112 protein-coding genes and 3 tRNA genes (2 of these 115 cut by a window edge) are annotated in these 111,000 nt (G+C 72.9%); 74 read left to right on the plus strand and 41 right to left on the minus strand.

The features are described 5' to 3' along the window. Window positions 1-135, minus strand: the 5' portion of a protein-coding gene (locus HZF07_RS15420; protein WP_157342797.1) for a TetR/AcrR family transcriptional regulator. 453 nt of this gene lie to the left of the window's left edge; the window shows 135 of its 588 coding nt (coding positions 1-135); the start codon lies at window positions 133-135; its stop codon lies off the left edge, out of view. 101 nt (window positions 136-236) lie between these two features. Here HZF07_RS15420 and HZF07_RS15425 point away from each other — a divergent pair, with 101 nt between their 5' ends. Then, window positions 237-1,610, plus strand: coding sequence for an NAD-dependent malic enzyme (locus HZF07_RS15425; protein ID WP_157342799.1), 1,374 nt, complete (start codon window positions 237-239; stop codon window positions 1,608-1,610). 232 nt (window positions 1,611-1,842) lie between these two features. Here the strand turns inward: HZF07_RS15425 and HZF07_RS15430 are convergent, their stop codons facing one another. Together HZF07_RS15430 and HZF07_RS15435 are read right to left on the minus strand one after the other, a co-directional pair. Continuing rightward, window positions 1,843-2,673 carry a type IV toxin-antitoxin system AbiEi family antitoxin domain-containing protein gene (locus HZF07_RS15430; RefSeq protein WP_157342800.1) on the minus strand — a complete coding sequence of 277 codons (831 nt, stop codon included), beginning with the start codon at window positions 2,671-2,673 and terminating at the stop codon, window positions 1,843-1,845. Window positions 2,674-2,868: 195 nt separating this feature from the next. Then, complete coding sequence (locus HZF07_RS15435) at window positions 2,869-4,872, minus strand: MMPL family transporter (protein WP_157342801.1); 2,004 nt, start codon at window positions 4,870-4,872, stop codon at window positions 2,869-2,871. A gap of 65 nt (window positions 4,873-4,937) precedes the next feature. On the opposite strand from HZF07_RS15435, the gene HZF07_RS15440 reads away from it, so the two are divergent. After that, window positions 4,938-5,417: a MarR family winged helix-turn-helix transcriptional regulator gene (locus HZF07_RS15440; RefSeq protein ID WP_157342802.1), complete on the plus strand. Its 480-nt coding sequence runs from the start codon at window positions 4,938-4,940 to the stop codon at window positions 5,415-5,417. On the opposite strand, the gene ppgK is transcribed toward HZF07_RS15440, so the two are convergent. Continuing rightward, window positions 5,393-6,145: a polyphosphate--glucose phosphotransferase gene (gene ppgK / locus HZF07_RS15445; protein WP_157342804.1), complete on the minus strand. Its 753-nt coding sequence runs from the start codon at window positions 6,143-6,145 to the stop codon at window positions 5,393-5,395. The two genes, HZF07_RS15440 and ppgK, sit on opposite strands and share 25 nt — an antisense overlap. Before the next feature lie 31 nt (window positions 6,146-6,176). Here ppgK and HZF07_RS15450 point away from each other — a divergent pair, with 31 nt between their 5' ends. Then, entirely contained in the window at window positions 6,177-6,809 is a 633-nt protein-coding gene (locus HZF07_RS15450; RefSeq protein ID WP_232523059.1) for a PadR family transcriptional regulator, read from the plus strand. Window positions 6,810-6,811: 2 nt separating this feature from the next. Here HZF07_RS15450 and HZF07_RS24530 read toward each other — a convergent pair whose 3' ends face one another. Beyond that, entirely contained in the window at window positions 6,812-7,576 is a 765-nt protein-coding gene (locus tag HZF07_RS24530) for an NYN domain-containing protein (RefSeq protein WP_181645246.1), read from the minus strand. Window positions 7,577-7,638: 62 nt separating this feature from the next. Here HZF07_RS24530 and HZF07_RS15460 point away from each other — a divergent pair, with 62 nt between their 5' ends. From HZF07_RS15460 to HZF07_RS24535, 5 genes are all read left to right on the plus strand, one after another. Then, complete coding sequence (locus HZF07_RS15460; RefSeq protein ID WP_157342805.1) at window positions 7,639-8,346, plus strand: maleylpyruvate isomerase N-terminal domain-containing protein; 708 nt, start codon at window positions 7,639-7,641, stop codon at window positions 8,344-8,346. A 57-nt stretch (window positions 8,347-8,403) separates the two neighbouring features. Continuing rightward, a complete protein-coding gene (locus tag HZF07_RS15465; RefSeq protein ID WP_157342806.1) occupies window positions 8,404-9,393 on the plus strand; it encodes an ATP-binding cassette domain-containing protein in 990 nt (329 codons plus the stop codon). Then, a complete protein-coding gene (locus HZF07_RS15470) occupies window positions 9,393-10,154 on the plus strand; it encodes an ABC transporter permease (protein ID WP_157342807.1) in 762 nt (253 codons plus the stop codon). Before HZF07_RS15465 ends, HZF07_RS15470 begins: the two co-directional genes overlap by 1 nt. 80 nt (window positions 10,155-10,234) lie before the next feature. Next, complete coding sequence (locus HZF07_RS24705) at window positions 10,235-11,686, plus strand: fatty acid desaturase (RefSeq protein WP_157342808.1); 1,452 nt, start codon at window positions 10,235-10,237, stop codon at window positions 11,684-11,686. Between the two features lie 4 nt (window positions 11,687-11,690). Next, window positions 11,691-12,251, plus strand: coding sequence for a TetR/AcrR family transcriptional regulator (locus HZF07_RS24535; RefSeq protein ID WP_309504775.1), 561 nt, complete (start codon window positions 11,691-11,693; stop codon window positions 12,249-12,251). Window positions 12,252-12,262: 11 nt separating this feature from the next. On the opposite strand, the gene HZF07_RS15485 is transcribed toward HZF07_RS24535, so the two are convergent. Then, entirely contained in the window at window positions 12,263-13,123 is an 861-nt protein-coding gene (locus tag HZF07_RS15485) for a GTP-binding protein LepA (protein ID WP_157342810.1), read from the minus strand. Window positions 13,124-13,184: 61 nt separating this feature from the next. On the opposite strand from HZF07_RS15485, the gene HZF07_RS15490 reads away from it, so the two are divergent. Further along, window positions 13,185-14,597, plus strand: coding sequence for an MFS transporter (locus tag HZF07_RS15490; protein WP_309504776.1), 1,413 nt, complete (start codon window positions 13,185-13,187; stop codon window positions 14,595-14,597). Here HZF07_RS15490 and HZF07_RS15495 read toward each other — a convergent pair. After that, window positions 14,578-15,216: a pyridoxamine 5'-phosphate oxidase family protein gene (locus tag HZF07_RS15495; RefSeq protein ID WP_157342813.1), complete on the minus strand. Its 639-nt coding sequence runs from the start codon at window positions 15,214-15,216 to the stop codon at window positions 14,578-14,580. The genes HZF07_RS15490 and HZF07_RS15495 overlap by 20 nt on opposite strands. A 127-nt stretch (window positions 15,217-15,343) precedes the next feature. Here HZF07_RS15495 and HZF07_RS15500 point away from each other — a divergent pair, with 127 nt between their 5' ends. From HZF07_RS15500 to HZF07_RS15545, 10 genes are all read left to right on the plus strand, one after another. Beyond that, entirely contained in the window at window positions 15,344-15,511 is a 168-nt protein-coding gene (locus HZF07_RS15500) for a hypothetical protein (RefSeq protein ID WP_157342814.1), read from the plus strand. Window positions 15,512-15,556: 45 nt separating this feature from the next. Continuing rightward, window positions 15,557-15,730: a hypothetical protein gene (locus HZF07_RS15505; RefSeq protein WP_157342815.1), complete on the plus strand. Its 174-nt coding sequence runs from the start codon at window positions 15,557-15,559 to the stop codon at window positions 15,728-15,730. Continuing rightward, on the plus strand, window positions 15,727-15,885 hold the full coding sequence (locus HZF07_RS15510) for a hypothetical protein (RefSeq protein ID WP_157342816.1): 159 nt from the start codon (window positions 15,727-15,729) through the stop codon (window positions 15,883-15,885). Before HZF07_RS15505 ends, HZF07_RS15510 begins: the two co-directional genes overlap by 4 nt. 72 nt (window positions 15,886-15,957) lie before the next feature. After that, entirely contained in the window at window positions 15,958-17,166 is a 1,209-nt protein-coding gene (locus HZF07_RS15515; RefSeq protein WP_309504777.1) for a M15 family metallopeptidase, read from the plus strand. Between the two features lie 53 nt (window positions 17,167-17,219). Continuing rightward, window positions 17,220-18,500, plus strand: coding sequence for a lipopolysaccharide biosynthesis protein (locus tag HZF07_RS15520; protein ID WP_157342817.1), 1,281 nt, complete (start codon window positions 17,220-17,222; stop codon window positions 18,498-18,500). Window positions 18,501-18,510: 10 nt separating this feature from the next. Beyond that, window positions 18,511-19,479, plus strand: coding sequence for an NADPH:quinone oxidoreductase family protein (locus tag HZF07_RS15525; protein WP_157342818.1), 969 nt, complete (start codon window positions 18,511-18,513; stop codon window positions 19,477-19,479). Window positions 19,480-19,572: 93 nt separating this feature from the next. Further along, complete coding sequence (locus HZF07_RS15530) at window positions 19,573-21,522, plus strand: M13 family metallopeptidase (protein WP_309504778.1); 1,950 nt, start codon at window positions 19,573-19,575, stop codon at window positions 21,520-21,522. Next, window positions 21,519-22,256, plus strand: a complete 738-nt coding sequence (locus HZF07_RS15535) for a 2-phosphosulfolactate phosphatase (RefSeq protein ID WP_309504779.1) — start codon at window positions 21,519-21,521, stop codon at window positions 22,254-22,256. Before HZF07_RS15530 ends, HZF07_RS15535 begins: the two co-directional genes overlap by 4 nt. A gap of 201 nt (window positions 22,257-22,457) precedes the next feature. Continuing rightward, a complete protein-coding gene (locus HZF07_RS15540) occupies window positions 22,458-24,557 on the plus strand; it encodes a RecQ family ATP-dependent DNA helicase (protein ID WP_157342819.1) in 2,100 nt (699 codons plus the stop codon). A gap of 45 nt (window positions 24,558-24,602) precedes the next feature. Next, on the plus strand, window positions 24,603-25,643 hold the full coding sequence (locus HZF07_RS15545; protein ID WP_157342821.1) for an NAD(P)H-dependent amine dehydrogenase family protein: 1,041 nt from the start codon (window positions 24,603-24,605) through the stop codon (window positions 25,641-25,643). A gap of 306 nt (window positions 25,644-25,949) precedes the next feature. On the opposite strand, the gene HZF07_RS15550 is transcribed toward HZF07_RS15545, so the two are convergent. Both HZF07_RS15550 and HZF07_RS15555 read right to left on the minus strand, forming a co-directional pair. Continuing rightward, window positions 25,950-27,425, minus strand: coding sequence for a DHA2 family efflux MFS transporter permease subunit (locus tag HZF07_RS15550; protein WP_181645247.1), 1,476 nt, complete (start codon window positions 27,423-27,425; stop codon window positions 25,950-25,952). A 106-nt stretch (window positions 27,426-27,531) separates the two neighbouring features. Then, complete coding sequence (locus tag HZF07_RS15555) at window positions 27,532-28,020, minus strand: glutathione peroxidase (protein WP_157342823.1); 489 nt, start codon at window positions 28,018-28,020, stop codon at window positions 27,532-27,534. A gap of 75 nt (window positions 28,021-28,095) precedes the next feature. Here HZF07_RS15555 and HZF07_RS15560 point away from each other — a divergent pair, with 75 nt between their 5' ends. The 8 genes from HZF07_RS15560 to HZF07_RS15595 all read left to right on the plus strand — a co-directional run bounded on the left by HZF07_RS15560 (window position 28,096) and on the right by HZF07_RS15595 (window position 40,512). Beyond that, entirely contained in the window at window positions 28,096-31,731 is a 3,636-nt protein-coding gene (locus HZF07_RS15560; protein WP_198346406.1) for a nitrate reductase subunit alpha, read from the plus strand. Then, complete coding sequence (gene narH, locus HZF07_RS15565) at window positions 31,731-33,401, plus strand: nitrate reductase subunit beta (protein ID WP_157342827.1); 1,671 nt, start codon at window positions 31,731-31,733, stop codon at window positions 33,399-33,401. The genes HZF07_RS15560 and narH overlap by 1 nt, the downstream gene beginning before the upstream one ends. Further along, window positions 33,398-34,018, plus strand: a complete 621-nt coding sequence (narJ, locus tag HZF07_RS15570) for a nitrate reductase molybdenum cofactor assembly chaperone (RefSeq protein ID WP_157342829.1) — start codon at window positions 33,398-33,400, stop codon at window positions 34,016-34,018. Before narH ends, narJ begins: the two co-directional genes overlap by 4 nt. Next, window positions 34,018-34,773, plus strand: coding sequence for a respiratory nitrate reductase subunit gamma (gene narI / locus HZF07_RS15575; protein ID WP_157342831.1), 756 nt, complete (start codon window positions 34,018-34,020; stop codon window positions 34,771-34,773). Before narJ ends, narI begins: the two co-directional genes overlap by 1 nt. Beyond that, window positions 34,770-36,005, plus strand: coding sequence for an MFS transporter (locus HZF07_RS15580; protein WP_157342833.1), 1,236 nt, complete (start codon window positions 34,770-34,772; stop codon window positions 36,003-36,005). Before narI ends, HZF07_RS15580 begins: the two co-directional genes overlap by 4 nt. Window positions 36,006-36,117: 112 nt before the next feature. Continuing rightward, window positions 36,118-37,155 carry a zinc-binding dehydrogenase gene (locus HZF07_RS24540; protein WP_181645248.1) on the plus strand — a complete coding sequence of 346 codons (1,038 nt, stop codon included), beginning with the start codon at window positions 36,118-36,120 and terminating at the stop codon, window positions 37,153-37,155. A gap of 10 nt (window positions 37,156-37,165) precedes the next feature. After that, on the plus strand, window positions 37,166-39,844 hold the full coding sequence (locus tag HZF07_RS15590) for a DEAD/DEAH box helicase (RefSeq protein WP_181645249.1): 2,679 nt from the start codon (window positions 37,166-37,168) through the stop codon (window positions 39,842-39,844). Beyond that, complete coding sequence (locus HZF07_RS15595; protein ID WP_157342835.1) at window positions 39,841-40,512, plus strand: SWIM zinc finger family protein; 672 nt, start codon at window positions 39,841-39,843, stop codon at window positions 40,510-40,512. Before HZF07_RS15590 ends, HZF07_RS15595 begins: the two co-directional genes overlap by 4 nt. Here the strand turns inward: HZF07_RS15595 and HZF07_RS15600 are convergent. Continuing rightward, window positions 40,481-41,023, minus strand: coding sequence for an SACE_7040 family transcriptional regulator (locus HZF07_RS15600; RefSeq protein ID WP_157342837.1), 543 nt, complete (start codon window positions 41,021-41,023; stop codon window positions 40,481-40,483). The genes HZF07_RS15595 and HZF07_RS15600 overlap by 32 nt on opposite strands. Before the next feature lie 221 nt (window positions 41,024-41,244). Between HZF07_RS15600 and HZF07_RS15605 the strand changes: the two genes are divergently transcribed. Beyond that, on the plus strand, window positions 41,245-42,810 hold the full coding sequence (locus tag HZF07_RS15605) for an HYR domain-containing protein (RefSeq protein WP_157342838.1): 1,566 nt from the start codon (window positions 41,245-41,247) through the stop codon (window positions 42,808-42,810). Between the two features lie 108 nt (window positions 42,811-42,918). On the opposite strand, the gene trxA is transcribed toward HZF07_RS15605, so the two are convergent. Then, on the minus strand, window positions 42,919-43,317 hold the full coding sequence (gene trxA, locus HZF07_RS15610) for a thioredoxin (RefSeq protein ID WP_157342841.1): 399 nt from the start codon (window positions 43,315-43,317) through the stop codon (window positions 42,919-42,921). An 83-nt stretch (window positions 43,318-43,400) separates the two neighbouring features. Between trxA and HZF07_RS15615 the strand changes: the two genes are divergently transcribed. The 6 genes from HZF07_RS15615 to HZF07_RS15640 are packed head-to-tail and all read left to right on the plus strand — an operon-like array spanning window position 43,401 to window position 50,960. Continuing rightward, entirely contained in the window at window positions 43,401-44,912 is a 1,512-nt protein-coding gene (locus HZF07_RS15615; RefSeq protein ID WP_181645250.1) for a carboxyl transferase domain-containing protein, read from the plus strand. A gap of 2 nt (window positions 44,913-44,914) precedes the next feature. Beyond that, a complete protein-coding gene (locus tag HZF07_RS15620; RefSeq protein ID WP_181645251.1) occupies window positions 44,915-46,636 on the plus strand; it encodes an acetyl/propionyl/methylcrotonyl-CoA carboxylase subunit alpha in 1,722 nt (573 codons plus the stop codon). Then, entirely contained in the window at window positions 46,629-47,564 is a 936-nt protein-coding gene (locus HZF07_RS15625; protein ID WP_157342844.1) for a hydroxymethylglutaryl-CoA lyase, read from the plus strand. Before HZF07_RS15620 ends, HZF07_RS15625 begins: the two co-directional genes overlap by 8 nt. Further along, window positions 47,561-48,655: a hypothetical protein gene (locus HZF07_RS15630; protein ID WP_157342846.1), complete on the plus strand. Its 1,095-nt coding sequence runs from the start codon at window positions 47,561-47,563 to the stop codon at window positions 48,653-48,655. The genes HZF07_RS15625 and HZF07_RS15630 overlap by 4 nt, the downstream gene beginning before the upstream one ends. Beyond that, window positions 48,652-49,749 carry a hypothetical protein gene (locus HZF07_RS15635; protein ID WP_157342848.1) on the plus strand — a complete coding sequence of 366 codons (1,098 nt, stop codon included), beginning with the start codon at window positions 48,652-48,654 and terminating at the stop codon, window positions 49,747-49,749. Before HZF07_RS15630 ends, HZF07_RS15635 begins: the two co-directional genes overlap by 4 nt. Beyond that, entirely contained in the window at window positions 49,746-50,960 is a 1,215-nt protein-coding gene (locus HZF07_RS15640; RefSeq protein WP_181645252.1) for a hypothetical protein, read from the plus strand. Before HZF07_RS15635 ends, HZF07_RS15640 begins: the two co-directional genes overlap by 4 nt. Here the strand turns inward: HZF07_RS15640 and HZF07_RS15645 are convergent. Beyond that, a complete protein-coding gene (locus tag HZF07_RS15645; RefSeq protein ID WP_309504780.1) occupies window positions 50,921-51,586 on the minus strand; it encodes an EcsC family protein in 666 nt (221 codons plus the stop codon). The genes HZF07_RS15640 and HZF07_RS15645 overlap by 40 nt on opposite strands. Before the next feature lie 107 nt (window positions 51,587-51,693). On the opposite strand from HZF07_RS15645, the gene aat reads away from it, so the two are divergent. Next, on the plus strand, window positions 51,694-52,386 hold the full coding sequence (gene aat, locus HZF07_RS15650) for a leucyl/phenylalanyl-tRNA--protein transferase (protein ID WP_181645253.1): 693 nt from the start codon (window positions 51,694-51,696) through the stop codon (window positions 52,384-52,386). On the opposite strand, the gene HZF07_RS15655 is transcribed toward aat, so the two are convergent. Then, entirely contained in the window at window positions 52,374-52,703 is a 330-nt protein-coding gene (locus HZF07_RS15655; protein ID WP_157342850.1) for a rhodanese-like domain-containing protein, read from the minus strand. The genes aat and HZF07_RS15655 overlap by 13 nt on opposite strands. Continuing rightward, window positions 52,700-53,566, minus strand: a complete 867-nt coding sequence (locus HZF07_RS15660) for an Fpg/Nei family DNA glycosylase (RefSeq protein WP_181645254.1) — start codon at window positions 53,564-53,566, stop codon at window positions 52,700-52,702. The genes HZF07_RS15655 and HZF07_RS15660 overlap by 4 nt, the downstream gene beginning before the upstream one ends. 92 nt (window positions 53,567-53,658) lie before the next feature. On the opposite strand from HZF07_RS15660, the gene HZF07_RS24545 reads away from it, so the two are divergent. The 5 genes from HZF07_RS24545 to HZF07_RS15685 are packed head-to-tail and all read left to right on the plus strand — an operon-like array spanning window position 53,659 to window position 57,764. Further along, on the plus strand, window positions 53,659-54,447 hold the full coding sequence (locus HZF07_RS24545) for a M23 family metallopeptidase (protein WP_198346407.1): 789 nt from the start codon (window positions 53,659-53,661) through the stop codon (window positions 54,445-54,447). Window positions 54,448-54,478: 31 nt separating this feature from the next. Beyond that, window positions 54,479-54,739, plus strand: a complete 261-nt coding sequence (locus HZF07_RS15670) for a hypothetical protein (protein ID WP_181645255.1) — start codon at window positions 54,479-54,481, stop codon at window positions 54,737-54,739. Between the two features lie 50 nt (window positions 54,740-54,789). Continuing rightward, window positions 54,790-55,992, plus strand: a complete 1,203-nt coding sequence (locus HZF07_RS15675; protein WP_181645256.1) for an ATP-binding protein — start codon at window positions 54,790-54,792, stop codon at window positions 55,990-55,992. Between the two features lie 13 nt (window positions 55,993-56,005). Continuing rightward, complete coding sequence (locus HZF07_RS15680) at window positions 56,006-56,803, plus strand: glycerophosphodiester phosphodiesterase family protein (RefSeq protein ID WP_309504781.1); 798 nt, start codon at window positions 56,006-56,008, stop codon at window positions 56,801-56,803. A gap of 10 nt (window positions 56,804-56,813) precedes the next feature. Then, window positions 56,814-57,764 carry a DUF5926 family protein gene (locus tag HZF07_RS15685; protein ID WP_157342854.1) on the plus strand — a complete coding sequence of 317 codons (951 nt, stop codon included), beginning with the start codon at window positions 56,814-56,816 and terminating at the stop codon, window positions 57,762-57,764. A gap of 129 nt (window positions 57,765-57,893) precedes the next feature. Here HZF07_RS15685 and HZF07_RS15690 read toward each other — a convergent pair whose 3' ends face one another. The 4 genes from HZF07_RS15690 to larB are packed head-to-tail and all read right to left on the minus strand — an operon-like array spanning window position 57,894 to window position 61,520. Further along, on the minus strand, window positions 57,894-59,096 hold the full coding sequence (locus tag HZF07_RS15690; protein WP_157342856.1) for an arginine deiminase: 1,203 nt from the start codon (window positions 59,094-59,096) through the stop codon (window positions 57,894-57,896). A 19-nt stretch (window positions 59,097-59,115) separates the two neighbouring features. Beyond that, window positions 59,116-59,700, minus strand: coding sequence for a TMEM165/GDT1 family protein (locus HZF07_RS15695; protein ID WP_181645257.1), 585 nt, complete (start codon window positions 59,698-59,700; stop codon window positions 59,116-59,118). Beyond that, window positions 59,701-60,837 carry a nickel pincer cofactor biosynthesis protein LarC gene (gene larC / locus HZF07_RS15700; protein ID WP_157342858.1) on the minus strand — a complete coding sequence of 379 codons (1,137 nt, stop codon included), beginning with the start codon at window positions 60,835-60,837 and terminating at the stop codon, window positions 59,701-59,703. Next, window positions 60,834-61,520: a nickel pincer cofactor biosynthesis protein LarB gene (gene larB, locus HZF07_RS15705; RefSeq protein WP_309504782.1), complete on the minus strand. Its 687-nt coding sequence runs from the start codon at window positions 61,518-61,520 to the stop codon at window positions 60,834-60,836. The genes larC and larB overlap by 4 nt, the downstream gene beginning before the upstream one ends. 68 nt (window positions 61,521-61,588) lie before the next feature. On the opposite strand from larB, the gene HZF07_RS15710 reads away from it, so the two are divergent. Beyond that, a complete protein-coding gene (locus HZF07_RS15710; protein WP_157342860.1) occupies window positions 61,589-62,368 on the plus strand; it encodes a VOC family protein in 780 nt (259 codons plus the stop codon). A 1-nt stretch (window position 62,369) separates the two neighbouring features. On the opposite strand, the gene HZF07_RS15715 is transcribed toward HZF07_RS15710, so the two are convergent. After that, window positions 62,370-63,221, minus strand: coding sequence for a prephenate dehydratase (locus HZF07_RS15715; RefSeq protein ID WP_157342862.1), 852 nt, complete (start codon window positions 63,219-63,221; stop codon window positions 62,370-62,372). 124 nt (window positions 63,222-63,345) lie between these two features. On the opposite strand from HZF07_RS15715, the gene HZF07_RS15720 reads away from it, so the two are divergent. Together HZF07_RS15720 and HZF07_RS15725 are read left to right on the plus strand one after the other, a co-directional pair. Next, window positions 63,346-63,738 carry a DUF4446 family protein gene (locus HZF07_RS15720; protein ID WP_181645258.1) on the plus strand — a complete coding sequence of 131 codons (393 nt, stop codon included), beginning with the start codon at window positions 63,346-63,348 and terminating at the stop codon, window positions 63,736-63,738. A 19-nt stretch (window positions 63,739-63,757) separates the two neighbouring features. Then, window positions 63,758-64,225: a nitroreductase family deazaflavin-dependent oxidoreductase gene (locus HZF07_RS15725; RefSeq protein ID WP_157342864.1), complete on the plus strand. Its 468-nt coding sequence runs from the start codon at window positions 63,758-63,760 to the stop codon at window positions 64,223-64,225. A gap of 106 nt (window positions 64,226-64,331) precedes the next feature. Here the strand turns inward: HZF07_RS15725 and HZF07_RS15730 are convergent, their stop codons facing one another. Further along, on the minus strand, window positions 64,332-65,903 hold the full coding sequence (locus HZF07_RS15730; RefSeq protein ID WP_309504784.1) for a diacylglycerol kinase family protein: 1,572 nt from the start codon (window positions 65,901-65,903) through the stop codon (window positions 64,332-64,334). 87 nt (window positions 65,904-65,990) lie between these two features. On the opposite strand from HZF07_RS15730, the gene serS reads away from it, so the two are divergent. The 5 genes from serS to HZF07_RS15755 are packed head-to-tail and all read left to right on the plus strand — an operon-like array spanning window position 65,991 to window position 69,976. Continuing rightward, window positions 65,991-67,265 (plus strand): serine--tRNA ligase, encoded by a 1,275-nt coding sequence (gene serS / locus HZF07_RS15735; protein WP_181645259.1) that lies wholly within the window; start codon window positions 65,991-65,993, stop codon window positions 67,263-67,265. Continuing rightward, a complete protein-coding gene (locus HZF07_RS15740) occupies window positions 67,262-68,104 on the plus strand; it encodes an HAD family hydrolase (RefSeq protein WP_181645260.1) in 843 nt (280 codons plus the stop codon). The genes serS and HZF07_RS15740 overlap by 4 nt, the downstream gene beginning before the upstream one ends. Beyond that, window positions 68,101-68,580, plus strand: a complete 480-nt coding sequence (locus HZF07_RS15745) for a GNAT family N-acetyltransferase (protein WP_157342866.1) — start codon at window positions 68,101-68,103, stop codon at window positions 68,578-68,580. The genes HZF07_RS15740 and HZF07_RS15745 overlap by 4 nt, the downstream gene beginning before the upstream one ends. Further along, window positions 68,577-69,368, plus strand: a complete 792-nt coding sequence (locus HZF07_RS15750) for an HAD family hydrolase (RefSeq protein WP_181645261.1) — start codon at window positions 68,577-68,579, stop codon at window positions 69,366-69,368. Before HZF07_RS15745 ends, HZF07_RS15750 begins: the two co-directional genes overlap by 4 nt. 17 nt (window positions 69,369-69,385) lie before the next feature. Beyond that, the gene (locus tag HZF07_RS15755) at window positions 69,386-69,976 is read left to right on the plus strand and encodes a hypothetical protein (RefSeq protein ID WP_157342868.1); all 591 of its coding nucleotides are present in this window, start codon (window positions 69,386-69,388) and stop codon (window positions 69,974-69,976) included. A gap of 91 nt (window positions 69,977-70,067) precedes the next feature. Here HZF07_RS15755 and HZF07_RS15760 read toward each other — a convergent pair whose 3' ends face one another. The 4 genes from HZF07_RS15760 to HZF07_RS15775 are packed head-to-tail and all read right to left on the minus strand — an operon-like array spanning window position 70,068 to window position 72,648. Further along, the gene (locus HZF07_RS15760; RefSeq protein ID WP_157342869.1) at window positions 70,068-70,679 is read right to left on the minus strand and encodes a bacterial proteasome activator family protein; all 612 of its coding nucleotides are present in this window, start codon (window positions 70,677-70,679) and stop codon (window positions 70,068-70,070) included. A gap of 40 nt (window positions 70,680-70,719) precedes the next feature. Continuing rightward, entirely contained in the window at window positions 70,720-71,697 is a 978-nt protein-coding gene (locus tag HZF07_RS15765; RefSeq protein WP_157342871.1) for an NAD(P)H-quinone oxidoreductase, read from the minus strand. Between the two features lie 21 nt (window positions 71,698-71,718). After that, a complete protein-coding gene (locus tag HZF07_RS15770; protein ID WP_181645262.1) occupies window positions 71,719-72,045 on the minus strand; it encodes a DUF6457 domain-containing protein in 327 nt (108 codons plus the stop codon). A gap of 54 nt (window positions 72,046-72,099) precedes the next feature. Further along, on the minus strand, window positions 72,100-72,648 hold the full coding sequence (locus HZF07_RS15775) for an NTP transferase domain-containing protein (RefSeq protein WP_157342872.1): 549 nt from the start codon (window positions 72,646-72,648) through the stop codon (window positions 72,100-72,102). 18 nt (window positions 72,649-72,666) lie between these two features. Between HZF07_RS15775 and HZF07_RS15780 the strand changes: the two genes are divergently transcribed. Genes HZF07_RS15780 through HZF07_RS15790 form a run of 3 tightly spaced genes read left to right on the plus strand, consistent with a single transcriptional unit; the run spans window position 72,667 to window position 74,863 of the window. Continuing rightward, window positions 72,667-73,431, plus strand: a complete 765-nt coding sequence (locus HZF07_RS15780) for a carbon-nitrogen hydrolase family protein (protein WP_309504785.1) — start codon at window positions 72,667-72,669, stop codon at window positions 73,429-73,431. 11 nt (window positions 73,432-73,442) lie between these two features. After that, the gene (locus HZF07_RS15785) at window positions 73,443-74,570 is read left to right on the plus strand and encodes a hypothetical protein (protein ID WP_181645263.1); all 1,128 of its coding nucleotides are present in this window, start codon (window positions 73,443-73,445) and stop codon (window positions 74,568-74,570) included. A 59-nt stretch (window positions 74,571-74,629) separates the two neighbouring features. Next, window positions 74,630-74,863 carry a biotin/lipoyl-binding carrier protein gene (locus HZF07_RS15790; RefSeq protein ID WP_157342873.1) on the plus strand — a complete coding sequence of 78 codons (234 nt, stop codon included), beginning with the start codon at window positions 74,630-74,632 and terminating at the stop codon, window positions 74,861-74,863. A 27-nt stretch (window positions 74,864-74,890) separates the two neighbouring features. Here HZF07_RS15790 and HZF07_RS15795 read toward each other — a convergent pair. Next, window positions 74,891-74,978: transfer RNA gene (locus HZF07_RS15795), tRNA-Ser, on the minus strand. A gap of 54 nt (window positions 74,979-75,032) precedes the next feature. Further along, window positions 75,033-75,416 (minus strand): hypothetical protein, encoded by a 384-nt coding sequence (locus tag HZF07_RS15800; protein WP_157342874.1) that lies wholly within the window; start codon window positions 75,414-75,416, stop codon window positions 75,033-75,035. A gap of 112 nt (window positions 75,417-75,528) precedes the next feature. Here HZF07_RS15800 and HZF07_RS15805 point away from each other — a divergent pair, with 112 nt between their 5' ends. Continuing rightward, window positions 75,529-76,005: a hypothetical protein gene (locus tag HZF07_RS15805; protein WP_157342875.1), complete on the plus strand. Its 477-nt coding sequence runs from the start codon at window positions 75,529-75,531 to the stop codon at window positions 76,003-76,005. 107 nt (window positions 76,006-76,112) lie between these two features. Further along, window positions 76,113-76,206: transfer RNA gene (locus tag HZF07_RS15810), tRNA-Ser, on the plus strand. Window positions 76,207-76,651: 445 nt separating this feature from the next. Here HZF07_RS15810 and HZF07_RS15815 read toward each other — a convergent pair. After that, a complete protein-coding gene (locus HZF07_RS15815; RefSeq protein WP_157342876.1) occupies window positions 76,652-77,662 on the minus strand; it encodes a phospholipase D-like domain-containing protein in 1,011 nt (336 codons plus the stop codon). Window positions 77,663-77,778: 116 nt separating this feature from the next. After that, window positions 77,779-79,602, minus strand: coding sequence for a phosphoenolpyruvate carboxykinase (GTP) (locus HZF07_RS15820; protein WP_157342877.1), 1,824 nt, complete (start codon window positions 79,600-79,602; stop codon window positions 77,779-77,781). Window positions 79,603-80,043: 441 nt separating this feature from the next. Between HZF07_RS15820 and HZF07_RS15825 the strand changes: the two genes are divergently transcribed. The 3 genes from HZF07_RS15825 (at window position 80,044) to ppsA (ending at window position 83,555) form a co-directional block, all read left to right on the plus strand. Beyond that, window positions 80,044-80,116 (plus strand) — tRNA-Arg (locus HZF07_RS15825). Window positions 80,117-80,295: 179 nt separating this feature from the next. Further along, window positions 80,296-81,138 carry a pyruvate, water dikinase regulatory protein gene (locus tag HZF07_RS15830; RefSeq protein WP_309504786.1) on the plus strand — a complete coding sequence of 281 codons (843 nt, stop codon included), beginning with the start codon at window positions 80,296-80,298 and terminating at the stop codon, window positions 81,136-81,138. Continuing rightward, a complete protein-coding gene (ppsA, locus tag HZF07_RS15835) occupies window positions 81,135-83,555 on the plus strand; it encodes a phosphoenolpyruvate synthase (protein ID WP_157342879.1) in 2,421 nt (806 codons plus the stop codon). Before HZF07_RS15830 ends, ppsA begins: the two co-directional genes overlap by 4 nt. Here the strand turns inward: ppsA and HZF07_RS15840 are convergent. Continuing rightward, window positions 83,541-84,212 carry a hypothetical protein gene (locus tag HZF07_RS15840; protein WP_157342881.1) on the minus strand — a complete coding sequence of 224 codons (672 nt, stop codon included), beginning with the start codon at window positions 84,210-84,212 and terminating at the stop codon, window positions 83,541-83,543. The genes ppsA and HZF07_RS15840 overlap by 15 nt on opposite strands. 61 nt (window positions 84,213-84,273) lie before the next feature. On the opposite strand from HZF07_RS15840, the gene HZF07_RS15845 reads away from it, so the two are divergent. Then, window positions 84,274-84,828 carry a CGNR zinc finger domain-containing protein gene (locus tag HZF07_RS15845; protein ID WP_157342883.1) on the plus strand — a complete coding sequence of 185 codons (555 nt, stop codon included), beginning with the start codon at window positions 84,274-84,276 and terminating at the stop codon, window positions 84,826-84,828. 9 nt (window positions 84,829-84,837) lie between these two features. Here the strand turns inward: HZF07_RS15845 and HZF07_RS15850 are convergent, their stop codons facing one another. Further along, entirely contained in the window at window positions 84,838-86,595 is a 1,758-nt protein-coding gene (locus HZF07_RS15850) for an N-acetylmuramoyl-L-alanine amidase (RefSeq protein ID WP_157342885.1), read from the minus strand. A 99-nt stretch (window positions 86,596-86,694) separates the two neighbouring features. Here HZF07_RS15850 and HZF07_RS15855 point away from each other — a divergent pair, with 99 nt between their 5' ends. Next, window positions 86,695-88,527, plus strand: a complete 1,833-nt coding sequence (locus HZF07_RS15855) for a phosphoenolpyruvate carboxykinase (GTP) (RefSeq protein WP_157342887.1) — start codon at window positions 86,695-86,697, stop codon at window positions 88,525-88,527. A gap of 307 nt (window positions 88,528-88,834) precedes the next feature. On the opposite strand, the gene HZF07_RS15860 is transcribed toward HZF07_RS15855, so the two are convergent. Together HZF07_RS15860 and HZF07_RS15865 are read right to left on the minus strand one after the other, a co-directional pair. After that, window positions 88,835-89,209, minus strand: coding sequence for a DUF4267 domain-containing protein (locus HZF07_RS15860; protein ID WP_157342889.1), 375 nt, complete (start codon window positions 89,207-89,209; stop codon window positions 88,835-88,837). A 20-nt stretch (window positions 89,210-89,229) separates the two neighbouring features. Further along, window positions 89,230-89,943 (minus strand): phosphatase PAP2 family protein, encoded by a 714-nt coding sequence (locus HZF07_RS15865; RefSeq protein ID WP_157342891.1) that lies wholly within the window; start codon window positions 89,941-89,943, stop codon window positions 89,230-89,232. Window positions 89,944-90,065: 122 nt separating this feature from the next. On the opposite strand from HZF07_RS15865, the gene HZF07_RS15870 reads away from it, so the two are divergent. Then, window positions 90,066-90,632 (plus strand): TetR/AcrR family transcriptional regulator, encoded by a 567-nt coding sequence (locus HZF07_RS15870; protein ID WP_157342892.1) that lies wholly within the window; start codon window positions 90,066-90,068, stop codon window positions 90,630-90,632. After that, entirely contained in the window at window positions 90,629-90,775 is a 147-nt protein-coding gene (locus HZF07_RS15875; protein ID WP_157342894.1) for a DUF1059 domain-containing protein, read from the plus strand. Before HZF07_RS15870 ends, HZF07_RS15875 begins: the two co-directional genes overlap by 4 nt. Here the strand turns inward: HZF07_RS15875 and HZF07_RS15880 are convergent. Both HZF07_RS15880 and HZF07_RS15885 read right to left on the minus strand, forming a co-directional pair. Next, window positions 90,762-91,775 (minus strand): LacI family DNA-binding transcriptional regulator, encoded by a 1,014-nt coding sequence (locus HZF07_RS15880; protein ID WP_157342897.1) that lies wholly within the window; start codon window positions 91,773-91,775, stop codon window positions 90,762-90,764. The two genes, HZF07_RS15875 and HZF07_RS15880, sit on opposite strands and share 14 nt — an antisense overlap. A gap of 47 nt (window positions 91,776-91,822) precedes the next feature. After that, window positions 91,823-92,023, minus strand: coding sequence for a hypothetical protein (locus HZF07_RS15885; protein WP_157342899.1), 201 nt, complete (start codon window positions 92,021-92,023; stop codon window positions 91,823-91,825). 98 nt (window positions 92,024-92,121) lie between these two features. On the opposite strand from HZF07_RS15885, the gene HZF07_RS15890 reads away from it, so the two are divergent. After that, on the plus strand, window positions 92,122-93,315 hold the full coding sequence (locus tag HZF07_RS15890) for an AGE family epimerase/isomerase (RefSeq protein WP_181645264.1): 1,194 nt from the start codon (window positions 92,122-92,124) through the stop codon (window positions 93,313-93,315). Then, window positions 93,312-94,199 (plus strand): carbohydrate kinase family protein, encoded by an 888-nt coding sequence (locus HZF07_RS15895; protein WP_157342901.1) that lies wholly within the window; start codon window positions 93,312-93,314, stop codon window positions 94,197-94,199. Before HZF07_RS15890 ends, HZF07_RS15895 begins: the two co-directional genes overlap by 4 nt. Here the strand turns inward: HZF07_RS15895 and HZF07_RS15900 are convergent. Next, a complete protein-coding gene (locus HZF07_RS15900; protein WP_157342903.1) occupies window positions 94,189-95,361 on the minus strand; it encodes an acyl-CoA dehydrogenase family protein in 1,173 nt (390 codons plus the stop codon). The two genes, HZF07_RS15895 and HZF07_RS15900, sit on opposite strands and share 11 nt — an antisense overlap. 33 nt (window positions 95,362-95,394) lie before the next feature. Then, a complete protein-coding gene (gene mftR / locus HZF07_RS15905) occupies window positions 95,395-95,988 on the minus strand; it encodes a mycofactocin system transcriptional regulator (RefSeq protein ID WP_157342904.1) in 594 nt (197 codons plus the stop codon). A 49-nt stretch (window positions 95,989-96,037) separates the two neighbouring features. Here mftR and mftA point away from each other — a divergent pair, with 49 nt between their 5' ends. From mftA to mftF, 7 genes are read left to right on the plus strand one after another with little or no spacing between them, the layout of a single operon-like run. After that, window positions 96,038-96,130, plus strand: coding sequence for a mycofactocin precursor MftA (gene mftA / locus HZF07_RS15910; RefSeq protein WP_157342906.1), 93 nt, complete (start codon window positions 96,038-96,040; stop codon window positions 96,128-96,130). A 1-nt stretch (window position 96,131) separates the two neighbouring features. Continuing rightward, window positions 96,132-96,398, plus strand: coding sequence for a mycofactocin biosynthesis chaperone MftB (gene mftB / locus HZF07_RS15915; RefSeq protein ID WP_157342908.1), 267 nt, complete (start codon window positions 96,132-96,134; stop codon window positions 96,396-96,398). Beyond that, window positions 96,395-97,582, plus strand: coding sequence for a mycofactocin radical SAM maturase (gene mftC, locus HZF07_RS15920; RefSeq protein ID WP_157342910.1), 1,188 nt, complete (start codon window positions 96,395-96,397; stop codon window positions 97,580-97,582). The genes mftB and mftC overlap by 4 nt, the downstream gene beginning before the upstream one ends. Beyond that, window positions 97,579-98,784, plus strand: coding sequence for a pre-mycofactocin synthase MftD (mftD, locus tag HZF07_RS15925; protein ID WP_157342912.1), 1,206 nt, complete (start codon window positions 97,579-97,581; stop codon window positions 98,782-98,784). Before mftC ends, mftD begins: the two co-directional genes overlap by 4 nt. Next, entirely contained in the window at window positions 98,781-99,416 is a 636-nt protein-coding gene (mftE, locus tag HZF07_RS15930) for a mycofactocin biosynthesis peptidyl-dipeptidase MftE (RefSeq protein ID WP_157342914.1), read from the plus strand. Before mftD ends, mftE begins: the two co-directional genes overlap by 4 nt. Continuing rightward, window positions 99,413-100,138: a mycofactocin-coupled SDR family oxidoreductase gene (locus HZF07_RS15935; RefSeq protein WP_181645265.1), complete on the plus strand. Its 726-nt coding sequence runs from the start codon at window positions 99,413-99,415 to the stop codon at window positions 100,136-100,138. Before mftE ends, HZF07_RS15935 begins: the two co-directional genes overlap by 4 nt. After that, window positions 100,135-101,568 carry a mycofactocin biosynthesis glycosyltransferase MftF gene (gene mftF, locus HZF07_RS15940; RefSeq protein ID WP_309504787.1) on the plus strand — a complete coding sequence of 478 codons (1,434 nt, stop codon included), beginning with the start codon at window positions 100,135-100,137 and terminating at the stop codon, window positions 101,566-101,568. The genes HZF07_RS15935 and mftF overlap by 4 nt, the downstream gene beginning before the upstream one ends. Here the strand turns inward: mftF and HZF07_RS15945 are convergent. Continuing rightward, the gene (locus HZF07_RS15945) at window positions 101,525-103,561 is read right to left on the minus strand and encodes an MDR family MFS transporter (RefSeq protein ID WP_232523061.1); all 2,037 of its coding nucleotides are present in this window, start codon (window positions 103,559-103,561) and stop codon (window positions 101,525-101,527) included. The two genes, mftF and HZF07_RS15945, sit on opposite strands and share 44 nt — an antisense overlap. 79 nt (window positions 103,562-103,640) lie before the next feature. On the opposite strand from HZF07_RS15945, the gene npdG reads away from it, so the two are divergent. The 4 genes from npdG (at window position 103,641) to HZF07_RS15965 (ending at window position 106,531) form a co-directional block, all read left to right on the plus strand. Continuing rightward, window positions 103,641-104,318: an NADPH-dependent F420 reductase gene (gene npdG, locus HZF07_RS15950; protein ID WP_157342918.1), complete on the plus strand. Its 678-nt coding sequence runs from the start codon at window positions 103,641-103,643 to the stop codon at window positions 104,316-104,318. A 26-nt stretch (window positions 104,319-104,344) separates the two neighbouring features. After that, window positions 104,345-105,112, plus strand: a complete 768-nt coding sequence (locus tag HZF07_RS15955; RefSeq protein ID WP_157342920.1) for a crotonase/enoyl-CoA hydratase family protein — start codon at window positions 104,345-104,347, stop codon at window positions 105,110-105,112. A gap of 212 nt (window positions 105,113-105,324) precedes the next feature. Continuing rightward, the gene (locus tag HZF07_RS15960) at window positions 105,325-105,975 is read left to right on the plus strand and encodes a PQ-loop domain-containing transporter (protein ID WP_157342922.1); all 651 of its coding nucleotides are present in this window, start codon (window positions 105,325-105,327) and stop codon (window positions 105,973-105,975) included. A gap of 49 nt (window positions 105,976-106,024) precedes the next feature. After that, window positions 106,025-106,531, plus strand: a complete 507-nt coding sequence (locus HZF07_RS15965; protein WP_157342924.1) for a PGPGW domain-containing protein — start codon at window positions 106,025-106,027, stop codon at window positions 106,529-106,531. Between the two features lie 4 nt (window positions 106,532-106,535). Here the strand turns inward: HZF07_RS15965 and HZF07_RS15970 are convergent, their stop codons facing one another. From HZF07_RS15970 to HZF07_RS15985, 4 genes are all read right to left on the minus strand, one after another. Beyond that, a complete protein-coding gene (locus tag HZF07_RS15970) occupies window positions 106,536-107,336 on the minus strand; it encodes a hypothetical protein (protein ID WP_157342926.1) in 801 nt (266 codons plus the stop codon). A 112-nt stretch (window positions 107,337-107,448) separates the two neighbouring features. Continuing rightward, window positions 107,449-108,744 (minus strand): S1C family serine protease, encoded by a 1,296-nt coding sequence (locus HZF07_RS15975; protein ID WP_157342928.1) that lies wholly within the window; start codon window positions 108,742-108,744, stop codon window positions 107,449-107,451. 69 nt (window positions 108,745-108,813) lie between these two features. Then, entirely contained in the window at window positions 108,814-109,986 is a 1,173-nt protein-coding gene (locus HZF07_RS15980; protein WP_157342930.1) for a 4-hydroxybenzoate 3-monooxygenase, read from the minus strand. A 46-nt stretch (window positions 109,987-110,032) separates the two neighbouring features. Further along, on the minus strand, window positions 110,033-110,791 hold the full coding sequence (locus HZF07_RS15985) for an IclR family transcriptional regulator (RefSeq protein WP_157342932.1): 759 nt from the start codon (window positions 110,789-110,791) through the stop codon (window positions 110,033-110,035). 70 nt (window positions 110,792-110,861) lie between these two features. Here HZF07_RS15985 and pcaH point away from each other — a divergent pair, with 70 nt between their 5' ends. Then, window positions 110,862-111,000: the start of a protocatechuate 3,4-dioxygenase subunit beta gene (gene pcaH, locus HZF07_RS15990; protein WP_181645266.1), read on the plus strand. The gene runs 632 nt beyond the window's last position; the window shows 139 of its 771 coding nt (coding positions 1-139); the start codon lies at window positions 110,862-110,864; its stop codon lies off the right edge, out of view.

A 111,000-nucleotide genomic window follows, 5' to 3' on the forward strand; every position in this document is an offset into this window, starting at 1 on the left:
GGCGGCCTCGGCGAGGTCCTCCATCGTGAAGCCGTCGAGACCGTGCTGCTCGGCGAGCACCTGCGCGGCGTGCGTGATCCGGTGGGCGGTCGCCACCTTCTTCTGCTCACGCAGACTGATTGCACTCTCGGACATAGAGTGTAGTTTTGCACTCAATTGAGCGAAGTGCAAAATCTGTGGCAGCCATCACAGGCTGCGACTTGCTGGTAACCAGCGAGCACAGGCAGGGTCGACCCATGGCCGCCACCACCTCGTCGTACTCGATCACCATGCGTCTGCACACCGCCCCCGACCACGGGGTCGTCGGGGCGGTGGCCACCACCATCGCGAGCGCCGGTGGCATCGTCACCGCCATCGACGTCGCGGAGTCGTCGCACGAGCGGCTGGTCGTCGACGTGACCTGCTCCGCGAGCGACGCCGACCACGCGTCCGAGCTGGAGGCCGCGGTCTCCCAGGTGTCCGGGGTGGAGGTCTACAAGGTCAGCGACCGGACCTTCCTGCTGCACATCGGGGGCAAGATCGAGGTCACCTCGAAAGTCCCGCTCCGCAACCGCGACGACCTGTCGATGGCCTACACCCCCGGCGTCGGCCGGGTCTCGATGGCCCTGGCGGAGAACCCGGAGGACATCCCGCGGCTGACGGTGAAGGGCAACTCGGTCGCGGTCGTCACGGACGGGTCCGCGGTGCTCGGGCTCGGCAACATCGGCCCCGGCGCGGCGCTGCCGGTGATGGAGGGCAAGGCCGCGCTCTTCAAGCGCTTCGCGAACATCGATGCGTGGCCGATCTGCCTGGCCTCGCAGGACACCGACGAGATCGTGCGTGCCGTCGAGATGATCGCCCCCGGCTTCGGCGGCATCAACCTCGAGGACATCGCGGCCCCGCGCTGCTTCGAGATCGAGCGGCGGCTGCGGGAGTCGCTGGACATCCCGGTCTTCCACGACGACCAGCACGGCACCGCGATCGTCGTGCTGGCCGCGCTCACGAACGCGCTCCGCGTCGTACGCAAGTCCCTCACGACCGTGCGGGTGGTGGTCTCGGGCGGCGGCGCGGCCGGCACCGCGATCGTCACCCTGCTGATCGCGGCCGGCGTCACGGACGTGGTCGTGGTCGACCGGTCCGGCGCGCTCGCCGCCGGCGACCCGGCGCTGTCTCCCGCCCACGAGGAGCTGGCGTCGGTGACGAACCCGCGCGGCGTCACCGGCGACCTGCACGCGGTGCTCGTCGGCGCCGACGTCTTCATCGGCGTCAGCGCGCCCGGCGTCCTGAAGGCCGAGTGGATCGCCGACATGGCACCGGACGCGGTCGTCTTCGCGCTGGCCAACCCGGACCCGGAGGTCGACCCGGCCGAGGCGGACCGGTACGCCGCCGTCGTCGCCAGCGGCCGCTCGGACTACCCCAACCAGATCAACAACGTGCTGGCCTTCCCCGGCGTCTTCCGCGGCCTCCTCGACGCCCGCGCCCACGAGGTCAGCATCGACATGCTGCTGCGCGCCGCCGACGCCATCGCGCACGTGGTGAAGGACGAGGAGCTCAACCCCAACTTCATCATCCCCACCGTCTTCCACCCCGACGTCCCCAAGGCCGTCGCCGCGGCGATCCGCGGGGAGTGACGGGTCGCTCCGCCGTTGTCGGTTTCACCGGTGCACCGGTGAAACTGTCACTTCTCGGCCGTTGCAACGCCTGAGAAGTGACAGCAGAGCCTGAGGAGTGGCCGCCCGATCGTCAGCGCGGGAAGAGTGCCGTGCGGATGAGGGCTGCGGTGAGGGCGGGCTTCTCGAGGTCCGACCAGTCGAGCCGGATGCACCGCCAGCCGGTCAGCTCGCAGATGTGTCGCTCCCGTCGCTACTCGGCGAGGACGACGTCGGATGCTCGCTCTCCAGGACCGAGGAGCTTCTCGTACTTGACCCGGCCGTCGAACTCCAGGAAGACCCCGAGCTCCGGCCACGCGAAGTCGACGCGGTAGAGGACGCGGCCGGACGCGGCGCGGATCGGGTACTGGCACTCCGGAGCCGGGAGTCCCGCGGTCGCGATCAGGTGCAGCGTGCGGCTCTCGCCCACCGTCTCGATGCGAGCGTCGGCGCGGTGCAGGACGAGCCGGGTGCGCAGCGAGTACGGCCACCTCTCCACCAGGGCGTAGCGCTCGAGGAGCTCCTCCTTCGTCGTCATGCCGCAGTGGAGGAAGTGGTTGGCGACCACGAGCCCGGCCTCTGCGGTCGCGACGGTCGTCACCTCGAGCACCAGGCGCGGCGGCGTCATCACGAGCACGCCATGGCGCTCGACGACGTCGCCTTCGAGCAGGGTGCCGCAGTGCTGCTGCACGCCGGCCTCGCGCCGCCCGGCCCGACCATCGGGGCGCGTCACATGGATCTCCGAGAGGTCGAGCCCCCACGTCGGCGCGTCGTACTCCGGCAGGCCCGACACGTGCGAGAGGACGACGCTCGTCCGGGCCTGCTGGCAGACGGCACGCGCTCTGAGGCCGTGCCGGCCGGCGGCGTCCAGCAGGTCGTGGTCGGGTCTGTCTGCGTAGGCGCCCCGGCGCACCTTGATCAGGGTTCCCTCGGCCACGAGACGCCGGATGGTTCGGTCGTCGAGGCCTTGGGCGAGCAGGGTCTTGCGCAGGTAGACCGGAGCGTTGCGCGGGTCGTCGTCCGGTCGGGGCGGCGGGATCATCATGCGAGTTCCCTGCCCGCCGGGCCGAGGCTGACGCCAGCGGGTTCGCCCGCTGTGGATAACCCCGAGGGCGGCGAAAGCGAGTCGCCGACTACTCAGGCTCTCCTGTCACTTCTCGGCCGTTGCAACGCCTGAGAAGTGACGGGATCACCGGTGCACCGGTGATTCCGACGCCAGCCGGAAGCAACGAGGCCGCAGCTAGCCCACCCGCCGCGGCCACCAGAACCGGTCGCCGAGGAGCACGGCGACGGCGGGGACGAGCATGGTGCGGACGACGAGGGTGTCGAGCAGGACGCCGACGCAGATGATCGTGCCGAGCTGGGCGAGGGCGACGAGGGGGAGCACGCCGAGGACGGCGAAGACCGCGGCGAGCAGGATGCCGGCGCTGGTGATCACCCCGCCGGTGACGGTGAGCGCGCGGAGCATGCCCTCCCGGGAGCCGTAGCGCGCGGCCTCCTCGCGGGCCCGGGTGACGAGGAAGATGTTGTAGTCGACACCGAGCGCCACGAGGAAGAGGAACGCGAAGAGCGGGATCTTCACGTCGACGGCCGCGAAGCCCATCACCTCGGTGAAGATCCACCACGAGGCGCCGAGCGCCGCGACGAACGTGGCCACCACCGACAGCACGAGCAGCACCGGGCCGAGCAGCGAGCGCAGCAGCACCACCAGGCCGACGAGCACCATCACGAGGATCAGCGGCACGATCAGCAGCAGGTCGCGCTCCGCTGCCGACCGCTCGTCCATCGCCTCCGCCTCGTTGCCGCCGACGTGGGTGTCGGGGACCTCGGCGAGGGTGTCGCGGAGCCGGTCGATCGTCGCGTGCGCCTCGTCCGATCCGGGCTCGGCGGTGAGCACGACCTCGATCTGGGCGAGGCCGCCGCCGCTGCCGGTGACCCGGGCCGAGCCCACGCCCTCGGTCTCCTCGACCGAGCTGAGCACCTGCTCCTGGGGCCCACGGGTGATGACCTGGGTCGGCTCGACCGTCCCCGGCGGGTAGGACTCGGCGAGGCGCTCGGCGGCGGTCACCGACTCGGGCCGGTCGAGCAGCTGGTCGGACTGGTCGAGCCCGAGCCGTACGCCGGCGAGCCCGCTGGCGAGCACGGCGAGCAGCACCAGGGTGCCGGTGACGACGAGGGCCGGGCGCCGCGACACGACGCCGCCGACGCGGTGGAAGACCGAGTTCTTGTCGACCGCGGCCTGGTCACCGTGGCGCGGGACCATCGGCCAGAAGGCCCAGCGCCCCACGAGCACCAAGGTCGCCGGCAGCACGACGAGCGCGAACGCGGCAGCCACCACGACCCCGACCGCGCACGCGAGCCCGAGGCCGCGAGTCGACGGGGTGAGCGAGAGGAGCAGCGTGAGCACGGCGAGGAAGACCGTCGTCGCGCTGCCGAGCACGGCCTCCGACGTACGCCGCAGCGCGTGGGCCATCGCCTCGTGCCGGGCGGCCGTGGCGCGCAGCTCGTCCCGGTAGCGCGAGATCAGCAGCAGCGCGTAGTCGGTGCCGGCGCCGAAGACGAGCACCGAGAGGATGCCGGTGGTGGTGCCGTCCCACGGCAGGCCGACCGCGTCGAGGGTCTGGGTCGCGGCCACGACCGCGACCCGGTCGGCGAGGCCGACGACCACGAGCGGGATCACCCAGAGCACCGGGCTGCGATAGGTCACGACCAGCAGCACGGCGACGATCAGCATCGTCGAGAGCAGCAGCCGGAGGTCGGCGCCGTCGAAGACCTTGCCGAGGTCGGCGCGGATGCCGGCCGGCCCGGTGACCTGCACGGTCACCCCGTCGGGAACGTCGGCACGCAGCTGCTCGCGGAGGTCGTCGACCTGCGCGCCGACCTCGTCGGCGTCGCCGGCCGTCACCGGGACCACGGTGAAGACCGCGGTGCCGTCCTCCGCAGGGACCAGCGCACCCGTGGCCTGCCGCTCGATCTCGGCGAGGGCCGACTCGTCGAGCTCGCCCTCGTCGGCGGTCCACAGCACGATGGCGGCCTCGGTGGCCTCGTCCGGGAGATCGTCGGTCAGCCACGCGGCGGCCGTGCTGTCGGCGCCGTCGGGCAGCAGGTCGCGCGGGTCGGTCTCGTGCGCGGCCTCTCCGACCACGCCGATCGCGGCGAGCGCGAAGACGATGGGGACGAGGGCGAACGCCCACGCGGTACGGCGACCCGCGATGATCGACGCGAAGCGCGACCCGACGTGCATGGAAAACCTCCGGCGTGCAGGACTACAATCGCTAACTAACTTAGCAACTAAGCAGGTGAGACAAAATGGCGGGACCCGCGAGCGCTTTCGCCGAGCGCTGGGAGCAGACCGGCAGCCTGGTCGCGCTCCGCGAGGCCATCCGTCTCGGCGGCCGACTCCGGCACGTGCTCGCCCGCCGGGCGGGGCTGTCGGAGAGCGACCTGGTCGCGATGGAGCACCTGATGCGGGAGCCGCACGGGCCGGGCGAGCTGGCCCGTCTCCTCGACGTCACCACGGCTGCCTCCAGCGGCATCGTCGACCGCCTCGTCCAGCGCGGGCACGTCCAGCGGCGCCCGCACGAGCTGGACCGTCGTCGTACCCAGGTCGAGGTCACCGCGTCCGGGCGCGAGGAGGTGCTCGCCCAGCTGCTCCCGATGTTCCGCGAGCTCGACCAGCTGGACCGGTCGTTCTCGGCCGAGGAGCGCGCGGTCGTGGAGCGCTACCTGCGGGGCGTCGTCGAGGCGTTCGAGCACCTCGAGGCTCAGCCGCCGCCCTCCGAGGCGTAGAGCGCCGCGCCGACGACGCCGGCCTTGTTGAGCAGCGTCGCCGGGATGATCTCGGTGTCGAGGTCGAGCAGCGGCAGGAAGTCGTCCGACTCCTTGGACACCCCGCCGCCGACGACGAAGAGCTCGGGGGAGAACAGCATCTCCAGGGTGCGGTAGTAGCGGGTGAGCCGCTTGGCCCACTCCTCCCACGACAGGTCCTCGCGGGTACGGGCGCTGTTGGCCGCGCGCGACTCGGCGTCGTGGCCGTCGATCTCGAGGTGGCCGAGCTCCGAGTTGGGCACGAGGACGCCGTCGTGGACGAGCGCCGAGCCGATGCCGGTGCCGAGCGTGGTGACGATGACCAGCCCGGAGCGGCCCTTCGCGGCGCCGTACCGCACTTCGGCGAGGCCGGCGGCGTCGGCGTCGTTGACCACGTGCACCTCGCGGCCGGTCGCGGCGGTGAAGAGGGCGTCGGCGTCGGTGCCGATCCAGGACTTGTCGATGTTGGCGGCCGAGTGGACGACGCCGTGGCGTACGACGCCGGGCACGGTGACGCCGACCGCGCCGGTGCAGTCGGGGAACTTCGCCAGCAGCTCGACGAAGATCTCGGCGATGTTCTCGGGGGTGGACGCCTCCGGGGTCCGGATGCGCTCCCGCTCGGCGGCGAAGTCGCCGGCGTCCAGATCGACCGGAGCCCCCTTGATGCCGGTCCCGCCGAAGTCGATGCCGAAGGGCTGCTCGCTCGCCATGGGACAAACCTACGACTTCTAGACTCTGCCCATGGCCGGTCAGGAGACGCGCATGCTGCTGCTCGGCGCGGTCGCGCTCTTCGAGCCGGTCAACGGCTACCAGATCCGGCGCGAGCTGCTGTCCTGGCAGGTCGACCGCTGGGCGCACACCAACCCCGGCTCGATCTACCACGGCCTGAGCTCGCTCGCCGGCCAGGGCTTCCTGGCCCGCCACGACCTCGTGGACGGCGTCCGCGAGGTCGCCGTCTACGAGCTCACCGACGACGGTCGAGCCGAGCTGCGCCGGCTGATGATCGAGGCGCTCGAGACGGTGAATCCCTACGAGCGCAGCGGGTTCACCGTCGCGTTCTCGATGCTGCCGCTGCTCGACCGCGCCGAGGTCGTCCGCAGCCTCACCGCCCGGCGGGTCGAGCTCGAGCGCACGGTCGCCGAGTTCGGCAACGCCGAGCCGGGTGTCGCGCCGCCGCACGCCACCCGCGCCATGCTGCTCTGGCTCGACCTCGCGGTCGCCGAGCTCGCGTGGCTGCGGGAGACGATCGAGGACGTCAGGGACGGCCAGCTCGCGTTCGCACCCGGCGACAACGGGTGGACGCCACCGGACGACGACCCCGGCTGGCAGATGTCCGCGGACCGTGAGAGGTACCGCGCGCTCCTGGGCCGCTGAGGTCAGCCCTTCGCGGTCGAGGCCTTCGCCGCCGACCGCTTCCGGGGCGGCCGCTGCGACCGCAGCCGCACCCGGGGCTGGCCGCCCTCGGGGTGCTCGGCGTCGACGTAGTTCTGGTCCTCGACGAGCAGGCCGAGGCGGGAGTAGCCGTAGTTGCGCGGGTCGAACGACGCGTGCGCCTTGCCGAGGTAGGAGCCGACGGCGCCCAGCGGCGACCAGCCGTCCTCCTGCGCGGTGCTCCGGATCGCGGTCTCGAGGATCCGGCGCAGGTCCGGCAGCGGCGCCGCCTGGTCGTCGGGTGCCGAGGCGGCCTCGGACGGCTCCGCCTCCTCGCTGAGCACCTCGAGGAAGATGAACTTGTCGCACGCCGCCTGCAGCGCCGGCGGCGTCTTGCGCTGGCCGAGCCCGTAGACGGTCTTGCCGGACTCGCGCAGCCGGGTGGCGAGGCGCGTGAAGTCGCTGTCGCTCGACACGATCGCGAACGCGTCGAGGTTGCCGGAGTAGAGCAGGTCCATCGCGTCGATGATCAGCGCAGAGTCCGTCGAGTTCTTCCCGACGGTGTTCGCGAACTGCTGGACGGGCTGGATCGCGTGCTGCACGAGCGCCGACTTCCAGCCGGTGAGCTGCTGGGTCGTCCAGTCGCCGTAGGCGCGCTTCACCGTCGGCACGCCGTACCTCGCCAGCTCCGCGAGGATCGCGGCCGCGTGGGAGGGCGAGACGTTGTCGGCGTCGATGAGCGCCGCGAGGCGGGCGGCAGTGTCGGTCACCACCCACTCCTACCACGGCTAATCGAGATGCCGTGCGGCGCGCGAGGTGTCACGCTCCGAAGATGCCCACCGAGCTCTCCCTCGCCGCGCACCTGGAGGGACTGCGGGAGGCCCTGCTCGCGCTGGTGCGGTACGCCGACCGGGCCGGTCTCGACGCGCCGGTCCCGACGTGCCCGGGCTGGGTCGTGCGCGACCTCGTCGCGCACACGGGCCAGGCGCACCGATCGACCGCGGCGGCGCTGCGCGGGGAGGGGCCGGTCGAGGCGGGCGACGTGGACGGCGACCCGATGGAGTGGCTGCGCGACGGCGCGATCGAGCTGGTCGAGGCCATCACCCGCGCGCCGCAAGGGTTCCTGGCCCGCCGGGCCTGCCACCTGACGACCCTGCGCGCCGTCGACGCCCTGTCCGCGGCTCTCGGTCGCCGCCCCGAGCCCGGCGAGACCTGGGTCGGGCCCGACCTCGCCGTCGACGGCATCGACGAGATGCTGACCGGACTCGCGACCGGCCCGACCTCCCGGCTGCGCACCGCCGAGGAGGCCGTGCTCCTCGTCGCCGCCGACGACGTCCTCGACTGGTGGCTGGTCCGCGTCGGGCCGCGGCCGGCGGTCGCCCGGCGCGGCAGCGGCCCTCGCCCCGAGGTCCCCGTGGCCGACTGGGTGCTCGCCGGCTCGGCGGTCTGGCTCTACCTCGCCCTCTGGGACCGTGCGGCGCGACCGATGAGCCCGGACCGGTGGCCGGGTCCTCCTCACGCCGGGTGGTCCTCGGCTTGACGTCGGACGTGGCCCTGCTCGACACTACTGTTCAAACTTGAACACTCAGGAGCACACATGATCACGGCACGGGGACTCGTGCAGACGTTCCACACGGGACGCGGCAAGAACGCCAAGGAGGTGCATGCCGTCGAGGGCGTGGACCTCGACATCGCCGAAGGCGAGGTGGTCGGCTTCCTCGGCCCGAACGGCGCCGGGAAGACCACCACGCTGCGGATGCTCACCACGCTGCTGCGCCCCACCGCGGGCACGGCGACCGTGGCCGGCTACGACGTGGTGGCCGAGCCGGTGCAGGTGCGCCGCAGCATCGGCTACGTCTCCCAGGTGGGCGCCACGTTCTCCGGCGCGTACGCCGGGGACGAGGTCGTCGACCACGGGATGCTCTACGGGATGTCGCGCGCCGACGCCGTACGCCGTGGGCAGGAGCTCTTCGAGCGGCTCCAGCTCGACGGCCTCTGGAAGCGGATGCCGAGGAACATGTCGGGCGGCCAGAAGCGCCGGCTCGACGTCGTGATGGGGCTGATCCACGACCCGACGCTGGTCTTCCTCGACGAGCCGACCACCGGCCTGGACCCGCAGGCCCGGGCGAACCTGTGGCAGCACATCGAGGGCCTGCGCTCGACCCACGGGGCCACGGTCTTCCTGACGACCCACTACCTCGACGAGGCGGACGCGCTCGCGGACCGGATCCTGATCATCGACCAGGGGCGGATCGTCGCCGCGGACACCCCGGACAACCTCAAGGCCCAGGTCGCCGGCGACCTCGTCGACCTCGAGGTCGCCGACGCCGCGCAGGTGGCCGTCGCCGCCGAGCGACTGGCCGCGATCGCCGAGGGCGTCGAGCGCGACGGCCGCCGCGTCCGCGGGAGGGTCGCCCGGGCGGGCCGCGCCGTACCCGGCCTGCTGCGCGACCTGGAGGCCGCCGGTGTCGCACTCGACTCGATCGAGGTGGCCCGGCCCACGCTCGACGACGTGTTCCTGACCCTGACCGGACGGACCCTCCGCGACGCCGAGGCCGGCGAGGGCGAGAAGGAGAAGGTGGCCTGATGAGCTTCGCCCGCGAGAGCACGATCGTCTTCCGGCGACAGATCCGGATGAACCTGCGCAACCCCGCCTGGGTCCTGATCGGAATCATGCAGCCGGTGCTCTACCTGCTGCTCTTCGGTCCGCTGCTCGAGCCGCTGGTCGGCTCCTTCGGGGTCAGCACGGACAACGCCTACACGTTCCTGGTGCCGGGACTGCTGGTGCAGCTCGGCCTCTTCGGCGCCTTCTTCGCGGGGTTCGGCCTGATCGGCGAGTGGCGCGAGGGTGTGATCGAGGCGGAGCGCGTGACCCCTGCCAACCGGACCGCCCTGCTCGTGGGCCGGCTGATGCGGGACGTGCTGCAGCTGTCGGTCCAGGCGGTGATCCTCGTCGCGCTCGGCTACCTGATGGGCATGCGTGGCCCGATCGGCGGGATCGTGCTCGGCATCATCATCACGCTGATCGTCGGCGGCGCCTGCGCGGCGGCGTCGAACGCGCTGGCCCTGACCACCAAGAGCGAGGACGTGATGGCCCCGGTCATCAACATCGTGATGATGCCGGTGCTGCTGCTCAGCGGCATCCTGCTGCCGATGACGATCGGCCCGGAGTGGCTGCAGCACCTCTCGGACCTGATGCCGTTCAAGTACATCGTCGACGGGGTCCGCGACTCCTTCGCCGGGAGCTTCGGGACCTCGTCCGTGCTGTGGGGCGCCGTCTGGGCCGTGGTCCTGGCCGCGCTGGGGACGTGGTGGGGCACGGCGACGTTCCGCAAGGAGAACGCCTGACGCTTTACAAGTGGGGGCCTCTTGTCAAGGTGGTTTACAGAACCTATCGTGCTGTCAACCCCTGACGAGAGGCCCCCGGCATGTCCGAGCACTCAGACCAGATCGCCAACAGCACCGTGCCGGTCGGCTCGACCGACGGCTGGCGGGACAAGAAGCGCCACCTCTGGCTGATCGGCCTGGTGGTGCCGTCGCTGGCGTTCATCGGCTTCGGCATGTGGTGGGTCACCGGCTGGGGGATCTGGTTCTGGATCGGGCCGGTCGTCATCCTCGGCGTGGTGCCGGCGATCGACCTGGTCGCCGGCCTCGACCGCTCCAACCCGCCCGACGACGTCATCGAGGCGCTCGAGCAGGACCGCTACTACCGGTGGATCACCTACCTCTTCCTCCCGATCCAGTACGCCGGCTTCGTCGGCGCGATGTACCTCATCGGCGCCGGCGGGGTCGGGGGTGTCGAGCTCTCGACGTTCGACCGGGTCGGCCTGGCGATCTCGATCGGATGCATCGGCGGCATCGGCATCAACACCGCCCACGAGCTCGGCCACAAGCGCGAGCAGAACGAGCGCTGGCTCTCCAAGGTCGCGCTCGCGCAGAGCTTCTACGGGCACTTCTACATCGAGCACAACCGTGGCCACCACGTTCGGGTGGCGACGCCCGAGGACCCGGCCAGCTCGCGCGTCGGCGAGAGCTTCTACCAGTTCTGGCCGCGCACGGTGCTCGGCTCGCTGCGGTCGGCCTGGCGGCTGGAGAAGAAGCGCTACGCACGCCGCGGGCAGCACCCCTTCCGGCTGGGCAACGACGTGCTCAACGCCTGGCTGATGTCCGCGGTGCTCTGGGGTGCGCTCGTCGCCTGGCTCGGCATCGGGATCCTGCCCTACCTGGTGATCCAGGCCCTCGTCGGCCTCTCGCTGCTCGAGGTGGTCAACTACATGGAGCACTACGGGATGCTGCGCCAGAAGGTCGGCATCGGCGACCGGCAACGCTACGAGCGCGTCGACCCGTCGCACTCGTGGAACTCCAACAACATCGCCACCAACGTGCTGCTCTACCACCTCCAGCGGCACAGCGACCACCACGCGAACCCGACCCGTCGCTACCAGTCGCTGCGCGACTTCGAGGAGTCACCGGTGCTGCCGACCGGGTACGCCGGCATGATCGTCCTCGCGATCGTGCCCGCCGTCTGGCGCCGGGTGATGGACCCCCGGGTGCTCGCGCACTTCGACGGCGACCTGTCCCGCGCCAACCTGAGCCCACGCAAGCGGGACCGGATCCTCGCCGCCTACCCCCCGCCCGCGGCGACAGGCGCTGCCGGCGGTCCCGAGGCCGGCTCCGCTCGGACCTCGACCACGGAGCGCGAGGTGCTGGCCGCCCGGTGCCCCGGCTGCGGCTACACCTACCGCGTGGAGGAGGGCAACGAGCTCGAGGGCTTCGCCGCCGGTACGGCGTGGGCCGACGTCCCCGACGACTGGTGCTGCCCCGACTGCGGCGTCCGCGAGAAGGTCGACTTCGTCCCCCTCACCGAGGCCGTAGCCTGAGCCCGTGACCACCCGCGAGCGCATCGTCGAGGCCGCGGTCGCGATGACCACCGAGTCCGGGTGGTCCGGCGTCACGATGGCAGCGCTCGCCGAGCGGGTCGGCGTGAGCCGGCAGACCGTCTACAACGAGCTGGGCTCCAAGGAGGGCCTCGCCGAGGCGGTCATCCTGCGGGAGCTGGCCCGGTTCCTGTCGGTCGTCGAGGCGGCGTTCGACGCGCACCCCGACGTGCTGGTCGACGCCATCCGCGCGGCGACGTACGGCGTGCTCGAGCTCGCGCAGGACAACAAGCTGTTGCACGCGGTCGTCTCCGCCACCCATGGCGCCGACACCGAGCTGCTGCCGCTGCTGACCACGCACTCGCAGTCGCTGCTCGAGGTCGCGAAGGCGGTGGTGACCGAGCGCGTCACGCCGTACGACCTCGGCCTGCCGACCGACCGGCTCGAGGTCGCGATCGACGTGGTCGTGCGGGTGGTGCTCAGCCACGTCATGCAGCCCTCGGGGCCGCCGGCCGAGACCGCCGACGGCATCGCCTGGCTGGCCGGGCTCGCGCTGCGCGGCGCCTGAGCGCGCGAGCCCTAGGCCGCGCGCCGCAGCTCGGCGAGCTCGACGGCCTCGCGGAACGCCGCGGCGACGTACGGAGGGACGGCCAGGCCGCGCTTGTGCGCCCAGAGCAGGTCTCGCTCGACGCGGGCGATCTGGCCGGCGAAGTCCTCGGCCAGCTCGTGGATGCGCAGCGTGCGCATCAGGTCGCCGAAGTCGGCCTTCTGCTCGTCGTCGTTCGCGCCGACGGGGGCGAAGGAGAACGTGCGCATCCGGCGCACCAGCCAGCGCTGCCAGCCGGCCAGCTGGGCCCAGAGGCCACGCGCGGAGAGCTGGTAGAACGCGTAGTGGCCGGGCTCCTGGCGCTTGATCGGCGCAACCACCGTCTGCGCCACGGCGTGCTCGCCCATCTCCAGCACCCCGTCGTGGAGCAGGTTGTAGGCGAGCACCGCGGAGCGCTCGGTCGCCATGCCGGTCAGGTAGTAGAGCATCCGGCACACGTCCTGGAAGGCGCCGAGGTGGGCGAGCGCGCCCAGGATCCGCAGCTTCAGCCCGATCGAGGTGAGGTCCGGCTGCGCGGCCGGCCGGCCCAGCTCGACCTGGAGCGCGTCGAGGATGATCCCGTGCCGCGTCTCCTGCGGCTGCCACACCTCGGCGTAGAAGCGGCGGTCGATCTCGGGAGGGTCCGGCAGCAGGGTCGTGAGCTCGAGGACGTTGCGGTCCACCTCGAGCTCCACCCGCGCCATGTAGTCGAGCACGTGGCCGTAGCGGGCGGTGAGGACCTCCGGCCGGCGTACGGCGTAGTCGACGCTCGCGAGATCGATCGGCGGGTGCTCGGTGCCGAGGCGGTCGACGTGCTCCGCCAGCCGCGCTTCGTGGTGGGAGACACGCGCCATTGCAGAATCCTAGGGGGAGTGAGGTGAGCCTTCATCAGGGATGTCCCCTACGTTGTTCGGTGTGACCGACGCCGACGGATGGGCCGGCTCGCCCACTCCCGACGGCGTCCGCCTGCAGACGGCGACCGGCCGGGCCGTCGTGGCGGCCGCGGTGCTCGGGTCGGCGATGACCATGCTCGACGGCACGGTGGTCAACGTCGCGCTGCGCACGATCGGCGAGGACCTCGACGCCTCCCTCGCCCAGCTCCAGTGGATCTCCAACGGCTACCTGCTCTCGCTGGCCAGCCTGATCCTGCTCGGCGGCTCGCTGGGGGACCGGTTCGGTCGGCGCCGGGTCTTCGTCGTCGGCACCATCTGGTTCGCGGCCGCCTCGCTGGTGTGCGGCCTCGCGCCGACCGCGGAGGTGCTGATCGCGGCGCGCGTGCTGCAGGGCTGCGGCGCGGCGCTGCTGACCCCCGGCAGCCTCGCGATGATCCAGGGCGCGTTCGTGCGCGACGACCGGGCGGCGGCCATCGGCGCGTGGACCGGGCTCGGCGGGATCGCGTCGGCGATCGGCCCGTTCGTGGGCGGCGGCCTCGTCGAGTACGCCAGCTGGCGCTGGATCTTCCTGATCAACCTGCCGATCGCGGTCGTCACGGTGGCGGTCGCGCGACGCTCGGTGCCAGAGACGCTCGACCCGCACGCCCCGCGCCGCTTCGACGTGCTCGGCGCGCTGCTCGCCGTGCTCTTCCTCGGCGGCGTCACCTACGCGCTCATCGAGTGGGGCAGCGCCTACGCCCCGTGGGCCGCCCTCGTGGCGGTGCTCGCCGGCGTCGGGTTCGTCGTCGACGAGCGGCGCAGCGACCATCCGATGCTGCCGCTGGGCCTGTTCGCCGACCGCGTCTTCAGCGCCGCCAACGTCATGACCCTGCTCGTGTACGCCGCGTTGGGCGCGGTGCTCTTCTTCCTCGTGCTCCAGCTGCAGACCGTGAGCGGCTACAGCCCCCTGCAGGCGGGCATGGCGACGCTCCCCATCACGATCTGCATGCTCCTGCTCGCTCCGCGGGGCGGTCGGCTCGGCACCCGGATCGGACCGCGCATCCCCATGACGGTGGGCCCGCTGATGCTCGCGGTCGGCACGCTGCTCCTCCGCGACGTCGGCGCGGACGTCTCCTACGTGCGCGACGTGCTGCCCGGCCTCACGGTCTTCGGCCTCGGCCTGGCCCTGCTGGTCGCACCACTGACCGCGACGGTCCTCGCGGCCGCTTCCGACGAGCACGCCGGCATCGCCAGCGGCGTCAACAACGCGGTCGCGCGGGCCGGCTCGCTGCTCGCGGTCGCGGCGCTGCCGGTCGCGGTCGGGCTCAGCGGCGACGAGTACGCCGACCCTGTCGCCCTCGACGCCGCCTACGGCTCGGCGATGCTGATCTGCGCGGTGCTGCTCGTCCTCGGCGGCGTGGTGTCGTGGGTGACGATCAGGCGTCCCCAGCCGTGAGCCGCCGCACCGACGGCGGCACCGGCAGGTCCACCGCCCAGGGTGCCGGCACCGGGTCGCCGAGCGTCGAGCGGACCGGCACCAGCCCGCTCCACACGTCGTCGGCCGCGCCGGACTCGGCCGGCGTGGCCGGCCAGCCGTCGGCGACCTTCATCAGCCACCCGTCGGGTCGGATGGGCAGCGCGAGCGCCAGGGTGGCCGCGAGCTCCTTGGGAGTGGCCGGTCGCACCTCTGACGTCCGCCCGGGCAGCAGCACCTCGGAGAACAGGTCCAGCGCCGCCGTCCGCTCGTCGTCCGGCAGCGCGAGGAGCGGACCGCGCACGGTCGCCGACCGGTAGTTGACCGACGACTCGAAGGTCGTCGGCGCCACCACCAGGGCGTCCAGCGCGACCACCGTGAGCACCGCTGGTGCCCCCGCGGCCACGCGGCGGAGCGCGCCGGCTCCGGTCGAGCCGTGCAGCAGCAGCCGGTCGCCGTCGCGCGCGTAGAGCATCGGTACGGCGAGCGGGGCACCCTCGACGACGCACGAGAGCACCCCGACCCACTGGCTGTCGAGGAGCGCGTCGAGCGCCGCCCGGTCGGTCACGCCCTGGTCGGCGAGGCGGCGCAGCTGGTCCATCCGGCCATCCCACCACCGCCGCGGCGGCTCCGGCAGGTCCAGACCGGTGGGTCGGTCGGTGTCGGAGGTCCCCGGCGCGGGCACAGGAGGGAGTCGGCACACGCCGACCGACCGAGAGGAGGACGCCATGACCGTGCTCGACGCTCGCCCCGCTGCCGAGACGCCGCCGGCGTGGGAGCCACGAGCCGTCGCCCGGGCCCGCGGGCTGGCCGACCTGCTGAGCCGCAGGCCCGAGCTGGTCGGCGTCTACCGCCCGGCCGACGTGACGGCCGAAGCGCTGCGCTGGACCGCCTGACGAAACTTGCTGCACTAAGTGAATAGAGTCGCTAGACTTTGGGTCATGACACGTGCGCCCGATCCCTGGGTGGAGACCTTCGTCGTGATGTCCGTGGGGACGCTCGGGCTGCTCCTGGTCACCGACCGGTACGTCGAGCTGCTCGCCGCAGCCGCGGCGTACGGCGCCGCCTGGGTGATCGTCCGGCCGGCGCGCACCGACCGAGAGGAGCAGCGATGACCCACCGAGAGGACCTGGCCGAGGCCGCCGCCGCCGAGCGGCGCGAGCTCATCCGGACGGGGGCGCTCAGCGAGTTGTTCGAGCGGCGTCCGGACCTGGCCGGGGTGCATCCGCCGGCCGACCTGAGCGCCGAGGCGTTGCTCTGGTCCGCCTGACCGGGACCTGACCGGCGGGGCCGTCCGCCCGGAGCACGCCTACCCTGGACCGGTGAGCCGGGGGGAGGGATCGTGAACGGACGCGGATCGGTGGCCATCGCGGCTGCGCTCCTGCTCGCCGTCGCGGCCGGCGGGTGCGAGGACTCCTCGCGAGCCGACCAGCAGCCCGCCGGGACCAGGACGTCCGCGACCGGTGCGGCGCCGTCGACCAGCCCGACGCTCGATCCGGCGCACGCGGTCGAGCCGCCTGGTCGGCGTACCGGCTTCGTGGGCTACCCCGACATCGTCGTCACCAGCGCCGACACCATCGACCCCGACACGGTCGCCGCGATCAAGCACATCCGGCACGTCCTCGACGTCGACCAGATCTCGCTCGCCGACGTCATCGTCCAGAACCAGTCGCTCCGGGTCGCCGCGGTCGACCCGGCGACCTACCGCAACTACACCCTCGTCGGCGTGGCCGACAGCAAGGACGTGTGGGACCGGGTCGCCGCCGGTGAGATCGCGCTGCCGAAGCGCCTGACCAGGAAGCTGGCGGTCGACGACAACGGGTTCTTCCCGCTGGGCAGCACCGAGGACGCGCCCCGGATCCACATCGGGGCGTACGCCGCGCAGGCGCCGCTCGTGGATGCGGTGGTCAACGAGGCCTGGGTCCCCGACCTCGACATGAAGGAGGGCAACGCGCTGCTGATCCGCACCGGCGGCGCCGCGCCCAGCACGCTGCGCAAGGCGATCAAGGCGGCGGTCGACGGCAGCAGGTCCTCGGTGCAGATGACCGACGCGGTCGCCCGCTACAACCTCGACCCCGCCGTGGTGCAGACGGCCGTGGTCACGGGGACCGTGGCGGACGCCGTCGGCGTCTACCGCTACTCGGTGCTCGGCGGCGGCAGGATCGCTCCGGATCCCGGCTGGGTGGCCTCGCACATCACCACCGAGGTGGTGCCGATCCTCGGTGCCGTCACCTGCAACAAGCTGATCTTCCCCCAGCTCAAGGCCGCGCTCCAGGACATCCAGTCGCAGGGGCTGGCCGACGAGATCCACCCGAACGAGTACGCCGGCTGCTACAACGCGCGCTTCATCGCCGGCTCGACGAAGCTCTCCAACCACGCGTTCGGGCTCGCGCTCGACCTCAACGTCCCGGGCAACCAGCGCGGCACGGTCGGCCAGATGGACCGCGGCGTGGTCGCGGCGTTCGAGAAGTGGGGCTTCACCTGGGGCGGCCGGTGGGGCTACACCGACCCCATGCACTTCGAGATGAACTCGGTCCGGCGGCCGGGTTGAGGAACCGGCACCGTCGTGGCCGCGCCCGACGGGCGCCCCGGTAGCCTGCGGCTATGAGCACAGGCCCGGACGGGGTCCGGACCGCCCGGCGACAGCTTGCCGGCAGCACGGTCACGGTCTCGGCGGGTCTCGCCGCCTCCGGCGTCGGCACGGTCGCGATGATGGCGATCGCCGCCCGCGCGCTGTCGGCCGACGCGTACGCCGGGTTCGCCGTGTGGTGGACCGTGGCCACGCTCGGGACCATGGCGTTCGGCGTGTTCGAGGTCTACCTGGCCCGCCTGGTCGTGACGGCGCGCGCCACCCGCGGCGACGAGAAGGCCGTGACCGGGCTGCTCGTCGGCCGGGCCCTGACGGTCGCCGCCGCCATCGGGACGGGCTTCCTGCTCGCGGTGCCGCTCGGGCTGCCCGGGCTCTTCGCCGACGACCTCGGGGCGGCGCTCCTGCTGCCGGTGTTCACGGTGGCCGTCGCGCTCCAGGCGCTCCAGCGCGGCACCTGCACCGGCCGCCTCAACTTCTCCGCGCTCGCGGTCCAGCTCAGCGCCGACGGCGTGCTCCGGGTGCTGCTCGTGCTGGCCGCCGTCGCCGCCGGGTTCGACACGGTGCACGCGATGGCGCTCGCGTGCTGCGCCTCGGCCCTGCTCAGCGTGCTGGTCGCCGGCCGCCTCAACCGCCGGTGGTGGGCACGGCCGCGGGTCCGCGGCTCCGAGGCGGCGATCAGCCCGCTGCTCCTGCTGCTGCTCAGCTCGGTCGGTCCGGTGCTCGTCAACAACGGCTCGGTGCCCTGGCTGGCGGCGACCGACTCGCAGGACGCCTACACGCTCGGGGCGTTCGCCGGCGCCCTGACGCTGGCGAGGATCCCGACCCAGTTCATCTCGGCGATCTTCAGCCCGCTCATGGCCCAGCTCAGCCACAGCGCCGAGACCCGGGACCGCCGGACCTTCTTCCACCTGCAGCACACCGGCTCCGCGGCCGCCGCGGCCATCGGCGCGATCTACACCGCGGCGTTCACGCTGCTCGGCCCCTTCGTGCTGAGGGTCTACCTCGGCCCGGAGTACGAGCTCGCCGTCGGCTGTCTCTTCCTGCTGTCCGCGGCCAGCAGCGTCCTCTTCGTCGCCTCCGTCCAGCAGGCGCAGCTGACCGCCCTGGACCGCTGGCGGCGCATCGCGGTGGCGTGGGTCGCCGGCACCGTCGGCTTCGTCGCGACGCTCGCGGTGCCGGGCGACCCGTTGTGGCGGGCGGCTGCGGCGCCGCTGGTCGCCGTCGCCACGGCGTGCGTCGGGCTGGTGATCGCCAGCCGCGGCCTCTGGCCCGAGGAGTCCGGGGGCGCCCGCTAGCCTCGCCAGCATGCGTGCCGTCCAGGTCCTCCAGCCCACCGGTCCCGCCGACGTCGTCGTGCACGACGTCCCCGAGCCCGAGCCGAAGCCCGGCGAGGTGCTGGTGGAGGTGCGCAGCGTCGGGATCTCCTTCCCGGACCTCCTGCTGAGCAAGGGGGAGTACCAGCTGCGCCCGGAGCCGCCGTTCACCCTGGGCGTCGACTTCTCTGGCGTGGTGATCTCGGGTGACGGCTTCGCCCCGGGTCAGCGCGTCGCCGGGGTCGCCGGCTACGGCAACGCGGCCGAGCGGGTCGCCAGTCCGGCCGACACGACGTTCGCGCTCCCGGACTCGCTGTCCTTCGACGAGGGCGCGGCGCTCCCGATGAACTACCTCACCGCCCAGTTCGCCCTGGCCGAGCGCGCCGGGCTCCGGGCCGGGGAGACCGTGCTCGTGCACGGCGCGGCCGGGGGCGTCGGCACCGCGACGATCCAGGTGGCGAAGGGGTACGGCGCGCGCACGATCGCCGTGGTGAGCACGGAGGAGAAGGCGGCCGTGGCCCGCGCGGCCGGCGCCGACGAGACCGTGCTGCTCGACGGGTTCAAGGACGCGGTGCTCGGGCTCACCGATGGTCGAGGGGTCGACGTCGTCGTCGACGTGGTCGGCGGCTCGGTGTTCACCGACTCGCTGCGCGCGCTCGGCACGCAGGGCCGGCTGCTCGTGGTCGGCTTCGCCGCGGGCCAGGGCATCCCGGAGGTCAAGGTCAACCGGCTGCTGCTCAACAACATCGACGTGCGCGGCGTCGGCTGGGGCGCGTTCGCGATGATGCGGCCCGGCTACATGCAGCAGCAGTGGGCCGAGCTCGTGCCGATGATGGAGTCCGGGGTCGTGCGGCCGCCGATCGGTGCGACCTACGCTCTCGAGGACTTCGGGCAGGCGCTGCTCGACATGGAGGAGCGCCGTACCCTCGGCAAGTCCGTCGTCCGGGTGACCGCCGGCTGAGCCGGAGTCGCATCGCCGGAGCGTCGCACCCCCGGGGGCCCGGTGCAGGAATGGTCCTCTCAGGTGGTTCCCCGGGCGGATAGTGTCGGGCGTGTGACGACTCTCGAGGACGCCCGCGAGGGCATGGACCCTGCCATCCGACCCCAGGACGACCTGTTCGGCCACGTCAACGGTCGGTGGCTCGCCGAGACCGAGATCCCGAGCGACCGGTCGAGCTGGGGCCCGTTCGTGCAGCTCGCGGACGTGGCGGAGCAGCAGGTCCACGCGATCATCGAGGACCTCGCCCGGCAGGTCGCCGACGGCGCCGAGGTCAGCGAGGACGCCCGCAAGATCGGCGACCTCTTCCACTCGTTCATGGACACCGAGACGATCGCGGCCCGGGGCACGACGCCGCTGCGGCCGCTGCTGACCGCGGTCGACGGGCTCCGCGACACCCGCGACCTGGCGGCCTTCCTCGGTGAGTTCGAGCGGATCGGCGGGCACGGGCTCTTCGGCTCCTACGTCGACACCGACAGCAAGGACTCCGACCGCTACCTCTTCAACCTGGTCCAGGGCGGCCTGGGCCTGCCCGACGAGTCCTACTACCGCGACGACAAGTTCGCCGAGATCCGCGACAAGTACGCCGCCTACCTCACGCGGCTGTTCAGCCTGGTCGAGCACCCCGCGCCCGAGGCCGCCGCCGCGACCGTGCTCGCGGTCGACACCCGGCTGGCCGCCGGCCACTGGGAGCGCGCCGAGACCCGCGACGTGCAGAAGACCTACAACCTCATGACGAAGGCCGACCTCGTCGAGCTCTGCCCGAGTTTCGACTGGGACGCCTACGTCACCAACCTCGGTGGCTCCGACGAGACGCTGGCCGAGGTGTGCGTGCGGCAGCCATCGTACTTCTCCCACCTCTCCACCGTGCTCGACGAGGTGCCGCTCGAGGACTGGCGGGAGTGGCTGCGCTCGCACGTGCTCCGCGCGGCCGCGGCGTACCTCACCGACGACTTCGTCGAGACCAACTTCGACTTCTACGGCCGCACCCTCAACGGCACCCCCGAGCTGCGGGCGCGCTGGAAGCGGGGCGTGGCGTTCGTCGAGGGCGCGATCGGCGAGGCGGTCGGGGAGGAGTACGTCGCCCGGCACTTCCCGCCGCGCGCCAAGGCGATGATGGACGACCTCGTCGCCAACCTGCTCGCCGCCTACCGCCAGTCCATCTCGCGGCTGGACTGGATGACCGACGAGACCAAGCAGCGGGCCTACGACAAGCTCGACCGGTTCCGCCCCAAGATCGGCTACCCCGAGAAGTTCCGCGACTACTCGGCGCTGCAGGTCACCCGCGACGACCTGCTCGGCAACGTCGCCGCGGCGTCTGCCTTCGAGACCGACCGGCAGCTCGCCAAGATCGGTGCGCCCGTCGACCGCGACGAGTGGTTCATGCTCCCGCAGACCGTCAACGCCTACTACAACCCCGGCACCAACGAGATCTGCTTCCCGGCAGGGATCCTGCAGAAGCCGTTCTTCTCCCCGGACGCGGAGGAGGCCGAGAACTACGGGGGCATCGGCGCCGTCATCGGGCACGAGATCGGGCACGGCTTCGACGACCAGGGCGCCCAGTACGACGGCGACGGCAACCTCAACGACTGGTGGACGCCGGAGGACAAGGCCGCGTTCGAGGTGAAGTCCAAGACGCTCATCGAGCAGTACGACGCCTTCGAGCCGCGCAACCTCCCGGGCGAGCGGGTCAACGGTGCGCTCACCGTCGGCGAGAACATCGGCGACCTCGGTGGCCTGACGATCGGCCACACGGCGTACCTGATCGCGCGCGGCGGCGAGGCCGCGGCCGAGGACCGGCAGAAGCTCTTCCTCAACTGGGCCTACTGCTGGCGCACCAAGCGCCGCAAGGAGCTCGACCAGCAGTACCTCACCATCGACCCGCACAGCCCGCCGGAGTTCCGGGCCAACATCGTGCGCAACCTCGACGAGTTCCACGAGGTCTTCGGGACCACCGACGGGGACGGCCTCTGGCTCGACCCGGCGGAGCGCGTGCGCATCTGGTGAGCATCCCGGCCTACCGCCAGCCCGCGCACGACGTGCGCGTCGGCTGGGGCCCGACCGGTGCCGCGGCGCTGGCGACACCGGTGACCGTCGTCGTGGACGTGCTGTCGTTCACGACCACGCTCACCGTGGCGCTCGACCGGGGGATGACCGTCTACCCCTTCCGCTGGAAGGACCAGCGGGCGACGGCGTACGCCGCGGCGCGCGACGCCGTGCTGGCCCAGGGCCGCTCCACGGGCTCGGCCGTGAGCCTGTCGCCGCTGTCGGTGCGGGCCGCGGCCGGCGTCGAGCGGCTGGTGCTGCCCTCGCCCAACGGGTCCGCGATCGCCTTCGGCCTCGCCGGCGCGGGCTCGACGGTGGTCGGCGCGTCGCTGCGCAACCGGGCGGCGGTCGCGAGGTGGCTGGTCGAGCAGCCACGGCCGATCGGGATCGTCCCCGCCGGCGAGCGGTGGCCGGACGGCTCGCTGCGCCCCGCGGTCGAGGACCTCTGGGGCGCCGGTGCCGTGGTGGCGGCCCTGGTGGACCTCGGGGTGGGCGGCCTGAGCCCGGAGGCGCGGGTCGCCGAGCACGCGTTCCGCGCGGTGGCGCCCCGGCTGGCCGAGGAGCTGCACGCCTGCGTCAGCGGCCAGGAGCTGACCGGGATCGGCTTCGCCGGCGACGTCGACGTGGCCGCCGAGCTCGATCGCAGCGACGTCGTACCGGTGCTGGAGAGCGACGCCTTCGTCGACGTCCGCTGACCGGGCGAGCAGCTGACAGGAGACGTGGAACGGGGCCGTGTGCCTCAGGGACTTCCATGGCGTGTCCTGAGGCACACGACCCCGTGTGACCCACCGGCACGCTCCCCCGTGTCGCGCGCTGGCACCGGGGAGGAGCGGCGCTCGTGGCGCCAGATACATCCGGGTCCGAGAAAGTCGGCGGGCGCTGGTAGACAGGTCGGCATGAGCCCCATCGCGACCGACGTCCGCGCCAGCGCCGAGGCCCACCTCCGAGCGCTGGTGGGCCGCGACGACGCGGTCCTCCGGGAGGACCAGTGGTCGGCGATCGAGGCCCTCGCGGTGCACCGGCGGCGGGCGCTGGTCGTGCAGAAGACGGGCTGGGGCAAGTCGGCCGTCTACTTCGTCGCGACCCTGCTGCTCCGCGAGCAGGGCGCCGGCCCCACGGTCATCGTCTCGCCGCTCCTGGCGCTGATGCGCAACCAGATCGCCGCCGCGGAGCGCGCCGGCATCCGTGCGGTCACGATCAACTCGACCAACATGGAGGAGTGGGAGCCGATCCAGGAGGCGATCCGCGCCGGCGAGGTCGACGTGCTCCTGGTCAGCCCCGAGCGGCTCAACAACCCCGGCTTCCGCGACGAGGTGCTGCCCCGGCTGGCCGCCACCTGCGGCCTCCTGGTCGTCGACGAGGCGCACTGCATCTCCGACTGGGGCTACGACTTCCGGCCCGACTACCGCCGGATCCGCACCATGCTCGGCGACCTGCCCGAGGGCATCCCTGTGCTCGCGACCACCGCGACCGCCAACGCCCGGGTGACCGCCGACGTCGCGGAGCAGATGGCGCCCTCCGACCTCGAGGGCGACGTCCTCGTGCTGCGCGGTTCGCTCGACCGCGAGTCGCTCCGCCTGGGTGTGGTGCGGCTGACGACGCCCGAGCAGCGGCTGGCCTGGCTCGCCGACCACCTGGCCGAGCAGCCCGGCTCCGGCATCGTCTACTGCCTCACGGTCGCTGCCACCCAGGAGGTGGCCGACTACCTGCGCTCGCGCGGCCACGACGTCGCGGCCTACTCCGGCCAGACCGAGACGACCGAGCGGCACGCGCTCGAGCAGGACCTCGCCAACGGCCGGGTCAAGGCGCTCGTGGCCACCAGCGCGCTCGGCATGGGCTTCGACGCGACGCTCGGGTTCGTGGTCAACCTGGGCGCCCCGTCCTCCCCGGTCTCCTACTACCAGCAGGTCGGCCGCGCCGGCCGCGGCACTCCCGACGCGACCGTCGTGCTGCTGCCGGCGGTCGAGGACCGCGACATCTGGGCCTACTTCGCGTCGCTGGCGTTCCCGCGCGAGGAGCAGGTGCGGCGCACGCTCGAGGTGCTCGCCGAGGAGGGTCGGCCGCTCAGCACCGCCGCCCTCGAGACCTACGTCGACCTCAACCGCAACCGGCTCGAGACCATGCTCAAGGTGCTCGACGTCGACGGCGCCGTACGTCGGGTGCGGGGTGGCTGGGAGGCGACCGGCCAGCCGTGGGTCTACGACGAGGAGCGCTACCGCCGGGTCAAGGAGGCCCGCGAGCGGGAGCAGCAGGCGATGCTCGCCTACCTGACGACCACCGAGTGCCGGATGCGCTACCTGCGCGAGCAGCTCGACGACCCGGAAGCGGTCGACTGCGGTCGCTGCGACAACTGCGGCGGGTTCACGCTGGCCACCGAGGTCTCGACGGCCGCGGTCGAGGAGGCCGAGGCGAGGCTCGCGCGCCCGGGTGTGGTCGTCGAGCCCCGCAAGATGTGGCCGACCGCGCTGGGCAACCTCGGCATCGACCTCAAGGGCAAGATCGCGGAGGCGGCCCTCGAGGGCAGGGCGGTCGCCCGCCTCACCGACCTGGGCTACGGCAACGCGCTGCGCGAGCTCTTCGCCGCGGCCACCCCCGACGGCCCGGTGCCGGTGCCGCTGGTCAAGGCGGTGATCGAGGTGCTCGGCGACTGGCGGCCGCCGGTCGACGGCATCGTCGTCGTCGAGTCCGCCACCCGACCGACGCTGACGGCCGACCTCGCCGACGGGCTCTCCCGCTACCTGCGGGTGCCGGTGCTCGGCCACTGGGCGATCGTCGACCCCGACGTGCTGCCGGAGCAGGGCGCCGCCAACTCCGCGCAGCGGGTCGCGGCGGTCGGCCGGCGCTTCAGCCTGCACGCCGACGTCCCCGCCGGCGCCCGGGTGCTGCTCGTCGACGACCGCGTCGGCACTGGCTGGACGCTCACCCTCGCGGCTCGGGCGGTGCTCGCCGCCGGCGCCGCGGAGGTCAGGCCGCTGGTGCTGGCCACCACGAGCTGAGACTCGACGCTGGACCGGACCTAGAACACGTTCTAGTGTGCGCGCATGGACCGACCCCTGCGCGTCATCCAGTGGACCACCGGCAACATCGGACGACGGTCGCTGCACGCGATCCTGTCCCGGCCCGACCTGGAGCTGGTCGGCGTCTACGCCCACGGTGCCGACAAGGTGGGCCGGGACGCCGCCGACCTCGCCGGCTGGCCCGAGGCGACCGGGGTGCTGGCCACCAACGACGTCGCGGCGCTGCTCGCCCTCGGGGCGGACGCCTGCTGCTACAACCCGCTGTGGCCGAGCATCGACGAGCTCGTCGCTCTGCTGGAGTCGGGCGTCAACGTCTGCGCGTCGGCCGCCTGGATCACCGGCGGCAAGCAGTCGCCGGCAGACCTCGACCGGATCCGGGAGGCCTGCGAGCGTGGCGGCGCGTCGATCTTCGGCAGCGGCGCGCACCCGGGCATGACGAACACGGTCGGCATGGTGCTGTCGGGCTCGTGCGAGCGCGTGGACGAGATCCGGATCACCGAGTCGGTCGACTGCTCGACGTACGCGAGCGCGGAGACCCAGCGGGCGATGGGCTTCTCGCTGCCGCCGGACACCCCGGGCCTGGCCGAGTCGGTGCGCCGCGAGAGCGAGGTGTTCGCGGAGTCGGCGGCGATGATGGCCGACGCGATCGGGGCGCCGCTGGACCGGATGACCTTCGACGTCGAGTTCACCGAGGCGACCGGCGACAGCGACCTCGGCTTCATGACGATCCCGGCCGGCACGATCGGCGGCGTGATGGGCTACCACCGCGGCTGGGTCGGCGACCGCAACGTGGTCAGCGTCGGCTTCAACTGGATCATGGGTGAGCACACCGTGCCGCCGAAGCCGCTCCAGCACGGCCACGTCATCCAGGTCTTCGGCGTGCCGAACATGCGGACGGTGCTGCACTGCCTGCCACCGAAGGACTGGACCGAGAGCGTGATGGACCTCGGCATGATCTACACGGCGATGCCGGTCACCAACGCCGTCCCGTACGTCGTGGCCGCGCCGCCCGGCATCGTCACGCTCGCGGACCTGGCGCCGATCACCGGGAGGTTCGGCGGCTGACCCGCGGCGGCCCACAGGTGGCGTTTCATCAAGGGATGCAGGCGAAACAGCGCTCCCCCCGGCGAACTCGTCGAGGGGAGCGTTGCTCGACCGTCATCCCTTGATGAAACTGCGGGCGGGCGGGACGGGCGGGACGGGCGGGGCCGAGCGCCGCGGCGAGCAGCGCCGAGCGGCTGACCCGCGGCGGCCGGGTGGCGTTTCATCAAGGGATGCAGGCGAAACAGCGCTCCCCCCGACGAACTCGTCGAGGGGAGCGTTGCTCGACCGTCATCCCTTGATGAAACTGCGGGCGGACGGGACGAGGCGTCAGTGCCCGACCAGCACCGCCGGGTCGACCTGGTGCTCGATCCGCCTGCGGGGCAGGAAGAACGCCGGCACCAGCACCAGCGCGACCAGCACAGTCGCGACGACGAAGACGTCGCCGAACGCGTCGGCCATGCCGGCGGGCGTCGGGGTGGCGTCCTCGAGGCCGTTGGTGAGCAGCACCGTGAAGACCGCGGTGCCGATCGAGGCCGCGACCTGCTGGATCATGTTCATCAGCGTCGAGCCGCGCGCGATCGTGTGGTCGCGCAGGGTGGCCAGCGCCGCGGACATGATCGGCATCATCGTGCCGCCCATGCCGAGCCCCATGACGAAGAGCGACGTCAGCAGGAAGGCGTACGACGTCGTGTCGGTCAGCGTCGCGAACATCGCCATGCCGACGGTGATGACGACGATGCTGGTCATCACGATCTTGCCGGGGCCCATGCGGTCCGCGAGCACGCCGGCGATCGGCATCGTGATCATGGCGCCGAGACCCTGGGGCGCGAGCAGCAGCCCCGCGTTCATCGCGTCCTCGCCGCGGACCAGCTGGAAGTACTGCGGGAAGAGCAGTCCGGCGCCGAAGAACGAGATCGCGAAGAGCGACATCGCGACGACCGCGATCGTCATGTTGCGGTTCTGGAAGAGCCGCAGGTCGACCAGCGGGTGCAGGTTGCGGCGGTTGAGCGCCCACGGCACGAACGCGATGATCAGCACGGTGCCGATGGCGGCCGGGACGAGCACCTTGGCGGCCAGGAGCGTGCCGGTCTCCGGGATCGTGGAGACGCCGTAGAGGAAGAGCGCCAGGCCCGGCGAGAGCAGCACCATGCCGAGCCAGTCGAAGGACTCCGACGGCTCGACGTGGTCCTTGGGCAGCACGATCGCGGCGTAGGTGATCGCGGCGACGCCGATCGGGACGTTGATGAGGAAGATCCAGTGCCAGCTCGCGCTGTCGATCAGCCAGCCGCCGAGGATCGGGCCGAAGATCGGGCCGAGCAGCATCGGGATGCCCATGATCGCCATGACGCGGCCGACGCGCTCGGGGCCGGCGGCCCGGGTCAGGATCGTCATGCCCAGCGGCATCAGCATGCCGCCACCCAGGCCCTGGACGACGCGGAATCCGACGAGCATCGGCAGCGTGGTCGCCAGGGCGCAGAGGGCGGAGCCGGCCGCGAAGAGCAGGATCGCGAGCAGGTAGAGGCGCTTGGTGCCGAACCGGTCCGCGGCCCAGCCCGTCAGCGGGATCACGGCAGCGAGGGCCAGCGTGTAGCCGGTCATCGTCCACGCGACCTGGGCCGGCGTGGCGTCGAACTCGGCCATGAACGTCTGCATCGCGACGGTCACGACCGTGATGTCGAGGATCGACATGATCGCGCCCAGGACGACGACGCCGGCGACGGCGATCACGCCCTTGTCGAGCTTGTCCGATGCGCCGCCGCTCGGGGGGCCGGTGGGCGTGGGGGCCTGGGTCTGCGTACTCACCGGACGAGGCTAGGTGGCTCCGCCGACAGGGTCATCCGACTTTCGGCTCGGACGGACGTGGGCTGGGTCACCAGGTGGGTGCAAGTTCCGGCCCACGTCCCGGAGCTCAGTCGAGCATCGCCTCGATCGCGTCGACGATCCGCTCGTCGGTCGGCTCGACCTTGGGGCGGAAGCGCGAGATGACGGTGCCGTCGGCGGCCAGGAGGAACTTCTCGAAGTTCCACTGCACGTCGCCGGCCTCGCCCTGCTCGTCGGGGGTCCCCGCGAGCTCGTCGTAGATCTCGTGGCGGTCGTCGCCGTTGACCTCGATCTTCTCGGTCATCGGGAAGGTGACGCCGTAGGTCGAGGAGCAGAACTCCTGGATCTCCTCCGCGCTGCCCGGCTCCTGCCCCATGAACTGGTTGCAGGGCAGGCCGACCACGGTGAAGCCCCGGTCGGCGAACCGCTCCTGCAGCTCCTCCAGTCCGGAGTACTGCGGGGTCAGCCCGCACTTGGACGCGACGTTGACCAGCAGGGCGGGCCGGCCGCCGGTGATCTCACCCAGCGTGGTGGCGGTGCCGTCCAGGCGGGCGATCGGGGCCTCGAGGATGCTCATGCCCCGAGCCTAGGCAACGAGTCCTGAGGTCGGGACCTTCGTCCTTTACACGGACGACGGCGCGTCCCTACGTTGATGGGCATGGCTCGAGCAGGTCTCGACGGGCCCGGCAGCGATGCACTCCTGCGGGCAGGGCGGTTCTTCACTCGGTGGGAGGAGAGCGACGACGGCAGGGCGGTGTTCCGCAGGGGCGGCCGCGCGGGCGACGTCTTCTATCGGGACCGGTGGAGCCACGACAAGGTCGTCCGGTCGACGCACGGGGTGAACTGCACCGGATCCTGCTCGTGGAAGGTCTACGTCAAGGACGGGATCATCACCTGGGAGAGCCAGGAGACCGACTACCCGTCCGTCGGGCCGGACCGGCCGGAGTACGAACCGCGCGGCTGCCCTCGAGGCGCGGCGTTCTCCTGGTACACCTACTCGCCGACCCGGGTCCGCTACCCGTACGCGCGAGGCGTGCTCGTCGAGATGTTCCGCGAGGCCCGCGACCGGATCGGCGACTCCGTCGAGGCCTGGGCCGAGATCGTCGACGACCCGGTGAAGCGCCGGAAGTACCAGCAGGCCCGCGGCAAGGGCGGTCTCGTGCGGGTGGGCTGGCGCGACGCGATCGACATGGTCGCCGCCGCCCACGTGCACACCATCAAGACCCACGGACCCGACCGCTGCACCGGATTCTCGCCGATCCCCGCCATGTCGATGGTCAGCCACTGCGTCGGCACCCGGTTCATCCAGCTCATCGGCGGCGTGATGACGTCGTTCTACGACTGGTACGCCGACCTGCCCGTCGCCAGCCCGCAGGTCTTCGGCGACCAGACCGACGTCCCCGAGTCCGGGGACTGGTGGGACGCGTCGTACCTGATGATGTGGGGCTCCAACGTCCCCGTCACCCGCACCCCCGACGCGCACTGGATGGCCGAGGTCCGCTACCGCGGCACCAAGGTCGTCACGGTCAGCCCCGACTACGCCGACAACACCAAGTTCGCCGACGAGTGGATGCCCGCCCAGGCCGGCACCGACGCAGCCCTCGCGATGGCGATGGGGCACGTGATCCTCAAGGAGTTCCTCGTCGACCGGCGCACGCCGTTCTTCATCGACTACGTGCAGCAGTACACCGACCTGCCGTTCCTGATCCGCCTCGAGGACCACGAGCAGGGCGGTCTCGTGCCCGGCAAGTTCCTCACTGCCAGGGACCTCGGCGGCACTGCCGACGAGGACGCGTGGAAGACCGTGCTGATGGACGGCGCCACCGGGCAGCCGGTCGTGCCCAACGGCTCGATGGGGTTCCGGTACGCCGAGTCCGGCAAGGGCCGGTGGAACCTCGACCTCGAGGGCGTCAGCCCGACGCTGACGCTGGCCGGCGACGGCAGCGAGGCGACCGAGGTCCTGCTGCCCGCCTTCACCGAGGCCGACGGCTCCGGCTCCGTCCTACGGCGCGGTGTCCCGACCCGGGTCGTCGGCGGCCACCGGGTCACCACGGTCTTCGACCTGATGCTCGCCCAGTACGGCGTGGCACGCGATGGCCTCCCCGGCGACTGGCCGACCGGCTACGACGACGCGAGCACGCCGTACACCCCGGCCTGGCAGGCCGAGCGCACGAACGTCCCCGCCGAGCAGTGCATCCGGATCGCGCGCGAGTTCGCGCGCAACGCCGAGGAGTCCGGCGGCCGTTCGATGATCATCATGGGCGCCGGCATCTGCCAGTGGTTCCACGGCGACGCGACCTACCGGGCGATCCTGTCGCTGCTGATCCTCACCGGCTCGATGGGCCGCAACGGCGGCGGCTGGGCGCACTACGTCGGGCAGGAGAAGTGCCGCCCGATCACCGGCTGGATCTCGCTGGCCAACGGCCTGGACTGGAGCCGACCGCCGCGCACGATGACCGGCACCTCGTTCTGGTACATGCACACCGGCCAGTGGCGCACCGACGGCTACTCCGCCGACTCGCTGAGCTCGCCGCTGGCCAAGGGCCACCTCAAGGACAAGCACACCGCCGACGTCATCGCCGAGTCCGCACGCAAGGGCTGGATGCCCTTCTACCCGCAGTTCGACCGGAGCTCGCTCGACGTCGGCGAGGAGGCGGCGACGGCCGACGACCCGGCGCAGTACGTGAAGGACGCGCTGGCGGCGGGACGCCTGAAGCCGGCGATCGCCGACATCGACGCGCCCGAGTCCTGGCCGCGCACGCTGGTGCTCTGGCGCTCCAACCTGTTCGGCTCGAGCGCCAAGGGCAACGAGTACTTCCTCAAGAACCTGCTCGGCACCCACGCGAACGTGCTCGGGTCGGAGAACCCCACCGCCCCACGACCCCAGGAGGTCGCCTGGCACGACGAGACTCCCGAGGGGAAGCTCGACCTGCTCGTCTCCGCCGACTTCCGGATGACGTCGACGACGCTGCTCTCCGACGTCGTGCTGCCGGCGGCGACCTGGTACGAGAAGCACGACCTCTCCTCGACCGACATGCACCCCTTCGTGCACGCGTTCAGCCCGGCGATCGATCCGCCGTGGGAGGCGCGCACCGACTTCGAGGCGTTCCACGCGATCGCGCAGCGGCTCTCCGAGCTGTCGCAGAAGCACCTCGGCACCCGCAAGGACCTGGTGAGCGTCCCGCTGCAGCACGACACCCCGGGCGAGACGCCGCGCGATCCCTACGACACGACGCCGGTCTTCCAGGTCGTCGAGCGCGACTACACCGCGATCGCCGACAAGCTCGGGAGCGTCGGGCCGCTCGCCGACGAGCTCGGCTTCACGGTCAAGAACGTCACCTACCGGCTCGAGGAGCAGGTCGAGGCGCTCGCGAGGAGCAACGGCGTCATGTCCGCGGGTGCCGGCGCCGGACGACCGTCGATCGCGACCGACCAGCACCTCGCGGAGGCGATCCTGCGCTTCTCCGGCACGACCAACGGCGCGCTCGCCGTCCAGGGTTTCAAGACGCTGGAGGAGCGGACCGGCAGGAAGCTGCACGACCTCGCCGAGGGGTCGGAGGAGAAGCGGATCAGCTTCGCCGACACCCAGGCCGCGCCGGTCCCGGTCATCACCTCACCGGAGTGGTCGGGATCCGAGACCGGCGGCCGCCGCTACGCGCCGTTCACCGTGAACATCGAGCGGCACAAGCCCTTCCACACCCTCACCGGGCGGATGCACTTCTACCTCGACCACGACTGGATGACCGACGTGGGCGAGGCGCTGCCGATCTACCGGCCACCGCTCGACATGCAGCGGCTCTTCGGTGAGCCGGCGCTCGGGCCGGATGGCCTCTCGATCACCGTGCGCTACCTGACGCCGCACTCGAAGTGGTCGATCCACTCGGAGTACCAGGACAACCTCTTCATGCTCTCGCTCTCCCGAGGCGGGCCGACGGTCTGGATGAGCCCGCAGGACGCGGCTGCCATCGAGGTGCACGACAACGAGTGGGTCGAGTGCACCAACGAGAACGGCGTCCTGGTCGCCCGAGCGATCGTCAGCCACAAGATGCCGGCCGGCGTCGTGTACGTCTACCACGCGCAGGAGCGCACGATCGACGTGCCGAAGTCCGAGGCCACCGGCCGCCGCGGCGGCATCCACAACTCCGTGACCCGCCTGCTGGTGAAGCCGACGCACCTGATCGGCGGCTACGCCCAGCTGTCCTACACGTTCAACTACCTGGGCCCCACCGGCAACCAGCGCGACATGGTGACGACGATCCGCAAGCGCTCCCAGGAGGTGACCTACTGATGCGCGTCATGGCCCAGATGGGCATGGTGATGAATCTCGACAAGTGCATCGGGTGCCACACGTGCTCGGTCACCTGCAAGCAGGCCTGGACCAACCGCGCCGGCACCGAGTACGTCTGGTTCAACAACGTGGAGACCCGGCCCGGCCAGGGCTACCCGCGCCGCTACGAGGACCAGGAGCAGTGGCAGGGCGGGTGGGAGATCAACAAGCGCGGCCGGCTGCAGCTGAAGACCGGTGGCCGGTTCAAGCGGTTGCTGTCGATCTTCGCCAGCCCGGTGCAGCCCGAGCTCAAGGACTACTACGAGCCGTGGACCTACGACTACAAGACGCTGATCGAGGCGCCGCTCGGCGACGACTTCCCGGTCGCCCGGCCGAAGTCGCTGATCACCGGCGAGGACACCAAGATCACCTGGTCGGCCAACTGGGACGACAACCTCGGCGGCGCCTCGGAGATGGGCCACCTCGACCCGATCGTGCAGCGGATCCGCAAGGAGTCCGAGGACAAGATCAAGTTCGAGTTCGAGCAGACGTTCATGTTCTACCTGCCGCGGATCTGCGAGCACTGCCTGAACCCCTCGTGCATGGCGTCCTGCCCGTCGGGCGCGATCTACAAGCGCGAGGAGGACGGCATCGTCCTGGTCGACCAGGATCGCTGCCGCGGGTGGCGTCAGTGCATCACCGGCTGCCCGTACAAGAAGGTCTACTTCAACCACAAGTCCGGCAAGGCCGAGAAGTGCACGTTCTGCTACCCGCGCATCGAGGTCGGCATCCCGACCGTGTGCGCCGAGACCTGCGTCGGCCGACTGCGCTACCTCGGCCTCTTCCTCTACGACGCTGACGCGGTCACCGCCGCCGCGTCGGTGCCCGACGAGAAGGACCTCTACGAGGCGCAGATGGACCTGCTCCTCGACCCGGAGGACCCGGCGGTCATCGCCGCCGCTCGGGAGCAGGGCATCGCCGAGGACTGGCTGGAGGCCGCTCGCCGCTCGCCGGTCTATGCGCTCGCGAAGAGGTACCGCGTCGCGCTGCCCCTCCATCCGGAGTACCGGACGATGCCGATGGTCTGGTACGTCCCGCCGCTCTCGCCGGTGGTCGACCTGCTCTCCGAGCAGGGCCACGACGCCGAGGACCGCGACGTGCTCTTCGGCGCGATCGACGCGCTGCGGATCCCGGTGGAGTACCTCGCCGAGCTCTTCACCGCGGGCGACACCGAGGTCGTCGACGGCGTGCTGCGCAAGCTCGCCGCGATGCGCGCCTACATGCGCGGCGTCAACCTCGGTCGCGACCCCGACGGCTCCATCCCGGAGGCGGTCGGGATGACCGAGGAGTCGATGTACGAGATGTACCGGCTGATGGCGATCGCCAAGTACGACGAGCGCTACGTGATCCCCAAGGCCCACGTCGAGCAGGCACACGAGCTCGAGGAGATCGGCTGCTCGCTGGACTTCGAGGACGGCCCGGGCATGTACGACTCGGGCCCGTTCGGCGAGGCGAGCGGCCGCCCGGTGCCGGTCGCGGTCGAGAACTTCCACGCGCTCAAGCAGCGACAGACCACCGACCGGCCGGCCGGCGACGAGGAGCTGCGGGGCCGGGTGAACCTCCTCAACTGGGACGGCAACGGCACCCCGGCCGGCCTCTTCCCCGAGAAGCGGCAGGAGCCCACAGCATGAGGGCGCGGGTCGTCCGGCAGGCCGCGTCGTACCTGCTCGCCTACCCTGACCAAGCGCTGCTCGACCGGGTGCCGGTGATTCGCGCCGCGCTCGGCGAGCAGCGAGTCGCGACGCTCGACGGGTTCCTCGACCACGTCGAGCGGACGCCGCTGGAGGTGCTGGAGCGGCAGTACGTCGAGGTCTTCGACCTGTCCCGCCGGCACGCGCTCTATCTGTCCTACTGGACCGACGGTGACACCCGCCGCCGCGGGGAGGTGCTCGGCCGCTTCAAAGCCGCCTACCGCGCGAGCGGCTTCCTCGTGGACACCTCCGGTGAGCTGCCCGACTACCTGCCCATGGTGCTCGAGTACGCCGCGGTCGCGGACCCCGAGGGCGGCGAGGCGCTGCTGCGGGAGTACCGCCCCAGCCTCGAGCTGCTCCGGATCGGGCTCGAGGAGGACGGCACGCCGTACGCCGCGGTCGTGGCCGCCGTCTGCGCGACGCTGCCCGGTGCCTCGCCCAAGGACCGGGCCGCCGTCCAGGCGTTGGTCGGGGGGCCGCCGATGGAGACCGTGGGCCTCGAGCCCTATCTCGTCAACGGGGACCCGAGACTCCTTCCTCTGGCCGGAGGCCGCTGATGGACGTGCTGCTCTGGGGGGTCCTCCCCTACCTCGTGCTGGCGACGCTCGTGCTCGGCACGATCTGGCGCTACCGCTACGACAAGTTCGGCTGGACCACGCGGTCCTCGCAGCTCTACGAGTCGCGGCTGCTGCGGATCGGGTCGCCCCTCTTCCACTTCGGCATCCTGATGGTGTTCATCGGCCACGTCGGCGGCCTGGTCATCCCGGAGGACTGGACCGAGAAGGTCGGGATCTCCGAGAGCATCTACCACTTCAATGCGCTGCTCTTCGGCGGCATCGCTGGCGTCTGCACGCTCGTCGGGATCCTCATCCTGGTGGTGCGGCGGCGGAGGACCGGTCCGGTCTTCATGGCGACCACCACCAACGACAAGGTCATGTACGTGCTGCTCGTCGGCGCGATCACGCTCGGCCTGTGGACCACGCTGGTATCGGTCGGTGCCGGCCAGGAGGCGCACAACTACCGCGAGACGGTCTCGCCGTGGTTCCGCTCGCTCTTCACCCTGCAGCCCGACGTCGAGGCGATGGCGGCGGCGCCGGTCCAGTTCCACATCCACGTGCTGGTCGCGCTGCTGCTCTTCGCGGCCTGGCCGTTCACCCGGCTCGTGCACGCGTTCACCGCGCCGGTGCACTACCTCTTCCGTCCCTACATCGTCTACCGCAGCCGCGACGCCCGGACGCCGGCGCCGACCGGGCGCCCGCGCCCCGGCTGGAGCCCCGTCGGCACGACGGACCGAGACAGGAGCAACCGATGAGCCAATCGAGCGGTTCGGCGGCGACCGTCGGCCCCGACCTCACCCGCGGGCAGAGCAAGAACCTCGCGCTCGCGACCCTCGCGTTCGCGATCAGCTTCTGGGCCTGGAACATGATCGCGCCGCTGGGCGTGCGCTACACCGAGAGCCTGGGCCTGACCTCCGGTGAGAAGTCGCTGCTGGTGGCGACGCCGGTGCTGGTGGGCTCGCTCGGCCGGATCCTCGCCGGCGCGCTGACCGACAAGTTCGGTGGCCGGTTGATGTTCACGGTGCTGCTGCTGGCGACCGCGCCGTTCGTGGTGCTGGTCGGCTTCGCCGGCAGGCAGGAGTCCTACGGCCTGCTGCTGCTCTTCGGCTTCTTCCTCGGCATCGGCGGCACGACGTTCGCGGTCGGCATCCCCTTCGTGAACGCATGGTTCACCGCCGACCGGCGTGGCTTCGCGACCGGGGTCTTCGGCGCCGGCATGGGGGGCACCGCGCTGTCGTCGTTCTTCACCCCGCGCTTCGTCACCTGGTTCGGTTACGGCGTGACGCACGTGATCATCGCGGTCGCGCTGGTGGTGGTCGCGCTCGTCGTCTGGTCGGCCATGCGGGACTCGCCCGCCTGGTCGGCGAACACCGATCCGGTGGTCCCCAAGCTGGTGGCGGCCGCGAAGCTGCCGGTCACCTGGTCGATGTCGTTCCTGTACGCCGTGGCGTTCGGCGGGTTCGTCGCCTTCTCGACCTACCTGCCGACGTACCTCAAGGACGTCTACGACTTCGACCTCACCCAGGCCGGCACCCGCACCGCGGGCTTCGCGATCGCGGCGGTCATCATGCGGCCGGTCGGTGGCGTGCTCTCCGACCGCGTCGGCCCCCGCGCCGTGGCCGCGACGTCCTTCGCCGGTGCGGCCGTGATGGCCGTGATCGTCGCCCTCCAGCCGCAGCCGGAGATCCCGGCCGGCATCTCGTTCGTGCTGATGGCGGCGTTCCTGGGCCTGGGCACCGGCGGCGTCTTCGCCTGGGTCGCGGCGACCGCACCGAAGGAGCGGGTCGGCAGCGTCGCCGGCATCGTCGGCGCGGCCGGTGGCCTCGGCGGCTTCTTCCCGCCGCTGGTGATGGGCGCGACGTACGACGAGGCCGACCACAGCTACACGATCGGACTGGTGCTGCTCTGCGTCACCGCGATCGTCGCGTTGCTCTACACGCTGTTCGGCGTCAGGAGGAAGGAGCCGGTGGGGGATGGCGGGCGGTGACGGAATCACCGGTGCACCGGTGATCCCGTCACTTCTCGGCCGTTGCAACGCCTGAGAAGTGACAGGAGAGCCTGAGGAGTGGCTGGCCCCAACCGCCTGACACGATGACGGCGTGCGCGCCATCGTCGTCGACTCGGTCCGAGCAGTGCCCGCGGTGCGGGAGGTGGCGGACCCGGTCGCGCCGGACGGCGGCGTCGTCGTCCGGGTCATGGCGACCGGCATGTGCCGCAGCGACTGGCACGGCTGGGCCGGGCACGACGAGGACATCGTCTTCCCCCACGTCCCCGGCCACGAGCTCGCCGGTGTGGTCAGCGAGGTCGGTGCCGGCGTCGGGCGGTGGCGGGTCGGCGACCGGGTGACGGTGCCGTTCGTGTGCGGCTGCGGCCGCTGCGAGTGGTGCCGCGCCGGGGACGCCCAGGTCTGTCCCGAGCAGGAGCAGCCGGGCTTCACCTACTGGGGTTCCTTCGCCGAGCGGGTCGCGCTGCACGCGGCGGACCACAACCTCGTGGCGCTGCCCGGCGACGTCGACTTCGCCACCGCGGCGGGGCTCGGCTGCCGGTTCGCCACGGCGTACCGGGCGCTCGTCGGCCGCGCCCGGCTGCGACCCGGCGAGTGGGTGACCGTCGTCGGCGCGGGCGGGGTCGGCCTGAGCGCCGTGATGATCGCGCACGCCCTCGGTGCGCGGGTCGTCGCCGTGGACCGCAACCCCGAGGCGCTCGCGGTGGCCGCCGGCCTCGGCGCCCAGCACACGGTGGTCGCGGGCGCCGTGGACGTGCCGGCGGCGGTGGCCGACCTGACCGGGGGCGGTGCCCACGTCTCCGTCGACGCGGTCGGCAGCGAGCAGACCTGCGCGGACGCGATCCTGAGCCTCCGGCGGCGCGGGCGGCACGTCCAGGTCGGGCTGCTGCCGCCCGTGGACGGCCATCCGCGGGTCCCGATGGCGCGGGCGATCGGCTGGGAGCTCGACCTGCTCGGCAGCCACGGCATGGCGGCCGCCGACTACCCCGAGATGCTGGCGCTGATCGAGCAGGGCACCCTGCGCCCCGACCGGCTAGTGGAGCGGACCATCGGTCTGGAGGAGGCGGCCCGGCTGCTCCCGGTCTTCGACCGGGCGACGCTCGCCGGCATCACTGTCGTCGTGCCCGGCTAGTTTCTAGGTCGTGTCCTTCGTCCCCCTCACCGGCCCGGCGACGTTCCGCGCCGGCGAGCCGCCGCGGGAGGGGGTCATCGAGTTCACCGATGCCCGGCGCACGGTGGCGCTGCCGGTACGGGCGGCGATCCCGGTGCTCACCAAGGCGCGCAACCGTGACGACCTGCACCCGAGCGTCGGTCTGCTCAGCGGCGCGGCGCTGCTGGGGATGCGGTTGGTGGCCGCCGGCAAGTTCGCACCCGTCGGGAGCCCGCCGCACTGGCGGGCCAGCGGGCTCGACGCCGACGACGAGGACCGCATCGAGATGCTGGCCCGTGCCCAGCGCGACGACGAGCGGGTGGTGCGCGACCTCATCGACGCGATCGTCGACGCGATGCCGCGGCAGCCGCCGGTCGAGGTGCCCGAGCGCGCGCCGGCGGCGCCGCGCGGGCCGACGTTCGAGCAGCGGCTCCAGACCCGGCTGGCCCGGCACCGCCGCGTGGAGCCGAGCGACCTGCCGCAGCTGGTGCGGCTCTCGATCCGGGTCGAGGCCGACGAGGAGGAGCTGGTCGCGGGCGCCGTGCGTCTGGTCCCGCAGGTGCACGACGAGCAGAACCCGCTCCACCTCTGCGACCTGTCATCGCTGTGGCTCGACGGCGCCGAGGTGCACGGGTTCGGCGAGCGGGCCCGCACCCACGCGACGATCGCGCTGCGTGCCGCGGCCGACGCCTGGCCGGTGCTCGACCGGCTGCTCGAGCTGCGGGTGCCCGACCAGCTCGTGCTCGACACCGACGAGATCGTGAGCCTCCTCGACGCCGGCGTGGGCGACCTCCGCGAGCGCGGGGTCGACGTGCTGTGGCCGCGCAGCCTCGGCCGTGACCTGAGCGCGACCGCGACCCTGGACAAGGTGTCGCCCGCCGGCTCCCGGGAGGAGCCGCTCAACCAGCCGCTGCTCGGCACCGAGTCGCTCTTCGCCTTCCGGTGGCAGGTGGCGCTCCACGGCGACCCGCTCACCGACGAGGAGATGGACCAGCTCGCGTCGTCCGCCACGCCGCTGATGCGGCTGCGCGGCAACTGGACCGTGGTCGACCCGGCGATCGCGAGGAAGGCACGCAAGCGGCTGCTGCGCACCGCGAAGCCCGCCGAGGCCGTGGCCGCCGCCCTGACCGGCGTCGTCCAGGTCGGTCCCGACGAGGGCAAGCAGGAGCAGGTGATCGTCGGCGCCTCGCTGCTCAAGGTCCGCGAGCAGCTGCTCACGGCCGCGACCCGCGAGCCGGTCGAGCCGCCCGTCGCGCTGACGGCCACGCTGCGCGACTACCAGCGTCACGGCCTCACCTGGCTCGCCGAGCTCACCTCGCTCGGGCTCGGAGCCTGCCTGGCCGACGACATGGGCCTGGGCAAGACGATCACGCTGATCGCGCTGCACCTGCACCGCCGCGAGACCGGGGCGTCCGGCCCGACGCTCGTGGTCTGTCCGGCCAGCCTGCTCGGCAACTGGGAGGACGAGGTGGGCCGGTTCGCCCCCGGCACCCCGGTGGTCCGCTTCCACGGCAGCGCCCGTGAGCTCGACGGAGCGGGCGACGGGTTCGTGCTCACGACGTACGGCACCATGCAGCGCGACGCCGCCCGGCTGGCCGAGCTCGAGTGGGACCTCGTGGTCGCCGACGAGGCCCAGCACGTCAAGAACCCCCGTACGTCGACGGCGCGGGCGCTGCGCACGATCCCGAGCCAGGCGCGGGTCGCGCTGACCGGCACGCCGGTCGAGAACAACCTCACCGAGCTGTGGGCGATCCTCGACTGGGCCACGCCCGGGCTGCTCGGCAGCCGCAACGCCTTCCGCAAGGTGTGGGCGGGGCCGATCGAGTCGGGGCGCGAGCCCTCCAAGGCCCGGCAGTTCGCGGACCTGATCGGGCCGTTCCTGCTGCGCCGCCGCAAGTCCGACCCGGGCATCGCGCCCGAGCTCCCCGCCAAGACCGAGACCGACCACCGGATCGGGCTGACCCGCGAGCAGGTCGTGCTCTACGAGTCGTTCGTCCGCGACATCATGGAGCGCATCGAGCGCGCCGACGAGGACACCCGCCGCGGACTGGTGCTCAAGCTGCTCACCGGGCTCAAGCAGATCTGCAACCACCCGGCGCACTTCCTCAAGGAGTCGACCGGCCGCCTCCAGGGGCGGTCGCAGAAGATCGACCTGCTCGACGAGCTGCTCGGCACGGTGCTCGCCGAGGACGGCGCCGCGCTGGTCTTCACGCAGTACGTCGCGATGGCGCGGCTGCTGGAGAGCCACCTGGGGCGCGCCGGCGTCCCGCACCAGTTCCTGCACGGTGGCACCCCGGTCCGCGAGCGCGAGGCGATGGTCAAGCGGTTCCAGGCCGGCGCGGCCCCCGTCTTCCTGCTGTCGCTCAAGGCCGGCGGCACCGGTCTCAACCTCACCCGCGCCGACCACGTGATCCACGTGGATCGGTGGTGGAACCCGGCCGTCGAGGAGCAGGCGACCGACCGCGCCTACCGCATCGGCCAGACCCGGCCGGTGCAGGTGCACAGGATGGTCACCCGCGGCACGATCGAGGAGAGGATCGCCGAGATGCTCAGCCGCAAGCGGGCAATCGCCGATGCGGTGCTCGGCCGCGGCGAGGCGGCCCTGACCGAGCTGAGCAACGACGAGCTGCGCGAGCTCGTCACCCTCAGGCCGGAGGCGGCCGAGGAATGACCAGGGTCCTGCACCCGCGCGTCCCGGCCCGCCGCGGCGCCGCCCGCGCCGCGACCTGGTGGGGCAAGGCGTGGGTCCGGGCGGTCGAGGAGGCGGCGTACGCCGACGCCGACCTGCGCTCCGCCCGGGCGCTGGCCCGCGCCGGCCATGTCGGGCAGATCGCCACCGAGCCGGGGCGTTTCGTCGCGTCGGTCGAGGACGCCCGCGGCCTGTGGACCGTCGACGGCACCATGCCGCTGCTCGACGACGCCGGCATCTCCGCACTGGTCGAGACGGTGGCCGCGGAGGCCGGCCGGGTGGCCGCGCTGCTGGCCGGCGAGCTGCCGCACGACCTGGTCGAGCAGGCGGAGGACGCGGGCGCCGAGCTGCTGCCGGCCGGACCCGAGCTCGGCGGGGCCTGCGGCTGCGACCACTGGGCCGATCCCTGCGTGCACGCGCTGGCGGTGCTCTACCAGCTGGCGTGGCTGGTCGACGCCGACCCGCTGCTGCTCTTCGCGCTGCGCGGGCTGCCCCGCGACGAGCTCCTCGGCCGGCTGCACGCCCGCCAGGTCGCGCCGGCGGGCGACGACCGCGACCTCGACCTCGCGGTCGAGGCGGCGCTCTACGCCGCGCGGATCCTCGACGAGGACGAGCCGGTCAGCGAAGCGCCCCCAGCGCCATCGTCGTGAGCACGCCGCGCATCTGCTCGTCGGGGAGCAGCCCGGAGTGCGGGGTGGAGTTGATCAGCCCGAAGGCCGCGTGCGCCATCGCCCGCGCGGTGTCGAGGTCACGCGCCTCGTCGAGCGCGCGCAGCTGCGCGGCCCAGAGGTCGACGTACGCGCGCTGCAGGGAGCGCACCCGCTCGCGGGCCTCGGGGGGCAGCGACTCCCAGTCGCGGTCCTGGACCACGATGAGCGGCCGGTGCCGGAGCGCGAAGTCGACGTGCCAGTCGACCAGGGCGTCGAGGGCGGCGCCGGGGGTGCCGGCCGCGTCGACGCGCTGCCGGCCGACGCTCAACAGCTCCTCGCTGATCGAGACCAGCATCTCGGCGAGCATGGCCTGCTTGGAGTCGAAGTGCTTGTAGAGCGCCGGCCCGGAGATCCCGCACGCCGCGCCCAGGTCCGCCACGGAGACGCCGTGGAAGCCGCGCGCCGCGAACAGCTCGGCCGCGGTCTCGAGGATCTGGTCGCGGCGGCTCATGCCCCCAGGTTAGTGGCGGTTAACCCCGCGGCTGCGCGACGTCGCCTGACCGGACGCGGCGACGTCCGACCTATGCCCGTGCCGACATGCGGGTGGGCCCAGGAGGCAGGGCAATGGCGCGGTCGGGTCATCCGGATCCGGGCCGCCCGCGTCATGCGGGCCGACGTCTGCGGTCCCTAGCGTCGCGGTGGGGGACAGACGCATCCGGAAGGAACATGCTGATGTCCGCAGGATCTCGGGCTCTGGCGGCCCGCGCACTACCACTGGCGGCGGCAACCGCCGTCCTCTCCGTCGTGGCCACGGCCGCGGCGAGCGCAGCACCGGGCGTGAGCCCGAGCAGCTACTCCGACGCCCTCGACCCGGGGGCGTCGGTCACGATCACCAAGACGGTGGAGACGCCGCCGATCCCGCCGATCCCCGACATCGTGCTGATGGCGGACACCACCGGCAGCATGGGCACCAGCATCGCCAACGTGCGCACCAACGCGAGCGCGATCGTCGCCAACATCCAGGGCGCCCAGCCGGGCGCACGGTTCGCGGTCGCCGAGTACAAGGACGAGGCCGCCGCGGCGTTCGGCTACCGGGTCGACCAGCAGCTCACCGGCAACGCCGCCGACGTCGTGACCGGCATCAACGCCTGGGTGGCCGGCGGTGGCGGCGACGAGCCCGAGGACTGGATCGGCGCCCTGGGACGGGTCCCGACCACGATCAGCTTCCGTCCCGACAGCACCCGCGTGCTGGTGATGTTCGGCGATGCGCCGAGCCACGACCCGTCGCTCGGGTTCACCGAGACCGCGGCGCGGGACGGGCTCGTGAGCGCCGGCATCCGCGTGATCGCGATCAACGTCCCCAACCTCAGCGGCGCCCCGCGGCTCGACGCGTCCGGGCAGGCCACCCGGGTGACCGCGGCGACCGGTGGCACCCTGGCGGCCGCGAACCCGGACCAGGTCGCGGCCACGATCCTCAGCGAGCTGCAGAACCTGCCGGCTGTCGTCACCCACACCACGACCTGCGACACCGGCGTCTCGCTGACGTTCGACGCACCGTCGAAGACCGTCACGTCCGGTGACACCACGACCTTCGGCGAGACGATCGCGCTCACCGGCGCCGCGCCGCAGGGCGACACCGTCACCTGCACGACGAACTTCCTGGTCAACGGCGAGCTGCCCGGCCCGGAGTTCGTGCAGACCGTCGAGATCGCGGTCAACGACGTCACCCCGCCGGTCGTCACCGTCGAGAGCAAGACCGTCGAGGCCACCGGCCCCGCCGGCGCGACGGTCTCCTACGCCGCCAGCGCGGTCGACAACGTCGACGGGCCGTTGACGCCGACCTGCGTGCCACCGTCGGGCAGCGTCTTCGCCCTCGGCGCGACCGCGGTCACCTGCGAGGCGACCGACGCCGCCGGCAACACCGGCTCCGGCACCGGCACGATCACGGTCGTCGACACCACGGCGCCCGCCGTCGCCTGCCCGGAGGGCCCGAACCCGGGCGGCACGATCCCGTCCTCGCACAACCCGGACGGCTTCTACCTCCTCCAGGGCACCGACGCGGTCGACGCCGCCCCGCGGGTCTTCCTGCGCGACACCGGCACCGGCACCGTCTGGGGTCCGTTCTCGTCCGGGCAGAGGATCAAGTACACCGAGAACGGCGCCAAGCCGTCGAGCAAGGCGATGCCCGGCGGCATCCTCAAGGTCACCGGCAACGGTGACGCGGAGGTCTACGCCACAGACTTCAGCGGCAACACCTCGGACCCGGTCGCGTGCCGGGTGCCCCCGCCGCCGAAGTGATCCGTTGAGTGGGAGTGGGGCGGAGGACCTGGTCCTCCGCCCCACTGCTCAGCCCTGCGCTCAGCCCTGCGCTCAGCCCTGCGCTCAGCCCTGCGCTCAGCCCTGCGCTCAGCCCTGCGCGCCGCCCTGAGCGCCGCCCTGAGCGCCGTCCTGCTGCTCGGCGATCTGGCGGCGTACGTCGTCCATGTCGAGCTCCTTGACCGCCGTGATGACCTGCTCGAGGGCGGGGGCGGGGAGGGCGCCGGGCTGGCTGAAGACCAGGATGCCGTCGCGGAAGGCCATCAGCGTCGGGATCGAGGTGATCTGCGCCGCGGCCGCGAGCGACTGCTCCGCCTCGGTGTCGACCTTGCCGAACACGACGTCGGTGTGCCGGTCGGCGGCGGCCTCGAACACCGGCGCGAACTGCCGGCACGGTCCGCACCACGACGCCCAGAAGTCGACGAGGACGATGCCGCCCTCGACGACGGTCTGCTCGAACGTGTCAGCGGTCAGTGTGGTGGTGGCCATGCACTCCCCAACGGCGCGACCGGCGTGGATGTTCCGCGGTGGACCCGCAGGTTAATGATCGCTAACCTGACAGGGTGAGTCAGATGAGGGAGCTGGTGGACGAGCTGCGAGCGCGGCTCGCGACGGCACGGCAGGGCGGCAGCGAGGCGGCCCGCCAGAAGCACACCGATCGCGGCAAGCTGCTGGTGCGCGATCGCGTCGACCGGCTGCTCGACCCCGGCAGCCCGTTCCTGGAGCTCAGCCCGCTGGCGGCGTACGAGATGTACGGCGGGGGCGTGCCGTCCGCCGGCGTCGTGACCGGCATCGGGCGGGTCGCCGGGCGTGAGGTCGTGGTCGTCGCCAACGACGCGACGGTCAAGGGCGGCACCTACTATCCGATGACGGTCAAGAAGCACCTGCGCGCGCAGACGGTCGCCAGCGACAACCACCTGCCGTGCGTCTACCTCGTCGACTCCGGCGGCGCGTTCCTGCCGATGCAGGACGAGGTCTTCCCGGACCGCGAGCACTTCGGCCGGATCTTCTTCAACCAGGCCAACCTCTCCGCGCGCGGCATCCCGCAGATCGCCAGCGTCATGGGCTCCTGCACGGCCGGCGGCGCCTACGTGCCGGCCATGTCGGACGAGACCGTCATCGTGCGCAACCAGGGCACGATCTTCCTCGGCGGCCCGCCGCTGGTGAAGGCCGCGACCGGCGAGGTCGTGACCGCCGAGGAGCTCGGCGGCGGCGACGTGCACGCCCGCACCTCCGGCGTCGTCGACCACCTCGCCGAGGACGACGCCCACGCGCTCGCGATCGTGCGCAGCATCGTCGGCACCCTGCCGCGGTCGGGCGCCGCGCCGTGGGAGGTCGTCGAGGTCGAGGAGCCCCACGAGGACCCGAGCACGCTCTACGACGTCGTGCCGGCCGACACCCGGACGCCCTACGACGTGCGCGAGGTGATCCGCCGGATCGTCGACGGCAGCCGCTTCCACGAGTTCAAGAAGCTCTACGGCGACACCCTCGTCACCGGCTTCGCGCATATCTGGGGCCACCCGGTCGGCATCATCGCCAACAACGGCATCCTCTTCAGCGAGTCGGCGCTCAAGGGCGCGCACTTCATCGAGCTGTGCAACCAGCGCGGCATCCCGCTGGTGTTCCTCCAGAACATCTCCGGCTTCATGGTCGGCCGCGAGTACGAGAACGGCGGCATCGCCAAGGACGGCGCCAAGCTCGTCACCGCGGTCGCCTGCTCGGTGGTCCCGAAGTTCACCGTCGTCATCGGCGGCTCGTTCGGCGCCGGCAACTACGGCATGTGCGGCCGCGCCTACGACCCGCGCTTCCTGTGGATGTGGCCCAACGCCCGGATCTCCGTGATGGGCGGCGAGCAGGCCGCGAGCGTGCTCGCCACCGTCGCCGGCAAGCCGGACGACGAGGACTTCAAGGCGCCGATCCGCGAGCAGTACGAGACCCAGGGCTCGCCCTACTACGCGAGCGCCCGCCTGTGGGACGACGGGATCATCGACCCCGCCGACACCCGCCGCGTCCTCGGCATGGGCCTCGCGGCCGCCGCCAACGCGCCGGTGCTCGCACCCTCCTACGGCGTCTTCAGGATGTGACCGTGTTCAGCTCAGTCTTCATCGCCAACCGCGGCGAGATCGCCGCCCGGGTCGCGCGCACCTGCCACCGGCTGGGCATCGCGGCGACCGTCAGCACCGGCGACTACCTCGACCCCGCCGCCCAGGTCGCCCAGGCCGTGGCGGCCGGTGCCCAGGCCGTGCACCCCGGCTACGGCTTCCTGTCGGAGAACCCCGGCTTCGCCCGTGCGGTGGCCGACGCGGGACTCGCCTGGATCGGCCCGCCGCCCGAGGCCATGGAGGCGATGGCCCGCAAGGACCACGCCCGCGAGATCGCGGTCGCGGCCGGCGTACCCGTCGTGCCGCGCGGTGAGGACGCCGGCTTCCCGGTGCTGGTCAAGGCAGCCGCCGGCGGAGGCGGCAAGGGCATGCGCGTGGTGCGCGACGAGGCCGACCTCGAGGAGGCCAAGGCCGCGGCCGCCCGCGAGGCCCGCAGCGCCTTCGGCGACGACACCCTGCTCATCGAGAAGTACGTCGAGCGGGGCCGGCACATCGAGGTGCAGGTGATGGCCGACGCCCACGGCACCGCGATCCACCTCTGGGAGCGCGACTGCTCGACCCAGCGCCGGCACCAGAAGGTGCTGGAGGAGGCTCCGGCGCCGACGATCACGCCCGAGGTCCGCGCCCTGGTCACCAGCAGCGCCGTCGCGCTGGCCGAGCAGGTCGGCTACCGCAATGCGGGCACGGTCGAGTTCCTGCTCGACGAGAGCACGGGCGAGCCCTACTTCCTGGAGATGAACACCCGGCTCCAGGTCGAGCACCCCGTCACCGAGGCGATCACCGGCCTCGACCTCGTCGAGCTGCAGCTGCGGGTCGCCGCCGGCGAGCCGCTGCCGATCGCCCAGGAGGACGTTGTCGTCGACGGCCACGCCATCGAGGCTCGGGTCTACGCCGAGGACTCCTTCGCCGGCTTCCTGCCGCAGGCTGGGCGCGCGACGTACGTCGAGTGGCCGACCAGCGTCCGGGTCGACCACGCCCTCGAGAGCGGCCAGGTCGTCAGCACGGCGTACGACCCGATGCTCGGCAAGGTGATCGCCCACGCCGCCACCCGCGAGGAGGCCCGCACCGCGCTGGTCGACGCGCTCGACGACACCGCGATCCTCGGGCTGACCACCAACGTCGGCTTCCTCCGCGCGCTCGTCGCCAGCGACGAGTTCCGCGACGCGGTCATCGACACCGCCTGGCTCGACCGGCACGACGTGCCGGCACCGGAGCCCGGCCCAGCCCGCGAGGCCGCCGCCTGGGAGGTGTTCCTCGCCCGCCGCGAGGAGAGCGGCCCCTTCCGCAGCGACGGCTTCCGGCTCGGCGGGGACGCCGCGCCCGTCGTCATCGACCTCGACGAGCGGGTGACCCTCGACGGACCCGAGCCGCACCACCGACCGGTCGTCGACGTCCGCACCGACCACGTCGAGGTCGTGCACCAGGGGCAGCGCTTCGTCTTCGCCCGCCCCGACGTCTTCGGTGACCACGCGGCCGACCTCGGCGACGGCGCGATCACGGCGCCGATGCCGGGCACCGTGCTCGAGGTCCGGGTCGCGGACGGTGCCCGGGTCGAGGCCGGGCAGGTGCTGGTCGTGCTCGAGGCGATGAAGATGGAGCTGGCCCTCAAGGCGCCGTTCGACGGCACCGTCGCCGGCCTGACCGCCACGACCGGCAGCCAGGTCGCGCTCGGTGCCACCCTCCTGGAGGTGACCCCGGATGACTGAGCTCCCGATGACGGTCCGCGCCGACGGCCTGCCGTCGCAGGTCACGATCTACGAGGTCGGCCCCCGCGACGGGCTGCAGAACGAGAAGGCGCTGGTGCCCACCGGCGTGAAGGCCGAGTTCGTGCAGCGGCTGCTCGCCGCCGGCCTCCCGATCGTCGAGGCGACCAGCTTCGTGCACCCGAAGTGGGTGCCCCAGCTCGCCGACGCCGCCGACCTGATGGAGCTGCTCGGCGAGGCCGGCCGCGACTGCCCGGTGCTGGTGCCCAACGAGCGTGGCCTCGACCGCGCCCTCGAGCTCGGCGCCAGGCACGTCGCGATCTTCGGCTCGGCCACCGAGACCTTCGCCCAGAAGAACCTCAACCGCAGCCTCGACGAGCAGTTCGCGATGTTCGAGCCGACCGTGCGTCGGGCGCGCGACGCCGGCCTCGACGTGCGCGCCTACGTCTCCATGTGCTTCGGCGACCCGTGGGAGGGCGCGGTGCCGGTCGACCAAGTCGTCGGCGTCGGCAAGCGGCTCTTCGACCTCGGCGCCAGCCAGCTCAGCCTGGGCGACACGATCGGCGTCGGGACCGCCGGGCACGTGACCGCGCTCGTGGACGGCTTCCGCGGAGCCGGGATGTCCGTGGACCAGCTCGCGATGCACTTCCACGACACCTACGGGCAGGCTCTCGCCAACGCCTTCGCCGCGCTCCGCGCCGGCATCACGACGTACGACGCGAGCGCCGGCGGGCTGGGGGGATGCCCCTACGCGAAGAGCGCCACGGGCAACCTCGCCACCGAGGACCTGGTCTGGATGCTGCGCGGTCTGGGCATCGAGACCGGGGTCGACCTCGACCAGGTCGTCAGCACCAGCGTCTGGATGGCCGGCCACCTCGGACGCCCCAGTCCGTCGGCGGTCGTCCGCGCGCTGGCACAATCTCCCGCATGAGCCGGAAGGTCTACCTGCACATCGGTGCGCCGAAGACCGGCACGACGTACGTGCAGGACCGGCTCTCCCTCAACGCGAAGAGCCTCGCCCGGCACGACGTCCACCTGCCGTCCGCGCCGCTGGTCGACCCCGCTCTCTTCCACTTCCGCGCCGCGCTCGACCTGCTCGACCAGGACTGGGGCGGTCCGGCCGGGCACGCCGAGGGCGGGTGGCCGGCGCTGGTGCGCAAGACCCGGCGCCGCAGCGGCACCGTCGTGGTCAGCCACGAGATCCTCGCCCCCGCGCAGCCCCACCAGGTCGCCCGGGCGATGCGCGACCTCGCCGGCGCCGAGATCCACGTCGTCTACAGCGTCCGCGACCTCGCCCGGCAGGTGCCGGCAGCGTGGCAGGAGAGCATCAAGCAGGGTCGCTCCTGGACCTACGCCAGCTACCTCAACCGGATGGAGCGCGGGAAGGTCTGGTTCAGCCGCGCCTTCGACCTGCCGCGCGTGCTCGGCACCTGGGGCGCCGGGCTGCCGCCCGAGCGGGTCCACGTCGTCACGGTCCCGCAGGCCGGCGACCAGAGCCGGCACGGCGACCCCCTGTGGCTGCGCATGTGCGAGGCCCTGGGCATCGACCCCGCCTGGGCACCGCTCGACAGCGACCGCTCCAACCGCTCGCTCGGCGCCGCCGAGGTGCAGGTGATCCGCAAGCTCAACCGCCGCATGGACCGCGCGGCCCGCCGCGAGGCGACGTACGACGAGCTGATCCGCCAGATGCTGGCCCAGGGCGAGCTGCTCAAGAACGAGTCGGCCACCGTGCGGCTGCCCCCCGACCGGTTCGACTGGGCCGCCGAGCGGGCCGAGCGCTGGATCGAGTGGATCGAGGGCAGCGGCGTGCACGTCGTCGGCGACGTCGAGGACCTCCGGCCGGTGCCGCCGGCCGACGACGATGCCTACGTCGACCCCGACCGGGTCTCCGGCAAGCGCCAGCTCAACGCCGCCCTCGACGCGCTCGCCGCGATGACCCACGAGGCCGCGCGCCGCCAGGACCCGGACAAGGCGCTCGCCGGCCGGGTCCGGGCCGGGGCCGAGCGGCTCCGCGACCGATGACCGGTCCCGACACGCCCGGCATCCGGCGGGCGTGGGGCTGGCTGGCGCACCTCCGCGACGGCGGCACCGTGCCGTGGCAGGACTGGTCCGGCGGCGGTCCCGCGGGCGGGCTGACGCTGCCCGGCGCCCAGCAGCTCGAGCTGCTGCGCCGGCTCAACGAGGCCGGCCCCGTGTCGCCGAGCCTCGCGGTCCGGGTGCTCGAGGCCAGCGCCCCCGGTCGCGGCCGCCCCGACCTGGAGCTCGTCGGTGCCGTCGACCGGCGCCCGTTCGGGCCGCCGCCCGTCGACCCGGCCGACCTGCCCGACGACGAGCTGCTCCGGGTCGCCGGGGCGATCCTGGCCGAGGACGTCGTCGCCGCCGGCCTGCCCGAGCCGGCGCGGCCGCGCACCCCGCGGCCCTGGCGGGCGCGCTACCGCCTGGTCGGCGACCCGGTGCTCGCGGCCCCGCGCCGCGCCGACCTGATCCGCCGCGGGCTGCCCCCGGGCCGCCGCGGCTCGGTCGTCTACGTCCTCGGCACCGACGTCGCGCAGATGACCGTCGACGCCTGGGTCGCGCGCAGCCTGTCCTACGGCGCGCCGCCCTGGCCGGAGTTCCTCGCCGGCGCCCGGCGCCGCGGCACGCTGCCGCCCGCCGCGGACCCGCTGCGGGTCTGCGAGGAGTGGGCGCACGAGGTCGGACGCGCGCGGGTGGCGGTGGTGCTCGACCTCGACGCGCTGCCGCGCCTGCTGCGGGTACGCCGCCCACCGGCGGCCGCGCCCGATCTGTCCGCCGACGCCGTCGACCTGGCCCGCCGGGTCGGGCAGGTGCTCGGCCTGCTGGCGGTCCCGCCGCAGCGCCGCGCCCTGCTGCACGAGGTGCTGGTGCCCCGCCTGGCCGCCCACCCCGGTGCCCCGCTGGTGCTGCCCCAGCGGCACCTGCGCTGGGCCCGCCGGGAGGGCCGCCGCGTCCGCGACGGCCTGCTCGGCGCTGGCTACGCTGTCCACGGCAACCCGGACGGGCTGCTGCCCGTCGCTCGCCACGGCGTCCCGGAGCCCTCGGACGCCGGCGTCCTGGCGCTCGCGATGCGCCTGCTCCTCGAAAAGAAAGCCCCGTGAGTTCCCGAGTCCTGCTGCACGTCGGCACCCCGAAGACCGGCACGTCCTACCTCCAGGACGTGCTGTTCCGCAACCGGCGGGCGCTCGCCTCGGCCGGCATCCTCTACCCCGCCGACCGCTTCGACGCGCACTTCCTCGCCGCGCTCGACCTGATGCGGCTCCCGTGGGGCGGGCTGGAGTCGCAGGCGGTCGGCGCGTGGGACACGCTGGCCACGAAGGTGCGCAAGCACGACGGCACCGCGATCGTCAGCCACGAGATCCTCGCGACGGCGTCGCGGGCGCAGGCCGGGCGGGCGCTGGCCTCGCTGGGGCACGGGTCCGGCACCGAGGTCCACCTCGTCGTCTCCGTGCGCGACCTGACCCGGCAGATCCCCGCCGAGTGGCAGGAGAACGTCAAGCACCGCGCCGCGCTGTCCTACCGGAAGTTCCTCGAGCAGGTCCGCGACCCCCAGCGCGACAGCCGGATCGCCACCTGGTTCTGGGGCGTCCAGGAGCTGCCGGAGCTGCTCGAGCGATGGGGCCACGACCTGCCGCCGGAGCGCATCCACCTGGTCACCGTCCCCCCGCCCGGCGGCCCCCAGCACCTGCTGTGGAAGCGCTTCAGCCTGGCCTTCGGCCTCGACGGCCTCGACCTCGACCTCGAGGCCGAGCGCCACAACCCGTCCCTCGGCGTGCCCGAGACCACGCTGCTGCGCCGGCTCAACCGCGCCGCCAACCACGAGCTCGAGCCTGCCGACTACCGGCCGCTGGTCCGCGAGCTGCTCGCCCACCAGACGCTGTCCCGCCGCCGGGACTCGCCCCGGCTGTCGCTGCCGCCCGAGATGCACCCCTGGGTCCAGGAGGTCACGTCGTCCTGGATCGCCGAGATCGAGCGCCGGGGCTACGACGTGATCGGCGACCTGCACGACCTCGTGGGTGCCCCGCCCGCGTTCGACTACGTCGACCCCGACCACCCCGACGAGGCCCAGGTCGCCGCCGCCGCGGTCGACGCGCTCAAGGCCGTGCTGCTCGAGAGCGCGAGGCTCAAGCGGCGCGAGGGCGAGCTGCAGCACGAGCTGCTGGAGACCCAGAAGGCGCTGGAGCGCAGCTACCTGCGCCCGACGTACCGCTGGCGCGAGCGGACCGTGCGCCGGCTCCAGGGCGGCCGGCTGGGCGGCACCGCGCTCAAGGCCTACCGGCGGTTGCGCGGGCGCAGCTCCCCGGCCGCGTAGGCGCCGACCTGGTAGGTCGCGAGCCCGTCGGCGCCCATGCCGACGACGCCCCCGACGAGTGGCACCTTCCGGACCGCGGCCAGCGCCGCCCGCTTGCCGCCGACCCGGGCGACGAGCTCCGAGGTGACCTCGGCCGACAGCACCCGGGCGATGCCGGGGTCGTGGACCGGGGCCGTCGCGAGCGCCATCGGCGTGGCGGGGATCCTCCTCGCCAGCACCAGCGCGTCGACCTTGTCCTCGCCGAGCAGGCACGCGAGCACCGCGTTCTGGGTGCGCGGGTCCTCGACGTCGTAGCCGTGGAGGTGGGCGATGGCCGCGACCATGCGGATCTGCAGCAGCGCCAGGCCGGTGACGTTCGCCGGGATCGTGACGATCGCCGTGAAGACGCCACCGACGCTGGTGAGCATCCCCTGCGCGCCGGCGAGGCGGACGTGGTCGTCGATGATCCTGCGGGTGGTGCCCGCCTTCTCCGCGGCGACCGCGGCGGGGGCCAGCGGCCCGACGCCGTGGACCGCGCGGTGCAGGGCCTCCCCGACGAACGACGCGTTCAGGTCCGGCGCGAGCGCGGGCAGGCGCGGCACGAGGGCCCGGCCGGCCGCCGCCGTGATGCTGCTGCCCTTGCCCACGTCCCCGATCGTACGGGCCGCCCGTCGCACCTGACCGCAGCGTCGCGATTCGGGCCGGCGTGCGACCGTGCGGTCAGGTGCGACGCAGTCGCGGCTACGGTCGTCCCGTGCCTGCGCCCACCGAGCCCCCGCCGTCGCGCTGGTCGTTCGGCGATCCGGCCGGCTACGACCCGCTCGACGACCTGGTCGGCATCGGCGCCGACCTCGAGCCAGGCACGCTGCTCGCGGCGTACCGCTGCGGGCTGTTCCCGATGCCGTCCGGCACCGCGGGTGACCCGATGTACTGGTTCAGCCCGATCCGCCGCGGCGTGCTGCCGCTCGACGACCTCGTCGTCTCGCGGTCGCTGCGCCGCTCGGTGCGGGAGTTCGAGATCCGTGTCGACACCGCGTTCGCCGAGGTGGTCGCGGCCTGTGCCGATCCGTCGCGGCCGTCGGGCTGGATCGACGACGACATCCGCACGGCCTACCAGCGGCTGCACGACCTCGGCTGGGCGCACTCGGTGGAGGCGTGGCGCGGGGGCCGGCTCGTGGGCGGGCTGTACGGCGTCGCCATCGGCGGCCTCTTCGCCGGGGAGTCGATGTTCCACCGGGAGCGGGACGCGTCGAAGGTCGCGCTCGTCGGGCTCGTCGAGCGGCTGCGCGACCGGCACGCGGCCGCCCGGCTGCTCGACGTGCAGTGGACCACGCCGCACCTGGAGTCGTTGGGCGTCGTCGAGGTGAGCCGGGAGGCCTACCTGCGCCGGCTCGCGCGGGCGCTGCGCGCGCCGCTGCCGGCGGCGCTGTGCGGTCAGACCACCTGAGGTGGCTGGCCGGTCTCGCTGACCATCGGCCGGCCGGCGCCGGCCCAGTCGAGCATGCCGCCGTCGAGGTTGACCGCGTCGTAGCCCTGCTGCTGGAGCCACATCACGGCCTGCGCCGAGCGGCCGCCGACCTTGCAGACCACGAGCGTCTGCGCGGCGGGCAGCTCGCCGACGCGCACGGGCAGCAGCGAGAGCGGGATGTGCACCGCGCCGTCGATGTGGCCGTGCTGCCACTCGACGGGCTCGCGCACGTCGAGCACGGTGAGGCCCTCGGGGAGCGGGTCGGGGACGTTGTCGATGGAGACGGTGGGGATCATTTGAGGAGCTTGCTCATTCTTCGGTCGGCCAGCGGCTTGCCGCCGGTCTGGCAGGTGGGGCAGTACTGGAGGCTGGAGTCGGCGAAGGACACCTCGCGCACGGTGTCGCCGCAGACGGGGCACTTCTCGCCGGTGCGGCCGTGGACCGCGAGGTTGGACTTCTTCTCGCCCTTGAGCTCGCTGGCCGCGAGGCCGCGGCTGCGCTCGACGGCGTCGCCGAGCGTCGTGCGCAGCGCGTCGTAGAGCACCTGCACCTCGTCGTCGGTGAGGTGCCCGGCCGGCTTGAACGGCGACATCCGCGCGGCGTGCAGGATCTCGTCGGAGTAGGCGTTGCCGATGCCCGCGATCGTGCCCTGGTGGCGGAGCACGCCCTTGAGCTGCTTGCCGCCCTCCTTCTGGAGGATCGCCTTGAGGACGTCGACGGTGAAGTCGTCGGTGAGCGGGTCCGGGCCGAGGCTGGCGATGCCGGGCACGTCGTGGGCGTCGCGCACGACGTAGGCCGCGAGGCTCTTGCGGGTGCCGGCCTCGGTGACGTCGAGGCCGGACTGGTCGTCGAGCACCACCCGGAGCGCGAGCGTCGACTTCGTGCTCGGCTTCGGGGGGATCGTGGGCACCTCGTCGCGCCAGCGCACCCAGCCGGCCCGGGCGAGGTGCAGCACGAGGTGGGTGCCCGAGGCGTCGATGTCGAGGAACTTGCCGTGCCGGGTCACGTCGTCGACCAGCGTCCCCTCGAGCGCCGACAGCGGCGGGTCGAAGGTCTTGAGCGCGCTGAACTGGGCCACGTGGATCCGGGCGATGGCGTGCCCGTCGAGCCGGCCCTTCAGGTCGAGGGCCAGCGCTTCCACCTCGGGCAGCTCGGGCACGCGGTCGAGTCTAGGCAGGTCCGCCGACCGCTCAGGTCGTCGACCCGGCCGCCGATCCTCGGGACGGACCTGTCAGCGACACCGGGATCGTCTTGCCACCACCACACTCTCCGGAGCGGTCGACGCTCCTGCCCTGGTACGCCCAGCTGTGGGTGCCCGTCGTCCTCGTCGGCGCGTGCGCCGCCTACCTCCTGCTGCTCGCCGGCGGGTACGTCACCGCGTCGGCGGAGCCGTCCGTGCCCGCCCCGCGGGCTGCGCGCCCGGTCGTCGCGCGGACCCCGGCCCCGGCGCGGGTGGTGGCGGCCGCCGAGCCGCTGAGGGAGCGGCCGAGGCCGGAGCCGCGCGTGGTGACCCGTCCCACGCCGCCCGTCGTCGGCACGCAACCCGTCCCGCCGGTCCAGAGCCGGCCCCTGGCCCGGGCGATCTCCCGGTCGGCGACCGCCGTGCGCCGGGTCGCCGCGGTGAGCGGCTGGACGTTGACGCCGTGGACGGCACCGGTCGCGCGCTACCGGCTCACGGCGCGGTTCGGCGACCACGGGCAGCACTGGGCCGGCACCCACACCGGCCTCGACTTCGCCGCCCCCACGGGTACGCCGGTCGTCGCGGTCGACGCCGGCGTGGTCGTCGCGGCCGGGTGGAACGGCTCCTACGGCCAGCAGGTGGCCGTCCGGCACGCCGACGGCACCGAGACGTCGTACTCACACCTCTCCGGCATCGGCGTCGCCCGCGGCGCCTCCGTGGCCGCGGGCCAGCTGCTCGGCCGGGTCGGGGCCACCGGCAACGTCACCGGCCCGCACCTGCACCTCGAGGTGCGACCCGGCGGCGGCGAGCCGACGGACCCGGAGGACGCGCTGCGCCGGCACGGTGTCCCGATCTCGTGACAGCCGTGGTGGCCGGGGGCATCATGGAGGGGTGCCAGCCGTCCGCCCGCTGCCGGAGCTGGGGTCGATCTATCTCGACGCCCGCGGGGCGGAGCGCGCGCTGCGCGTGAGCTGGCACCACGAGTCCGGCCTGGTGGTGCTCTCGCTGTGGCGCGAGAACGTCTGCGCCGGCTCGTTCCGGCTGGCCATCGACGAGGTGCCGGCGCTCATCGAGCTGCTGCGCGCCGGGCTGGTCCGCGCCTACGACGACGCCCGCGAGCGCCTGGACGACCGGGACGCCGCGACCGCCTGACCCGGCGCGTTGTCTACGGAATCCGCTAGACAGCCGGATACCGTGCGAGCGTGGACCCGATCCGGAACCCCTACGCCCCGGGCGCGGGGCAGCGGCCGCCCGAGCTCGCCGGCCGCGACCGCGAGCTCGAGCAGTTCGAGGTGACCCTGGAGCGCGTGGCCGCCGGCCGGCCCGAGCGCAGCATGGTGCTCAGCGGGCTGCGCGGCGTCGGCAAGACCGTGCTGCTCAACGCGCTGCGTGGCCAGGCGGTACGCCGCGCGTGGGGCACCGGCAAGCTCGAGGCGCGGCCCGACCAGGGCCTGCGGATCCCGCTCGCGCAGGCCGTGCACGCGGCGGTGCGGGAGGTGGCCCACCGGCACCGCGACCCCGACCGGGTCGACGAGGTCGCGGGCGTGGTGAAGAGCTTCGCGCTGCGCGCAGGGCTCGACGAGCGCCGGGCGGCGAGCGCGAAGGGGCCGCGCTGGACGCCGCCGGTCGACGTGCCCGCCGCGAAGGGCCGGGCGGACTCCGGCGACCTCGAGCTCGACCTGGTCGAGCTCTTCACCGACGTGGCCGCCCTGGCGCAGGACCTCGGCGTCGGCGTCGGCATCTTCATCGACGAGATGCAGGACATCGCCACCCCCGAGCTCGCCGCCCTGTGCGGCGCCGGCCACGAGATCAGCCAGCAGGGCGCGCCGCTGCTGGTGGTCGGCGCCGGCCTGCCGCACCTGCCGGTGGCGCTCGCCGCGTCGAAGTCGTACGCCGAGCGGCTGTTCCGCTACGCCTCCGTCGACCGGCTGCCGCGGGAGATGGCCGACCGGGCCTGGACGGTCCCGGCCGCGACCGAGGGCGTCGCTTTCGAGGCCGACGCGCTCGACGAGCTCTACCGGCTCACCGACGGCTACCCCTACTTCGTGCAGGCCTACGGCAAGGTGACCTGGGACGCCGCGGTGGGGAGCCCGATCACCGCCGCCGACGTCCACGAGGCCGCCCCGGCCGCCGAGGCCGAGCTCGCCGTCGGCTTCTTCGGCGCCCGCTACGACCGGGCCACGCCGGCGGAGCGCGACTACATGTCCGCGATGGCCGACCTCGGCGCCGAGCACGGCGACGCCGCCGTCGCGACGTCCGAGATCGCCCGCCACCTCGGCCGGCGGCCACAGTCGCTGTCGCCGGCGCGCGACGGCCTGATCAAGAAGGGCCTCGTCTACGCCGGCGAGCGCGGCAGCGTGGCGTTCACGGTGCCGCACTTCGGCCGATTCCTGCGCTCCCGCTGAGAGGATGGGAGGCGTGAGACCGCAGGTCGTGGCGCACCGCGGCGCCAGCCACGAGAACGCCGAGCACACGCTGCGCGCCTACCTCGCCGCGCTCGACGCCGGCGCCGAGGGTCTCGAGTGCGACGTCCGGCTCACCGCCGACGGTCACCTGGTCTGCGTGCACGACCGCGACCTGCGGCGCACGGCGTACAGCAGGAGCCTGGTCTCCGAGACCGACCTCGCGGACCTGGCGGACCTCGACTTCCACTCCTGGAAGCACCCCTGGGCCGACCTCGACGACGAGGCGCCCGACCCCGACGAGCGGCTCGACCGGGTGCTCACCCTGCGCGCGCTGCTGGAGACCGTGGCGGACTACGACCGGCGGGTCGAGCTGGCGATCGAGACCAAGCACCCGACCCGGTACGGCGGGCTCGTCGAGCGCCGGCTCGCCGAGCTCCTGCGCCAGTTCGGCTGGGACCGGGCGGACTCCCCGGTGCGGGTCATGAGCTTCTCCTACACCGCGCTCCAGCGGATGGAGCGGCTCGCGCGCGGGGTGCCGCTGGTCATGCTCGTCGAGCACGCCCGCAGCTGGACGCTGCTGCGCCGCGTCGTCGGCGCGGACTGGATCGTCGGCCCGGGGATCGCGGAGCTGACCGAGCACCCGCGGCTGGGGCGCCGGATCGCCGACGCCGGGCACGACCTGCACGTGTGGACGGTGAACACCGAGGCCGAGCTGGACCTCTGCCTGGAGCTCGGCGTGAAGGCCGTGATCACCGACCGGCCGGCGTACCTGCTCGACCTGCTCGACCAGCGCGGGCCCGCCGCCGGATAGGTTCAGCGGCATGGCCAAGAAGTCGCGCAGCAAGTCCCGCCCCCAGCAGACCGCCCCGGGGGAGGTCGGCCCCCGGCAGCCCTGCCCGTGCGGCTCCGGCCGGCGCTACAAGGCGTGCCACGGCGCGCCGGGTGGTGCTGCGGCGGTGTTCGTGGGCCGGCCGTTCGAGGGGATGCCGTCGGAGTGCGACGTCGTCGCCCTACGCGAGCTGGTGCCCGCCGCCACCGCGCCGTTGACCCTCAAGGGCGACGCCGACCGCACGGTCACCCTGTGCTCGCTGCTGCCGGCGGCCGTCCCGGCGATGGTGCGCGACAACGGCGAGATCTGGCTCGGCCTGCAGGTGCAGCACAACTTCGGCGACCCCGCCCGCGACCTCGGTGCGGTGCTCGAGGCCGCGCTGGAGCAGGCGGCCGCAGGCGAGTCCGGCGTGGTCGGCCTGCTCGAGGCGCCCGGGGAAGGGCCGCGGCTCCAGGACCTGGTCGCCGACGAGCCGCTGACCGTCACCGTGCACGACGGCTTCGGCTACTGGGTCGCCGACCTGCCCGAGGCCGACCGGCCGGCTGCCGAGGCGGCGCTCGAGCGCGCCAACGACGCCGCCAACCCGACCGCCCGGCTGACGAGCGTGCCGGCGGCGTACTGGACCAACGTCGGCGCCAAGGAGCACCTGCGCTGGGTGATGCCGGAGCCCGAGGGCGCGCTGCTCGACGCGCTCGCCCGGCTGCACGCCGCCGGCAAGGACGTGCTCGTCGAGGGCTCGCGCTTCGTCGGGATGTTCCGCGCCCACGGGCTGCTCGCCCCGGTGTGGGACCTGCCCGTCGGCACCGGCCCCGAGGCCCTCGAGGAGCCGGCGGAGCGCTTCGCCGCCGACCTCGCGGAGGCGCTGGCGAGCACCTCCGACCTGACCGCCGAGGAGCGCTCCGCGCGCGCCGGGCTCGCCAACCGGCAGGTCACGATCCGCTGATCTGGGACCGCTCCCACGGACCCGTCGTGTCGAGTTGTTCCGACGCGTCCGAGGAACATAAGGTCCCTCTGGCCCGGCCGTTGTCGCATCCCCCGTCGACAACGGCCGGGTCTCTTCGTCGGGGTCTTCTCAGTCCGTCGGCAGCGGAGCCCGGCTGACCGGGCAGCTCATGCACCGCGGCCCGCCCCGGCCCGACCCGAGCTCGGAGCCGGCGATCCGGACCACCTCGATGCCGGCGTCCTCGAGCCGCGCGTTGGTCTCGACGTTGCGCTCGTAGGCGACCGCGAGTCGCGGGGCGAGGGCGAGCGTGTTGTTGCCGTCGTCCCACTGCTCCCGCTCGGCCGTGACCGGGTCCAGGCCGGTGTCGATCTGGTGCAGCGTGTCGATCTCCATCGCCTTCGCGGCCGCGACCAGGAACGGCTCGGCGTCCGCCACGCGCAGCGCCCCCTCGCCGTCGGGGGTCACGGCGTACGCGCGGAGGGAGTCGGCGACGTTGGGGTACATCACGATCTTGTCGGCGTCGACCATGGTGCACACCGTGTCGAGGTGCATGGTGGCGCGCTCCTGCGTGATCGGCACGGCGAGCACCGTGTGCGCCAGGTCGGCGTGGAAGGCCTGCCGGGCGAACCGCTCGACGCCGGCGGGGGTGCTGCGCTCGCCGACGCCGACGGCGATGACGCCCGGCGCGAGCAGCAGCACGTCGCCGCCCTCGACGTGCTCGTGCTGCCACCCGTGCAGCGTGCGGGTGCCGGCGAAGCGCGGGTGCTCGGTGTAGATCAGCTCGGTCAGCTGGGTCTCGCGGCGCCGGGCCGGCATCGCCAGCGACGTGACCGCGACCCGGTCGCGCACCCAGACCGAGGAGTCGCGGGTGAAGAGCAGGTTGGGCAGCGGGTCGATGAGGAAGTCGTCGCTGGCCAGCAGGGAGGTGACCAGGCCCTGGCCGCCCGTGACCTCGTCGTTGCGGATGCCCGCCGTGAGGTAGCCCGTGAGCTCCTCGGGCGCGGCGCCGTGCAGGAAGCGGGCCAGGTGCTGGCGCAGCGTGTCGCCGAGGTGCAGCCCGGCCAGCGCGGTCGTGATCGCCCGGTTGCGGGCGTCGGGATCCTGCAGCGTCTCGGTCAGGAGCTCGGTCAGGTAGAGCACCTCGACGCCGCGGTCGCGCAGTGCCTGGGCGAAGGCGTCGTGCTCCTCCTGCGCGCGCGCCACCCACGGGATGCCGTCGAACAGCAGCCGGTCGTTGTTGCGCGGAGTGAGTCGCTTGAGCTCGTTGCCGGGACGGTGGAGCAGGACGGTCTGGAGACGGCCGACCTCGCTGTCGGCGCCGTGGGTGGTCATGGGCCGAACTCTAGACGCGTCAGGCCAGCAGGTCGTACGCCGTGAACGCGGCCAGCGCCAGGCACACCGCGGCGCCGACGTAGTGCAGCACGTGCAGCTTCACGAAGCGCTGCAGTTGGCGGCCGGCGATCACCGCGAGCCCGCTGACGACCAGCAGCGCGGCGAGCGCGCCGACGAACACCGCGGCCGGCTCCTCGTACTTCGCGACCAGCGAGATCGTGAGCAGCTGGGAGAGGTCGCCCCACTCCGCGGCGAAGAGCACGAGGAAGCTCGCGATCACCGCCTGCAGCCCGTGGACGTCCTTGGTCTCGATCTCGCTGCCCTCGTTGGCCTGGTGGCTGCGGCCCTCGCGGATCAGGATGATCGCGCCCGCGAGGAACATCACCCCGGCCGCCGCGTGCACGACGTCGTCGGGCAGGAACGAGACCGCGTGGCCGAGCAGCACCGCGACGGTGGTCTGCACCGCGAAGGCGGCGCCGACGCCGATCCAGACGAGGATCGGTCGGTACTTCGTCGCCAGCACGAGCGTCGCGAGGAAGGTCTTGTCAGGGAGCTCGACCACGAAGATGGCGAGGAAGGTCAGGCCGATGACGACAGGATCCACTTAGAGGTACTTCCGAGCGAGTGCGGTTGCTTGGGCGAGCACGTCCGCGACCGGACGGCCGAGCGCGGCCGCCGCACGGGCGACGTCGTCGTACTCCGGTTGCGCGTTGACCACCACGCCGTCGTGGCGGGCCAGCTTGACGGCCACTGCTCGACCGTCGACGTCGACCTGCACCATCTCACGGTGGAGCGCGTGCTTGGTCAGCGGCTGCTCGCGCAGCCCGATGGTGCTCGTCTGCCGGAAGATCGCGGCCCGCACCGCAGGTGCGTTGCTCGCATCGACCAGAGCCGCGAGCGTGTGGGCCGGGCGGCCCTTCTTCATGAGGATCGGGGTCAGCCAGGCGTCGGACGCGCCCGCCTCGAGGAGTGCCGCGATCACCGCGGGCCACACCCGCGGGTCGAGGTCGTCGACGTTGCACTCCAGCAGCAGGGGGGCGCCTCCGGACGCGGCCGCCTCGCCGACGAAGACGCGCAGCACGTTGGCGTGCCCGTCAGGGTCGCGGCCGCCCGCGCCGACACCGATGCTCCTGACGGTCATGGCGGGCTGCGCGCCGTACGCCGTGGCCAGCGTCGTCAGCAGCGCGGCGCCGGTCGGCGTGCACAGCTCCTGGGCGACCGGGCCGGCGAACGTCGGCACGCCGCGCAGCAGCTCGGCCACCGCCGGCGGCGGGACGGGCAGCGTGCCGTGCTGGGTCTGCACGGTGCCCGAGCCGACCGCGACGGGGGAGACGGTGACGTCGGTGGCGCCGAGGTGCGCGAACCCCGCGGCCACCCCGACGACGTCGGCGATCGCGTCCAGGGCGCCGACCTCGTGGAAGTGCACCTCGTCGGGCGGTACGCCGTGCACGGCGGCCTCGGCGACGGCGAGCCGCTCGAACACGGCGAGCGCCGTGCCGGCGAGCATCGGCCGGATGTCGCGCCAGGTGCGGTGGTGGTGGGACTCGGCGGCGTCGACGTGCACGCGGGTGGCGGCCAGCCCGCCCCGGCGTACCTCCTCGACGCGGAGCGCGACCGGCTCAGGCGCGACCGCGTCGATCGCCCGCTGCATCACCTCGACCGGCACGCCGGCGCCCGCCAGGGCGCCGAGCAGCATGTCGCCGCTCGCGCCCGAGGACGCGTCGATCCAGACCGCGGTCATCGGGGCACGCTCTGGCGGGCGACCCGCGCAGCGTGCACGCCCGCGCCGTACCCGTTGTCGATGTTGACGACCGTGACGCCGGGCGCGCAGGAGTTGAGCATCGCCAGCAGGGCGGCGACGCCGCCGAGGGAGGCGCCGTAGCCGACGCTGGTGGGCACGGCGACGATCGGCACGCCGACCAGCCCGCCGACCACGGACGGCAGCGCGCCCTCCATGCCGGCGACCACGACGAGGCAGTCGGCCGCGGCCAGCCGGTCGCGGACGCCGAGCAGCCGGTGCAGGCCCGCGACCCCGACGTCGTCGACGCGGTCGACCCCGGCGCCGTGGACCGCGATGGTCAGGGCGGCCTCGGCGGCGACCGGTGCGTCGGAGGTGCCGGCGGCGACGACCGCGACGGTGCCGTGCGGGGTCGGCAGCGGGCCGAGGGTGGCCGCACGGGCGACCAGGTCGATGGCGGCGTCCGGCAGTGCCCGGCTCACGACGTCGAGGGACTCGGTGCTCAGGCGGGTGGCGAGCACCGCCCGCTCCGGGTGCTTCTCGTGCAGCGCGCGGAGGATCGCGACGACCTGGTCGGGGGTCTTGCCGGCGCCGTAGACGACCTCGGGGTCGCCGGTGCGTGCCGCGCGGTCGACGTCGACGCGCGCGAAGCCGAGGTCGGTGATCTTGGGGTCCTGCTGCTCCACGAGAGGAACCTACTCGGCCGGCCCGAGCACCCGTTGCCACTGTCGGTGGCCGGGTGTTGTGTGGAGTCATGCCGAAGCTCGAGAAGTACGCGCAGGGCACGCCCAGCTACGCAGAGCTGGTCACGCCCGACCAGCAGAGTGCCAAGGCGTTCTACGCCTCCCTGTTCGGCTGGGAGCTGGAGGACGTCCCGATGGGTGACATGGGCATCTACGTCACGGTGAGCAAGGACGGCGCCGCGGTCGCCGGGATCAGCGGGCCGATGCCCGGCATGGAGGACCACCCCGCGTGGTGGGGCGTCTACCTCACCGTCGACGACGTCGACGCGGTCACGGCGAAGGTCGCCGCCGCGGGAGGCCGGGTCGACGCCGAGCCCTTCGACGTGTTCGACATGGGTCGGATGTCGTCGATCGCCGACCCGACGGGGGCGCGCGTCAACCTCTGGCAGCCCGGCACCTCGATCGGGACCGAGCTCGCCAACGAGCCGGGCACCCCGATCTGGAACGAGGTGCTGACCACCGACGTCGACCGGGCCACCGCCTTCTACGCCGACGTGCTCGGCGTCAGCTGGGAGGCGATGGGGGTGGAGGGTGCTCCGCCCTACACCTGCCTGATGGTGGAGGGCCGTCCGGTCGGCGGCGCGATGGCGCTCGGCCCGGAGATGGAGGGGGTGCCGCCGCACTGGAACGTCTACTTCAACGTCGAGTCCACCGACGACACCGTCGCCAGGGCGACCGAGCTCGGCGGCACCGTGGTGGCGCCCGCGTTCGACGTGCCGACGGTGGGCCGGTTGGCGGTCCTGGCGGACCCGCAGGGCGGGATGTTCTGCCTGATGCAGAACCCCGACTGACCTAGGACACCTCGGCGCGGAAGGGATCCGCCGGGTAGACGCCGAGGATCTTGACGTCGGTGGTGAAGAACGCGAGCTCCTCGAGCGCGTTCTTCAGCCCGACGTCGTCGGGGTGCCCGTCGACCTCGGCGAGGAACTGGGTGGCGGTGAACTCCCCGCCGACCATGTAGCTCTCGAGCTTGGTCATGTTCACGCCGTTGGTCGCGAAGCCCCCGAGCGCCTTGTAGAGCGCGGCCGGCAGGTTGCGCACGTTGAAGATGAAGCTGGTGACGACCGGGCCGTTGCCGGCCGGCGCCTCGACGAGGTCGCGGGAGAGCACCACGAACCGCGTCGTGTTGTGGTCCTCGTCCTCGACGTCCTCCTGGAGGATCTCGAGCCCGTAGATCCGGGCCGCCAGCGGCGGCGAGATCGACGCCTGCGTCGGGTCCTTCAGCTCGGCCACCTCCCGGGCCGAGCCGGCGGTGTCGCCGGAGATGACCGGCCGCAGGCCGTGCTCGCGGATCACCTTGCGGCACTGGCCCAGGGCGTGCACGTGGCTGTGCACGGTCCGCACCTGGTCGATCGTCGTCCCCGGCACCGCCATCAGGCAGAACCTGATCCGCAGGAAGTGCTCGGCGATGATGTGCAGCCCCGAGTCCGGCAGGAAGTGGTGGATGTCCGCCACCCGGCCCGCGATCGAGTTGTCGATCGGGATCATCGCCAGGTCCGCGTCGCCGTTCTCCACGGCCGCGAAGACGTCCTCGAACGACGCGCAGGGCAGCGCCTCCCAGTCGGGGTAGTGCTCCATGCACACCTGGTGGGAGTTCGCGCCGGGTTCGCCCTGGTAGGCGATGCGTCGAGTCACGCCCGACATGCTGTCACGCGGGGGTGGGCAGTCGGTCGGCGTGACCGCCGACCGAAATGCCGGGTGGCGCGGCGCCTCGCCGCCGAGCCTCCAGGTCACCGCCTCGGCCGGGTTCGCGACCTAGGCTCGCGACGTGGAGTACCTGTCCCTCGTCGCCCTGGCCCTGTCCGCTGTCGCGCTCGTGCTGACGCTGCAGGCGCGGCGTACGACGGCATTGCGCGGCGGCAGCGTCGACGCGGTGCCCGAGGACGTGCACGGGCTGCGGCAGGAGGTCGCGGCGCTGCGCCGGGAGGGTGCGGACGCGCTCCGCCACCTCGCCGTGGTCCGCTACGACGCCTTCGACGACATGGGCGGCCACCTCTCGTGGTCGGTGGCCCTGCTCGACGACGCCGGCGACGGCGTGGTGCTGACCTCGATCCACGGCCGCAGCGATGCGCGCACCTACGCGAAGTCGGTGACCGGCTGGGTCAGCGAGCAGCAGCTGTCGCCGCAGGAGGCCGAGGCGATCCAGCGCGCCAAGCCGTGAGGCTCGCTAGGGTCCGCGCATGAACCCGTTCCGGTGGATGGCGATCACGCTCGGCGCGCAGCCCTGGCTGCCCCGCTACGCGGGCCTCATCGTCGGCACGGACAAGCTGCTGCAGCGGCTCACCCGCGGGCGGGTCACGATCATGATGGCGACCGGCCTGCACGAGCTGGTGCTCCAGGTGCCGGGCCGGACGACCGGCATCCCGCGCTCGACCCCGCTGCTGACGGTCCCGCACGGCGACGGCTGGCTGATCGTCGGCTCCAACTGGGGCGCGCCCCAGCCGCCCGCCTGGGCGGCCAACCTCCGCGCGGCCGACGACCCGATGATCACCTACAAGGGCAGGACGATGGCGGTGGTCGCCCGCGAGCTCTCCGGCCCGGAGCGCGACGAGAAGTGGGCGGTCGCCGTCGACGGCTGGCCCAACTACGCCCGGTACGCCGAGCGCACCGACCGCGAGCTGCCGCTCTTCTGGCTCACTCCTCGCTGACGCCGACTCGGCGCGTCTTGCCCGCTGTCTCCACAGGCTGCCGCGGAGGAACGAGCAAGACGCGCCGACTCGAGCCCACCGGGCGGGCAAGACGCGCCGAGTCGGCCTAGCGCGGCACGCGCACGAGCAGCCGCCCGTGCACGCAGGTCATCCGCAACTCCTTGCCGGGGCCGATGGAGTCGCCGTCGAGCTGGCGGGGGGTCTCGGTGCTGGCACGGACCACGACCGTGCGGCCGGTCATCCTGTTGACCAGCTCGTCGGTGCGGGGCCGGCGGGCCAGCACCCGGTAGGCGAGCGGGATCCAGGACAGGAACTTGCGCGGGTGCAGCATCACGACGTCCAGCACGCCGTCGTCGATGGCCGCGTCGGGGAGCAGCGGCATGCCGGCCTGGAGGAAGCCGACGTTGCCGACGACCACGGTGCGCGCCCGGTGCTTGGTGAACTCGCCGTCGTCGACGGAGATCTCGAGACGGACGGCGGGGAACATCAGCGACTTGAGCGCCGAGAGCACGTAGGCGAGCCAGCCGACCTTCTTCTTGATGTCCTCGTTGACGCCCTCCATGATCGCGGCGTCGAAGCCCATGCCCGCCATCACCATGAAGTGGGTGTCCTCGAACCCGTCGCCGGAGACGTCGACGAGGTCGATCGCCCGGTCCTGGCCGGTGAGCGCCACGTCGATCGCGGCCCGCAGGTAGAGCGGGATGTCGAGGTTGCGGGCGAGCAGGTTGCCGGTGCCCGCCGGGATGATCCCGACCGGGATGCCGGTGCCGGCGAGCTCCGCGCACACCTCGCGCACCGTGCCGTCACCGCCGCAGACCAGCACCAGGTCGGCGCCCGCGACCGACGCGGCCTCGGCCATGCCGGTGCCGGGGTCCTCGACGGTCGTGTAGTGCCACGAGGGCGTCGACCAGCCGGCCTCCGCGGCCATCGAGGTCACGATCGACTTGAACTGCTCGAGGTCCTCGACCTTGATCGGGTTCACGATCACCGCGAGCCGCTTCTCGGAGACGAACACCTCCGGCAGCGGCTCGATCCGCTCGGCGTGGCTGTGCGGCAGCGGGTTGTAGACAGCGATCGCGAGCAGCACCACGCCGGCGCCCAGCAGCACCCCGGCCACCACGTCGCTGGGGTAGTGCCGGCCGAGCAGCACCCGGTCGAGGCAGACGACAGCGATCACGAGCACGATGCCGGCGTACGCGACCCGGCGCAGGCTCTTGCGGCGCACCAGCATCCCGACCAGCACCATCACCACGCCGCCGAGCGCGGTGACGCCGGACGCGTGCCCGGAGGGGTACGCCGGGGTCGTGAGCAGCGCGTCGAGGCTCTGCCAGTCCGGCCGGTCCCGGCCGACGAGCGCCTTGAGCAGCAGCGTGAGCAGCGGGGTCACGATCATCACGCCGGCGGTGAAGTACGCCGCCCGGCGGTGCTTGCGGAAGAGCAGGACCACCAGCACGAGCGTGTAGACCGCCATCGCGACCGTGCCGAAGGCGATCTCGACCAGCCGCAGCGCGTGGTGCAGCCAGTCGACGTCGGTCGCCCAGTAGCGGTGCCCCTCGCTGCGGTGGTCGAGGTCGTAGAGCGGCTGCCACTCCGTCACGACCGCGACGGTCAGCAGCGCGAACAGCCCGAAGCAGGCGGCGGCGCCGCCGAGGACGACGGCGCGGGGTCGGTCGAGCACGCTCCGAAGTATGCCGGGCGGCCCCACCGTCCCCAGCGACCGCTATCTCGCGCGCGTGGTCCCGCTCACCCCGGATAGCCTTCACGTGTGATCGATCCCCGCATCCTCCGTGAAGACCCCGACCGCGTCCGGGCCGCCCAGGCCAAGCGCGGCCTGTCCGACGAGGTCGTGGACCGGGCGCTGTCCGCCGACCGGGCCCGGCGCGCGGCGATCGCGGCGTACGAGGAGAGGCGCGCGGAGCAGAAGCAGCTCGGCAAGCAGGTCGCCCAGGCGCAGGGCGACGAGAAGCAGGAGCTGCTGGCCCGCACCAAGGCGCTGGCCGCGGAGGTCAAGGAGCTCGAGGCCGCGCAGGGCGCGGCCGACCAGGCCTGGCACGACGCCCTGATGAGCATCCCCAACCTCGCGGCCGACGAGGCACCGGCCGGCGGCGAGGACGACTTCGTCGTGCTCGAGACGATCGGCACGCCGCGTGACTTCGCCGCCGAGGGCTTCGAGCCGCGCGACCACGTCGAGCTCGGCCGTCTCCTCGGTGCCATCGACCTCGACCGCGGCGCGAAGGTGTCGGGCGCGCGCTTCTACTTCCTCACCGGCGTCGGCGCGGAGCTCGAGTTCGCGCTCGTCAACCTCGCCAACGAGACGGCCCGCGAGCACGGCTTCACCCAGGTCGTCGCGCCGTCGATGGTCAAGCCGCGGGCGATGGAGGGCACCGGATTCCTCGGCCAGGCGGCCGACGACGTCTACCGGATCGAGGGCCAGGACATGTACCTCGTCGGCACCTCCGAGGTGCCGATGGCGGCCTACCACTCCGACGAGATCCTCGACGGCGCCTCGCTGCCGCTGCGCTACGCCGCGTTCAGCCCGTGCTTCCGCAAGGAGGCCGGCTCGCACGGCAAGGACACCAAGGGCATCATCCGCGTCCACTGGTTCGACAAGGTCGAGATGTTCGTCTACACCACGACCGAGGAGTCCTACGCCGAGCACCAGCGGCTGCTCGAGATCGAGAAGTCCTTCCTCGACAAGCTCGAGCTCGCCTACCAGGTCATCGACACCGCGGCCGGCGACCTCGGCCTGTCGGCGCAGCGGAAGTTCGACTGCGAGGCGTGGATCCCCACGCAGGGCAAGTACCGCGAGCTCACCTCGACCTCCAACTGCACCGAGTTCCAGACCCGCCGCCTCGACACCCGGGGCCGCTTCGGCCAGGACATCAAGCCGGTCGCGACGCTCAACGGCACGCTCTGCGCGATCCCGCGGGCCATCGTCGCGATCCTCGAGACCCACCAGCAGGCCGACGGCTCGGTGCGGGTCCCGAAGGCGCTGCAGAAGTGGCTCGGCCGCGAGGTCCTGGAGCCCGTCGCGACGTGACGACTCCTCCCGGCTGGCGACCCCGTCTGGTCGCCCTCGACATCGACGGCACGATCCTGAAGTGGGTCGAGGGCGCCGGCATGACCCACGAGGAGGTCGCGCCGGCCGTCCAGGCCGCCGTACGACGTGCGCTCGACGCCGGCGCCCACGTGGTGCTCGCCAGCGGCCGCTCGCCGCACGGCATGACCCGGGTGGCCGACCTGCTCGAGCTGCACGACCCCGACGGCCCGGGCGACGAGCGGCTGTGGATCGTGGCGTCCAACGGCGCGGTGGTCTTCCGCTACCCGCCGATCGAGGTCGTGCACGAGGAGAAGTTCGACGCGCGGCCGGCGGTCGAGGCGATCCTCGCGCGGCAGCCCAACGCGATCGTGGCGGTCGAGGAGCGGGGCGTCGGCTACAAGGTCAGCCGCGCGTTCCCCGAGGGTGAGCTCTCCGGCGACATGATCGTCACCGAGGTCGAGGACCTGCTCGCCCACGACGTCAGCCGCGTGATCATCCGCGACCCCGACGCCACCGCCGACGAGTTCGTCGCGTTGGCCGAGGAGCTCGGCCTGCACGGCACCAACTACGTCGTCGGCTGGACCGCCTGGCTCGACCTCGCGCCGGTCGGGGTGTCCAAGGCGTCCGGACTCGAGCACGTCGCCCGCCAGCTCGGCATCGACGCGGCCGACGCCCTCGCGGTCGGCGACGGCCGCAACGACCTCGAGATGTTCGAGTGGGCCGGCCGCTCGGTCGCGATGGGCCAGGCCATCCAGGAGGTCATCGACGCGGCCGACGACGTCACCGGCAGCGTCTACGAGGACGGGCTGGCCACCGAGCTCGACCGCTGGTTCGCATGACGCTGCCCGCGATGGTCACGACCGAGCGGCTGCGGCTGCCGTTGTGGACCGCCGACGACGTCGCGGCGATCCGCGCCGGCGACCGCCGCGACGGCTGGCACGCCGACTACCCGCGCCCCGACGACCGCGACGTCGCCACGATCTGGCACGACGGCGACCCGTGGGGGCCGCGGCACGTCGTCCGCGGCGTGACCGCGCTCGGCTCGATCGGCTTCTTCGGCCCGCCCGAACCGGCCGGTGACGGGGTGCCCGAGGTCGAGGTCGGCTACGGGCTGGTCGCCGAGGCGCGCGGCTACGGCTTCGCCACCGAGGCGCTCCAGGGCCTGCTCGCCGAGGCCGACCGGGCCGGCGTGCGGGTCCGGGCCAGCGTCGAGCCCACCAACGCCGCCAGCATCCGGGTGCTCGCCAAGTGCGGCTTCACCGAGCTCCGCGGCGCCAACGAGGACGGCGAGCTCGTCATGGCCCGTCCGCTGTGACCCCGAAGCTGGTCGCCACCGACCTCGACGGCACGCTGGTGCGCAGCGACGGCAGCGTCTCGCCCTACACCGCCGAGGTGCTGGCGCAGGTCGAGGCCCTGGGTGTGCCGGTCGTCTTCGTGACCGGGCGCCCGCTGCGGTGGACCGAGGAGGTCTTCGAGCACGTCGGCGAGCACGGCCTCGCGATCGTCTCCAACGGCGCGCTGGTCTGGGACGTCGCGCGGCACCGGCCGCAGCTCGAGCGGCCCATCGACGTGGCGCTCGGGCTCGAGGCCTGCGGTCTGCTGCGGACGGCGCTGCCGGGCACGACGTACGCCGTGGAGACGCTGGACGGCATCGGCCTGGAGCCGGAGTTCGTGGAGCGGCACCGGGTGCCGGAGGGCGCCCGGCGGGCACCGGTCGAGGAGCTGTTCGACCAGCCCGCGCTCAAGCTGCTCGCGCGGCACGAGCAGCTCGCGCCGCAGGAGTTCTGGGACCTCGCCGAGGAGGCGCTCGGTGGCCGGCTGGTCATCACCTGGTCGTCGGCCACGTCGCTGCTCGAGATCAGCGCGCCGGGGGTGACCAAGGCGTCGACGCTCGCGCTGCTGTGCGCCGACCTCGGGCTGGGGGCTGCCGACGTGCTGGCGTTCGGCGACATGCCCAACGACCTGCCGATGCTGGCCTGGGCCGGCACGGCGTACGCGATGGCGAACGCGCATCCCACCGTGCTCGAGGTCGCCCACCACGTCGCGCCGCCCAACGACGAGGACGGCGTGGCGCGGGTGCTGGCTGGTGTGTTCGACCTGTGATCTGTTGAATGGGCGCCGTGTCCGGGACCCGACGACTTCTCGCTGCCCTGCTGCTGAGCGCCCCTGTGCTGGGCGTCGTGGTGGCCACGGGCGCTCCGGCGACCGCCGCGTGCCCGCCGGTGTCCACCCTGGAGGACCGTGCCGCGGCGGCCGCGGACGTCTTCACCGGCACCGTCGCGGACGCCTCGGAGTCCGGGAGCACCAGGACCTACACGGTCACGGTCGGGCAGGTCTACAAGGGCTCGGTCGCCACCGAGCAGGTGTCCGTCACGACCGACACCCGGCCGCGGGCGTGCGGACTGCCGACGCTCGCCCCCGGCGACGAGTACGTCTTCTTCGTCCAGGAGAGCGGCGACGAGCTCACCACCGGGCGGCGCACCGGCAGCTGGCCGGCCACCGACGCGTACATCGCGCGCGTCGAGGCGGTCCTGGGCAGCGGCCACCCCGCCGTACCCCCGCCCCCGCCGCCGGCCGAGGCCGTCACCTTCGAGACCGTCGCCGACCCGCCCGCTGAGCTGTCCCGCGTCGCCGCGCCGGGCCTCGCGCTGATCCTCGTCGGCGTGCTCGGGCTGGTGCTGGCGTCGGTCCGCGGCCGCCGTCGGGGTTGAGGTCGGCTCGGTCGGAATCACCGGTGCACCGGTGAAACTGTCACTTCTCGGCCGTTGCAACGCCTGAGAAGTGACAGGAGAGCCTGAGGAGTCAGAGGTACATGCCGCCCGAGTCGCCCGGCGTCGGCCCCGGACCCGGACCCGGACCCTGACCCGGCCCCGGCTGGCCCGGTACGCCGCCCGGCACCTGACCCGCGCCCGGCGGCAGCGCCCGGCGGATCTGCTCGAACTGGGCCTTGGCCGCCACCTGCTGGGCGTAGACGGCGGTCTGGATGCCGTGGAAGAGGCCCTCCAGCCAGCCGACCAGCTGCGCCTGCGCGATCCGGAGCTCGGCGTCCGTGGGCGTGGCGTCCTCGGTGAACGGCAGCGAGAGCCGCTCCAGCTCCTCGACGAGCTCGGGGGCCAGACCGGCCTCGAGCTCCTTGATCGAGGCCTGGTGGACCTCCTTGAGCCGCACCCGGCTCGCCTCGTCCAGCGGCGCCGAGCGCACCTCCTCGAGCAGCTGACGGATCATGGTGCCGATCCGCATGACCTTCGCGGGCTGCTCGATCTGGTCGAGGATGCTCTGGGTGCTCTCGCCGTCGTCCTCGGCGGCCGGGTCGCTGCCGTCCGTCGCGGCGCCGGGTACGGCGGCGATCGGTCGGCCATCGGGTCCGATGACGAGGACCTGCTGCTCGGGCTGCTCGGAGTCCTGCTCGCTCATGGCGCCACCGTATCCGGGGGGCGGTCGACTGATGCGGCGATCAGACGGTGAGCAGGATCTTGCCCGTGTGCTCGCCTGACTCCATCAGCTCGTGCGCGGCGCGCGCGTCCGCCAGCGGGAAGGTGCCGTGCACGATCGGCTGCACCAGTCCCTCGGCGACCAGCGGCCAGACGTGCTCGACGACGGAGGCGCAGATCGCCGACTTCTCCTCGGTCGGCCGGCCGCGGAGGTTGGTCGCGATCACCGCCCCGCGCTTGCGCAGCAGCTTGTTGATGTCGAGCTCGGCCTTGGTCCCGCCCTGCATGCCGATGATGACGAGCCGCCCCTCGGTGGCGAGGGCGTCGATGTTGCGGTCGAGGTACGCCGCGCCCATGTTGTCGAGCACGACGTCGGCCCCGGCGCCGTCGGTGGCCTCGCGCACGGCGGCGACGAAGTCCTCCTCGCGGTAGTTGACGGTGACGTCGGCGCCCAGCGCCGTACAGGCGGCGAGCTTGTCGGCGGTCCCACCGGTGGTGACCACCTTCGCGCCCAGCCGGTGGGCGAGCTGGATCGCGAACGACCCGATGCCGCCGGCACCCCCGTGCACCAGCAGCGTCTCCCGCGGCTGGAGGCCGGCGACCATGAAGACGTTGGACCACACGGTGGCCGCCACCTCCGGCAGCGCCGCGGCGGTCACCAGGTCGACGCCGTCGGGCAGGGGCATCAGCTGCCCGGCCGGTACGGCGACCCGCTCGGCGTACCCGCCCCCGGCCAGCAGCGCGCACGCGAGGTCGCCGACCTGCCAGCCCTCGACGCCGGCACCGACCGCGGCGACCGTGCCGCTGCACTCCATGCCGATGACGTCCGAGGCGCCAGGCGGCGGCGGGTAGAAGCCCTGCCGCTGGAGCAGGTCGGCCCGGTTGAGCCCGGCCGCGGCGACGTCGAGCACCACCTCGCCGGGTCCGGCCTCGACGTCGGGCAGGTCGGTGATGGTCAGGACCTCGGGGGCCCCGGGCTCGGTGGCGATGACGGCGCGCATGGGGCCCAGCCTAGGGAGCGCTCAGACGTCCTCGTAGGCCTCGCCCGAGTGGTCGACCGAGGAGTCGTCGGGGATCTCGTCGTCCACGTCGTCCGGGTCGGGAGCGCCGGCGGGGCGGTCCCACCCTTCCGCCAGCCGTTGTGCACGGGCCGCCAGCGCCTCGATCTCCTCGACGTCGGCGTCGGCAGCGCCGGCGGCGTACCCGAGCAGGTACGTCGTGATCGGGGCGGCCGGCCTGGCGACGTTGTGCGCAGCCACCCGCGCGAGGTCGAGCAGCAGCGCCTCGTCGACCTCGGTGTCGAGGTCGAGCACGTCGCAGAGCTCGTCGATCCAGTCGTGCAGGTTCACGGACCCCAGGGTCCCCAAAGAGCCGGGCGCGCCGCAACCCCTTCGGGGCCGGCGTCACAGGTCGCGCAGGTCCGCCCACGTGTCGACGTCGCGGCCTTCGTCGCCCTCGGGCGCCACCAGCGCGAGGTCGAGGCCGGCGAGCAGGGCACGGAACGGCATCCCGTGCTGGCCCTCGAGGTCCGGGCGCACGGCGTCGAGGCGGCGCGCGTCGACCACGCCGGCCAGCTGGCGGCGCCCGTCCGCGTCGGTGAGGAAGGCGCCGTCGCGGCCAGCAGCCGCGTCCCGGAGCCGCCGGAAGGTCGCCGGCGTGACCCACGGCATGTCGACCGCCAGCACGCCCACGACCGAGGGGGGTCGCACGAGCGCGTCGTAGCCGGTCAGCAGGGCGGCGACCGGACCGCCGTACCGCGGCTCCTCCCGGGCGAAGGTGGCCGGCCGGGTCGTCGGCACCGGCTCGCCGACGACCACGACCTCGTCGGCGTCGACGAGCGCCTCGAGCGCGTGCTCGAGCAGGGTGCGGCCGTCGTGCTCGACGGCTGCCTTGTCGGCGCCGTCCATCCGCACCGCCCGTCCGCCCGCGAGCACGATCGCGGCGAAGGTCATGTGTGGCAGTCTCGCAGGGTGGCCAGCCTGCGCGTCGCCCTCGTCCAGCACGCCTCCGGACTCGAGCCGGACGCCAACCGCGCCCTGCTCGACGCGCTCGCGCCGTCGGGCGCCGACCTGGTGGTCTTCCCCGAGGCGTTCGCTCGGGACTTCGGCGAGGCCGGCAGCGACGTCAGCGGGTACGCCGAGCCTCCGGACGGGCCGTTCGCCCGTGAGGTCGAGCGGGTGGCCGGTGACCGGGGCGCGACGCTGCTGGCCGGGATGTTCGAGGCCGGCGACGACCCCGACCGGCCGTTCAACACCCTGGTCCTGCGGGGGGCGGCGCACGCGTCGTACCGCAAGATCCACCTCTACGACTCCTTCGGCTACCGGGAGTCCGACCGGCTCTCCGCCGGCGACCCGGTGCCGGTGGTCGTCGACCTCGGCGGCTTCGGCGTCGGGCTCATGACCTGCTACGACCTGCGCTTCCCCGAGCTGGCGCGCGGCCTCGTGGACGCCGGTGCCGAGGTGCTGGTCGTCCCGGCCGCCTGGGTGGCGGGGCCGCACAAGGTGGACCACTGGCGCACGCTCGTCCGCGCCCGCGCGATCGAGAACACCTGCTACGTCGTCGCCGTCGGCCAGCCCGGACCGCGCTACACCGGACACTCGATGGTCGTCGACCCGCTGGGCGAGGTCGTGGTCGAGGCCGGGGACGGTCCCGACGTGCTCACCGCTGGGCTGGAGCACACGCTCCTGGAGCGCGCACGCACCACCAACCCCTCGCTCGCGAATCGGCGACTGTAACCTTCCTCCCCGTGTCCAGGCATGCCCCTCGTCGCCGCGCCGAGCCGCGACGACGACGACGTGGCCGCGACACCGCACCGGTCCCGGCCTCGGCGCCCGCGCCCGCGCCCGCTCCGGCACCGGAGGTCGCGAGCCCCGCCGCGCCCGCCCTGAGCCGGCTCGAGCGGTTCGCCCGCTCCCGCTGGGCGTTCGTCCTCTGGCTGCTGGTGGTCGCCGTCGGCGCCGCGGGCCTGCTCGCCTGCACGTTCGAGGTCGGGCCCGGCTGGCTGTGCTGCGCCGGCGCGGTGACCGTCGCAACGGCGTACTCCTGGGCGCTCGCGATCCGCACCGGCGGGCGGCCGATCGTCGTCGGCCTGCTCGCCCTCGTGCTCGGCCTGGCGGCGGTGATCAGCGACGAGGACGCCCTGCGCACCGGCGCCGCCGTCCTCACCTGCGTGGTCGCCGCCGTGCTCGGCGTGATGGCCACGGTGCCCTCGGTGCGCTTCCTCGGCGCCGTTCGCGAGGTCGTGGTCGCCGTCGTGCTGGCCGCGATCGGCGCCCTCGCGACGGTCGGCTTCGAGCCGGTCGTCTCGGTCGTCCGCTTCGAGTACGTCACCCTCGCGCTGGCCTTCGTCGGCGTCTTCGCCCTGGTCTACCGGCTCGGGGCCGGCCTGCACGGGCTGGGCCGACGTGGCGTGCTGATCGTGCTCATCGGCTCGGTCCTGCTGGCCGTCACGCTGCTGTACGCCGAGCTCCTGCGCCGCTACGGCACGCCCGGCCTGGTCGGCAACCTCCTCGACGTCGTGGTCTGGTCGCGGTCGAACCTCGGCGCCTTCCCGCGGCCGATCGAGACGATCCTCGGTGTCCCCGCCCTGGCCTGGGGAGTGCACATGCGCGCCCGCCGTCGCCAGGGCTGGTGGGTCTGCGCCTTCGGCGTCGCCGCGACCACCCCGGTCGCCAACGCCCTCGTCAACCCCGCGGTCTCGCTCTCCGAGAGCGCTCTCGCGGTGACCTACGGCGCGGTCGTCGGTCTGCTCATCGGCCTCGTCGTGATCCGGCTCGACCTGGCCTTCACCGCGCCGCGGGGCAAGCGGGGCCGTCGAGCGGAGGAGGCCGGCGCGGTGCGGCCCGAGCCGTCGCGCACCCGTCCCTTGCTGTGATCGCGCTGTGACGGTGGGCCGACGGGGGAGTACCTCCCGGTAACGACTAGGTTCGCTGCATGCCCCGCGAACAGGTGACCGAGATCGTGGCCGAGATGGTGGCCAACGTGATGAGCGTGACCGTCGCCCCCGGCGATCGGGTCGCGCCGGGCGACACGGTCGTGCTGCTGGAGTCGATGAAGATGGAGATCCCCGTCCTGGTCGAGGTCACCGGCGCGGTGCGCGCGGTCAAGGTCGCTGCCGGCGACGTGGTCCAGGAGGGCGACGTGCTCGTGGAGCTCCTGGTCGACTGACGCCGTCGGTCGGCGGAGCACCTGGCCTGGCAGAGGGGGCGGGATTCGAACCCGCGGTGGGTCTCCCCACGACCGCTTTCAAGGCGGTTCCGATCGGCCACTCCGGCACCCCTCCGTGCGCCGGGCCGGGCCCGAGCACGGGTGCAGTCTAGGGGGCGCCTGACGGCGGCTACTCGGAGCCGCCGAGCTCGAGCTCGACCTGGTCGTAGGCGAGGTCGTTGAGCCGTTGCACGTGGTGGCAGAGGTCGACCAGCAGTCGGTGCAGCTCGGCGTGCACCAGGTCGGCGTCGGGCTGCTCGAGGACCTGGCCGCCGAGGTCGCCGACGCGCGCCAGCAGGTGGTTGCGCTCGCGCAGCATCGTGACCTCACGGGCGGCGGTCCACCCGTCCGCGCCGGACCCGGTCTCGGCGACCAGGAGGTCGCGGACGGCGGCGAGCTGCTGGCGTACCCGCCAGCGCCACTGGCCGGTAGTCGCTCCGGGCCGACGGAAAGCGTCGAGAGCCTGTCCGAGACCCTGCAGTGCGGCCGACGACCCCGTGGCGGTGACGGTCATGACTGCCTCCCGGGGGCCCGGAGCGGTGGGGGGGACTTCGAGTGTCACCCCGGCACGGCCTCCCGGACAACCCGCTGTCGACCACCAATCCGGTGTCTTGTTCAATCACTTCATGCCCGACTCCCCGCCCGAGCTGCCGGACGAGACCGCCTACCACCTCGCTCCGGCCATCGCTGCCCGCGTCGTCGGCGGCCTGCTCGTCGCGCTGGCGCTCCTGCTGGCGGTCGGGACCGTCGTGGTCGCGGTCGCCGACCTGCCGCTCGGCATCCTCGCCGCCGTGGTGCTGGTCGGGGTCGTCGCCGTGGTCGGCGTGCACCTGGCGTCCCGCCGCGTGCCGGTCGTCCGGTTCGACCGGGCCGGCTACCAGGTGCGCTGGGTCCGGGGCGCCGGCGTGCGCGCCGCTGCGTGGACGGAGGTGACCGAGGCGGTCACCGCCACCACCGAGCGGGTCCCGGTCGTCGTGCTGCGCCTCGAAGGCGGGCGCACGACGACCATCCCTGTGCAGGTCCTCGACGTCGACCGGGAGCGGTTCGTCCGCGACCTCCAGGCACACCTCCAGCGCGGCCAGGGGCTGCGGCCGCTCCGCTGAGCCGCCGCCCGGGGAGCGCATGCGAAGGCCTGATCGGCCCTGAGCGGCACTGAGCGGCCCTGATTGGCAGCGTGCGGTCCCGTGCCGGTAGCCTGTCCTGGCTGTCGGGAGGCGTCGCCTAGTCCGGTCTATGGCGCCCGCCTGCTAAGCGGGTTTGGGGCTACAACCCCATCGAGGGTTCAAATCCCTCCGCCTCCGCCAGCGCTCCGGCCCCGGTCGCCTCGCGACCGGGGCCGGAGCCGTTCGCGAGAGGGTGCACAACCATGCGGCGGGTCGCCTGCAGAAAGATGCAGAAATGTGCAATGCACGTTTTTGAGGCAGCAATCGGTTCGTACTACTGCCGAGTGTCGACCACACTGGGGACATCGGGCCATCCGTGGCGGCCCGACCGAGGTGTGGGAAGAGGGAATCATGAACATTGCGCGCAAGGTCGCCATCGCGCTCGTGACCGCGACTCTGAGTGTCGGACTGCTGGGGATCTCGGCCCCAGCTCACGCGGACATCAGCTGGACGGCATCTATCCGTCGCTGACCGCGTCGACTCGAGGCGGAGGCAACAGCGCGACCCCCAACGTGCTGTTGCCGGGCTCACCCCCCAGAGCCCGCGCCTCAACCGACTAAAGGCAGCAGTCCCCGGACTGCTGCCTTTAGTCGTTCTCGGGGTCCGTGCCGTCGACGCGGAGGCCGAGCCGGCCGAGCGAGTACCCGAGCTGGAAGCGCGTCTCGGCGTCGAACTCGTCCTTGAGGTCCGCCACGTAGCCGGCGTAGGTCCGCGGGCTGACGCCCAGCCGCTTGGCCGACACCGGGTCGGAGTGGCCCTCGATGAGCATCCGCATCGTCATCGCGCGCTGCTCGTCGGCGATGTCCTTGACGACGGAGGCGTCCTGGCTGGTGAACGGTCTGGCCCGCTCCCAGGACCGCATGAACACGTCCACGAGGTAGGCCACGATCGTGGGCTCGCGGATCGCCAGTGCGGTGGTCAGGTCGTCGGGGGACGGGATGATCGCGACCCGGCGGTCGACCACGATCATCCGGTTGAAGAACTCGTCCTGGGTGCGCACCTCGGCGCCGAGCGGGAGCAGTGCGGCGACGTAGTCCCGCGTGCCGGTGCTGCGCCGGGCGCTGTGCTGGTAGAGCGTCAGCACCTTGACGCCGCGCTCCAGCAGTGAGCGCTCGATCGCGACCCGGTCCTCCGCGACGGCTGGCTTGCGACCGCTCTGGGGCTGGGCGGTGAGCACCTCCTCCTCCGCGTCCGGGACGACGCCGGAGATGAAGTTGTTGATCGCCTCGAGGCCGTGCAGATAGCGGAACGGGCCCTGCTCCGACGCGTTCGGCGCCCGGCGCCAGACCTGGCTCACCGCTTGGAACGACTCGGCCCAGCGGGCCGACTCCTGCAGGAGCTCGGCGCCGCGCTGGCTCAGCGGGGCGACGACGCGGTTCTGGATCAGGCTGGGGTCCTCGCCGACCCAGGTGTCGTTCCCCGGGTCCAGGCGCACCAGGCCCATCTCGCGGAGCTGCTCGAACGCCGCATGGAGCTCACCACCGGGGACGATCCGCGGGTCACCGGCGACGACGCCTCCCGACGTGAGGATCTCCTCGTACAGAGGCGTGCTCGCAGACTCGAAGAGCGCGCGGCTCTCAGCGTCGTGCGTCCCCACTGTCCCTCCTGCCCGTTCCCCCACGTCCCGTGCGCCTTGATGATCCCACAGGCTGACAAACACCGAGGCCCCGTCCGGTGGACGGGGCCTCGGTGTGCGTTTGTCGACGCAGCGCGTCAGCCGCCGAGGCGGGCGCGCAGGCCGTCGAGCTCGGTCCAGAGCACGCCCGGCAGGTCGTCGCCGAACTTCTCGAACCACTCCTGGATCTGCGGCAGCTCGGCCCGCCACTCGTCGGCGTCGACCGCGAGCGCCGCCGCGAGGGCCTCGGGCGTCAGGTCGAGGCCCTCGGTGTCGAGCGACTCCGGCGTCGGGACGTGGCCGATCGGGGTCTCGACCGCGGCGGCCTGGCCGTCGATGCGCTCGACGACCCACTTCAGCACCCGGCTGTTCTCGCCGAAGCCAGGCCACAGGAAGCCGCCCTCGTCGTCGCGCCGGAACCAGTTGACGTAGAAGATCTTCGGCAGCTTCGCGGCGTCGTTGTCCTTGCCGACGTTGATCCAGTGACCGAAGTAGTCGCCGGCGTTGTAGCCGATGAAGGGCAGCATCGCCATCGGGTCGCGGCGCACGACGCCGACCGCGCCGACCGCGGCGGCGGTGGTCTCCGAGGAGAGCGTCGCGCCGAGGAACGTGCCGTGCGTCCAGTCACGGGCCTCGAACACCAGCGGCACGGTGGTCTTGCGACGGCCGCCGAAGAGGATCGCGTCGATCGGGACGCCGCGCGGGTCGTCGTACTCCGCCGCGAGGATGTCGCACTGCTTGATCGGGGTGCAGTAGCGGGAGTTCGGGTGGCTGGAGAGCTCCTCGGACTGCGGGCCCCAGGGCTCGCCCTTCCAGGAGGTCGCGCTGGCGGGCGGGTTCTCGAGGCCCTCCCACCAGATGTCGCCGTCGTCGGTGAGCGCGACGTTGGTGAAGACCGAGTTGCCCTTGTTGATCGTCTTCATCGCGTTGGGGTTGGTGTGCTCGTTGGTGCCGGGCGCGACGCCGAAGAAGCCGTACTCCGGGTTGACCGCCCACAGGCGGCCGTCCTCGCCGACCCGCATCCAGGCGATGTCGTCGCCGAGGGTCTCGACCTTCCAGCCGGGGATCGTCGGCTGGAGCATGGCCAGGTTGGTCTTGCCGCAGGCGCTCGGGAACGCGGCGGCGATGTACTTCACCGTGCCTGCGGGCGAGGTGAGCTTGAGGATCAGCATGTGCTCGGCGAGCCAGCCCTCGTCGCGGGCCATGACGCTCGCGATGCGCAGCGCATAGCACTTCTTGCCGAGCAGCGCGTTGCCGCCGTACCCGGACCCGTAGGACCAGATCGCGCGCTCCTCGGGGAACTGCACGATGTACTTGGTGTCGTTGCACGGCCACGCGACGTCGGCCTGGCCCGGCTCGAGCGGGTGGCCGACCGAGTGGATGCACGGCACGAACTCGGCGTCCAGCTCGGTCATCCGGTCGAGGACGGCGGTGCCCATCCGGGCCATGACGCGCATCGACGCGGTGACGTAGGCCGAGTCGGTGAGCTCGATGCCGAACATCGGCCGCTCCGCCTCGACGTGACCCATCACGAACGGGATGACGTACATGGTGCGACCGCGCATGCTGCCGGCGTACAGGCCGCGCATCTTCTTCTTCATCTCGTCCGGCGCCATCCAGTTGTTGGTGGGGCCGGCGTCGCGCTCGTTGACCGAGCAGATGTAGGTGCGGTCCTCCACGCGGGCGACGTCGATCGGGTCGGAGGCGGCGTAGAAGGAGTTCGGCTTGATCGCCGGGTTGAGCCGGGTGAAGGTGCCCGTGGCGACGAGGGCGTCGGTGAGTTCGGTCCACTCCTCGTCGGAGCCGGTGCACCAGTGGATCCGGTCCGGCTGGGTGAGAGCGGCGACCTCGGTGACGAAGTCGATGATGCCCTGGTGGGTCGTCGGGTAGGTGGTCTCGGGTGCCTGCATCTCGGCGGTCATGCGCTGTTCCCTCTCGCGATTCGCGGTCACGCCCCGTGGTGGCGAGGGCGGCGCCGGCCGTCGATCGCATCGACGGTGTGTCGTGGAGTCGTGGTGGTTCGCCTGGCGTCGTTGTCGGCGACTGGGTGCTGCATCCGAGGAACGTGGATGCGTCCGTCGCCCCCCGGGATGGGGCGACAGTACCGGGCAGTCTCGCGGCTCCACATTGGAACGATCAACCGCTCGTGGGGAGCGTCACATCCCTTATTTTGAGCGGGAAAAGCCTGTTCGAGCAGTACCCGCTTCGGCCTTTCGAATACCTAAGCAGACCGCCTCCGGAGGCCGGTCGGCAGGGCCCAGTCGCGAGCTGGCAGGGCGGTCGGCAGGGCCGGGCCGAACCCTCGATTTCGGCTACCCGATCCGGGTCGGCTATCCTCGACCAGTCGCTCGCGAGGGCGGCATGCGCCCGTAGCTCAACGGATAGAGCATCTGACTACGGATCAGAAGGTTTGGGGTTCGAATCCCTACGGGCGCGCAGCGAGGTCCACCGGCAGAGCCCGCACCGCCCGGTGCGGGCTCTCTGCATTTCCCAGGCCCCCGTGGCCCCCAAGGCGTGACCGCTGTCACTCTGGTGGCCGTTGTGGGTACGGCACCTGAGCCGGGAGGGTGTCCTACACCCGGGCGAGGGCGGACCCGATCGCGGAGGGAGAGCGCGTGCACCAGACCGACGAGGTCGTGCCGGTGTTCTTCCTGTCCGACTCGACCGGCATCAGTGCCGAGACGATGGGCAACGCGTTGCTGATCCAGTTCCCGCACTGCCGCTTCGACCGCACGCTCATCCCGTTCATCCACTCCGTGGAGGACGCCCGACGGGTGGTCGAGGTGCTGGACGCGGCGATGGCCGGGCCCGTGGCTCCGTTGGTGTTCTGCACCGCGGCCACCGACGAGGTGCGCCAGGAGCTGCTGCGCTCGAAGGCCCCGGTCATCGACCTCTTCGACCTGCACATGTCCCGGGTCGAGCAGGTCCTGGGTGTGCGCGGTGAGCGGCAGGCGGCCCGGCTGCACGGCGTCGGCGACATCAAGCGCTACAACGAGCGGATGGCCGCGGTCGAGTTCACCATCGAGCACGACGACGGCCAGAGCCTGCGCGCCCTGGAGAAGAGCGACGTGATCCTGCTGGCGCCGTCGCGGTGCGGCAAGACGCCGACGAGCATGTACCTCGCGCTGCAGCACGGGCTGCACGTCGCCAACTACCCGCTCGTCGACGAGGACCTCGAGCGGGACGCGGTGCCCGACCCCGTCCAGCCCTACCTGGACCGGTGCTTCGGCCTGACGACGACCGTCGAGCGGCTGACCCGGGTGCGCAACGAGCGGCGACCGGGGTCGCGCTACTCCTCACCGGAGCAGTGCCGGTGGGAGCTGCGCCGCGCCGCCGACATCTTCGCGACGCACCGGCTCCCGGTGATCGACACCTCGGCCAAGTCCGTCGAGGAGATCTCGACCCACATCCTCCAGACCCTCAGCGCCACGCGACGTTCCCGGAAGGAACCCACATGACCGCACGCAGCGCAGGCACCGTGAACGTCCGCTGGTTCGCCGACCTCGGCCTCGCCGACCTCGAGCAGGTCGGCGGCAAGAACGCCTCGCTGGGCGAGATGGTCTCCCACCTGGCGGGCCTCGGCGTACGGGTGCCGGACGGGTTCGCCACGACGGCCGACGCGTTCCATCGCTTCATCGGCGAGACCGGCCTGCGCGAGCGCATCGCCGCCCTGCTCGACGGGTTGGACACCGACGACGTACGCCGCCTCGCCGAGGTCGGCCGCGAGATCCGCACGGCGGTGGTCGAGCAGCCGTTCCCCGGCGACCTGGAGGCGGACATCCGGGCGGCGTACGAGCGGCTCGCGGCCGCGACCGAGGGCGAGCCGTCCTTCGCCGTGCGCTCCAGCGCCACCGCTGAGGACCTGCCGGACGCGTCGTTCGCGGGCCAGCAGGAGACCTTCCTCAACGTGCGGGGGATCGACGCGATCCTGACCGCCATCCGCGAGGTCTACGCCTCGCTCTACAACGACCGCGCGATCGCGTACCGGGTCCACCACGGCTTCGCGCACGCCGACGTCGCGCTGTCGGCGGGGGTGCAGCGCATGGTGCGCTCCGACGTGGGGGCCTCGGGCGTGATGTTCACGATGGACACCGAGTCCGGCTTCGAGGACGCCGTCTTCATCACCTCGGCCTACGGCCTCGGGGAGGGCGTCGTCCAGGGTGCCGTGAACCCGGACGAGTTCTACGTCTACAAGCCCGCGCTGCGGGCCGGCCGGCCGGCGATCCTCAAGCGGGGCGTGGGCGGCAAGGCGACCAAGATGGTCTACACCGACGACGTGGCGGTCGGGCGCACCACCGAGTTCGTCGAGGTCGACGCCGCCGAGAGCCGGCTGCTCAGCCTCACCGACGCGGAGGTCGAGGAGCTGGCCCGCCACGCGCTGACGATCGAGGAGCACTACGGCCGTCCGATGGACATCGAGTGGGGCCGCGACGGGCTCGACGGACGGCTCTACATCCTCCAGGCGCGCCCCGAGACCGTGCAGTCGCGGAGCACCGGCACCCTCGAGCGCTACACGATGCCGAAGGAGGCGCGGGCCGGCGCCGAGGTCGTGATCGAGGGCCGCGCGATCGGGCAGAAGATCGGCGCGGGCAGCGTCCGCGTCCTCAGGTCGCCGGAGGAGATGCACGAGTTCCAGGCCGGCGAGGTGCTCGTCGCCGACATGACCGACCCCGACTGGGAGCCGATCATGAAGCGCGCGGCCGCGATCGTCACCAACCGGGGCGGCCGCACCTGCCACGCCGCGATCATCGCCCGCGAGCTCGGCATCCCCGCCGTCGTCGGCACCGGCTCGGCGACCGCCGACCTCGCCGCCGGGCGAGAGGTGACCGTGTCGTGCGCCGAGGGCGACACCGGGCTGGTCTACGACGGCGTCCTCGACTTCGACGTCGAGCGGACCGACCTCACCGAGATGCCGGACGTCCCGGTCAAGATCATGATGAACGTCGGCACCCCGGAGCAGGCCTTCGCCTTCTCCCGGCTGCCGAACGCCGGGGTCGGGCTGGCCCGCCTCGAGTTCATCATCAACCGGCAGATCGGCATCCACCCCCAGGCGCTGCTCGACCTCGAGCGCGACCCGGACTCGCTCGACCCCGCCCTGCGGCGCGAGATCGAGGGGCTGACCGCGGCGTACTCCTCTCCCCGCCAGTTCTTCGTCCAGCGGGTGGCCGAGGGGATCGCGATGATCGCCGCGGCCTTCGCGCCCGAGCCGGTCATCGTGCGGATGAGCGACTTCAAGTCCAACGAGTACGCCCACCTCGTCGGCGGCACCACCTACGAGCCGGACGAGGAGAACCCGATGATCGGCTACCGCGGTGCGGCGCGGTACCTCTCGGAGGCGTTCGGCGACTGCTTCGCGATGGAGTGCGAGGCGCTGCGCCACGTCCGCGACCGCATGGGTCTGACCAACGTCAAGGTGATGATCCCCTTCGTGCGGACCCTCGCCGAGGCCGAGGGCGTCATCGCGCTGCTCGGCGAGCACGGCCTCGAGCGCGGCAGGAACGACCTCCAGGTCGTGATGATGTGCGAGGTGCCGTCCAACGCCGTGATCGCCGAGCGCTTCCTCGAGCACTTCGACGGATTCTCGATCGGGTCGAACGACATGACCCAGCTGACCCTCGGCCTCGACCGCGACTCCGGCCTCGTCGCCGCCGGCTTCGACGAGCGCGACCCCGCCGTCCTGCACATGCTCGACCTGGCGATCACCGCCTGCCGGAAGCAGGGCAAGTACATCGGCATCTGCGGCCAGGGCCCCTCGGACCACCCGGAGCTGGCCGAGTGGCTGCTCGAGCGCGGCATCGAGTCGATGTCCCTCAACCCCGACACCGTCGTCGACACGTGGCTCCGGCTGGCGAAGGTGGCCTCAGCGCGGGACTGAGGCGGCCGGTCGGCTGAACGCGATGCCCAGGCTGGCGACGGTCAGCCAGACGCCGCCGACGACCCCCGGGAAGCCCGGCAGGCCGGTCGCCAGCAGGAGGACCACCGGCGGGAGCAGGGCGAGGACGCTCCACGCCCCGACCCAGCGCGGCACGGCCCGAGACACCAGGCCGAGCCAGGCGACAGCGCCGGCGCCGACCATGATCGGGAGCCAGCCGACGTAGGACCCGAAGTCGTTGAGCATGTAGTAGACGAACAGCCCCTGGTCGTCGTACCCGCCGTGGTCGCTGCCGCCGGGCAGGTAGACCGCCATCGCGCCCTTGAAGCCGTAGCCGAGCGCGAGGGCGCCCGCGCCGGCGACCACGCCGTTGCCCACGACGCGGGCGGCGGCGCTGCGCGGCAGCGCGTCGTCGGACCACCGGCGCCACACGCCGGCGAAGACGAGGAGGGCGGCGACGGCGAGGTACCCGGCGACCACGCCGACGTGGTAGGTCGCCCGGCTCAGGTCGGCGATGTCGGCGGCGGTCACGAGCGAGCTGCCGTCGCGCTTGCCGTCAGGACGGACGTCGGTGCCGACGGTGCCGATCGCGCCGAGGACGCCGGCGGCGACGCCCCAGAGCGCCCAGGTGCGGCGGCGGGCGGGTGCGGAGGTGGTCATGAGAGTCCCTTCGGGTGTCACGGGCTATCCGATTTAGACCGTAACGTACTACGATCCCCGCATGGCACGTGCAGGACTTCCCGAGAACGGCGAGGTCGCCCCCGATCCGCGGCCGGCCCCGCCGGACCTCGAGGTGCTGCGCCGGTTCGTGAACTCGGACAACCGCTTCTACGGCGTCGACCACCTCCGCGGCGAGGACCGCGGCCGCTGGTTCCCGGAGGTGGTCGGACTGCCCGTCGACGACATCGACGACGCCGGCTGGCGTCGGCTCGCGGTCCTGCGCGACCGGGTGCGCGCCGTCGTCGCGGATGAGGACGACGCCATGGCGGCGCTCGCGGAGACGGCGCAGCGCTACCCGCTCGTGCTCGGACCGTCTGGCCTCGCCTCGGCGCGCGACGACCAGGAGTCGGCGATGGCGACGACCGTGCTCGTCGCGCTTCACGCGGCGATCCAGGACGGCCGCCTGGCGCGGCTGCGGCTCTGCCAGCGACCCGACTGCCAGTGGTGCTACTACGACACCTCCAAGAACGGCTCCGCCCGGTGGTGCAGCAGCGATCCGTGCGGCGACGTCATGAAGGCGCGGGCCTACCGCAGCCGTCAGCGCGCCGCCGGCTAAGGCCGGCCGTCAGCGGCGGGTGATGCGCACCTTCGCGGTGCCGGTGCTGGCGGTGAAGCCGCCGTCGCCGGGGTAGGAGATGCGTGCGGTGGTGCGGCCGGGGCGCACGCGGGGGAACTTCACGGTCGCCCAGCCGCGCACGAGCGGCACGGTCATGGTCTGCTTCTTGACGGTGACGGTGACCGAGCCGGTCGGGCGCTTGTAGCCGCCGACGGTGGAGACCCGCACCCGGAGCACGACGCTGCGGGCCCGCGGCTTCGTGACCGCGCGCACGGTGGTCGTCGCGACCACCACCGCCGGGGCGGCCAGGCTCTCGGTGAGCGCCGTGTAGCCGTCGTGGCCGGTCGTGACCTGCACCGACAGGGCGGCGCCGATGTCCTTGCCGACCGCCGTGTACGTCGCCGCCGTGGCGCCGGCGATCGGCATCCCGTTGCGCAGCCACGCGTAGGTCGACGTCGCGTCCGGCGGGTTGTAGCTGCCGGGCGTCACGGCCAGCGGTTGACCGGCCGCCGGCGTGCCGGTGAGCACCGGCGCGACGACGGTCGCGACGGTCGGCGGCGCGATCGGGACCCCGGCCATCAGCTGCTGGACCTGGGACCGGAGCGCCGGCAGCCGCGCGTAGAGAAGGCCGCCCGGGCAGGCGGTGTCGTTGGTGTCCCGGTGCCCGTCGATGACCGGCAGCGACGCGATCTTGCGGGCGCGGTACTTGTCGCTGCCCTCGCTGACCACGGCGACGGTGCCCATCGGGTCGCGGCCGAACGCCGCGAGCTTCCAGGCCGCGACCTGCGAGACCGCGGTGAGGATCGGCGCTCCGGGCGCGACCGCGTCGTAGTTGCCGATCACCGAGATGCCGGTCGAGGTCGCGTTGAAGCCGAGCGTGTGCGCACCCCGGACGAGCTGGTCGACACCGCCGGCGCGCCCCTCCCAGATCCGCCCGAACCGGTCGACGAGGAAGTTGTAGCCGATGTCGGACCAGCCGAGGCTCTTGGTGTGGTAGCGGTAGAAGCCGCGCAGCAGTGCCGGGACGTCGGCCTCGGCGTAGTCGTTGCCGCTGGCGGTGTGGTGCACGTGCACCTGCTCGAGCGTCGTGTTGTAGCGAGGGGCGCCGTCGCGCCAGGCCTCGTTGGCGCCCCACTGGGCACGGCTGAGGATCGCCGGCGCGGCCACCGTGCGCCGCTTCCGCCCGGCGCCGTGCTGCTGGCTGCGCGTGCGGTCGGGCCGGACGTCGGTGTCGCCCCGGAGCCGGCCGGGGTGCATGAGCACCAGGGCGAGGTCGGCGGGGCGGGCTCCCGCGACGTCGATGTGGATGCCGTCGGCACCGCCGATCCAGGCGAGGTGGGTGCCGCGCCGGCCGGACGCCTCGGTCGTGCCGTGGTCGGGGACGTCCTCCAGCACCGGGAGCCGGCGCCACGGCGTCCACCGGCCGGCCACGCGGGAGCGGATCCGGACGCGCGGCGTACCCGCTCCGCTCCAGGTGAAGCCGACCATCGAGTGCCGGGAGGTGGCCAGCTCGGTGGATCGCCACGTGTGCGCGGACTGCTGCGGCAGCAGGGCGTCGCCCAGCAGCACGGTCAGCGACTTCACGCCCGACGGGTCGCCGGAGTCGGCCGAGAGCTCGAGGCGCGAGGACCCTCCGGACGCGCCGGAGTCGCCCAGCGATCCCGCGATCTTCGTCGCGACGGTCGTCACCCCGAGCGCAGCCGCCCCCGCCAGACCGATCACCACCGGCCTGCGGTGCGTCTGCTTGCCGTCCGCCTTCCCGTCCACCCGGCGAGTATCCGTCACAACCGTCCCATCCGTCACATGGCGCGCGGAGGTGACCAAGGACTCTGAGGTCGGCGCCCCATCCTGGGTACCGTGCCCCGCATGGTCGACGTGGAGAGCGCGCTGGACGAGGCCGGACTGAAGAACCCGCGGGTGCGGGAGTACGTCGCCCACTGGGCGGCGATCACCCAGCCCGACCGGATCGAGGTCGTCAGCGCCGAGGACGACGCCCGCCTCGTGCAGGAGGCGCTCGACGCGGGGGAGCTCCAGCCCGCCGGGCCGGGCCGCTACTACTCCCGCAGCTACCACCTGGACACCGCGCGGTCCGAGGAGCGCACCGTCGTCGCCACCGGCAAGCCCGAGGACCGTGGCGTCTACAACAACTGGAAGCCGGCCGACGAGATGACCGACCTGCTCGTCGAGCGGATGCGCGGTGCCTCGGCCGGCAAGACGATGTACGTCATCCCCTACCTCATGGCGCCGCCCGGCTCGCCTCTCGAGCCGTACGCCGCGGGCGTGGAGCTCACCGACCACCGCCCGGTCGTGCTGCACATGATCCGGATGGCGCGGGTCGGCGTGCGGCACGTGGACGCCCTCGACGACCCGGACAGCTTCGTGCGCGCCGTGCACGTCACCGGCGACCTGCCCAACCTCGGCCAGGGCACGCCCGACGACCAGCGCTACTTCGCGACGGTGGCCGACCAGCGCACGATCCTGCACTTCGGCTCGTCGTACGGCGGCAACGCGCTGCTCGGCAAGATCGCCCACGGCCTGCGGCAGGCCTGCTACGACGGCCGCGCGTCGGGCGCCTTCCTCGCCGAGCAGTTCATGCTGCTCGGCATCACCGACCACGAGACCGGCAAGCGCTGGCACGTGTGCGGCGGCTTCCCGAGCGCGTCGGGCAAGACCAACCTCGCGATGACGCTGGCCCCGGAGGCGCTCGGCGACCGCTACCGCGTCGACTTCTACGGCGACGACATCGCCTGGTTGTGGGTGGGTGACGACGGGCGGGTCTACGGCATGAACCCCGAGTTCGGCGTGTTCGGCGTCGCCAAGGACACCAACGAGAGGACGAACCCGACCGCGGTCGACGCGATCGGCGAGGGGACCGGCGTCATCTTCACCAACGTCGCCTACAACGACCAGACCCAGGAGGTCTGGTGGGAGGGCATGACGAAGGAGCCCCCGGCCGACGTCACCGGGTGGCGGGACTGGAAGGGCGAGCTGATCTCCGAGCGCGAGCCGGGCGACGCATCACCCTGGGCGCACCCCAACAGCCGGTTCACCACCACGCTCGCCAACGTGCCCAACGTCGCCGACGACTTCGAGGACCCCGCCGGCGTCCCGATCGACGCGATCATCTTCGGCGGCCGCACCAGCGACCGCGAGCCGCTGGTCCGCGCGATCACGGACCTGGCCGAGGGCGTCTACGACGGCCTGACGCTCGGCGCCGAGGCGACCTTCGCCGCCGAGGGTGTGGACGGGCAGCTGCGCTACGACCCGATGTCGATGCGGCCCTTCCTCGCGTACGGCGAGGGCGACTACGCCGCGCACTGGCTGAAGATCATCGGCGCGGCGACCGACCCGCCGATCTTCGCGCACGTCAACTGGTTCCAACGCGGCGAGGACGGCCACTTCCGGTGGCCGGGCTACCGCGACAACCTGCGCGCGCTGCTGTGGCTGTGCCGCTTCAAGGACGGCGACGTCACCGGTCGCCGTACGCCGGTCGGCGTGCTCCCCACCGTCGAGGAGCTCGAGCTGGACGGCGTGGAGATCACGCCCGAGGACCTCGAGGCGATCCTCACCGTCGACGTCGAGCGCTGGCGGCAGGAGATGGGCTTCCGGGAGGAGCACCTGCGGCAGTTCGACCGGCTGCCCGAGGAGATCTGGGCGGCGCACCGCCGGGTGGCTGGCGCGCTCGACGCCGAGGCGTGACGCCGAGGCCTGTCGCGGAGGCCTGACGGGGTGCCGGTGCCTGTTTCATCAAGGGATGAGGGCGAAGCTGCGGGTCGGCTCGCCTTCATCCCTTGGTGGAACCGCGCTTCCCGCGCCGAGCTCGACGAGGGGAGCGCGGTTCCACCTTCATCCCTTGATGAAACGCCGCCGGCCGCCGGCCGGGGCCGCCGCGCTCGACGAGGCCTGACGCGGTCTGGGCGGCGACGGAATCACCGGTGCACCGGTGAATCCGTCACTTCTCAGCCGTTGCAACCCCTGAGAAGTGACAGGACTCCCTGAGGAGTCGTCACCGACGCGGCCGGAGCGCACCCCACAGCCCGACGCCGATCCCGACCACCGCGCCGCCGAGGCCGATCGCCTTCTGCGACGACGACATCTGGTCGTGCACGGCGAGTCCGCCGAGCAGGTCGGCGGCGTCGGCGCCGCCGGAGGCGAGGAACCAGCGGCGGGTGCCGGCGCCGCGCAGCGACGTGACGACCAGCGCGCCGCCGATGAGTGCGTCGCGGTAGCCCATCGAGCGCAGCAGCAGCCGGGTGGTGGTGTCGGGCTCGGACCGGTCGCCCCAGAACCGGTTCGCCTTGAGCGGCGAGACCAGGAACGAGACGCCGGACGCCAGCCGGATCGAGCCGGCGACCAGGCCGGCGGTGTCGACGCGAGACATGGCCGGAGACTAGCGGTGACTCAGGTCCTGCGGGCCCGGGTGAGCCAGAGCGCGGCGACCACGAGGGTCGAGCCGGCGAGCCCGTCGAGCCAGTAGTGGTTCGCGGTGCTGACGACGACGAACAGCGTCGCGAGCGGGTGCAGCACCCAGAGCCAGCGCCAGCGCGACCGGCACGCGGAGATCAGCACGACGGCGAGCAGCAGCGCCCAGCCGACGTGCAGACTCGGCATCGCGGCGTACTCGTTCGACATGCTGCCGAGCACCGGCGCCTGGTAGATCGACACCCCGCCGGCGTGCCCGGTGTCGACCATCCCGAGCGACGACAGCAGCCGCGGCGGCGTCACCGGCACGAGGACGTGGAAGACCAGCGCCACTCCGGTGGCTGCGAGCAGCGCCCGCTTGGCCCAGTGGTACGCCGGCCGCCGGTAGCGGTAGAGCCACACCAGCACCGCGATCGTGAGCGGGAAGTGGATCGAGACGTAGTACCGGTTCGCGAGGTCGATCAGCCAGCCGTGGCCGAGCGCCCACGCCTGCACCGACGCCTCGGCCGGCAGCCGCAGCCAGCGCTCCGCGTCGACGATGTCCTGTCCGTGGGCATCGGCGCGGCCGAGCTCCTGGGCGGCCAGCATCCGGCCGACGTTGTAGAGGAGGAACGCGCCCAGGACCTGGGCGAGCTCGCGCAGCACGTCCGTGCCGCCGGTACGACGGGACGCGGGGGGCGCGATCGTGCTCACCGCCATCGCCGACGTACCGTCCTTCCGGGATAACTTACAACTGTAAGATAGCGGGCCACTGCAAGAATCCCCGCATCGGGTCCGACCCGGCCGCGAGGTCGAACTCATCGGGAGGAGGGTCGATGCCGGCCGCAGATACGTCCGACCCGCGGTCGGAGCGCAGCCGCGCCCAGCTGGCCGACGCGCTGCGCGTGCTGCTGCGCACCCGCGACCCGCGCGACATCTCGGTCTCGGCGCTCTGCACCGAGGCGGGCGTGAGCCGGCCGACCTTCTACCAGCACTTCGCGAGCATCGACGAGGTCGCGGTGGCGGGCGTCGAGCGGCGCTTCGCGCAGCTGCGCGCCGAGCTCCCGGACGGGCCGGACGCCTCGCGCCGGCTCGTCGCCCGCTACCTCGAGGAGCTCGACACCGAGCGCGCGACCTGGCAGCGCACGATCGGCAGCGGCTCGGTCCTCGCGGCCTCCCGCGACGCGGTGGAGACCTGGTTCGCCGACCGGCTCGGCGAGCTGTCACCCGAGGCCGGGCCGACGGCGGTGCGGTACGCCGCCGCGGGCTTCCTCGGGGTCGTCCGGGCCTGGCTGTGCGAGGCGGACGGGCCCGGCCGCCGGGCACCGGAGCGGCTTGCGGCCGACCTGGCCGAGCTGTCCGGCCGGGTGCTCGGGCCGGCCGGCCCTACGCTGGGCGCATGAAGACGCGACTGACCTGCCCGTGCGGCGAGGTGATCAAGGGCCAGGACGAGGACGAGCTGGTCGAGCTGACCCAGCAGCACCTCGCGGACGCGCACCCGGGCATGACCTACGGCCGCGACGAGATCCTCTTCATCGCGACGTAGGCGCGGTGGTGCTCTCGCGCACCACCAGCGTGGTCGGGAGCATGACCGGCTCCGGCTGCCGCCCGTCCATCAGCTCCGCGATCGCCTCGACCGCGGCGCGCCCCTTCGCCGGCACCTCCTGGTGCACGGTCGTGAGCGGGGGCCGGCTCGAGGCGGCGAGCACGCTGTCGTCGAAGCCGACGACGGAGAGGTCCTGGGGCACTCGCAGCCCGAGCGACTCCGCGGCGCGGATCGTCGCGAACGCGAACGCGTCGGAGAAGCAGACCACGCCGGTCGGCCGGTCCGGCCGGTCGAGGAGCGAGAGCGCGGCGTCGTACGCCGCCCGCGGTGGCTGGTAGGCGGTCGCGACCACGACCGGGTCGACGCCGGCCGCGGCGAGCGCGTCCTGCCAGCCGAGCATCCGCTCGCGGGCGGGGTAGTTCTGGGACTCGGGCTTGGTCTCGAGCGTGACGATGCCGATGCGCCGGTGGCCGAGGGTGAGCAGGTGCTCGGCGGCGAGCCGCGCGCCGCCGCGGTCGTCGACGTGCACCTCGGCGATCCCCGGCCGGCCGACGTGGTCGATCGCGACCATCGGCAGGTTGCGCCGCTCGAGCCAGGCGATGTCCGGGGAGGTCGGGTCGCAGATGTAGAGCAGCACGCCGTCGACGGCGACGTCGCGGGCGGCGACGAAGGGCTGGTCCGCCGACGAGGGCAGCAGGGTCAGCGCCATGCCCCGGGTGGACAGGGCGTCGGACACCGAGGCCAGGAACGCCGCGGAGACGGCGTCCTCGAACGCCTCGCTGAGCGTCCCGTTGATCAGCAGCCCGACCGAGCCGGTGCGGCCGCGGGCCAGGGCCCGGGCAGCGGGGTCGGGCCCGACGTACCCGAGCTCGTCGGCGGCCGCCAGGATCCGCTCGCGCAGGTCGGCGGAGAGCTGGTCCGGGCGCGAGAACGCGTTGGACACCGTCATCCGGCTGACGCCGACGCGGTCCGCGATCGACTGGAGGGTCACCTTGGCCATGGCGCCTCCAGTATCGCGGGTCGCGCCAGCGATCGACGGCATGGCCGTCAGCCGGGCAGGCAGCGCGGGGCCGGCTCGACCCAGCGGGCCAGCCCGTGCAGGGTGGCGGCGACCCGGAGTCGGGTGCCCGCAGCGCGCGGGGCGCGGGGCTCGGGGTCCGGGACGACCGGGGCGTCGGGGCGGGCGCTCCCGGCGGTGGCGCGGGCGGCCCGGACGGCCAGGTCGGCGGCGATGGGATCGAACGTCATGGCTCCTCCAAGGGCTGGTAGATGTTCTCTTGACCGGTACAGTACGCCTCCATGCTTTACCGGTCAAGTGACCGGTAAAGATCGGCTAGGTTGGGTCCGTGATCAGCACTCCCACGCACCGCGCCTGGCTGGCCGCCGAGACTTTCCGGCTGCTCGACTTCGGGGATCGGGTGATCCATCCCGACGGCGGCGCCGCCGTCCTCGGCGAGCGCGGGGACCCGCTGCTCGAGCAGCCCGTGCAGCTCTGGATCACCGCGCGGACGCTGCACGTCTACGCCCTCGGCACGCTGCTGGGGGTGCCGGGCTCCCGGCCGGTGGCGGAGGCCGCGCTGGCCGGCATCACCGGGCGGCTGGCCGATGCCGAGCACGGCGGGTGGCGCGCCCAGGCCGAGGACGTGGGCCCGAAGAGCTGCTACGACCATGCCTTCGTGCTGCTGGCCGCGAGCAGCGGGGTGGTCGCCGGGCTGACCGGGTCGGCGGAGTTGTTCGAGGACGCACAGCGGGTCTTCCTCACCCGCTTCTGGGACGACGGGGCCGGCATGGTCGTCGACGCCTGGGACGCGGCCTGGTCGGCGCCGGACCCCTACCGGGGGCTCAACTCCTCGATGCACTCCGTCGAGGCGCTGCTCGCGACCGCCGACGTCACCGGCGACCGGGCGTGGCTGGAGCGCGCCGCGCGCGTCGCCGCCCGGGTCGTCGAGCTGGGCGCCGCCCACGACTGGCGGCTGCCCGAGCACTTCGCGACCGACTGGACCCCGGTCCTCGACCACAACCGGGACCGGCCCGCGGACCCGTTCAAGCCCTACGGCGCCACCGTCGGCCACGGGCTCGAGTGGTCGCGCCTGCTCCTGCAGGTCGAGGCATCCGGCGGTCCGCGGCTCACCGATGCGGCCGTCGCGCTCTACGACCGGGCCGTCGCGGACGGCTGGCAGGTCGACGGGGCGCCGGGGTTCGTCTACACGACCGACTGGGCCGGCGTGCCGGTGGTCCGGCAGCGGATGCACTGGGTGGCCGCCGAGGCGATCGCTGCCGCTGCGGCGCTGTGGCGGGCCACCGGGGAGCAGCGGTACGCCGACGACTACGCGCGCTGGTGGGACTACGCCGCCCGCCACCTGCTCGACCACGAGGGTGGCTCGTGGTGGCACGAGCTCGATCCGGAGAACCGACCGGCCGCCGGCACCTGGTCCGGCAAGCCCGACCTCTACCACGCCGTGCAGGCCTGCCTGCTGCCCCGGCTGCCGGTCGCGCCCAGCCTGGCGACCGCCCTACGGCACGGGATGCTGGACGCATGAGCGTGCTGGTGATCGGTGAGGCCCTGGTCGACGTCGTGCACCGGACCGACGGGTCGGTGGCCGAGCACCCGGGCGGCAGCCCGGCCAACGTCGCGCTCGGTCTGGGCCGGCTCGGCCGCCGCGTCGACCTGCTCACCGACCTCGGCGACGACGCCCGCGGCACGGTCGTCCGCAGCTGGCTGGCCGCCAGTGGCGCCCGGCTCCTGCCGACCGCAGGCGGACGTCGCACCTCCACGGCGACCGCGCGGCTGCGCGAGGACGGCTCCGCGGCCTACGACTTCGACCTGGCCTGGGCGCCCCGCGGCGACGTCGACCCCACGACGTACGACGTGGTGCACACGGGGTCGATTGCGGCCGTGCTCGAGCCCGGCGCCGGCACCGTCCGCGACCTGCTGGAGCGCGCCGGGGAGACGGCCACGATCACCTACGACCCCAACGCCCGCCCGGCGATCATGGGCGACCGGGCCGAGAGCGCGCGCCGCATCGAGGCGCTCGTGGCGCTCTCCGACGTGGTCAAGGTGAGCGACGAGGACCTCGACTGGCTCTACCCCGGCGCCGACCCGGTCACGGTCATCGAGGAGTGGCGGCAGCGCGGCCCGGCGGTCGTGGCGGTCACGCTCGGCGCGGACGGCGTGGTCGCGGCCGGCACCGCGGGCCTCGTCGAGGTCGCGGGCGTGCCGACCGCGGTCGTCGACACGGTCGGGGCCGGGGACACGTTCATGGCCGCGCTCGTCGACGGGCTGCTCGAGCTCGGGCTCGAGGCGGTGGCCTCCGACCGTCTGGAGCAGGTGCTCGCCCGGGCCGCGCGGGCGGCCGCGCTCAACGTCGCGCGCCCCGGCGCGAGCCCGCCGACCGCGACGGAGCTGGGTCCGATCAGTCGGTGACGCGGGCCAGGCGGCCGGCGTCACCACGGTCCAGCGACCGGCCGATGACCAGCCGCTGGATCTGGTTGGTGCCCTCGAAGATCTGCATCACCTTGGCCTCGCGCATGTAGCGCTCGACCGGGAAGTCGCGCGTGTAGCCGTAGCCGCCCAGCACCTGCACGGCGTCCGTGGTCACCCGCATCGCGTTGTCGGTCGCGACCAGCTTGGCGACCGACGCCTCGCGGCCGTAGGGCAGGCCCTGGTCCTTGAGCCGCGCCGCGTGCAGCATCGTGGCGCGGGCGCTCTCCACGGCCGCCTCCATGTCGGCGAGCACGAAGGCCAGGCCCTGGTGGTCGATGATCCGGGCGCCGAAGGTCTCGCGGCTCCGGGCGTAGGCGATCGCGTGGTCCAGCGCACCCTGGGCGAGCCCGGTCGCCACGGCGGCGATGCCGAGCCGGCCGGCGTCCAGGCCCGCGAGCGCGATCTTGAGGCCGTCGCCCTCCGCGCCGAGCAGCCGGTCCGCCGGCACCCGGACGTCGTCGAAGCGCATCGTCGCGGTCGCCGAGCCGGTCAGCCCCATCTTCTGCTCGGGCGGGTCGGCGAACAGGCCGTCGGAGTCGGCGTCCACGAGGAAGCACGAGATGTCGTTGCGGCCGTCGCCGGTGCGGGCCATCACCTTGTAGAAGTCGGCGTGCCCGCCGTGCGTCGTCCACGCCTTCGCGCCGGTGATGACGTACTCGTCGCCGTCGCGCCGGGCCCGCGTGGTCATCGCGGCCGGGTCGGAGCCGGCGTGCGGCTCGCTGAGGCAGTAGGCGCCGAGCAGCTCGCCGCCGAGCATCGCCGGCAGCCACCGCCGCCTCTGCTCGTCGGTCCCGGCGGTCGCCAGGCCGAAGCAGCTGAGCGCGTGCACCGACACCCCGACGCCCACGCTCGCCCAGACCGAGCCGATCTCCTCCAGCACCTGGAGGTAGACCTCGTAGGGCAGCCCGCCCCCGCCGTACTCCTCGGGGTAGGGCAGGCCGAGCAGCCCGGTGCGGCCGAGCAGCCGGAAGACCTCGCGGGGGAACTCCTCCTCGCGCTCCGCGCGGGCGACCAGCGGGCCGAGCTCGTTGGTCGCGAGGTCGCGGACGAGCGCGATCAGGTCGACGGCCTCGTCGGAGGGCAGCAGGCGGGAAGCGGGCATGCTCCGACGATAGTTGGACGTCCGACTATGTGGTCAGTCGAGGTACGCGCGCAGGTCGGCGAGCGACCGGTCGAGCCGCTCGGCGAGCGTCGGGCCGGGGTCGCGCAGCCAGAGCACGTACGCCGACAGGGCGAGCGCCAGGCAGACCTGGCTGACCGTCTCGGGGAGCGGGTCGGTCGGCGCGACGCCGTGGCGCTCGGCGACGTACTCCGCGATGACGGCGCGCCACTCGGCGTACCGCAGCACGGAGTGGGCCAGCAGCGTCGGCGTCTCCAGCAGCAGCCGCATCCGCTCGGCGTGCGGCGGGTCGGCGTCGGGGTCGAACTCGTTGAAGCGCAGCACGCCCTGCTGGACGACCTCGGCGACCGGGAGGTCCTGGGGCAGCGCGCGCAGGATCTGGCGGAAGCTCTCGAGCGTGCGGTCGAACTGGCCCCACGGGATGTCGTTCTTCGACGGGTAGTAGCGGAAGAGCGTGCGCCGGCTGACGCCGACCGCCGTGGCGATGTCGTCGAGCGTGGTGCCGTCGAAGCCGCGCTCGGCGAAGAGCCGGAAGGCCGCCTGCTCGATCGCGGCGTGCGAGGTCGCCTCGGGACGCCCCGGACCTGGAACCTGTTCCATTTCTGCCATGAGTGCACTTATTGTGGCGGGCATCACTCGTTTCCGGAAGGAGTCCCGCATGAACCCCGAGCAGAACGAGACCACCGAGGACGTCGCCGTCGAGGACCTGATCGAGGAGGTCTCGATCGACGGCATGTGCGGCGTCTACTGACATGCGGCTCGACGAGCCCTGGGCGCTCTCGCCCTCGGTGGCGCTGCGACCGGAGCCGTTCGGCGCGCTGGCCTACCACTTCGGCAACCGGAAGCTGATCTTCCTCAAGCGCCCCGAGCTCGTCGCCGTCGTCCGCGCCCTCGCCGCTGCCGACGACGTCCGGTCGGCCCTCGTCACAGCCGGGATCCCCGAGGCCAGCTGGCCGTCGTACGTCGCCGCGCTCGAGGGTCTCGCCGCCTCCGACATGGTGCGAAAGGTGGCCGCATGAAGCTGGTCGAGCACTTCGAGCACGGGCTGGACGCGCCCATCTGCCTGACCTGGGAGCTGACCTACGCGTGCAACCTCGAGTGCGCCCACTGCCTCTCGAGCAGCGGTCGCCGCGACCCGCGCGAGCTCACCACCGAGCAGTGCGAGGCGGTGATCGACGAGCTGCAGCGGATGCAGGTGTTCTACGTCAACATCGGCGGGGGCGAGCCGACGATCCGCCCGGACTTCTGGCACCTCCTCGAGTACGCCGTGGCGCACCAGGTCGGCGTGAAGTTCTCGACCAACGGCGTGCGGATCACCCCCGAGCGCGCCCGCTTCCTGGCGAGCACCGACTACGTCGACGTGCAGATCTCGCTGGACGGCGCGACCGCCGAGGTCAACGACTTCGTGCGCGGCCCGGGCTCCTTCGACACCGCGCTCCTCGCCCTGCAGAACCTGCAGGACGCCGGCTTCCGCGACGCCAAGATCAGCGTCGTCTGCACCCGGCAGAACATCGGCCAGCTCGACGAGTTCAAGGCGCTCGCCGACCGGTACGGCGCGACGCTGCGGCTCACCCGCCTCCGGCCGAGCGGCCGCGGCGCCGACGTCTGGGACGAGCTGCACCCGCTGCCCGAGCAGCAGCGCGAGCTCTACGACTGGCTGCTGGCCCACGGCGACGACGTGCTCACCGGCGACTCCTTCTTCCACCTCGCGGCGTTCGGCCCTGCAGATGGGAGCGGGGCGCTGCCCGGCCTCAACCTGTGCGGCGCCGGCCGCGTGGTCTGCCTGATCGACCCGGTGGGCGACGTCTACGCCTGCCCGTTCGCGATCCACGACCAGTTCCACGCCGGCAACCTGCTCACCGACGGTGGCTTCCAGGCGGTCTGGCAGACCTCGCCGCTCTTCACCGAGCTCCGCTCGCCGCAGACCGGCGGCGCCTGCACGAAGTGCGCGCACTACGACGCCTGCCGCGGCGGCTGCATGGCCGCGAAGTTCTTCACCGGCCTGCCGCTCGACGGCCCCGACCCGGAGTGCGTGCAGGGACACAGCGAGCTCGCGCTCGCCGGCGCCCGGACGATCCCGGCCGCCTCGCAGGACCACTCGAAGGCGGCGCCCACGCGCAACCAGCCGGTGATGCTCAAGCTGATGACTCGGCCGCCGGTCTCCGACTGCGCGGAGAGCCCGCTCGCGGGGTTCGTGCCATGAGCCGCCCGGACTGGCTGGAGAACCCCTGGAAGCAGAACCCCTGGTTCGAGTCCGTCGCGGTCGCCCAGCGCCGGGCGCAGAAGCGGCTGCCCGCTCCGGTCTACGGCGCGCTGGTCGCCGGCTCCGAGCGCGGCCAGACCATCCACGACAACCAGGCCGCGTTCGCCGAGATCGGGCTGCTCCCGCACGTCGCCGGGCACCACGCCGACCGCGCGATGAGCCGCACGGTCCTCGGCCACGAGGTGTCGCTGCCGGTGCTGATCAGCCCGACCGGCGTCCAGGCGGTGCATCCCGACGGCGAGGTCGCGGTCGCGCGCGCGGCCCATGCCCGGGGAACCCTGATGGGGCTGTCCAACTTCGCGTCGAAGCCGGTCGAGGAGGTCGTCGAGGCCTGCCCGCGCACGCTCTTCCAGATGTACTGGACCGGCGACCGGGATGTGATGGTGCAGCGCATGGAGCGCGCCCAGAAGGCCGGCGCGGTCGGCCTGATCGCCACCCTGGACTGGTCGTTCTCGATGGGCCGCGACTGGGGGTCGCCCGAGATCCCGGAGCGGATCGACCTCAAGACGATGGTGCGCATGGCGCCGCAGGTCGCCACGAAGGTCCGGTGGCTGCGGCAGTTCGGCCCGCGCCACATCCCGGACCTGACCGCGCCCAACCTGGCTCCGCCGGGCGGCTCGGCGCCGACGTTCTTCGGCGCCTACTACGAGTGGATGACCACCCCGCCGCCGTCCTGGGAGGACGTCGCGTGGATGCGCGAGACGTGGGGCCAGATCAGCGGCACGCCGTTCCTGCTCAAGGGCGTCGCGCGCGTCGACGACGCCCGGCGTGCTGTGGACGCGGGGGTCGACGCGATCTCGGTGTCCAACCACGGCGGCAACAACCTCGACGGCACGCCCGCAACGATCCGGCTGCTCCACCCGATCGCCCGCGCCGTGGGGGACCAGGTCGAGGTGCTGATGGACGGCGGCGTACGCCGCGGCTCGGACGTGGTCAAGGCGCTGGCACTGGGTGCCCGCGCGGTGCTGATCGGCCGCGCGTACCTCTGGGGTCTCGCCGCCAACGGCCAGGCGGGCGTGGAGAACGTGCTCGACGTCCTGCGCGGCGGCATCGACTCCGCCCTGCTCGGGCTCGGGCTCTCGTCGATCGACGAGCTCACGCCGGAGACCCTGATCGTGCCCGAGGGCTTCCACGTCTCATGACCCGGTTGGCCGCTGCCACCTCGCCCGAGACCGCCGGTGCCGGGCTGGTCCTGGTGCCGGTCGGCTCGGTCGAGCAGCACGGGCCGCACCTGCCGCTCGACACCGACACGGTGATCGCGGTCGCCGTCGCGGAGGGCGTGGCTGCCGAGCTGCCCGGCACCTGGGTCGCGCCACCGATCAGCTACGGGTCGAGCGGCGAGCACCAGTCCTTCCCCGGCACGGCGTCGGTCGGCACAGAGGCGCTCACCCACGTCGCGGTCGAGCTCGTCCGCTCGCTGCGCACCTGGGCGTCCCGGGTCGTCCTCGTCAACGCGCACGGCGGCAACCTCGCCGCGCTCAACGCGTCCGACGAGATCGAGTGGGTTCCGTGCGCGACCGAGGAGGTGGACCTGCACGCCGGGTTCACCGAGACCTCGCTGATGCTGCACCTGCGGCCGGAGTCGGTGCGGCTCGACCGCGCCGAGGCCGGCAATCCCCAGCCGTTGAGCGAGATCCTGCCCGCCATGATGGCCGGCGGCGTCGCGGCGGTGTCGGCCAACGGCGTGCTCGGCGACCCGGCCGGTGCGACCGCGGCCGAGGGCGAGCGGGTGCTGAAGGCGATGGTCGCCGACGTGCTGGGGCGACTGTCGTGAGCCGGGTCGCGCTGGTCACCGGGGCCGCGGGCGGCATCGGGTCCGCGACGGTCGCGCGGCTGGTCGAGCAGGGCTACGCCGTCGTCGGGTACGACGTGCGCGATGCTCCGGATCCCGACGGCGGCGTGCACGTGGTCGGCGACGTGGCCGACCGCTCCGAGCTGCAGGCAGCCGTCGACCTGGCCGTCGGGCGGTGGGGCCGGCTCGACGTGGCGGTCGCGGCGGCGGCCGTGATCGCGGGCGGCCGGCCACTGTGGGAGACGCCCGACGACGAGCTCCAGGAGCTCTGGGACGTCGACGTGCGTGGCGTCTGGAACACCGCGGCGGTGGCCGTCCCCGCGATGCTCGCCGGCCCGGCGCCGAGCGGCTGCCGGTTCGTCGCGGTCGCGTCGGCCGCGGCGTCGTACGGGCTCTTCCACCTGGCGGGCTACACCGCCGCCAAGCACGCCGTCGTGGGTCTGGTGCGCGGGCTCGCGGCCGACCTGGTGTCGACCGGTGTCACGGCCGTCGCCGTCTCGCCCGGGTCGACGAACACCCCGATGCTGGAGGAGACGGCCCGGATCTACGGCCTCTCCGACCCGGTCTCGTTCGCGTCCAGCCAGCTGCTGCGCCGGGTGCTGGACCCGGCCGAGGTCGCGGCGACGATCGCGTTCTGCTGCTCGGTGGAGGGCGCCGCGCTCAACGGCAGCGTGGTCAGCGCCGACGGCGGCTTCCGGCCGTGAAGGAGTCCCGGGGAGCCCTGCCGGCCGGCTTCCGGGTGCGGGTCGGGGCGGACGTGCGGGTGCACGACGGCGGCCGGACGCTGGTGGGCGGCTCACCGCTCCGGGTGCTCCGGCTGCGCGAGCCGGCGCCGGCACTGGCGCGCGGTGACGTGCTCGAGGTCGCTGACCGCACGAGCGGGCTCGTCGCGGAGCGGCTGCTCGCCGCCAACCTGGCCGCGCCCGAACCTCCGCCCGGGCCGGTCGGTGAGCTCACCGTCGTGGTGCCGATCCGCGACCGCGCCGACCGGCTAGACCGGCTGCTGGCCGGGCTCTGCCAGGAGGGGCAGGGCCTCCCGGTCGTGGTCGTCGACGACGCCTCGCGCGACCCGGCCGCCGTCGCGTCCGTCGCGGCGCGGCACGGCGCCCGGCTGGTCGCCCTGTCGGCGAACGTCGGCCCGGCCGGGGCGCGCAACGCCGGGATCGCGCAGGTGCGCACGCCGTACGTCGCGTTCGTCGACTCCGACGTCGTCGTCGCCGCGGACACGCTGCGCGGCCTGGCCCGCCACTTCGCCGACCCCAACGTCGCCGCGGTCGGCCCGCGGGTGCGCGGGATGGCCGTCAACGGCCGCCCGCGGCGCTTCGAGCGCTGGGACGTCGACGGGCTGTCGCTCGACCTCGGCGCCACCCCGGCGCTGGTGCGCCCGTGGTCGAGGGTGGGCTGGCTGCCCAGCGCCTGCCTGCTGGTCCGCCTCGCCGACCTCGAGGACGGCGCGTTCGAGGCCGACCGTCGGGTGGGGGAGGACGTCGACCTGGTCTGGCGGCTGATCCGGCGCGGGCGGCAGGTGCGCTACGACCCGGCGCACGTGGCCGAGCACGACAGCCGCGGCACCTGGTCGACGTGGCTGGGCCGCAAGGCGTTCTACGGCTCCGGCGGGGCATGGCTCGCGCAGCGGCACGGCGACTGGATGGCCCCGGCCGTGCTCTCCCCGGTGCCCGCGCTCGGCGCACTCGCGGTGGTGTGGCAGCGCCCGTGGTCGATCCCAGGTGGTCTCGCCGCCCTTGCGCTGGTGCGGCTCCGGCTGGGGCGCACCCTCCCGGACACCCCGGACCGCGCTCGGCTCGCGTCCGCGCTGACCGCGGAGGTGGGCGTCTCGACGCTGCGTCAGGGCGCCCACCTGCTGCTGCGGCACTGGTGGCCCGGCACGGCGGCGGCCTGTCTCGTGTCGCGCCGCGCTCGTCGGGCGGTCGCGGCCGCGATGGTCTGGGACCTGCTGGACCACCGGGACGTGCCGGTGGTGCGGGCGCCGGAGGCCTTCGTCGCCCGGCGCCTCGACGACCTCGCCTACGGCGCGGGGCTGTGGTGGGGGGCGTTGCGGGCCGGGTCGGTCCGGGTGCTGGTGCCGAAGGTCACCGGTGCACGTCGCCCGCGAGCGCCGCGGCCGGAGGCCTGACCGGCGACTCGATCCGCTCGACGACGATGCGGCGCACGACGGACGCGATCGCCTCGGTGACGTCCTCGGAGGTCTGGTCCTCCATGCCCTCGAGGTTGTCGAGGATCCAGTCGCAGAGGTCGTCACGCAGCCGGTCGATGGTGGTCGCGCCGAGCGAGGTGAGGGTCAGGTCGTCGAGGTTGCCCTCGACGTAGCCGGCCGCGACGACGTCGCGGAAAACCGGCTCCAGCACCGCGGGCGGCAGGTGCCGGGACCAGGCGATCATCGCCACGTCGGCGCGCCGCCCGGAAGCGCTGAGCCCGTAGACCTGGACCAGCGCCCAGATGTTCGCGGCGCCGAGGCCGGAGTCCTGGGACTCCAGCAGGTCGAGCACCCGGTCGCGGCGATGACCGTAGAGCAGGTTCGCGATCCGGCGCGACAGGATGTCCTTGCTGGGCAGGGACTCCGGGGCCGCGAAGCCACCGCCGAGGTCGCCGGCCTCCTGCGCGAGGCTGTCGGAGAGCGGCACCTGCGGGAGCAGCAACGCGAGCACGAACGCGACCAGCGCGACCGGCGCCGCCCAGAGGAAGACCAGCGAGAGCGACTCGGCGTAGGCGTCGACGACGGCGCCGATCAGGTCGGGGTCGAGGGCGTGCAGCTCGCCCGGCGTGTCGACCGCCGACGGGTCGACGCCGGGGCTGATCGCCAGCGCGGCGGGGAGCCGGTCGCTCAGGAAGTTCGCGTAGAGGGAGCCGAAGATGGCCGCGCCGAAGGCGCCGCCCATGGTGCGGAAGAAGGTCACGCCGGACGTCGATACGCCCAGGTCGGCGTAGGGCACCGAGCCCTGCACGATGATCGTCAGCACCTGCATGGCCAGGCCCATGCCGACGCCGAGCACGAACAGCGCGGCGGCGGACTGCAGGCTGCTCGTGCCGGCGTCCATCCGCGACAGCATCAGCAGGGCGCCGGCGGTCACGAGGGTCCCCACCACCGGGAAGACCTTGTAGCGCCCGGTCTTGCCCACGGCGTTGCCGACGCTGACGGCGGTGATCATCAGGCCGATCACCATGGGCAGCATCCGCAGGCCCGACTTCGTGGCGGAGTCGCCCTCGACGTACTGGAAGAACGTCGGCAGGAAGGTCATCGAGCCGATCATGGTGAAGCCGACGACGAAGCTCAGCGCGCAGCAGTCGGCGAAGACCCGCGAGCGGAAGAGCCGCATCGGGAGGATCGGCTCCTCCGCGCGCAGCTCGATGAGCACGAACGCCGCGAGCAGCGCGACGCCGAGGGCCAGCAGCCCGAGGACCTGCCATGAGCGCCAGTCGTACGTCGTGCCGCCCCAGCTGGTCGCGAGCACCAGGGCCGCGGCCCCGCCGGAGACCGCCAGCATGCCGGGGAAGTCGATGCGCTGCCGCCCGGCGCCGGGCACCGCCGGGATGGTCCGGTTGGCGACCACGATGACCACGATCGCCAGCGGCACGTTGACGTAGAAGCACCAGCGCCAGCTGAGGTGGTCGGTGAAGAGGCCGCCGAGGAACGGCCCGATCACCGTCGCGAGGCCGAAGACCGCGCCGAGCGCGCCCTGGTACTTGCCGCGGTCGCGCAACGGGATGATGTCGGCGATCAGCGCCATCGCGGTGACCATCAGGCCGCCGGCGCCGAGCCCCTGGATCGAGCGGGACACGATCAGCCAGGTCATGCCCTGGGCGAGGCCACACAGCGCCGAGCCCGCGATGAAGACGATGACGCTGACCTGGAAGACCTGCTTGCGCCCGAACTGGTCGCCGATCTTGCCGACGACGGCCGTGACCGCGGTCTGGGCGAGCAGGTAGGCGGTGACGACCCAGGACATGTGGGCGCCGCCACCGAGGTCGCCGACGATCGTGGGCAGCGCGGTGCCGACGATGGTGCTGTCGAGGGCGGCGAGCAGCATCCCGAGCGCGATGGTGCCGAAGGCGATCGTCCGCGCTCGTCCGGTGACCGTCCGGGGTGCGATGAGCGTGGTCTCGGACATCGCCGGCCTCCTCATCGTGTGACGTGTTCCACCCTGCCTGACCGGCTCGGCATCGCGCCAGGCTGAGAGAGTGACCTCCATGAGTGGACTCCCCGAATCCCTTGCCGGCAAGACGATCGCCGTCCTCGGCGGCACCGGCCCCCAGGGCCGCGGCCTCGCCCGCCGGTTCGCCGACGCCGGCCTGGCGGTCGTCATCGGCAGCCGCAGCGCCGACCGCGCCGCGGAGGCCGCGGCGACCCTGGTCGAGGCGGTCGGCGGGACGGTCACCGGCGCCGACAACGCGGGCGCGGCGGCGGCGGGGGACATCGTGGTCGTCGCCGTGCCGTGGGACGGCCACGGCGAGCTGCTCGCCTCCCTGAAGGACGCGCTGGCCGGCAAGGTCGTCGTGGACTGCGTGAACCCGCTCGGCTTCGACAAGCAGGGTGCCTACGCGCTGCCGGTCGAGGAGGGCTCCGCCGCCCAGCAGGCGCAGGCGATCCTCGCCGACGCCACCGTGGTCGGCGCCTTCCACAACGTCAGCGCCGTGCTCCTCGAGGACCCCGAGGTGGCGTCCGTCGACACGGACGTGCTCGTGCTCGGGGACGTGCGCGAGGCCACCGACCTGGTCCAGGACCTCTGCGGCGTCATCCCCGGCGTCCGGGGCGTCTACGGCGGTCGGCTCCGCAACGCCCACCAGGTCGAGGCGCTGACCGCCAACCTGATCTCGGTGAACCGCCGCTACAAGGCGCACGCCGGCATCCGGGTCACCGACGTCTGAGCGACGAGCCGCTGGAAGGAGCTGACATGGGCGACGAGGTGCTGACCGAGCGACGCGACGGCGGCGTGCTGGTGGTCACGATCAACCGGCCGGAGGCCAAGAACGCCGTCAACGGCGCGGTCGCGGCGGGGATCGCGGCCGCGCTCGACGAGCTCGACTCCGACGACCAGCTGCGGGTCGGGGTGCTGACCGGCGCCGGCGGCACGTTCTGCGCCGGGATGGACCTCAAGGCGTTCCTCCGTGGCGAGGCGCCGACGGTCGAGGGTCGCGGGTTCGGCGGACTCACCGAGGCGCCGCCCCGCAAGCCGTTGATCGGCGCGGTCGAGGGCTGGGCGGTCGCCGGCGGCTTCGAGCTGCTGCTCGCCTGTGACCTCGTGGTCGCCGCCGAGACCGCTCACCTCGGCGTGCCGGAGGTCAAGCGCGCGCTCGTCGCCGCGGCCGGCGCCGCGATGCTGCTGCCCCAGCGGGTGCCGCTGGCGATCGCGCTCGAGATGCTGCTCACCGGCGACCCGATCACCGCCGGGCGGGCCGCGGAGCTGGGGCTGGTCAACCGGGTCACGCCCGAGGGCGGCGCACTCGAGGGTGCGCTGGCGCTCGCGGCGGCCATCGCCGCCAACGGACCGCTCGCCGTGGCCGTCAGCAAGCAGGTGGCCCGGGAGGCTCGGGACTGGTCCGGCGCGGAGGCGTGGACCAGGCAGGCGGACCTGGTGCTGCCGGTGTTCGTCTCCCAGGACGCCCAGGAGGGCGCGACCGCGTTCGCGGAGAAGCGTCCGCCGCGTTATCAGGGTCGCTGACGGAATAATCTTCTGCTTGACTGGCGTTGAGCAGGACGATCTGTGGGTGACATCACCACAGGACGTCCACTCTTTTGGTCAGAAACGGTCCGTAAGACCCGTATGCTTGACCGTGCCGGACCTCGATCCGGTGCTCCAGTCAGTGCGACGACGGTCGCTACGTGCGCAGGCACGCAGCGGCCGTCGTCTGTGTCCAGAACAGAAAGCAGCCCGTGAACATCTCGCTCGCGACGGTCGTCGGCCTCGCCGGCACGCTCCTCGCGTTCGCCTACACCGTCCCCCAGATGCGCAAGCTCGCGCGCACCGAGACCGCGGCCGGCGTCAGCGTCGCCGCGCTCGCGAACTCGACGGTCAGTGGTGTCGCCTGGACGATCTTCGGCGTCGTCGAGCACGAGCTGTGGGTGGTCCTTCCGGCGCTGCTCAGCCTGCCCGGCACGGCGGGGGCGCTGCTGCTCGCCTGGACCCGCGGTGGGAACCGCGACCGGCTGTGGCTCCCGGCCCTCTGGGCCGCCACCATCGCGGCGCTCACGGCGCTGGTCCCGCTGCTCGGCTCGCGCCCCATCATCGTGGCGCTGGGCTGCTCGATCACGCTCATGGTCGCCCCGGCCGCCCTGACCGCCTGGCGCTCGCACGACGTCTCGGCGATCGCGGCGTCCGCGTGGGCGATGCTGATCGTGGACGCGATGCTCGCGGGGGCCTACGGGCTGCTCGCCGACATCGACGCCAACCTCATCTACGCCCTGGTGGCCACGAGCGGTGCCGCGCTCATCCTGGCCCGGCTCGCCGTGCCGCCGCACGTGCACGCCCGCTTCGTCCCGGTCCCCGACGACGTCGACCGCGACGGGCTCAGCCTCGCTGCCTGACGCCCAGCGGACGGCGTACGGCCTTGCCCGCCTCTGGCAGGCTTCGGGCATGGCATTTCCCGGCGGCGCCGCGGCGAAGCGGATCGTGCTGGAGGTCGTCGGCTGGACGCTCGTGGTCGCCGGCCTGGCGGCGCTGCTGCTGCCCGGCCCCGGCCTGCTGATGCTGTTCGCCGGCCTGGTCGTGCTCTCGCAGCAGTACGAGTGGGCCGAGCGCCGGCTCGACCCGGTCGAGCGGGCCGCCAAGCGGGCGGCCGCCGAGGGCGTCGAGAACTGGTTCCGGATCGCGATGTCGACCGCCGGTGCGCTGTGCATCGTCGGCTTCGGCGTCCTCTGGCTCGCGGACCCCGCGGTGCCGGGCTGGTGGCCGCTGAGCGACTCGCTGTGGCTGCCGGGTGCGCCGGCCGCCGGCATCAGCCTGGTCCTCTCCGGGTTCATCGCGCTCGGCCTGCTGGTCTACAGCTACGTCCACTACCGCGTGCACGGGGCGCCGGTGCCGGACAAGCGAAAGGCCGCCGGCGAGGTCACGGAGGACCCCGCCGACGGCCCGTCGACGTGAGGATCTAGGCCGCTCGGGCCCGTGCCACCTGGCTGGTCGTGGTGGCGCAGACGCCCGGGATCGGCAGGCCCAGGCCGCAGACCGGCGCGAGGACGGTGCCCGGGTTCGGGACACCGCCGCTGCCAGCCGCCGCGTCGCAGATCGCCTGCGGGAGCCCGGCGCTGCAGAGGGGCTGGATCGGCGAGGCGCCACCCGGTCCCGGTGGGGCGGTCGCGGCGTCGCAGATCGCCTGCGGCAGGCCGGCGTTGCAGAGCGGCTGGATCGGGGAGGCGCCACCACTGCCGCCCGGCATCGGCAGCTGGCCGAAGGCGTCGCAGATCGCCTGCGGGAGCCCGGCGTCGCACGCCGGCTGCAGCGGGTTGGTGCTGCTGCCGCCACCGGTGCCGCCACCGCCGCCGCCCGTCCCGCCGCCGCTGCCGGCCGCGTCGCGGCACTTCCGCCACGCCTTGCGAGCCTTCTTCAGCTGGCGGTCGGTGCGGGTCTCGATCCTCTTGGCCCGGGTGACCCTCTTCGACGCGGCGCGCTTCTCGTGCCGGCTGTCGGCCCGCTTCATGGCCTTGCGGGCGTTGTAGAGCCTCTGGTCGCCGCGGTCCTCGGCCCGCTTGGCCTTGCGCAGGCCGCGCCACTGCTTGGTGCACGCGCCCGCCCGCTCCGTGGCGTGCGTGGACCGCTGCGTGGACTGCTGCGTGGCGGCGCGATCGGTGCCGCGCTGGCTGCTCGCCGCGTCGGCGCTGGTCGCGCCGACCAGGGTCAGGGTGCTCGCCACGCACAGGGCGAGCAGTCCCTTCAAGAGCTGCGTGATCATCGGGTCTCCCTCAAGTCCGGCCGCCCGCGGGCGGGGGCACGCGAAGTCGTACCCCCCACCAACGAGGGCCGAACCGGAAGGTTGTGACCGCCGTCACGGTGGACTAGACCAGTCAGTTCACCGGGGACTCGCCGAGGGTCACCGTCGCCTCGTGGGACTGCCCGTCCGCGTCGGTCCACCGCAGCTTCGCCGTGTCGCCGGGCTCGTAGGTCGCCAGCGCCGAGCGCAGGTCGTCGTACGACGTGATCTCGGTGTCGCCCAGCCCGGTGATCGTGGCGCCGGCCTCGACGCCGGCCTCCTGGGCGGCGCCGCCGCTCTGGATCTGGGCGACCTGCACGCTGCCCTGGTCGGTGGCGATGGAGAGGCCGAGGTAGGCCGACGGCCCGACCTGGACGCCGTCGCCCTCGTCGCCGTCCTGGATCTGCTCGACGACGTCGAGCGCGCTCTCGATCGGGACGGCGTAGCTCTCGGCCGCGCCGCCGCTCGAGGCGGCGGTCGTGATGCCGACGACCTCGCCCTCGTCGTCGAGCAGGGCGCCCCCGGAGAAGCCGCCGACGACGTAGGCATCGGTCTGGATCAGGCCGGTGAGGTGCTCCCCGACGACCGGGCCCTCGGCCTGGGTGTCGATGGACCGGTCGAGCGCGACGACCTCGCCGGGGGCGGCGGACAGGAAGCCCTGGCCCTGCGCGTTGCCGACGGCGGTGACGTCGTCGGAGACCGCCGGGTCGCCGTCGTCGTCGAGCTTCACGGTGTCGAGGTCCGAGGCGTCGGCGAGCTGGAGCAGCGCGACGTCGGCCTCCTGGTCGCGGCCGACGACGGTGCCGACGTACTGCACGCCGCTGCTCGCGACCGTCACCTGGACCTCGGTCGACCCCTCGACGACGTGGTAGTTGGTGAGCACCAGGCCGTCGGACTCCAGCACGAGGCCCGTGCCGGCGCCGCCGCCGCTCGTGGTGCGGGTGTTGATCAGCACGACACCCTGCGACTGCTCGGTCGTGGCGTCCTTCCAGTTCCCGGTGCCGCTGTTGGTGCTGCCGCCGGACTGGTCGTCCTGGCCGGGCGCCTGGCCGCCGAAGGGATCGGTGCCGAAGGGGCTCTGCTCGTCCGGCGTGTCCGGGACGGTCGGCGTCTGCTGCTGGCCGGACGGGCTGTCGGCTGCCCGGTCCGTCGCGATGGAGGTGATGGCCCAGGTCACGGGGACGGCGACGGTGGTGGCGAGCACGCCACCGGCGACGGCGCCGACGAGGGTCGACCGCCAGCTCCACGCCGACGCCGGCCGCGGCTGGTACGGCGGGATCGGGTGGGTCGGCTCGGTCGAGCCGTAGGCGGGCGGGTACGGCGGCGGCGGGGCCGACGGGGTGACGTAGGGGTTGTGCGGCGGCGGAGGCGGGAAGTCCGAGGAGGTCATGACGCTAGTTGACCCGGCATTCCTACCCGCGAGATGAGGGAGTGCTGTGGGAATCCTGTGAACGTCGGCTCAGGAGCCGATCGCGAGGCCGGCGTAGTTCTCGGCCAGCCCGGCGGCGCCCGCCTCGCTGGAGGTGACCCAGCGCAGCTGGGAGAGCTGGAGCTGCTGGTCGAAGGGGTCGCCGCTGGTGTGCAGCATCGTGGTCATCCACCAGGAGAAGTGGGTGCAGCGCCAGACCCGGCGGAGCGCGGTGTCGGAGTAGGCGTCGGCGAGCCCGTGGTCGCCCTTCAGCATCGCGACCAGGGCCGGCGCGAGCAGGGCCACGTCGGCGACCGCGAGGTTGAGGCCCTTGGCGCCGGTCGGCGGCACGATGTGCGCGGCGTCGCCGGCGAGGAAGAGCCGACCGTGCCGCATCGGCTGCTGCACGAAGGAGCGCATCGGCAGCACGCTCTTCTCGGTGATCGCGCCGGTGGCGAGCGACCAGCCGTCCACGCCGTGCCCGAGCCGGGTCGCCAGCCCGTCCCAGATCCGGTCGTCGGGCCACTCCTCGATGGCGGTGTCGTTGGGCACCTGCAGGTAGAAGCGGGAGACCGTCGACGACCGCATCGAGTGCAGCGCGAAGCCGTCGGGGTGCCAGGCGTAGATCAGCTCGTCGGTAGACGGCGCGACGTCGGCCAGCACACCGAGCCAGGAGTAGTCGTAGGTGCGCTCCCAGGTACGGCGCACCGCCTCGGGCACGGCCGCCCGCGACGGGCCGAACGAGCCGTCGCAGCCGACGACCACGTCGGCCTCGAGCCGCTGCGACCGCCCGGCGGCGTCGGTGTAGGTCACCGACGGCCGGTCGGTGTCGAGGTCGTGCAGCGCGGTGTCGCCGATCTCGTAGACCACCTGCTGCCCCCGCGCGCGCGCCGCGGCGCCCAGGTCCTTCTGCACCTCGGTCTGCCCGTAGACGAACACCTGGCGACCGACGAGGTCGACGAAGTCGAGGTGGTGCCGCTCGCCGGGCCACTGGAGGTAGATGCCGCGGTGCGGGTCGGCCTCGCGGTCCAGCCGGTCGCCGAGCCCGACCGAGCGCAGCAGGTCGACCGAGGACTGCTCGAGGATGCCGGCCCGGATCCGGCCCGCGACGTACTCCTCCGAGCGCGTCTCCAGCACGACGGACTCGACGCCGTCGGCGGCGAGCAGGTGGGACAGCAGCAGGCCGGACGGGCCCGCGCCGACGATGGCGACCTGGGTGCGCATGGCGGCAGTGTTCGCGGGGCCGCACCGCGACAGCCATGCGCACCTTTCACTGGACGGAAGCGCGCACCAGCTCGCGACCGACGCCCTGCGCCGCCACCTGGAGCGCGGCGACCAGCCGGGCCCTGTCCTTGAGCGTCGGCACCACGATGCCGAGCGCGGCCACGACGTCGGCGCGCCGGCGGATCGGCACGGCGACCGAGCACGCGCCGAGGCTCATCTCCTCCGAGGTCGTCGCGTAGCCGTCGCGCAGCGCGCGGGCGAGCTGGCGGCGCAGCAGCCCCGGCTGGGTGACGGTGTACGGCGTGATCCGCGGCAGGTCGGAGAGCACGGCGTGCAGCACCTCCGCGGGCGCGTGGGCGAGCAGCACCTTGCCGACCCCGGTCGCGTGCATCGGCAGCCGCGAGCCGACGGTGCTGACGACCGGTACCGACGCGTGCCCGGCGAGCCGGTCGACGTAGAGCACCTCGGTGCCGTCGCGCACCGCGAGGTGGACGGTCGCGAGCGTGGCGCCGTACAGGTCGTGGAGGTACGGCGAGGCGAGCTCGCGCAGCCCGGTCTGCACCGGGGCCAGCAGGCCGAGGTCCCACAGCCGCCGGCCGACGACGTACGCCCCGTCGTCCGCGCGGCGCAGTGCGCCCCAGGCGACGAGCTCAGCGACGAGGCGGTGCGCGGTCGGGACCGGCAGCCCGGCCCGCTCCGCCAGCTCGGTGAGGCCGAGCCGTCGGTGCTGCTCGTCGAACGCACCGAGCAGCGCGAGCGCCCGCGACGTGACGGTCGCGCCCGGGACGGAGGTGTTGCCGGCCATGTCGGGCATTCTTCCACTCACCGGAAGCCGGTGATCGTCAGTGCACCGGCTCGGTCCCTACCGTCACCGCGTGACCAGCTCCGACTCCGCGGCCTCGACGCAGGCCGAGATCAGCGCCGAGATCGAGGCGATCTCGAAGGAGTACGACGCGGCCGGGGTGACCGAGACCGCGACGCGGCTCGACTACCCGCCGTACCGCTCCAGCATCC

The sequence above is a fragment of the Nocardioides agri genome (assembly GCF_013778305.1).
In the GTDB taxonomy this organism is placed as follows: domain Bacteria; phylum Actinomycetota; class Actinomycetes; order Propionibacteriales; family Nocardioidaceae; genus Nocardioides; species Nocardioides agri.

Coding starts and splice junctions, on each gene's coding strand:
- HZF07_RS15560 (WP_198346406.1), top strand. CDS start 28,096: ATGGGCATGGCTCGAGCAGGTCTCGACGGGCCCGGCAGCGATGCACTC.
- HZF07_RS15635 (WP_157342848.1), top strand. CDS start 48,652: ATGACCGGTCCCGACACGCCCGGCATCCGGCGGGCGTGGGGCTGGCTG.
- HZF07_RS24705 (WP_157342808.1), top strand. CDS start 10,235: ATGTCCGAGCACTCAGACCAGATCGCCAACAGCACCGTGCCGGTCGGC.
- HZF07_RS15630 (WP_157342846.1), top strand. CDS start 47,561: ATGAGCCGGAAGGTCTACCTGCACATCGGTGCGCCGAAGACCGGCACG.
- HZF07_RS15885 (WP_157342899.1), bottom strand. CDS start 92,023: ATGACGTTCGATCCCATCGCCGCCGACCTGGCCGTCCGGGCCGCCCGC.
- HZF07_RS15440 (WP_157342802.1), top strand. CDS start 4,938: ATGGCGGGACCCGCGAGCGCTTTCGCCGAGCGCTGGGAGCAGACCGGC.
- HZF07_RS15495 (WP_157342813.1), bottom strand. CDS start 15,216: ATGGACCAGCTGCGCCGCCTCGCCGACCAGGGCGTGACCGACCGGGCG.
- HZF07_RS15450 (WP_232523059.1), top strand. CDS start 6,177: ATGGCCGGTCAGGAGACGCGCATGCTGCTGCTCGGCGCGGTCGCGCTC.
- HZF07_RS15900 (WP_157342903.1), bottom strand. CDS start 95,361: ATGCCCGCTTCCCGCCTGCTGCCCTCCGACGAGGCCGTCGACCTGATC.
- HZF07_RS15615 (WP_181645250.1), top strand. CDS start 43,401: ATGAGGGAGCTGGTGGACGAGCTGCGAGCGCGGCTCGCGACGGCACGG.
- HZF07_RS15655 (WP_157342850.1), bottom strand. CDS start 52,703: ATGATCCCCACCGTCTCCATCGACAACGTCCCCGACCCGCTCCCCGAG.
- HZF07_RS15425 (WP_157342799.1), top strand. CDS start 237: ATGGCCGCCACCACCTCGTCGTACTCGATCACCATGCGTCTGCACACC.
- narI (WP_157342831.1), top strand. CDS start 34,018: ATGGACGTGCTGCTCTGGGGGGTCCTCCCCTACCTCGTGCTGGCGACG.
- HZF07_RS15525 (WP_157342818.1), top strand. CDS start 18,511: ATGCGTGCCGTCCAGGTCCTCCAGCCCACCGGTCCCGCCGACGTCGTC.
- HZF07_RS15855 (WP_157342887.1), top strand. CDS start 86,695: ATGGTCGACGTGGAGAGCGCGCTGGACGAGGCCGGACTGAAGAACCCG.
- HZF07_RS15895 (WP_157342901.1), top strand. CDS start 93,312: ATGAGCGTGCTGGTGATCGGTGAGGCCCTGGTCGACGTCGTGCACCGG.
- HZF07_RS15765 (WP_157342871.1), bottom strand. CDS start 71,697: ATGCGCGCCGTCATCGCCACCGAGCCCGGGGCCCCCGAGGTCCTGACC.
- HZF07_RS15715 (WP_157342862.1), bottom strand. CDS start 63,221: ATGTCGGGCGTGACTCGACGCATCGCCTACCAGGGCGAACCCGGCGCG.
- HZF07_RS15435 (WP_157342801.1), bottom strand. CDS start 4,872: ATGCACGTCGGGTCGCGCTTCGCGTCGATCATCGCGGGTCGCCGTACC.
- HZF07_RS15975 (WP_157342928.1), bottom strand. CDS start 108,744: ATGACCTCCTCGGACTTCCCGCCTCCGCCGCCGCACAACCCCTACGTC.
- HZF07_RS15685 (WP_157342854.1), top strand. CDS start 56,814: ATGGCCAAGAAGTCGCGCAGCAAGTCCCGCCCCCAGCAGACCGCCCCG.
- HZF07_RS15520 (WP_157342817.1), top strand. CDS start 17,220: ATGAGCACAGGCCCGGACGGGGTCCGGACCGCCCGGCGACAGCTTGCC.
- HZF07_RS15595 (WP_157342835.1), top strand. CDS start 39,841: ATGACCAGGGTCCTGCACCCGCGCGTCCCGGCCCGCCGCGGCGCCGCC.
- HZF07_RS15760 (WP_157342869.1), bottom strand. CDS start 70,679: ATGAGCGAGCAGGACTCCGAGCAGCCCGAGCAGCAGGTCCTCGTCATC.
- HZF07_RS15465 (WP_157342806.1), top strand. CDS start 8,404: ATGATCACGGCACGGGGACTCGTGCAGACGTTCCACACGGGACGCGGC.
- HZF07_RS15690 (WP_157342856.1), bottom strand. CDS start 59,096: ATGACCACCCACGGCGCCGACAGCGAGGTCGGCCGTCTCCAGACCGTC.
- HZF07_RS15860 (WP_157342889.1), bottom strand. CDS start 89,209: ATGTCTCGCGTCGACACCGCCGGCCTGGTCGCCGGCTCGATCCGGCTG.
- HZF07_RS15470 (WP_157342807.1), top strand. CDS start 9,393: ATGAGCTTCGCCCGCGAGAGCACGATCGTCTTCCGGCGACAGATCCGG.
- HZF07_RS15430 (WP_157342800.1), bottom strand. CDS start 2,673: ATGATGATCCCGCCGCCCCGACCGGACGACGACCCGCGCAACGCTCCG.
- HZF07_RS15880 (WP_157342897.1), bottom strand. CDS start 91,775: ATGGCCAAGGTGACCCTCCAGTCGATCGCGGACCGCGTCGGCGTCAGC.
- HZF07_RS15980 (WP_157342930.1), bottom strand. CDS start 109,986: ATGCGCACCCAGGTCGCCATCGTCGGCGCGGGCCCGTCCGGCCTGCTG.
- mftD (WP_157342912.1), top strand. CDS start 97,579: ATGAGCCGCCCGGACTGGCTGGAGAACCCCTGGAAGCAGAACCCCTGG.
- HZF07_RS15775 (WP_157342872.1), bottom strand. CDS start 72,648: ATGACCTTCGCCGCGATCGTGCTCGCGGGCGGACGGGCGGTGCGGATG.
- HZF07_RS15820 (WP_157342877.1), bottom strand. CDS start 79,602: ATGACCGCCGAGATGCAGGCACCCGAGACCACCTACCCGACGACCCAC.
- HZF07_RS15580 (WP_157342833.1), top strand. CDS start 34,770: ATGAGCCAATCGAGCGGTTCGGCGGCGACCGTCGGCCCCGACCTCACC.
- HZF07_RS15790 (WP_157342873.1), top strand. CDS start 74,630: ATGCCCCGCGAACAGGTGACCGAGATCGTGGCCGAGATGGTGGCCAAC.
- HZF07_RS15965 (WP_157342924.1), top strand. CDS start 106,025: ATGGCATTTCCCGGCGGCGCCGCGGCGAAGCGGATCGTGCTGGAGGTC.
- npdG (WP_157342918.1), top strand. CDS start 103,641: ATGAGTGGACTCCCCGAATCCCTTGCCGGCAAGACGATCGCCGTCCTC.
- HZF07_RS15540 (WP_157342819.1), top strand. CDS start 22,458: ATGAGCCCCATCGCGACCGACGTCCGCGCCAGCGCCGAGGCCCACCTC.
- larC (WP_157342858.1), bottom strand. CDS start 60,837: ATGACCGCGGTCTGGATCGACGCGTCCTCGGGCGCGAGCGGCGACATG.
- HZF07_RS15945 (WP_232523061.1), bottom strand. CDS start 103,561: ATGTCCGAGACCACGCTCATCGCACCCCGGACGGTCACCGGACGAGCG.
- HZF07_RS15545 (WP_157342821.1), top strand. CDS start 24,603: ATGGACCGACCCCTGCGCGTCATCCAGTGGACCACCGGCAACATCGGA.
- HZF07_RS15625 (WP_157342844.1), top strand. CDS start 46,629: ATGACTGAGCTCCCGATGACGGTCCGCGCCGACGGCCTGCCGTCGCAG.
- HZF07_RS15510 (WP_157342816.1), top strand. CDS start 15,727: ATGACCCACCGAGAGGACCTGGCCGAGGCCGCCGCCGCCGAGCGGCGC.
- trxA (WP_157342841.1), bottom strand. CDS start 43,317: ATGGCCACCACCACACTGACCGCTGACACGTTCGAGCAGACCGTCGTC.
- HZF07_RS15725 (WP_157342864.1), top strand. CDS start 63,758: ATGAACCCGTTCCGGTGGATGGCGATCACGCTCGGCGCGCAGCCCTGG.
- HZF07_RS15985 (WP_157342932.1), bottom strand. CDS start 110,791: ATGGCCGGCAACACCTCCGTCCCGGGCGCGACCGTCACGTCGCGGGCG.
- narH (WP_157342827.1), top strand. CDS start 31,731: ATGCGCGTCATGGCCCAGATGGGCATGGTGATGAATCTCGACAAGTGC.
- narJ (WP_157342829.1), top strand. CDS start 33,398: ATGAGGGCGCGGGTCGTCCGGCAGGCCGCGTCGTACCTGCTCGCCTAC.
- HZF07_RS15845 (WP_157342883.1), top strand. CDS start 84,274: ATGGCACGTGCAGGACTTCCCGAGAACGGCGAGGTCGCCCCCGATCCG.
- HZF07_RS15500 (WP_157342814.1), top strand. CDS start 15,344: ATGACCGTGCTCGACGCTCGCCCCGCTGCCGAGACGCCGCCGGCGTGG.
- HZF07_RS15505 (WP_157342815.1), top strand. CDS start 15,557: ATGACACGTGCGCCCGATCCCTGGGTGGAGACCTTCGTCGTGATGTCC.
- HZF07_RS15955 (WP_157342920.1), top strand. CDS start 104,345: ATGGGCGACGAGGTGCTGACCGAGCGACGCGACGGCGGCGTGCTGGTG.
- HZF07_RS15485 (WP_157342810.1), bottom strand. CDS start 13,123: ATGGCGCGTGTCTCCCACCACGAAGCGCGGCTGGCGGAGCACGTCGAC.
- HZF07_RS15875 (WP_157342894.1), top strand. CDS start 90,629: ATGAAGACGCGACTGACCTGCCCGTGCGGCGAGGTGATCAAGGGCCAG.
- ppgK (WP_157342804.1), bottom strand. CDS start 6,145: ATGGCGAGCGAGCAGCCCTTCGGCATCGACTTCGGCGGGACCGGCATC.
- HZF07_RS15460 (WP_157342805.1), top strand. CDS start 7,639: ATGCCCACCGAGCTCTCCCTCGCCGCGCACCTGGAGGGACTGCGGGAG.
- HZF07_RS15800 (WP_157342874.1), bottom strand. CDS start 75,416: ATGACCGTCACCGCCACGGGGTCGTCGGCCGCACTGCAGGGTCTCGGA.
- HZF07_RS15870 (WP_157342892.1), top strand. CDS start 90,066: ATGCCGGCCGCAGATACGTCCGACCCGCGGTCGGAGCGCAGCCGCGCC.
- HZF07_RS15710 (WP_157342860.1), top strand. CDS start 61,589: ATGCCGAAGCTCGAGAAGTACGCGCAGGGCACGCCCAGCTACGCAGAG.
- HZF07_RS15555 (WP_157342823.1), bottom strand. CDS start 28,020: ATGAGCATCCTCGAGGCCCCGATCGCCCGCCTGGACGGCACCGCCACC.
- mftC (WP_157342910.1), top strand. CDS start 96,395: ATGAAGCTGGTCGAGCACTTCGAGCACGGGCTGGACGCGCCCATCTGC.
- mftR (WP_157342904.1), bottom strand. CDS start 95,988: ATGGCAGAAATGGAACAGGTTCCAGGTCCGGGGCGTCCCGAGGCGACC.
- ppsA (WP_157342879.1), top strand. CDS start 81,135: ATGACCGCACGCAGCGCAGGCACCGTGAACGTCCGCTGGTTCGCCGAC.
- HZF07_RS15605 (WP_157342838.1), top strand. CDS start 41,245: ATGTCCGCAGGATCTCGGGCTCTGGCGGCCCGCGCACTACCACTGGCG.
- HZF07_RS15970 (WP_157342926.1), bottom strand. CDS start 107,336: ATGATCACGCAGCTCTTGAAGGGACTGCTCGCCCTGTGCGTGGCGAGC.
- HZF07_RS15745 (WP_157342866.1), top strand. CDS start 68,101: ATGACGCTGCCCGCGATGGTCACGACCGAGCGGCTGCGGCTGCCGTTG.
- mftB (WP_157342908.1), top strand. CDS start 96,132: ATGCGGCTCGACGAGCCCTGGGCGCTCTCGCCCTCGGTGGCGCTGCGA.
- mftE (WP_157342914.1), top strand. CDS start 98,781: ATGACCCGGTTGGCCGCTGCCACCTCGCCCGAGACCGCCGGTGCCGGG.
- HZF07_RS15805 (WP_157342875.1), top strand. CDS start 75,529: ATGCCCGACTCCCCGCCCGAGCTGCCGGACGAGACCGCCTACCACCTC.
- HZF07_RS15600 (WP_157342837.1), bottom strand. CDS start 41,023: ATGAGCCGCCGCGACCAGATCCTCGAGACCGCGGCCGAGCTGTTCGCG.
- mftA (WP_157342906.1), top strand. CDS start 96,038: ATGAACCCCGAGCAGAACGAGACCACCGAGGACGTCGCCGTCGAGGAC.
- HZF07_RS15840 (WP_157342881.1), bottom strand. CDS start 84,212: ATGACCACCTCCGCACCCGCCCGCCGCCGCACCTGGGCGCTCTGGGGC.